The organism is Herbidospora sakaeratensis, assembly GCF_001570525.1.
Lineage (GTDB): Bacteria > Actinomycetota > Actinomycetes > Streptosporangiales > Streptosporangiaceae > Herbidospora > Herbidospora sakaeratensis.
The window spans coordinates 1-115,343 of the sequence record NZ_BBXC01000008.1; the positions used below are offsets into that span (position 1 = coordinate 1).

Annotated in this window: 81 protein-coding genes (1 of these 81 running past the window's edge); 40 read left to right on the top strand and 41 right to left on the bottom strand. The window is 73.0% G+C overall.

Annotated features, from left to right (window positions below; translation table 11 throughout):
- Positions 1–53: 53 nt before the first annotated feature.
- Positions 54–6,581, top strand: a complete 6,528-nt coding sequence (locus AW271_RS41375; protein WP_218007985.1) for a type I polyketide synthase — start codon at positions 54–56, stop codon at positions 6,579–6,581.
- Positions 6,582–6,595: 14 nt separating this feature from the next.
- On the top strand, positions 6,596–9,586 hold the full coding sequence (locus tag AW271_RS05955; RefSeq protein WP_062333186.1) for a type I polyketide synthase: 2,991 nt from the start codon (positions 6,596–6,598) through the stop codon (positions 9,584–9,586).
- Here AW271_RS05955 and AW271_RS05960 read toward each other — a convergent pair.
- Positions 9,576–10,760 carry a cytochrome P450 gene (locus tag AW271_RS05960; RefSeq protein WP_062333189.1) on the bottom strand — a complete coding sequence of 395 codons (1,185 nt, stop codon included), beginning with the start codon at positions 10,758–10,760 and terminating at the stop codon, positions 9,576–9,578. The genes AW271_RS05955 and AW271_RS05960 overlap by 11 nt on opposite strands.
- Before the next feature lie 94 nt (positions 10,761–10,854).
- On the opposite strand from AW271_RS05960, the gene AW271_RS05965 reads away from it, so the two are divergent.
- From AW271_RS05965 to AW271_RS05975, 3 genes are read left to right on the top strand one after another with little or no spacing between them, the layout of a single operon-like run.
- The gene (locus tag AW271_RS05965) at positions 10,855–11,937 is read left to right on the top strand and encodes an enolase C-terminal domain-like protein (RefSeq protein WP_218007986.1); all 1,083 of its coding nucleotides are present in this window, start codon (positions 10,855–10,857) and stop codon (positions 11,935–11,937) included.
- Positions 11,938–11,984: 47 nt separating this feature from the next.
- Positions 11,985–12,893 (top strand): ketopantoate reductase family protein, encoded by a 909-nt coding sequence (locus tag AW271_RS05970; protein ID WP_062333192.1) that lies wholly within the window; start codon positions 11,985–11,987, stop codon positions 12,891–12,893.
- A complete protein-coding gene (locus tag AW271_RS05975) occupies positions 12,890–14,059 on the top strand; it encodes an alpha-hydroxy-acid oxidizing protein (RefSeq protein ID WP_062333195.1) in 1,170 nt (389 codons plus the stop codon). Before AW271_RS05970 ends, AW271_RS05975 begins: the two co-directional genes overlap by 4 nt.
- Here AW271_RS05975 and AW271_RS05980 read toward each other — a convergent pair.
- The 4 genes from AW271_RS05980 to AW271_RS05995 form a co-directional block, all read right to left on the bottom strand.
- Positions 14,054–15,364 carry a DNRLRE domain-containing protein gene (locus AW271_RS05980; RefSeq protein WP_169806288.1) on the bottom strand — a complete coding sequence of 437 codons (1,311 nt, stop codon included), beginning with the start codon at positions 15,362–15,364 and terminating at the stop codon, positions 14,054–14,056. The genes AW271_RS05975 and AW271_RS05980 overlap by 6 nt on opposite strands.
- Before the next feature lie 135 nt (positions 15,365–15,499).
- Complete coding sequence (locus AW271_RS05985) at positions 15,500–16,849, bottom strand: DNRLRE domain-containing protein (RefSeq protein ID WP_169806289.1); 1,350 nt, start codon at positions 16,847–16,849, stop codon at positions 15,500–15,502.
- 129 nt (positions 16,850–16,978) lie between these two features.
- Entirely contained in the window at positions 16,979–17,215 is a 237-nt protein-coding gene (locus AW271_RS05990; protein WP_062333204.1) for a hypothetical protein, read from the bottom strand.
- Between the two features lies 1 nt (position 17,216).
- Positions 17,217–17,447, bottom strand: coding sequence for a hypothetical protein (locus AW271_RS05995; protein WP_062333207.1), 231 nt, complete (start codon positions 17,445–17,447; stop codon positions 17,217–17,219).
- Between the two features lie 325 nt (positions 17,448–17,772).
- On the opposite strand from AW271_RS05995, the gene AW271_RS06000 reads away from it, so the two are divergent.
- Complete coding sequence (locus AW271_RS06000; RefSeq protein WP_062333210.1) at positions 17,773–18,564, top strand: ABC transporter ATP-binding protein; 792 nt, start codon at positions 17,773–17,775, stop codon at positions 18,562–18,564.
- Complete coding sequence (locus AW271_RS06005) at positions 18,564–21,098, top strand: ABC transporter permease (protein WP_218007987.1); 2,535 nt, start codon at positions 18,564–18,566, stop codon at positions 21,096–21,098. Before AW271_RS06000 ends, AW271_RS06005 begins: the two co-directional genes overlap by 1 nt.
- 52 nt (positions 21,099–21,150) lie before the next feature.
- Here AW271_RS06005 and AW271_RS06010 read toward each other — a convergent pair whose 3' ends face one another.
- Positions 21,151–21,849 (bottom strand): LmbU family transcriptional regulator, encoded by a 699-nt coding sequence (locus AW271_RS06010; protein ID WP_083976207.1) that lies wholly within the window; start codon positions 21,847–21,849, stop codon positions 21,151–21,153.
- 361 nt (positions 21,850–22,210) lie between these two features.
- On the opposite strand from AW271_RS06010, the gene AW271_RS06015 reads away from it, so the two are divergent.
- The gene (locus AW271_RS06015) at positions 22,211–22,597 is read left to right on the top strand and encodes a GntR family transcriptional regulator (protein WP_062333213.1); all 387 of its coding nucleotides are present in this window, start codon (positions 22,211–22,213) and stop codon (positions 22,595–22,597) included.
- A gap of 126 nt (positions 22,598–22,723) precedes the next feature.
- Positions 22,724–23,728 carry a hypothetical protein gene (locus AW271_RS06020; protein ID WP_157553934.1) on the top strand — a complete coding sequence of 335 codons (1,005 nt, stop codon included), beginning with the start codon at positions 22,724–22,726 and terminating at the stop codon, positions 23,726–23,728.
- Here AW271_RS06020 and AW271_RS06025 read toward each other — a convergent pair.
- The 5 genes from AW271_RS06025 to AW271_RS06045 are packed head-to-tail and all read right to left on the bottom strand — an operon-like array spanning position 23,701 to position 29,329.
- Positions 23,701–25,029 carry a cation:proton antiporter gene (locus AW271_RS06025; RefSeq protein ID WP_062333219.1) on the bottom strand — a complete coding sequence of 443 codons (1,329 nt, stop codon included), beginning with the start codon at positions 25,027–25,029 and terminating at the stop codon, positions 23,701–23,703. The two genes, AW271_RS06020 and AW271_RS06025, sit on opposite strands and share 28 nt — an antisense overlap.
- Positions 25,026–25,550 carry a flavin reductase family protein gene (locus AW271_RS06030; protein WP_062333222.1) on the bottom strand — a complete coding sequence of 175 codons (525 nt, stop codon included), beginning with the start codon at positions 25,548–25,550 and terminating at the stop codon, positions 25,026–25,028. Before AW271_RS06030 ends, AW271_RS06025 begins: the two co-directional genes overlap by 4 nt.
- On the bottom strand, positions 25,543–27,081 hold the full coding sequence (locus tag AW271_RS06035; protein ID WP_062333225.1) for a tryptophan halogenase family protein: 1,539 nt from the start codon (positions 27,079–27,081) through the stop codon (positions 25,543–25,545). The genes AW271_RS06030 and AW271_RS06035 overlap by 8 nt, the downstream gene beginning before the upstream one ends.
- A 10-nt stretch (positions 27,082–27,091) precedes the next feature.
- Positions 27,092–28,081 (bottom strand): SAM-dependent methyltransferase, encoded by a 990-nt coding sequence (locus tag AW271_RS06040; RefSeq protein WP_062333229.1) that lies wholly within the window; start codon positions 28,079–28,081, stop codon positions 27,092–27,094.
- An 18-nt stretch (positions 28,082–28,099) separates the two neighbouring features.
- Positions 28,100–29,329, bottom strand: a complete 1,230-nt coding sequence (locus AW271_RS06045; RefSeq protein ID WP_062333232.1) for a class I SAM-dependent methyltransferase — start codon at positions 29,327–29,329, stop codon at positions 28,100–28,102.
- 199 nt (positions 29,330–29,528) lie between these two features.
- Between AW271_RS06045 and AW271_RS06050 the strand changes: the two genes are divergently transcribed.
- Genes AW271_RS06050 through AW271_RS06065 form a run of 4 tightly spaced genes read left to right on the top strand, consistent with a single transcriptional unit; the run spans position 29,529 to position 34,002 of the window.
- Positions 29,529–31,208 carry a carbamoyltransferase N-terminal domain-containing protein gene (locus AW271_RS06050; RefSeq protein ID WP_062333235.1) on the top strand — a complete coding sequence of 560 codons (1,680 nt, stop codon included), beginning with the start codon at positions 29,529–29,531 and terminating at the stop codon, positions 31,206–31,208.
- On the top strand, positions 31,205–32,170 hold the full coding sequence (locus AW271_RS06055; RefSeq protein ID WP_062333238.1) for a hypothetical protein: 966 nt from the start codon (positions 31,205–31,207) through the stop codon (positions 32,168–32,170). Before AW271_RS06050 ends, AW271_RS06055 begins: the two co-directional genes overlap by 4 nt.
- Positions 32,171–32,191: 21 nt before the next feature.
- Positions 32,192–33,331 (top strand): sensor histidine kinase, encoded by a 1,140-nt coding sequence (locus AW271_RS06060; RefSeq protein WP_062333241.1) that lies wholly within the window; start codon positions 32,192–32,194, stop codon positions 33,329–33,331.
- Positions 33,328–34,002, top strand: coding sequence for a response regulator transcription factor (locus AW271_RS06065; RefSeq protein WP_174553073.1), 675 nt, complete (start codon positions 33,328–33,330; stop codon positions 34,000–34,002). Before AW271_RS06060 ends, AW271_RS06065 begins: the two co-directional genes overlap by 4 nt.
- Positions 34,003–34,006: 4 nt before the next feature.
- On the opposite strand, the gene rfbB is transcribed toward AW271_RS06065, so the two are convergent.
- The 7 genes from rfbB to sbnA are packed head-to-tail and all read right to left on the bottom strand — an operon-like array spanning position 34,007 to position 56,254.
- A complete protein-coding gene (gene rfbB / locus AW271_RS06070; RefSeq protein ID WP_062333246.1) occupies positions 34,007–34,942 on the bottom strand; it encodes a dTDP-glucose 4,6-dehydratase in 936 nt (311 codons plus the stop codon).
- Entirely contained in the window at positions 34,939–35,859 is a 921-nt protein-coding gene (locus tag AW271_RS06075; RefSeq protein ID WP_062333249.1) for an ornithine carbamoyltransferase, read from the bottom strand. Before AW271_RS06075 ends, rfbB begins: the two co-directional genes overlap by 4 nt.
- Positions 35,860–35,861: 2 nt before the next feature.
- Positions 35,862–43,019: a non-ribosomal peptide synthetase gene (locus tag AW271_RS06080; protein ID WP_063817890.1), complete on the bottom strand. Its 7,158-nt coding sequence runs from the start codon at positions 43,017–43,019 to the stop codon at positions 35,862–35,864.
- A complete protein-coding gene (locus AW271_RS06085) occupies positions 43,016–54,037 on the bottom strand; it encodes a non-ribosomal peptide synthetase (protein ID WP_062333252.1) in 11,022 nt (3,673 codons plus the stop codon). The genes AW271_RS06080 and AW271_RS06085 overlap by 4 nt, the downstream gene beginning before the upstream one ends.
- Before the next feature lie 10 nt (positions 54,038–54,047).
- Positions 54,048–54,248, bottom strand: coding sequence for an MbtH family protein (locus tag AW271_RS06090; RefSeq protein WP_062333256.1), 201 nt, complete (start codon positions 54,246–54,248; stop codon positions 54,048–54,050).
- 9 nt (positions 54,249–54,257) lie between these two features.
- Positions 54,258–55,250 (bottom strand): 2,3-diaminopropionate biosynthesis protein SbnB, encoded by a 993-nt coding sequence (gene sbnB / locus AW271_RS06095; RefSeq protein ID WP_062333260.1) that lies wholly within the window; start codon positions 55,248–55,250, stop codon positions 54,258–54,260.
- A complete protein-coding gene (gene sbnA, locus AW271_RS06100) occupies positions 55,244–56,254 on the bottom strand; it encodes a 2,3-diaminopropionate biosynthesis protein SbnA (RefSeq protein WP_369408314.1) in 1,011 nt (336 codons plus the stop codon). The genes sbnB and sbnA overlap by 7 nt, the downstream gene beginning before the upstream one ends.
- A gap of 209 nt (positions 56,255–56,463) precedes the next feature.
- On the opposite strand from sbnA, the gene AW271_RS06105 reads away from it, so the two are divergent.
- Complete coding sequence (locus AW271_RS06105; protein ID WP_062333266.1) at positions 56,464–58,008, top strand: 4-hydroxyphenylacetate 3-hydroxylase N-terminal domain-containing protein; 1,545 nt, start codon at positions 56,464–56,466, stop codon at positions 58,006–58,008.
- Positions 58,005–59,540, top strand: coding sequence for an ArnT family glycosyltransferase (locus AW271_RS06110; protein ID WP_063817891.1), 1,536 nt, complete (start codon positions 58,005–58,007; stop codon positions 59,538–59,540). The genes AW271_RS06105 and AW271_RS06110 overlap by 4 nt, the downstream gene beginning before the upstream one ends.
- A 52-nt stretch (positions 59,541–59,592) precedes the next feature.
- On the opposite strand, the gene AW271_RS06115 is transcribed toward AW271_RS06110, so the two are convergent.
- Genes AW271_RS06115 through AW271_RS06140 form a run of 6 tightly spaced genes read right to left on the bottom strand, consistent with a single transcriptional unit; the run spans position 59,593 to position 65,418 of the window.
- Positions 59,593–60,624 carry a Gfo/Idh/MocA family protein gene (locus tag AW271_RS06115; RefSeq protein ID WP_062333272.1) on the bottom strand — a complete coding sequence of 344 codons (1,032 nt, stop codon included), beginning with the start codon at positions 60,622–60,624 and terminating at the stop codon, positions 59,593–59,595.
- On the bottom strand, positions 60,621–61,244 hold the full coding sequence (locus tag AW271_RS06120) for a dTDP-4-dehydrorhamnose 3,5-epimerase family protein (RefSeq protein ID WP_062333275.1): 624 nt from the start codon (positions 61,242–61,244) through the stop codon (positions 60,621–60,623). Before AW271_RS06120 ends, AW271_RS06115 begins: the two co-directional genes overlap by 4 nt.
- Positions 61,245–61,270: 26 nt before the next feature.
- On the bottom strand, positions 61,271–62,374 hold the full coding sequence (locus tag AW271_RS06125; RefSeq protein WP_062333278.1) for a glycosyltransferase: 1,104 nt from the start codon (positions 62,372–62,374) through the stop codon (positions 61,271–61,273).
- Between the two features lie 16 nt (positions 62,375–62,390).
- Positions 62,391–63,761, bottom strand: coding sequence for an NDP-hexose 2,3-dehydratase family protein (locus tag AW271_RS06130; protein ID WP_062333281.1), 1,371 nt, complete (start codon positions 63,759–63,761; stop codon positions 62,391–62,393).
- A gap of 2 nt (positions 63,762–63,763) precedes the next feature.
- Entirely contained in the window at positions 63,764–64,873 is a 1,110-nt protein-coding gene (locus tag AW271_RS06135) for a DegT/DnrJ/EryC1/StrS family aminotransferase (protein ID WP_062333285.1), read from the bottom strand.
- A gap of 14 nt (positions 64,874–64,887) precedes the next feature.
- On the bottom strand, positions 64,888–65,418 hold the full coding sequence (locus AW271_RS06140; RefSeq protein WP_062333287.1) for a GNAT family N-acetyltransferase: 531 nt from the start codon (positions 65,416–65,418) through the stop codon (positions 64,888–64,890).
- A 194-nt stretch (positions 65,419–65,612) separates the two neighbouring features.
- On the opposite strand from AW271_RS06140, the gene AW271_RS06145 reads away from it, so the two are divergent.
- The 14 genes from AW271_RS06145 to AW271_RS06210 all read left to right on the top strand — a co-directional run bounded on the left by AW271_RS06145 (position 65,613) and on the right by AW271_RS06210 (position 80,961).
- Positions 65,613–65,933 (top strand): hypothetical protein, encoded by a 321-nt coding sequence (locus tag AW271_RS06145; RefSeq protein WP_062333289.1) that lies wholly within the window; start codon positions 65,613–65,615, stop codon positions 65,931–65,933.
- A 110-nt stretch (positions 65,934–66,043) separates the two neighbouring features.
- Complete coding sequence (locus AW271_RS06150; RefSeq protein ID WP_063817892.1) at positions 66,044–66,544, top strand: PH domain-containing protein; 501 nt, start codon at positions 66,044–66,046, stop codon at positions 66,542–66,544.
- Positions 66,541–68,097, top strand: a complete 1,557-nt coding sequence (locus AW271_RS06155) for a PH domain-containing protein (protein WP_062333293.1) — start codon at positions 66,541–66,543, stop codon at positions 68,095–68,097. Before AW271_RS06150 ends, AW271_RS06155 begins: the two co-directional genes overlap by 4 nt.
- Positions 68,072–69,058: an aldo/keto reductase gene (locus AW271_RS06160; protein WP_275935754.1), complete on the top strand. Its 987-nt coding sequence runs from the start codon at positions 68,072–68,074 to the stop codon at positions 69,056–69,058. Before AW271_RS06155 ends, AW271_RS06160 begins: the two co-directional genes overlap by 26 nt.
- The gene (locus tag AW271_RS06165; RefSeq protein WP_062333298.1) at positions 69,055–69,741 is read left to right on the top strand and encodes a GNAT family N-acetyltransferase; all 687 of its coding nucleotides are present in this window, start codon (positions 69,055–69,057) and stop codon (positions 69,739–69,741) included. Before AW271_RS06160 ends, AW271_RS06165 begins: the two co-directional genes overlap by 4 nt.
- 32 nt (positions 69,742–69,773) lie before the next feature.
- A complete protein-coding gene (locus AW271_RS06170; protein ID WP_062333300.1) occupies positions 69,774–70,769 on the top strand; it encodes an NAD-dependent epimerase/dehydratase family protein in 996 nt (331 codons plus the stop codon).
- Positions 70,769–72,034, top strand: coding sequence for an activator-dependent family glycosyltransferase (locus AW271_RS06175; protein WP_062333303.1), 1,266 nt, complete (start codon positions 70,769–70,771; stop codon positions 72,032–72,034). The genes AW271_RS06170 and AW271_RS06175 overlap by 1 nt, the downstream gene beginning before the upstream one ends.
- Positions 72,035–72,046: 12 nt before the next feature.
- Positions 72,047–73,297, top strand: a complete 1,251-nt coding sequence (locus AW271_RS06180; protein ID WP_062333306.1) for an activator-dependent family glycosyltransferase — start codon at positions 72,047–72,049, stop codon at positions 73,295–73,297.
- A gap of 16 nt (positions 73,298–73,313) precedes the next feature.
- Positions 73,314–74,573, top strand: coding sequence for an activator-dependent family glycosyltransferase (locus AW271_RS06185; RefSeq protein ID WP_062333309.1), 1,260 nt, complete (start codon positions 73,314–73,316; stop codon positions 74,571–74,573).
- A gap of 17 nt (positions 74,574–74,590) precedes the next feature.
- The gene (locus AW271_RS06190; protein ID WP_062333311.1) at positions 74,591–75,871 is read left to right on the top strand and encodes an activator-dependent family glycosyltransferase; all 1,281 of its coding nucleotides are present in this window, start codon (positions 74,591–74,593) and stop codon (positions 75,869–75,871) included.
- Between the two features lie 8 nt (positions 75,872–75,879).
- Positions 75,880–77,136 (top strand): activator-dependent family glycosyltransferase, encoded by a 1,257-nt coding sequence (locus AW271_RS06195; protein ID WP_062333314.1) that lies wholly within the window; start codon positions 75,880–75,882, stop codon positions 77,134–77,136.
- Positions 77,137–77,141: 5 nt separating this feature from the next.
- Positions 77,142–78,416, top strand: a complete 1,275-nt coding sequence (locus AW271_RS06200) for an activator-dependent family glycosyltransferase (RefSeq protein ID WP_062335214.1) — start codon at positions 77,142–77,144, stop codon at positions 78,414–78,416.
- 2 nt (positions 78,417–78,418) lie between these two features.
- A complete protein-coding gene (locus AW271_RS06205; RefSeq protein WP_062333317.1) occupies positions 78,419–79,684 on the top strand; it encodes an activator-dependent family glycosyltransferase in 1,266 nt (421 codons plus the stop codon).
- Positions 79,684–80,961 carry an activator-dependent family glycosyltransferase gene (locus AW271_RS06210; protein ID WP_062333320.1) on the top strand — a complete coding sequence of 426 codons (1,278 nt, stop codon included), beginning with the start codon at positions 79,684–79,686 and terminating at the stop codon, positions 80,959–80,961. The genes AW271_RS06205 and AW271_RS06210 overlap by 1 nt, the downstream gene beginning before the upstream one ends.
- Before the next feature lie 47 nt (positions 80,962–81,008).
- Here AW271_RS06210 and AW271_RS06215 read toward each other — a convergent pair whose 3' ends face one another.
- The 5 genes from AW271_RS06215 to rfbA are packed head-to-tail and all read right to left on the bottom strand — an operon-like array spanning position 81,009 to position 86,417.
- Complete coding sequence (locus AW271_RS06215; protein ID WP_062333323.1) at positions 81,009–81,938, bottom strand: putative sugar O-methyltransferase; 930 nt, start codon at positions 81,936–81,938, stop codon at positions 81,009–81,011.
- Positions 81,931–82,851, bottom strand: a complete 921-nt coding sequence (locus AW271_RS06220) for a methyltransferase domain-containing protein (protein WP_063817893.1) — start codon at positions 82,849–82,851, stop codon at positions 81,931–81,933. The genes AW271_RS06215 and AW271_RS06220 overlap by 8 nt, the downstream gene beginning before the upstream one ends.
- Positions 82,848–84,371 carry an aromatic amino acid ammonia-lyase gene (locus tag AW271_RS06225; RefSeq protein WP_245652954.1) on the bottom strand — a complete coding sequence of 508 codons (1,524 nt, stop codon included), beginning with the start codon at positions 84,369–84,371 and terminating at the stop codon, positions 82,848–82,850. The genes AW271_RS06220 and AW271_RS06225 overlap by 4 nt, the downstream gene beginning before the upstream one ends.
- Positions 84,368–85,492, bottom strand: a complete 1,125-nt coding sequence (locus tag AW271_RS06230) for an AMP-binding protein (protein ID WP_062333326.1) — start codon at positions 85,490–85,492, stop codon at positions 84,368–84,370. The genes AW271_RS06225 and AW271_RS06230 overlap by 4 nt, the downstream gene beginning before the upstream one ends.
- Positions 85,493–85,544: 52 nt before the next feature.
- On the bottom strand, positions 85,545–86,417 hold the full coding sequence (gene rfbA / locus AW271_RS06235; protein WP_062333330.1) for a glucose-1-phosphate thymidylyltransferase RfbA: 873 nt from the start codon (positions 86,415–86,417) through the stop codon (positions 85,545–85,547).
- A gap of 192 nt (positions 86,418–86,609) precedes the next feature.
- On the opposite strand from rfbA, the gene AW271_RS06240 reads away from it, so the two are divergent.
- Entirely contained in the window at positions 86,610–87,998 is a 1,389-nt protein-coding gene (locus AW271_RS06240; RefSeq protein WP_062333333.1) for an RCC1 domain-containing protein, read from the top strand.
- Between the two features lie 95 nt (positions 87,999–88,093).
- On the top strand, positions 88,094–88,645 hold the full coding sequence (gene ybiA, locus AW271_RS06245) for a riboflavin biosynthesis intermediates N-glycosidase (RefSeq protein WP_062333336.1): 552 nt from the start codon (positions 88,094–88,096) through the stop codon (positions 88,643–88,645).
- Positions 88,646–88,652: 7 nt separating this feature from the next.
- On the opposite strand, the gene AW271_RS41380 is transcribed toward ybiA, so the two are convergent.
- From AW271_RS41380 to AW271_RS06290, 8 genes are all read right to left on the bottom strand, one after another.
- Complete coding sequence (locus AW271_RS41380; protein ID WP_218007988.1) at positions 88,653–90,242, bottom strand: restriction endonuclease; 1,590 nt, start codon at positions 90,240–90,242, stop codon at positions 88,653–88,655.
- Between the two features lie 70 nt (positions 90,243–90,312).
- Positions 90,313–92,823: a DUF4118 domain-containing protein gene (locus AW271_RS06260; RefSeq protein ID WP_062333342.1), complete on the bottom strand. Its 2,511-nt coding sequence runs from the start codon at positions 92,821–92,823 to the stop codon at positions 90,313–90,315.
- Positions 92,820–93,578 (bottom strand): potassium-transporting ATPase subunit C, encoded by a 759-nt coding sequence (locus AW271_RS06265; RefSeq protein ID WP_245652955.1) that lies wholly within the window; start codon positions 93,576–93,578, stop codon positions 92,820–92,822. Before AW271_RS06265 ends, AW271_RS06260 begins: the two co-directional genes overlap by 4 nt.
- Entirely contained in the window at positions 93,575–95,539 is a 1,965-nt protein-coding gene (kdpB, locus tag AW271_RS43310) for a potassium-transporting ATPase subunit KdpB (protein WP_062333344.1), read from the bottom strand. Before kdpB ends, AW271_RS06265 begins: the two co-directional genes overlap by 4 nt.
- Entirely contained in the window at positions 95,536–97,176 is a 1,641-nt protein-coding gene (kdpA, locus tag AW271_RS06275) for a potassium-transporting ATPase subunit KdpA (protein WP_062333347.1), read from the bottom strand. The genes kdpB and kdpA overlap by 4 nt, the downstream gene beginning before the upstream one ends.
- A complete protein-coding gene (locus AW271_RS39505) occupies positions 97,176–97,265 on the bottom strand; it encodes a potassium-transporting ATPase subunit F (protein WP_062333350.1) in 90 nt (29 codons plus the stop codon). The genes kdpA and AW271_RS39505 overlap by 1 nt, the downstream gene beginning before the upstream one ends.
- Positions 97,266–97,337: 72 nt before the next feature.
- Positions 97,338–99,218, bottom strand: coding sequence for an APC family permease (locus AW271_RS06285; RefSeq protein ID WP_245652956.1), 1,881 nt, complete (start codon positions 99,216–99,218; stop codon positions 97,338–97,340).
- Between the two features lie 36 nt (positions 99,219–99,254).
- Complete coding sequence (locus tag AW271_RS06290; RefSeq protein WP_062333357.1) at positions 99,255–99,560, bottom strand: hypothetical protein; 306 nt, start codon at positions 99,558–99,560, stop codon at positions 99,255–99,257.
- A 147-nt stretch (positions 99,561–99,707) separates the two neighbouring features.
- Between AW271_RS06290 and AW271_RS06295 the strand changes: the two genes are divergently transcribed.
- From AW271_RS06295 to AW271_RS06315, 5 genes are all read left to right on the top strand, one after another.
- Entirely contained in the window at positions 99,708–100,469 is a 762-nt protein-coding gene (locus AW271_RS06295; RefSeq protein ID WP_062333360.1) for a VOC family protein, read from the top strand.
- A gap of 133 nt (positions 100,470–100,602) precedes the next feature.
- On the top strand, positions 100,603–101,622 hold the full coding sequence (gene glnII / locus AW271_RS06300) for a glutamine synthetase (RefSeq protein WP_062333363.1): 1,020 nt from the start codon (positions 100,603–100,605) through the stop codon (positions 101,620–101,622).
- 268 nt (positions 101,623–101,890) lie between these two features.
- Positions 101,891–104,662 carry a helix-turn-helix transcriptional regulator gene (locus AW271_RS06305; RefSeq protein ID WP_157553936.1) on the top strand — a complete coding sequence of 924 codons (2,772 nt, stop codon included), beginning with the start codon at positions 101,891–101,893 and terminating at the stop codon, positions 104,660–104,662.
- Between the two features lie 71 nt (positions 104,663–104,733).
- Positions 104,734–105,825 (top strand): alpha/beta fold hydrolase, encoded by a 1,092-nt coding sequence (locus tag AW271_RS06310; protein WP_062333366.1) that lies wholly within the window; start codon positions 104,734–104,736, stop codon positions 105,823–105,825.
- Positions 105,812–107,992, top strand: coding sequence for an FAD-dependent oxidoreductase (locus AW271_RS06315; protein WP_062333369.1), 2,181 nt, complete (start codon positions 105,812–105,814; stop codon positions 107,990–107,992). Before AW271_RS06310 ends, AW271_RS06315 begins: the two co-directional genes overlap by 14 nt.
- On the opposite strand, the gene AW271_RS06320 is transcribed toward AW271_RS06315, so the two are convergent.
- Positions 107,974–109,155: a DNA polymerase domain-containing protein gene (locus AW271_RS06320; RefSeq protein WP_062333372.1), complete on the bottom strand. Its 1,182-nt coding sequence runs from the start codon at positions 109,153–109,155 to the stop codon at positions 107,974–107,976. The two genes, AW271_RS06315 and AW271_RS06320, sit on opposite strands and share 19 nt — an antisense overlap.
- A gap of 30 nt (positions 109,156–109,185) precedes the next feature.
- Positions 109,186–110,133: a ribokinase gene (locus AW271_RS06325; RefSeq protein ID WP_083976215.1), complete on the bottom strand. Its 948-nt coding sequence runs from the start codon at positions 110,131–110,133 to the stop codon at positions 109,186–109,188.
- Between the two features lie 79 nt (positions 110,134–110,212).
- On the opposite strand from AW271_RS06325, the gene AW271_RS06330 reads away from it, so the two are divergent.
- Together AW271_RS06330 and AW271_RS06335 are read left to right on the top strand one after the other, a co-directional pair.
- Positions 110,213–111,082 carry a sirohydrochlorin chelatase gene (locus AW271_RS06330; RefSeq protein WP_063817894.1) on the top strand — a complete coding sequence of 290 codons (870 nt, stop codon included), beginning with the start codon at positions 110,213–110,215 and terminating at the stop codon, positions 111,080–111,082.
- Positions 111,083–111,123: 41 nt separating this feature from the next.
- Positions 111,124–111,528 carry a hypothetical protein gene (locus AW271_RS06335; protein ID WP_062333376.1) on the top strand — a complete coding sequence of 135 codons (405 nt, stop codon included), beginning with the start codon at positions 111,124–111,126 and terminating at the stop codon, positions 111,526–111,528.
- Between the two features lie 6 nt (positions 111,529–111,534).
- Here AW271_RS06335 and AW271_RS06340 read toward each other — a convergent pair whose 3' ends face one another.
- Positions 111,535–111,897, bottom strand: coding sequence for a DUF2203 domain-containing protein (locus tag AW271_RS06340; RefSeq protein ID WP_062333378.1), 363 nt, complete (start codon positions 111,895–111,897; stop codon positions 111,535–111,537).
- 132 nt (positions 111,898–112,029) lie between these two features.
- On the opposite strand from AW271_RS06340, the gene AW271_RS06345 reads away from it, so the two are divergent.
- Positions 112,030–113,250 (top strand): RNA-guided endonuclease InsQ/TnpB family protein, encoded by a 1,221-nt coding sequence (locus tag AW271_RS06345; protein ID WP_245652957.1) that lies wholly within the window; start codon positions 112,030–112,032, stop codon positions 113,248–113,250.
- Positions 113,251–113,286: 36 nt separating this feature from the next.
- Here the strand turns inward: AW271_RS06345 and AW271_RS06350 are convergent, their stop codons facing one another.
- Positions 113,287–114,075, bottom strand: a complete 789-nt coding sequence (locus tag AW271_RS06350) for a phosphotransferase (protein WP_062333380.1) — start codon at positions 114,073–114,075, stop codon at positions 113,287–113,289.
- A gap of 107 nt (positions 114,076–114,182) precedes the next feature.
- Here AW271_RS06350 and AW271_RS06355 point away from each other — a divergent pair, with 107 nt between their 5' ends.
- Positions 114,183–115,343: the 5' portion of a M6 family metalloprotease domain-containing protein gene (locus tag AW271_RS06355; protein WP_062333383.1), read on the top strand. 939 nt of this gene lie beyond the right edge of the window; only the first 1,161 of its 2,100 coding nucleotides appear in the window; the start codon lies at positions 114,183–114,185; the stop codon falls past the right edge of the window.

Below are 115,343 nucleotides of genomic sequence, written 5' to 3' on the forward strand. Positions count from 1 at the left end.
CGCCGCCGCTGCGGCCCTTCGCCGGTCCGGTCACGGCGGTCGCGGGCGCGCCGGTGCTCGCCACCCTGGCCGGGCGCTCGCCCGCCGACCAGGAACGGCTGCTCCTGGACGCCATCGCCGACCAGGCCGCCGCCGTGCTGGGCTTCACCGGGCAGGGCGGCGTCGACGCCACCCGCGCCTTCAAGGACCTCGGCTTCGACTCCCTGACGGCGGTCGAGTTCCGCAACCGGCTGGCCACGGCCACCGGCCTCAAACTGCCCACGACGCTGATCTTCGACCATCCGTCGCCGCGTGCCCTGGCCGCCTTCCTGCGTTCGGAACTGCTGGGCGCCCCGGCCACCGTGGTCGCCGCCACCCCGCGCCGGGCCGACGAGCCGATCGCGATCGTGGCGATGGCCTGCCGTTATCCGGGTGACGTGCGCACCCCCGAGGACCTGTGGTCGGTGGTGTCGGGCGAACGCGACGTCATCTCCCCGTTCCCCGCCGACCGGGGCTGGGACCTGGAGCGCCTGTTCGACCCCGACCCCTCCCACGCGGGCACCTCCTACGCCCGCGAAGGCGGTTTCCTGCACGACGCCGCCGGTTTCGACCCGGCCTTCTTCGGCATCAGCCCGCGCGAGGCGGTCAGCATGGACCCGCAGCAGCGGCTCCTCCTGGAGACCGCCTGGGAGGCGTTCGAACGGGCCGGCATCGACCCGACGTCGCTGCACGGCTCGTCCACCGGCGTCTACGCGGGCGTGGTCTACACCGACTACGGCTCGCGGGTACGGCTCCCGCCGGACATGGAAGGCTATCTCGGCATCGGCAGCGCGGGCAGCATCGCGTCGGGACGCATCGCGTACACCCTCGGCCTGCGCGGACCGGCCGTCACCGTGGACACCGCCTGCTCGGCGTCACTGGTGGCCCTGCACCTGGCGGTCCGCGCGCTGCGGGGTGGTGAGTGCGACCTGGCGCTGGCGGGCGGCGCCACCGTCCTGTCCCATCCCGACATCTTCATCGGCTTCAGCCGCCAGCGGGGCCTGGCCCCCGACGCGCGGTGCAAGGCGTTCGCCGCCGCCGCCGACGGCACCGCCTTCGGTGAGGGCGTGGGCCTGCTGCTGGTCGAGCGGTTGTCGGACGCGGTCCGCAACGGCCACCCGGTCTTGGCCGTGATCCGGGGGACGGCGATCAACCAGGACGGCGCCTCCAACGGCCTGACCGCCCCCAATGGCCCATCGCAACAGGCGGTCATCCGCGCGGCCCTCACCGACGCGGGCCTGTCCCCGTCGGACGTGGACGCCCTCGAAGCCCACGGGACGGGCACCCGCCTCGGCGACCCGATCGAAGCCCAGGCTTTGCTGGCGACCTACGGGCAGGACCGCGAGCACCCGGCCTGGCTGGGGTCGCTGAAGTCGAACATCGGCCACACGCAGGCGGCGGCCGGGGTCGGCGGGGTCATCAAGATGGTCGAGGCCCTCCGGCACGGGGTGCTGCCCCGCACGCTGCACGTGGACGAACCCACCCCGCACGTCGACTGGACGGCCGGTGACGTGCGCCTTCTCACCGAGGCCCGCCCGTGGGAGCGGGAGGCCGGGCGGGTCCGCCGCGCGGGGATCTCGGGCTTCGGCATGAGCGGCACCAACGCCCACGTCATCCTTGAGGAAGCGCCTGCCTCACGGATCGACGCACCCAGCCCTCGCCCGCAGACCGAAAGCCCGCGGACCGAGAGCCTTCCCGCAAGTCCGCAGACTGACCGCCCGAGTCTGCACCCGCAAGCCGCCGGCGACACGACGGTGGTGTTGTCGGCCCACGACGCCCAGGCGTTGCGGGCGCAGGCCCGGCGGTTGCGCGACCACGTCGCCGCCCGCCCGGACCTGCTGCCCTCGGACCTGGCCCGCACCCTCGCCACCGGCCGGGCCGCGCTTGCCCACCGGGCCGCCGTCGTCACCGGGGACCGCGAGACCCTGCTCGCGACGCTCGACGCCCTCGCCGGCGACCGGCCCGACCCGAACCTGGTGCGGGGGCAGGTCAGGCCGCTGGGCAAGACGGTCTTCGTGTTCCCCGGTCAGGGCTCCCAGTGGGACGGGATGGCCCGGGACCTGCTGGCCACCTCTCCCGTGTTCGCGGACCACCTGCGGGCCGCCGCCGAGGCGATCGAGAGACACGCGGGCTGGAACCTGATCGATGTGCTGAACGGCCCGCCCATCGATCGGGTGGACGTCATCCAGCCCGCCCTGTTCGCCGTCATGACCAGCCTGGCCCGCCTGTGGGAACACCACGGCGTGCACCCCGACGCGGTCATCGGCCACTCCCAGGGCGAGATCGCCGCCGCCCACATCGCGGGCGCGCTCACCCTCGACGACGCCGCCAAGATCGTCACCCTCCGGTCGAAGGCCCTGCTCGCCCTCGCCGGAACCGGCGGCATGGCCTCCGTCCCACAGAGCGCCGCCGCCCTGGCCCACCACCTCGCCCCCTACGACGACCTGCACATAGCCGCCCACAACAGCCCCAACGCCACCGTCATCGCCGGCGACGCCACCCAACTCGACCACCTGCTCAGCACCCTCGACGCCCGGAAAATCCCGGTCGACTACGCCTCCCACAGCCCCCACGTCCACCGCCTCCGCGACGAACTCCTGGCCCTGCTCGACGGCATCCGGCCACAACCCGCCGCCGTCCCCCTCTACTCCACCCTCACCACCGAGACCCCCGATCTCACCCCCGAGTACTGGTTCGACAACCTCGCCAACCCCGTCCACTTCCACCAGACCCTCTCCAAGCTCCTGGACGACGGCCACACCACCTTCGTCGAAGCGAGCCCCCACCCCGTGCTGACGACCGCCGTCCAGGACACCCTTGAGCACCCGTCGCTGCTGGTCACCGGCACCCTGCGCCGCCAGAAGGGCACCCTCCACCAGTTCCACCTGAACCTGGCCGCCCTGCACGCCGACGGCCACCCGGTCACCTGGCGCCTGCCGGAACAGGGCGTCACCGACCTGCCGACCTACCCCTTCCAGCGCGAGCGCTACTGGCTCACCGGCCCGTCGGTGGGCGGCGACGCCGGAGGGCTGGGCCTCGACGCCGCCGAGCACCCCTTCCTGAGCGCCGTGACCGCGCTGGCCGAGACGGGAGCGCTGGCCGTCACCGGCCGCGTCTCCCGCGACTCCCACGGCTGGCTCGCCGACCACGCCGTGCGCGGCACGGCCCTGCTCCCGGCGACGGCCCTCCTGGAACTCGCCCTCCAGGCCGGGCAACTCTCCGGCACCGCCTTCCGCATCGACGAACTCACCTTGGAAGCCCCGCTCCACCTCCCCGAACGCGGAACCGTCGGCCTCCAGGCGGAGGTGACCGCCCCCGACGAGTCCGGCCGCAGAAGGGTGACCGTGCACTCCAGACGGGCCGGCGACCCCGAATGGACCAGGCACGCCGCCGGAACCCTGACCCCGCCCCCGCCCGGCGAACCGCCCGCGGCGACGGCCTGGCCCCCGCCGGACGCCATCCCCCTGGCGGTCGACGACCTCTACGACCGCCTGGCCGACCTCGGCTACGAATACGGTCCCGCCTTCCGCAACCTCACCGCCGCCTGGCGCGAGGGCGACACCGTCCACGCGGAGGTCCGCCTGCCGGAGGGCCACGAGGACGACGCCGCCCGGTTCGCCCTCCACCCCGCCCTCTTCGACGCCGCCATGCACGCCATGGCCCTGGGAGGTTTCCTCGGCGAGGGGGTCCGGCTCCCGTTCACCTGGTCGGGCGTCGACCTCTACGCCACCGGGGCCACCGCCCTCCGCGCCACCCTGACCCCCGCCGGAGACGACACGGTCACCATCACCCTCACCGACCCGACCGGCGCCCCCATCGCCCGGGTCGAGTCCCTGACCCTCCGCGCCGCCCCCACGACCCACCCTGCCGAACCCACGTCCCTGTACGAACCGACCTGGACCGAGATCCCCCTGGCCGGCCCGGAAAACCCCGGCCGGCCCGCGAACCTCCCCGCCGGCGTGACCGTGATCGAGTGGCCCGCCTCCGTCGCCGACGGCGACGTCCCACAGGTCGTGGCCGCCAACGTGCGGGCCCTGATCGGCCGGCTCACCGCCTGGCTGGCCGAGAACCCCGACCCCGCCTCCCGCCTGGCGATCCTGACGAGGAACGCCGTGATCGTGAACCCGGGCGACCACCTCGACCTCACCGCAGCCCCCCTCTGGGGCGTGGCGAGGTCGGCCGCCACCGAGAACCCGGGCCGCATCACCGTCGTCGACCTCGACGACTCCTCAGTCACCGCCCTCCCGGCGGCGCTCGCCACCGGCGAGCCCCAGCTGGCCCTCCGCGGCGGCACAGCCCTGGTCCCCCGTCTGACAAGAACCCCCCGCCGACCCGAACTCGACCTCCCGCGGGAAAGCTGGCGGCTGACCACCCCGGGCGGCTCCCCCGACGACCTCCGTCCCGCCCCCTTCCCCGAGGCCGACGCCCCGCTGGCCCCCCACCAGGTCAGACTCCACGTCCGGGCCGCCGGGCTGAACTTCCGCGACGTCCTGACCGCGCTCGGCATGGTGCCCTCCCCCACGCCCCTCGGCGCGGAAGCAACGGGCGTCGTGGTCGAGGTCGGCGAGGCGGTCGCGGAACTGGCGGTGGGCGACAAGGTCTTCGGGCTCGTCCCGGGCGCGGTCGGGCCGGTGGCCGTCGCCGACCATCGGTTGCTCGCCGTGATCCCCGACGGCTGGTCGTTCGCCGAGGCGGCGAGTGTGCCGGCCGTCTTCACGACCGCCTACCACGCCCTCGTCACGCTGGCCCGGCTGCGGGCGGGGGAACGGCTGCTCGTCCATGCCGCCGCCGGCGGGGTGGGGCTGGCGGCGCTGCAACTGGCGCGGCATCTGGGCGCGGAGGTGTACGCCACCGCGAGCCCGGCCAAGTGGCCCGCGCTGCGTGCCCTGGGGATCCCGCCGGAGCGCATCGCCTCCTCCCGCACCGACGCGTTCGCGGCCGCGTTCGGCCAGGTCGACGTCGTGCTCAACTCGCTGACCGGGGACCTGCTCGACGCCTCGCTCGGGCTGCTGCCGCCGGGCGGGCGGTTCGTCGAGATGGGCATCGCCGACCCGCGCGACCCGGAGGGCGTCGAGTATCTGCCGTTCGAGCTGCTCGACATGCCGGTCGAGGAGGTGGCCGCCGCCTTCCGGGGCGTGCTGGCGCTGCTCCGGCAGGGCGTGTTGCGGCCGTCGCGGGTGGCCACCTGGGACGTGCGCCAGGCCCCGGCCGCGTTCCGGCACTTCGCCCAGGCGGCCCACGTGGGCAAGCTGGTGCTGACGCTGCCGTCCGTACGGGAAGGGACCGTGCTGGTCACCGGCGGGACCGGCACGATCGGGGCGGCGCTGGCCCGGCACCTGGTGGCCGCGCACGGCGTGCGGCATCTGCTGCTGACGAGCCGGCGCGGGCCGGACGCGCCCGGCGCGGCCGAGCTGGCCGCCGAGCTGGCCGGGGCTGGGGCGGCGGTGCGGGTCGTGGCCTGCGACGCCGCCGACCGGGCGGCGCTGGCCGGGCTGCTGGCCGCGGTGCCCGCCGACCGGCCGCTGACGGCGGTCTTCCACACGGCGGGGGTGCTCGACGACGGCGTGCTCGCCTCGTTGACCCCGGAGAAGGTCGCGGCGGCGCTGCGGCCGAAGGTCGACGCCGCGTGGAACCTGCACGAGCTGACCGGCGACCTCGACGCGTTCGTGTTGTTCTCCTCGGCGTCGGGGCTGCTCGGCGGCGCGGGGCAGGCCAACTACGCCGCCGCCAACGTCTTCCTGGACGCCCTCGCCGCGCACCGCCGCGAGCGCGGGCTGCCCGCGACCTCGCTCGCGTGGGGCATGTGGCGGGAGGCGAGCGGCATGACCGGGCACCTGGGCGCGGCCGACCTGGCCCGCATCGCCCGGGGCGGGCTCACGCCGATGGCCGTGGAGGAGGGGCTGGCGCTGTTCGACGCGGCCGTGCGGGCCGACCGGCCGCTGCTCGTCCCGGCGGTGCTCGACGAGGCCGCGCTGCGGGCGCGGGCCGAGGCGGGCGAGGTGCCGGCGGTCCTGCGGGGGCTGGTGCGTGCTCCCTCGGTACGCCGGGCCGCCCGGCAGGCGCCGGTATCGCCCGCCGGGCTGGCCGAACGGCTGGCCGCGCTGCCGGGGCCCGACCGGGAGCAGGCGCTGCTGACCCTGGTCAGGGAGCAGGTGGCGGCGGTGCTCGGGCACGCCGGAGTCGACGGGGTCGCCGCCGACCAGGCGTTCAAGGAGATCGGCTTCGACTCGCTGACCTCGGTGGAGCTGCGCAACCGGGTGGCGGCGGCGACGGGGCTGCGGCTGCCGACCACGCTGGCCTTCGACTTCCCCACCCCCGTCGCGCTCGCCGCCCACCTGCGCGCGCTCATCGCCCCCGTCGACACGGCGGCCGAGCTCGACCGGCTGCTGGCCTCGGTGACCGTCGACGGGCCCGACTTCGCCACCATCAGAGACCGGCTGCGCGCGGCGTTGTGGCGGTGGGAGGAGGGCTCCCGCCCGGCCGGGGAGGCCGACGACGACCTCGCCTCGGCGACCGACGAGGAGCTGTTCCGCGCCCTCGACGAGGAACTCGACCCGCTGTGACCCCTGGAGACGACATGACCAGCAACGAGGACCGGCTGCGCGAGTACCTCAAGCGGAGCACCGCCGACCTGCGCCAGGCCCGGCGCCGCATCCGCGAACTGGAGGACCGGCAGCACGAGCCGATCGCGATCGTCGCCGCCGCCTGCCGCCTGCCCGGTGGCGCCGACAGCCCCGAGGAGTTGTGGCGGCTGCTCGACGCGGGCGTCGACGCCGTCGGCGGCTTCCCCGCCGACCGGGGGTGGGATCTCGACGCGTTGTACGACCCCGACCCGGACCGCCCCGGCACGGCGTACACGAAGGAGGGCGGTTTCCTGTACGACGCCGCCGGCTTCGACGCGGCCTTCTTCGGCATGGGCCCACGCGAGGCGACCGCCACCGATCCGCAACAACGGCTGCTGCTGGAGACGTCGTGGGAGACCGTCGAACGGGCCGGGATCGCGCCGGGGTCGCTGCGCGGCAGCCGGACGGGCGTGTTCGCCGGAGTGGTGTCGCAGGCGTACGTCCCGCCGCCCGACCGGGTCCCGGACGGCTTCGAGGGCCACCTGATGACCGGCAACGCGACCAGCGTCGCCACCGGCCGGATCGCCTACCACCTGGGCCTGGAGGGCCCGGCGGTGACGGTCGACACGGCGTGCTCGTCGTCGCTGGTGGCGCTGCACCTGGCGGCCCAGTCGCTGCGGCGCGGGGAGTGCGACCTGGCGCTGGCGGGCGGGGTGACGGTGATGGCCACGCCGGTGCTGCTGGTCGAGTTCAGCCGTCAGCGCGGCCTGGCCCCCGACGCGCGCTGCAAGGCGTTCGCGGCCGCCGCCGACGGCACCGGCTTCGCCGAGGGCGTCGGCCTGCTGCTGCTGGAACGCCTCTCGGACGCGCGGCGCAACGGCCGGACCGTGCTGGCCGTGCTGCGCGGCTCGGCCGTCAACCAGGACGGCGCGTCGAACGGCCTGACCGCGCCCAACGGCCCGACGCAGGAGCGGGTGATCAGGGCCGCGCTCGCCGACGCCCGCCTCGCCCCCGAGCAGGTCGACGCCGTGGAGGCGCACGGGACGGGCACCCGGCTGGGCGACCCGATCGAGGCGGGGGCGATCCTGGCGACGTACGGGCGGAATCGGGACCGGCCCCTGTGGCTGGGGTCGGTGAAGTCGAACCTCGGCCACACCCAGGCCGCCGCCGGGGTGGCCGGGGTCATCAAGATCATCGAAGCGCTCCGGCACGAGACGCTGCCCCGCACCCTGCACGTCGACGAGCCGACCCCGCACGTCGACTGGGAGAGCGGCGCGGTCCGCCTGCTCACCGAACCCGTGCCGTGGCCCCGGGGCGACCGGCCGCGCCGGGCCGGGGTCTCGTCGTTCGGTATCAGCGGCACCAACGCCCACGTCATCATCGAGGAGGCGCCCGAGCCTCCGCCGGGAGGCGTCGAACCCGCCGCCCCCGCCGCCCCGTGGCCGCTGTCGGGCCGCACCGAGACCGCCCTGCACACCCAGGCGGCCCGCCTGCTCGACCGCCTGACCGCCCATCCCGACCTGGACGACGCCCGGATCGGCCGCACCCTGGCGCTGGGCCGCACCCCGCTGAAGCACCGGGCGGTCGTGCTGCCCGGCGACCGCGACCAGCGCCTGCGCGCCCTGGCCGACCTCGCGGCGGGCCGGTCGTCACGGCACGTGGTGCGGGCGACGGCGGCCGAACGGGCCGGCGCGGCCTACCTGTTCACCGGCCAGGGCAGCCAGCGCCCCGGCATGGGCCGCGGCCTCTACGCGGAGTGGCCCGTCTTCGCCGAGGCGCTGGACGAGGTGGCCGCCGCCTTCGGGCCGCACCTCGACCGCCCCCTCAATGACCTGCTGTTCGGCGACGACGCCACGGCCCTCGACCGGACCGAGTACGCCCAGCCCGCCCTCTTCGCCCTGGAAGTCGCCCTGTTCCGGCTGCTGACGCGGCTCGCCCCGCCGCCCTCGCGGGTGGCCGGGCACTCGCTCGGCGGGCTGGCCGCCGCGCACGCCGCCGGGGTGCTCTCGCTGGAGGACGCCTGCGCCCTGGTCGCCGCACGCGCCCGGCTGATGCAGGCCCAGCCCGGGGGCGGCGCGATGACGGCCGTCGAGGCGACCGAGGCCGAGGTCGCCGAGGCGCTGGAACCCTACGCGGGCCGGGTCGACCTGGCCGCCGTCAACGGCCCTGCGGCAGTGGTGATCTCCGGGGACGCCGACGCGGTCACCCAGATCGCCGCCGGGTTCACCACACGCGGCCACCGCACCAGCAGGCTGCGGGTCGGCCACGCCTTCCACTCGCCGCACATGGACGGGGCGCTGGCGGCCTTCCGCGCGGCGGCGGCCCGGGTGACGTTCCGCGAACCGGCCATCCCCCTGATCTCGGAGGTGACCGGCCGCGAGGCGGCGTACGGGGAACTGAAGGACCCCGACTACTGGGTGCGCCACCTGCGGTCGACGGTCCGGTTCGGCGACGTGGTCGCCACCCTGCGCGCCGCCGGGGTGAGCACGTTCGTCGAGGTCGGCCCCGACGCCGTGCTCACCCCGATGGCGGCGCGCGCGCTGCCCGACGACGCGCTCGTGCTCCCCGCCCTGACCCGGGACCGGCCCGAGCCGGAGGCGGTGGCGGCGCTGGTCGCCCGGCTCCACGCGGCCGGCGGCGCGGTCGACTGGACGGCCTGGCACCCCGCCGGCCCGGCCGCCGACCTGCCGACCTACCCGTTCGAGCACGAACACCACTGGTGGGGCTCGGCGGCCGAGACCTCGGGGCCGGAGGCGGGAGCGGCCGAGACGACGCTGCTCGACCTGGTGCGGGCGCACGCCGCCGAGGTGCTCGGCCACGCCGCGCCCGACCGGATCGGCCCCGAGGACAACTTCCTGCACATCGGCTTCTCGTCGTTCAGCGCCCTGGAGGTGCGCAACCGGCTGTGCGAGGCGACCGGGCTGACCCTGCCGCCGGTGCTGCTGTACGACTACCCGACCCCCGCCGCCGTGGCGGGTTTCCTGGAGGAGCGGCTCACCACGTGACGGGCAGCCGGTGGATGCCCTGGACGGACCCGCCCGGCTTGACCCCGAGCGCCTCGACGGGCTCGGTGAGGCGCAGGCCGGGCAACCGGGTGACCAGCTCGCGCAGCCCGATCTCCAGCTCGGCGCGGGCCAGGTTCTGCCCGATGCACTGGTGCACGCCGTGCCCGAACGCCAGGTGCCCGCGCGCGTCGCGGGTCAGGTCCAGCGTGCCGGGGTCGGCGTAGACGCGTTCGTCCCGGTTGGCGGCGGCGTTGGGCAGGTAGACCGCGTCGCCGGCGCGGATCGTCACCCCGCCGACCTCGATGTCGGCGGCGGCGATGCGCTGCAGCTCGTCGGCGACCGACAGGAACCGCAGCAGCTCCTCGACGTGATCCTTGGCCCGGTCGGGGTGGTCGCGCAGCACGGCGAGCTGGCCGGGGTGCTCCAGCAGGGTCAGGATGCTCAGCGCCATCATGTTGGCGGTCGTCTCGTGCCCCGCGACCAGCAGGAACATCGAGATCGAGGAGACCTCGGCACGGGTCAGCTGCCCGGTCGCCAGCCGCTCCCTGATCAGGGTGTCGACCACGCCCTCGCCCGGCTCGGCCAGCTTGCGGGTGATCAGCTCGTCGAAGTAGGCGGTCAGCGCCACCGCCGCCTCCGCGCCGTCCTGCGCGGTGCTGGTCGCCATCAGCATCTTGCGGGTCTGCGCCTCGAAGAAGTCGTGGTCGGCGTACGGCACCCCGAGCAGCTCGCAGATCACCGTCGACGGCACGGCCAGCGCGAACTCCGGCACCAGGTCGGCCCCCGGCCCCTTGGCGAGCAGCGCGTCGATGCGCTCGGTGACGATGCGCAGGATCACCGGCCGCAACTTCTTGAGCCCGTTGACGGTGAAGCTCGGCGCGAGCATGCGCCGCTGCACGTCGTGCTCGGGCGGGTCCATGCCGACGAGGGCGACCAGCTTGGACGCGGCCATCCGGGGCACCAGCACCGGGAAGTCGGCCCGCGACCGGTCGGACGACAACCGGGGGTCGAGCAGGAGCGCCCGCGTCTCGGGGTGCCCGGTGACCACCCAGGCGACCCGGCCGTCGTACAGGCGGACGCGGGAGGCGACGCCGGAGGCCCGCAGCTCCTCGTAGCCGGCGGGCGGGTGGTAGGGGCAACCGCGGTTCATGGGGAAGTCGGGGATCTCGCTCATCCGTCCTCGCACAGTCTCGATGGGTGGTGCGGTGCGACGGAGCATCTACGGCGGCGCTGAAGTCGCGCTGAAATCACCAGGCTTCAATGGAGGTGTGGAAGCCGAGACGGTCTCGCGGGTGCGGGCGCGTCCGGTGGTCGTCCCGATGGCGCGGCCGTTGCGCACCGCGTCGGGGTCGGTCACGGCCGCTCCGCTGGTCCTGTTCGACGTGGTCACCGCCGGGGGCGTGACCGGTCGCTCCTACGTGTTCGCCTACGACGCGGCGCTGCTGCCCGCGCTCGTCTCCGTGGCCGGGGAACTGGCCCCCGGCCTGGTGGGGAAGCCGATCGCGCCCGGGGCCCGAATGCGGGAGCTCCAGGCCAGGTTCCGGCTGGCCGGCCTGCAGGGGATCGCCGGCATGGCCGTGTCGGGCGTCGAGACGGCCCTCTGGGACGCCCTCGGCCACCTCACCGGCCTGCCGGTCGCGACGCTGCTCGGCGGTGAGCCGACGCCGCTGAGGGCCTACGACAGCTACGGGATGATGGACCCCGACCGGGAGGAGGAGGCCCTCCGGGGCTCGGTCGAGAGCGGGTTCCGGGCGATCAAGATCAAGATCGGCTACCCCGACGCGGCCCGCGACGTCGCGGTCGTGCGGCGGGTCCGCGAGATCATCGGGCCCGGCGTCGACCTCATGGTCGACTACAACCAGTCGCTCACCCCGCAGGAGGCCCGCCGCCGCCTCGGCCTGCTGGCGGAGTTCGGGCTCTACTGGGTCGAGGAGCCCGTCCACGCCGACGACCTCGCGGGCCACGCCTACCTGCGCCGGACCACCGGCGCCCGGATCCAGACCGGCGAGAACTGGTGGTTCCCGGCCGGTTGTCACGCCGCCATCACGGCCGGGGCCTGCGACTTCGCCATGTTCGACCTCATGAAGATCGGCGGCTTCACCGGCTGGACGCTCGCCGCGGGCCAGGCCGAGGCGGCCTCGCTGCCCGTCTCCAGCCACCTGTTCGTCGAGGCCAGCGCGCACGCCATGACGGTCACCCCGACGGCCGACTGGGTCGAGCACCTCGACCTCGCCGGGGCGGTCGTGCGGGAGCCCCTGCGGCCGGTCGACGGCCGGGTCACCGCCCGGGGACCGGGTCTGGGGATCTCCTGGGACGAGGACGCGGTGGCGGCGTACACGCCGAGGTTTTGACCATTCCTGGATTGTGAGGAAAAACGTATTCTGTATACGTTTTTGGGATGAAGATCCTGGTCGTGGGGGCAGGAGCGGTCGGCGGATACTTCGGCGGCCGCCTCGTCCAGGCGGGCCGAGACGTCACCTTCCTGGTCCGCCCCAAACGGGCCCGGCTCATCGAGGCGCGCGGGCTGCGGATCGTCGGCCTGGGCGAGGAGACGACGCTCCATCCGCGCACGCTCCTGGCGAACGAGATCACTTCGGCGTACGACCTGGTTCTCGTCTCGGTCAAGGCGTCCGCGCTGCGGTCGGCCATGGACGACTTCGCCCCGGCGGTCGGGCCCGGCACGCTCGTCCTGCCGGTGCTCAACGGGATGCGGCACGTCGACGAACTCGCCGGGCGGTTCGGCGAGCGGCGGGTGCTCGGCGGGGTCGTCATGGTGAGCACCACCCTCGACGCCGAGGGCGACATCCTCCGGCTCGCCGACGTGCAGAGCCTCACCTACGGCTCCCGGGCCGGGCCCGCGCCCGACGAACTCGTCGGCGTGCTCGGGGGCGCCGGGTTCGAGACCCGGCTCGCGGCCGACATCGTCGGCGAGATGTGGGCCAAGTGGGTGTTCATCGCCGCGACCGGCGCGGTGACGTGCCTCATGCGCGCGACGGTCGGGGAGGTCGCGTCCACCCCCGGCGGCGTGGAGTTCGCCCGCGCGGTCGTGGCCGAGTGCGCCGCCGTCGCCGAGGCCGCCGGGCATCCGGTGCCGGCCGACTCGCTCGACGCCACCCGCCAGACGGTGACCGCGGCCCACTCGTCGCTGACGTCGTCGGCCTACCGCGACCTGATCCTCGACCGGCCGGTCGAGGTCGAGGAGATCTTCGGCGACCTGGTGCGGCGCGCGGAGCAGTTCGGCGCCCCGGTCCCGCTGCTCGGCCTGACCACCCTCAACCTCCGCGTCTACCAGAGACGACGCGCATGAGCGCGCAGTTCGGCGACTACCAGAACGAGATCTACGCGGGCGGTCTGCGCGGGCTGGTCCCCCCGCTGCCGATGACCTTCGCCGATCTGGAGGCCAGGGCGGAGGCCGCGCTGCCGCCGTCGGTCTGGTCCTACGTCGCGGGCGGCGCGGGCGACGAGCACACCCAGCGGGCCAACGTCGCGGCCTTCCGCCGCTGGGGGCTGGTCCCGCGCATGCTGGCCGGCGCCGCACGGCGCGACCTCCATGTCGATCTGTACGGTATGCGGCTGCCCACCCCGGTCTTCCTGGCCCCGATCGGCGTGATCGGCCTGTGCGCCCAGGACGGCCACGGCGACCTCGCCACCGCACGGGCGGCGGCCCGCACCGGCGTCCCGATGATCGCCTCGACGTTCACCGTCGACCCGCTGGAAGAGATCGTCCCGGAACTGGATGACACGCCCGGCTTCTTCCAGCTCTACACCCCCGCCGACCGCGACGTCGCCGAGAGCCTGATCCACCGCGCCGAGGCGGCCGGGTTCCGCGCCCTCGTCGTCACCCTCGACACCTGGGTCACCGGCTGGCGTCCGCGCGACCTGAGCACCGCCAACTTCCCCCAGCTCCGGGGCTCCTGCCTGGCCAACTACACCAGCGACCCGGTCTTCCGGTCGCGGCTCCCCCGCCCGCCGGAGGACGACCCCCAGGCCGCCACCGCCCACTGGGCGCAGATCTTCGGCAACTCGCTGACCTGGGACGACCTCCCCTGGCTGCGCTCGGCCACCAGGCTGCCGCTGCTCCTGAAGGGGATCTGTCACCCCGGCGACGCCCGCCGCGCCGCGGACGCCGGGGTCGACGGGATCTACTGCTCCAACCACGGCGGCCGCCAGGCCAACGGCGGCCTGCCCGCCCTCGACGTCCTGCCCGAGGTGGTCGAGGCCGCCGGCGGCCTGCCGGTGCTGTTCGACTCGGGCGTGCGCTCGGGGGCCGACGTGGTGAAGGCGCTGGCCCTCGGGGCGACCGCCGTGGGAATCGGCCGCCCCTACGCCTACGGGCTCGCGCTCGGCGGACCCGACGGGATCGTCCACGTGCTGCGGACGATCCTCGCCGAGGCCGACCTGATCATGGCCGTCGACGGCTACCCGTCCGTCGGCGACCTGACGCCGCAGGCCCTGCGGCCGGTCGCGTCATGACACCGCGACGGTGACCTTCCGCCACTCGGTCCACTCGGACACGGCCGGGGCCTCCACCGCCTCCGCGCGGACCCGCCAGCGGATCCGCCACCCGTCGGCCAGCGCCCCCTCGGGCAGCGTGACCGCCGACGGCCGCCCCGACGGCACGGCCACCGGGTCGAGACCGGCCCAGATCTGGCCGGCGCCCTGCTCCGGCAGGCCGGGGTCGTGCTCGACCTCGAAGCGGGCGCGCATCGTGAGCCCGTAGGGGTGGGTGACGAAGACGCGCAACGTCGGGGTGAGGCTGGAGGTCACCGCGATGTCGCCCATCTGCAGGGACGGCAGGACCCTCGGCATGAGCACGCGGGGAGGGACCTCGTGCACCTCGCCGTACCGCCAGCCCGTCCAGGCGCTGACGTGCCCGCTCGCCGGCGCGTGGCCGCGCCCCCGCCAGCGGATCTGCCAGCCCTGCTGCAGCACGCCCTCGGGCACCCGGGCGGACGCCGCCTCGCCACCGGTGGCCAGATCGGAGACGGCGGTCCAGATCAGACCCGTGCCCTGGTCCGGCACGGCCGGGTCGTGCTCGATCTCGAACTCGGCCCGCGCGTCGCCGCCGAGCGGATCGGACTGGCCGCCGGTCAGCAGCGGCGTGCGCGAGGCGACCGTGGTGACCCCGGTCCGCACGTGGACCGGCGTGATCTGAATGGTCCGCGTCACGACCACCGTGCCGGTGTCGACCGTGACCGCGAGGACGGGCGGGGCGAGGTCGGCGCTCTCCCCCGACGCGAAGACCCAGTAGCCGTCCGAGCCGTCGACGGCCAGGCCGTAGTTCTGCGCCCCGGTGGCCCAGGCCCGCACGATGTCGGTGACCGGCCATTCGAGGAACGCGGGCGGGGTCTCGCAGTCCTCCCCGGCGACGGCCGCGCCGTCGGGCGTCGAGGCGGGCGTGCCGCCCCAGTGCAGGTCGTAGGGGTCCCAGGGGGTCGTCACCCGGCTCACCTGGACGCCCTCCTGCGCCCCGGGGTGACACGCCGGCGCGGAGTCGACGGCGAGCCGTAACGTGGCCGAGGTGATGCGGCCCTCCACGGACGGCACGTCGAACTTCAGGTAGGCCCGGCCCCGGCTCCCGTCGGGGAAGGCGCCCACGTAGTGGCGCGGGGCGTCCGGAGCCCCCGGCCCGTCGCTCGACGCCACGCCGACGTCGTCGATCAAGGCCGCGTCCGTCGTGACGTCGGCGTGGGCGGGGACGGCGGTGAGACCGGTCGCCACCAGCGTGGCGGTCAGCAGGGAGAGAGCCCTCCGTCGCAGGAGGGACGTGCCAGACATCATCAAGCTCCTTGGGGTGCGGAGATGATCAATCACATCGCACTAACAGAAACCTTGACAATCGGTATTTTCGATCAGTGACGGCCGTCCGGCGGGTGCGCCCCCGTAGGGCACCCGCCCGACGGCCGCCGGGTCTCAGTGGTCCTGGCTCAGGTCGACGGTGAAGGTCCGCCACTCCGACTGCGACATGAACGGGCCGGCGTTCGCGCGGACCCGCCAGCGCAGCCGCCAGCCGTCCTGCAGCAGTCCGGCGGGCACGGTGACCTGCGTCTGCGCGCCCGAGGCGGTGTCGTCGAGACCGGCGCCGTACCAGATGAGCCCGGTCCCCTGGGCCGGCGCGTCCGGGTCGTGCTCGACCTCGACGGCCACGTGCAGCGGGTCGAGGAACGGGTGGCTCGCGGTGGCGGCGAACGTCGGGGTGAGGCTCGTGGCCACCGTCACGCCGCCGGACTCGTGGGACGGGGTCAGCTCCGCCCCGGTGATCTCGGGGACGACGCTGGACAGGGTGGCGGACTGCCACGGCGACCAGTCGGAGGCCGTGCCGGCCGTCACGTTGTGGGCGCGGACCCGCAGGCGGATGCGCCAGCCGTCCTGGAGGAGCCCCGCGGGGACCTGGACCGTCGGCTTGGGGGCGGGCTGGCTCGAGGTGGCGGTCCAGATCAGGCCGGTGCCCTGGTCGGGCGCGGCGGGGTCGTGCTCGATCTGGAACTCGCCGGCCAGCTGTCCGCCGGCCGGGTCGCGCACCGTCGTGTAGACCCTGGGCGTCGTGGAGGCCAGCCAGAGGTGGTCGCCGTCCTGGTGGCTCTGTGTGACGTACACCCCACGCGTGGACGGCGCCGAGGGGACCTCCATGGTGACCGAGAGAAGGGGGACGTCGTCGTTCTCCCTGGAGGAGAGGTACCAGACGCCGTCGTCGGTCGACTCGTCGGGAGACTGGAGCACCAGGCCGTGGTTCTCCGCGCCGGCCGCCCAGTCGTGGACGAGATCCGTGACCGGCCACTCCGTCTGCCCGGCCGAGACCCCGCAGGGGAGGTCGGCGAGGGCGGTCACCGCGTCGTCCGGGGTGGAGGCGGGCGTGTTGCCCCAGTGCAGGAAGTCGGCGGCCCAGGGTTCGACGACCCGGCGCACCTCGATCCCTTCCCTGGCCACCTGCCGGCAGGTCGGCGTCTTGGCGACGGCGATCCGCAACGCGGCCGACCGGATCACGCCCTGCGGCAGCGAGGACAGGTCGAACCGCAGATAGGCCCGGTGGTCGACGGCCGCGCCCCCGCCGACGAGGAGGAACTGCGAGTCGGGCCGGGCAGGCGAGTCGTGATCGTGGCCGGTGGATACGTGCACGTCGTCGACCGGCAGGAGGGTCTTCACGACGACGAGAGCCGGGGTGCCGGCCGCCGCCGGGGCCGGGGCGACGGCCGGCGCGGCCACCGCCAGGGCGGCCACGAGCAGGGAGAGTGCCCTCCTCCGCAGGAGGGATGGCGCAGACATCATCGAGCTCCTTGGGACGCGGAGATGATCTTTGGCATCGCGCAAGGAACGTAACAAAATCCCCGAATTATCGAAATATTGACATTTCGGAGAGTAAATGACGAAGGCCCGACAAACCCCGTCTATTAATCAGGCCTTCGCAGGAGCGCGGGCGACGATCGACAGTACGACCCCGACCACCATCAGCGCCACGTTCGCCCAGATCTCGTAACCGTCGAGAAACGCCGTGCGTTCGACGACGAGACGATTGAAATGGTCGAACAGGCGGAGCGGAATGGTCGGTTCGCCGGCGATGATCTGGTTGAGCACTCCGGTGAGGCCCTCCAGAACGGCGATGACGCCGATCAGCGCCAGTAATTTCCGCATGTTATGAATCCTCCAGCCGGGTGGCCGCCACCATCACGACGATCCCGAGCACGGCGAGAATGAGGTTCGCGAAGATCTCGTAGCCCTGCAGCGCGTCGATGCGCTCGACGACGAAACGGTTGAAGGCATTCAGCACCAGGCCGAAGAAAGGCTGGACGGCGATCTGGTCGATCGTCCCGCTGATGCCCTCGAGGACCATTAAGAATCCCAGCCCCTGCAGCAATTTACGCATGCCATCAGCCTAACGAGGAGAACCTCGGCGCGTATCGCCCATCGGGCTGACATCACCCGACGGAAGTCGTGCCATCAAGGCGGCGGATCGGCCGAAAGTTGGCGGGGCCAGGCCACCACAGCACCCCGCCATGCGGTATGGCCTGGGCGTTCGTGACTCCGGCTCATACTTTGGTCGCACCGCGCCGCGGGGAGGCCGACTTCCGTCGGACGGCCCGATCCCCTCGGCCGATGAATTCGAAGGGCCGCGGCTCCTAGCGTGAAACAAAGGCGGCCAGCGTGTCCGCCTCATTTAATTATCCGCCGGAACGCAGCCAGGAGAACAGGTGAAGAACAGGACAGCTGTGCTCGCCGAGAACACGACCGGTCCGGTCGCCGCTCGCGCCGAAGTCATATCGAAGCGATACGACACCGGCCACGTGTCGGTCACCGCTCTCGACAGCGTTTCGGTGAACATCCAGGCGGGCCAGTTCAGTGGAATCATGGGGCCGTCGGGGTCGGGCAAATCCACCCTCATGCACTGCATGGCCGGGCTCGACACCGTCGATTCCGGGCGGGTTTTCATTGGCGAAGACGACATCACCGATATGTCGGACAAGGAGCTGACGCGCGTCCGCAGGGACCGGATCGGCTTCATCTTCCAGTCGTTCAACCTGCTGCCGACGCTGACGGCCATGGAGAACATCCTGCTGCCGATGCGGCTGGCCGGCCGCATCCCCGACCAGGACTGGCTCGACGCCGTCATCGAGATCACCGGCCTGGGCGAACGCCTCGACCACCGGCCCAACCAGCTCTCCGGCGGGCAGCAGCAGCGGGTGGCGTGCGCGCGGGCGCTCGCGGCCAAGCCGCAGGTGATCTTCGCCGACGAGCCGACCGGCAACCTCGACTCGCGGTCGGGGGCCGAGGTGCTGACGTTCCTGCGCGACTCGGTGCGGCAGACCGGCCAGAGCATCGTCATGGTCACCCACGACCCGACGGCGGCGGCCTACACCGACCACGTGATCTTCCTGGCCGACGGCCGGGTCGTCGACCGCATGGACGACCCGACGGCCGGCCGGGTGCTGGAGCGGATGGCGGAGTTCGAGCCGGCCGCCAAGCGCGCGGAGGGACGGGCCTGATGCTGGCGAAACTCGCCCTGCGCAACCTGATGGCGAACCGCATCAGGCTCGCGCTCTCGGTGCTCGCCGTCATGCTCGGCGTGTCGTTCGTCGCCGGGACGATGATCTTCCGCGACACCGCCACCCGCAGCCTCGACCCCATCTTCTCGGCCCGCACCGAGAGCTCGACCGTGATCGTGCGGGCCCGGCAGGCCGTCACGGGCGAGGGCGCACCCGACGTGACCGTGCCCGAGTCGGTGCTGGCCGGCCTGCGCACGAAGGTCCCGGGGGCGCAGGAGTTCAAGGGCTACTTCGACGGCTACGCGGTGGTCGTCCGGGCCGACGGCCGGATCGTCGGCGAGGACCGGACCGGGCACATCGGCGCGGCCTACCTCCAGCGGCCGGGCACCGACGGCCTGAAGCTGCTGTCGGGCCGGGAGCCGTCGGGGCCCGACGACGTCGTGGTCGAGGAGCGCACCGCCGCAGAGGGCAACCTGAAGACCGGCGACTCCGTCGAGATCGTGACCAAGCGCACGACCAAACGCATGCGGGTGAGCGGGGTGTTCCGGCCGGTCAACGACCAGCTCGGACGGGCCGCCACCTACGTGGCCTTCGCCCCCGCGACCGCGCAGGAGTTGCTGACCGGGCCGGGCGCCTACTCGGCCGTCTTCGTGCGGCCCCGCGCGGAGGTCTCCCAGGCGCAGTTGCTCCAGCAGGTCGCGGCCGTGCTGCCCGCCGGCTACGAGGCCAAGACGGGGGCCGACGAGACCCAGGAGGTCAAGGGCCAGCTCGACTCCGTCTTCTCGCTGATCAGCCGGTTCCTGCTGGCGTTCGCCGGGGTGGCGGTGTTCGTCGGCTCCTTCATGATCTTCAACACGTTCACGATCCTGGTCGTGCAGCGCATCCGCGAACTGGCGCTGCTGCGCGCGGTCGGCGCCGCGCGGTCGCAGGTGACCCGGATGGTCCTGGGCGAGGCGCTCGGCATCGGGTTCGTCGGCTCGACGCTCGGCGTGCTGGCCGGGGTGGGCCTGTCGTACGTGCTCCGGCTGGGGTTCGAGCAGTTCGCCGGCGGGGCGCAGGTGCCGCTGCGGACCCCGGTGATCACCCCGGCGACGGTGGCGTGGTCGTACGCGGTCGGCATGGTCGTCACCGTGCTGGCCGCCTACCTGCCGACCCGCCGGGCGGCGAAGATCCCGCCGGTGGCGGCGCTGCGCCACGACGTGACGCTGACCCGCCGGTCGACCCGGTTCCGCCTCGTCGCGGGCACGGTCGTCGCGCTGATCGGGGTGCTCGCGATGGGCGGCGGCGTGGCCTCGGGCGAGGCCGACGCGGCGGTCCTGGTCGTGGGCGGCGGGGTGCTGGTGCTGATCGCGCTGACCATGCTCAGCCCGTTCCTGAGCCGGCCGGTCATCGCGGTGCTCGGCTGGCCGGTCGCCCGGCTCGGCGGCACGGTGGGCGAGCTGAGCAAGGAGAACGCCCGCCGCGACCCCCGCCGCACCTCCGCGACGGCGGCGGCGATGATGATCGGGCTCACCCTCGTCACGGTCTCGACCGTGGTGGCCGGGTCGCTGAGCGCCTCGGCCGACGCGAGGGTCAATGGGCAGTTCGCGGCCGACCTGTCGCTGGAGGCGCGCGGCCTCACCGGGTTCGGCCAGGAGACGGTCGACGCGGTGGCGGCGGTGCCCGGCGTGAGTTCGGTGACGCCGGTGCGCACCGGCGCGATGAAGATCGGGGGTGAGCAGGCGTCCGTCCTGGTCGCCGACGCGGCGGCGCTGGCCAAGCCGGCCAGCCTGACCCTGGAGTCGGGTGTGCTCCCCGGCCCGGCCGATCTGCTCGTGCAGTCGTCGCTGGCCGCCGAACGGGGCTGGCGGGCCGGTCAGAACGTCGAGGCGCAGTTCCCCGACCGCTCCACGGCACAGCTGAAGATCGCGGGGGTGTACGCCGACAACGAGGTCGCCGGGCTGCCGATCATCGTCGGCACCGCCGCCTACCGGGCCCACGCCGACGCGGGCCTGATCCAGCGGGCGTTCGTCGACCTCGACGACGGCTCCGCCGGCCAGGCGCGGCAGGCCGTGCTCACCGCGCTGCGAGCGCACCCCACGGTGACCGCCAAGGACCGCGAGACGCTGCGGGCCGACGCCCGCCAGGAGATCGACCAGGTGCTCAACCTGATCGTGGTGCTGCTGGTGTTGTCGATCCTGATCGCCGCGCTGGGCATCGTGAACACGCTGAGCCTGTCGGTGATGGAGCGCTCGCGCGAGATCGGGCTGCTGCGGGCGGTCGGCATGGGCCGGGGCCAGGTGCGCGGGATGATCGGCTACGAGTCGGTCGTCGTGTCGCTCTTCGGCGCGGTGCTCGGGCTGCTGCTCGGCGTGGCCATCGGGTGGGCGCTGCAGCGGGTGATGGCCGGCGACGGCATGGAGGTGCTCGACCTGCCGTACGACCGGCTCGGGCTCTACCTGCTGAGCGCGGTGCTGATCGGCATCGCGGCGGCCGTCTGGCCGGCCCGGCGCGCGGCCGGGATGAACGTCCTGCGGGCCATCCACGAGCAGTGAGAGAAGGCTCCGGTCGCGGCGGTGCGCCGCGACCGGAGCCTTCGTCTGTCCGCTAGGCGCCCGCGCTCTCCAGTTCGGGCACGACGGCCCCGTCGCTGGTGATCTCCCGGGCGTAGGTCTCCAGCGCCAGCACCATCCAGTTGGCCAGGTCGCAGTTCTGCTCGCGCGCCGCGCGTTCCCAGCGCTCCAGCTGCTCCTGGCTCGGGTTGAGCTGGACCTTGACGCTCGTCCCCGAGGCGTCGTCGGGCGCCTGACCGTTCTTCAGCATCGCGGCCTGCCGGATCTCCTTGCGCAGGCGGTTCCTCGACCAGGCCTGCTCCTCGGCGCGCTGGAGCCAGGCGTCCTGGTCGGCGGGGGTCAGGGCGGCCACCTCGGCGTGGTGGGCGAAGCTCAGTTTGTCCCGGCGGCGGGACAGTCCGAACCTCCGGGCGACCCAGGCGTAGTTGCGCAGCGTCTGGTAGTCGAGGGAGGTGCGTTCGATGGCGGCCCGGTAGCGGTCGCCGTACTGTTTCTCGCCGTACACCAGCCAGTCACCCAGCCACCATGCCGAGGAATCGGCGATGAGGGAGAGTTGCCGGCCGATGCCTTCCCAGTTGGAGAGCGGGATATGGGTCGGGAACTGGAGGCCGGTCCGCCGCGGAATCACCGCGCGGTCGAGCCCCAGGCCGTGGGCGGGGCCGCCGCCCGCCTGGGGAATCCGCCGGTCACGGCCGGGGACGGGTTTCTTTCTTGGCAGTGGGATTTCACTCATCGTTGCCCTTTCATCAAGGGTACGAGCCAGGGCAGCTCGAATGATGGGGAGGTCGGCGCCGATAACGAGGGTGCTCAGTCGGCGCCGCTGTCAGGTACCAAGAACGTGGGACGCACACGCCCGGAAGAGACTCTCATTCCCGAACGCCCTGGAGCGGCCCGGATCGTCGGCTTGTGTGCCCGACGGATGGGGCGACTCCTATAATGGGTTGTTTGTACAACATTCGATGGCCCCCAGAGACTTTTGTCGCTGTCGAGACCAGTGTGACTCTATAATTTCTAGAACTATGAGTAAAGGCATCCGGGATGTACCCCCACATCCGCCCGCCCGCCCCCCGGGCGGCGTCCGCCTCTGAGATCCCATGCAGCTGAGCATCGATCCCGCGAGCGGGATCCCCCTGTTCGACCAGATCGCCGATGGTCTGCGCCGCGCGCTGGCCGAAGGAACGTTGCAAGTCGGCGAACATCTGCCGCCCGCCAAGGATCTGGCCGCCGCCCTGCGGGTCAACCTGCACACCGTGCTGCGGGCGTACGCCCAACTGCGCGACGAGGGGCTCGCGGAGGTCCGCCGCGGACGCGGGACGGTGATCATCTCGGCCGGGACGCCCGGGATGGACCGCCGTCTCAACCAGGCCGCGGTGAGACTCGCCGTCGAGGCCCGGCGACTGGGCGTCTCCGAAGACGACCTGACAACACTCGTGTTACGCGCCTTTCGGCAGAACACCGGTTGTGACAGCATTTCCGACTGAACGTTTTAACGTGAGACATCATTTCATCCAGGGATGAAAACACTGGGGGACGCAGAAAGTAATACGGGGGTCGCTGTGCGCATTCGAGTCGCACTCGAGCGAATATTCACGCGTTTCATTCTCGTGGTGGCCGTCCTGCCCGCCGCCATGCTCGTCCTTGTCGTCTGGGCTTTATGGGCGCTGGAGCACCGGCTGCCCGGCGTCGTCGCGGTGCACTTCGTCGACGGCCGTCCGGTGCAGCCCACGCCGCTCTGGCCGATGATCGGCGACGTCGCCGTCACCACCATCGAGATCGGCTCCACCCTCGCGCTGCTGGCCTACCTGCGGCCGCCCGGCTCGATCGGGCAGCGCATCCTGGCCGGCGGCGTGGTGGCGCTGACGGCGGTGCTCATGTGCGGGGTGGTGGTGTGCCCGCTGGCGGCCAACCTCGACGTCGCCGACTGGCGCCTGGCCAGGCCGATGACCGGCGCCGAATACATCACGGTCGCCGTCGGCGCGACGGCCTTCGCGGTGGCGGCCGTCGCGGTCTACCCGCTGCTGCGGCGCTCCGGGCCGCCCGCCGAGCTGCCGCCCGACCCGATCCCCTCACGGATCGGCGCCTACCGGGGGCGCACGGCCTGGATCGGGCAGTCGCGCAATCCCGAGTTCGTGCGCAAGACGCTCGCGACCGCCGGGGTGCTGACCCTGCTGGCCCTGGTCAGCACCTACTGGCTGATGCTGCCCGCGCTGGCGACGCTGGCGACGCTGAACCTGTGGGGCGGCATCCTGCTGACCTTCGACGGCAAGAAGTTGTCGATCCGGGGCCGCGTCTGCCAGTGGGCGATCTGGCGCATCCCGCTCAGGCAGATCGAGACCGCCGAGGTGATCGAGGTCGACCCCGGCGACTGGGGCGGGTGGGGATGGCGCATCCGCAGCCTCAAACGGCACGCGGTGATCATCCGCAGGGGGCCGGCGCTGCTGGTGGCGCTGCGCGGCGGCGGCGAGCTCATCGTGACCGTCGACGACGCCGCCACCGGCGCGGAGCAGATCCGCAACGCGCTGAGGGGGAACGCCTGGCCCCAGCTGCCCCGGCGCTCCCTGTTCCCGCACAAGCGCGTCCGCGCTCAGGAGAGCGGCCGTCCTCCCGTGTAACGCACCAGGTAGACGGTCATGGCGGTGGTGATGATCGCGAGCAGCACCAGGATCGTGAACCCGAGCTGGTTGATCAGGCCGAACTGCAGGCCGATCGCGGCGATGACGAGCTCGGTGACCCCCCGGCAGTTCATCAGGACGCCGAGCTGGAGCGACTCGCGCCGGGGCAGCCCGGCCAGCAGCGCCGCGCCGCCCGCGCCGACCACCTTCGAGACCTGGGCCACGACGAGGATGCCCAGGGCCGCCATCCAGTACCACGGATGCGCGCCGATGAGCCCGATCGACGTCTTCAGCCCGACGCCCGCGAAGAACAGCGGCAGCAGGATCATCAGCGTGAACCCCTGGAGCTGCTCCCCCACCCGCCTGACCGCCTCCGACCCGCGCGGCACGGCCACGCCGAAGAGGAAGGCGCCGATCAGCGGATGCAGGTTGATCAGCTGGGTCAGCGCCGAGAACCCGGTCGCGCCCACCACCAGCACGATCGTCAGCACCCGCGCCGAATCGGTGCGCGCGGCCAGGGCGGCCAGCGCGGGCCGCACGCACAACACCGTGACGAGCAGCAGCGCCGCCGCCAGCCCGGCGGTCTCGGGCACCTGGCCGAAGCCGCCGGCGCTGCCCGCCGCCAGGATCAGCGTGAGCACCAGCCACGCCGCGCCGTCGCCGATGGCCGCCGACGACAGGGCCAGCACCCCCACGCGGGTCTGCTCGATCCCGAGGTCGACGAGGATGCGCGCCAGCACCGGGAGCGCCGTCACGGCCACGGCCAGGCCGAAGAACAGGTAGAACGCCCACTCCTCCCCGCGCGTGCCGGCCAGCATCGGGCCCGCCAGCAGCGCGACGCCCACGCCGCACAGGAACGGCAGGCCCATGCCGCCGACGACGGTGGCCCCGATGACGCGGGGCAGCTTCAGCCGGTCGGTGCGCAGCTCGCAGCCGAGCAGGAACATGAAGACCACCAGCCCGAGCTGCGCGGCCTTGTCGAGGGCGGCCAGCACGTCGGGCGGGAACAACCAGCCGACCGCCTGCGGCCACACGGCGCCGAGGACCGACGGCCCGAGCAGCAGGCCGCCCAGGATCTCCCCGAGCACGGGCGGCTGCCCGATCTTGCGCACCAGCTCGCCGCAGACGTGACTGGCCAGCAGGATCACGGCCACGGCGAGCAGGAACTTCGTGACGGCGTCGGCGCCGCCGAGGCCGGGCACCCACAACGCCACGGCGGCGCCGAGGATCAGCAGGCCGGCGGCCGCGCCGACCGCGGCCCGCCAGCCGGGGCTCAGCCCGGTCGGCTGGACGCTCGTCATGCCCGGCTCACCGGCGCCGCCGTCGCCCGCTCCACCGCCGCGAACCTCCCCATGCCGTACAGCAGGGGGTTGCCCTCGCCGCTCTCGATGTTGACCACCCGGCCGAAGACGACCACGTGGTCGCCGACGGCCACCGCGTCGCTGACCCGGCACTCGGCCACGGCCAGCGCGTCCTCGACCAGCCAGGGCAGGCCGGTCAGCGCCGTCCGTTTCCAGGTGACCCGGTCGAACCGGTCCTTCTCGGCGGAGGCGAACAACTCGGCGGTGCCCCGGGCGGCGGCGCCGAGCAGGTTCACCGTGAACGCCCCGCTGTCGCGCACCGCGCCGAGGGTGCCGCTGCGCACGTCCAGGCAGACCAGCAGCGTCGGCGGGTCGAGGCTGACGCTGCTGAGCGAGTTGCAGGTGAGGCCGTGCAGGCCGCCCGACCCGTCCACCGAGGCGACGACCGTCACCCCGGTGACGAACGAGCGCATGAAGCCGCGGAACTCCCCCGGCGTGGCCGGGGCGGCGGGGTCAGTCATTGATCTTCGCCAGGTATTCGTGACAACTGGGCAAGGCCGCGACCAGTTCGTCGGCCTCGGCCTTGATCCGGGCGAACTCGGCCCGCGCGTTCGCCGGGTCCATGTGCGCCAGCGCGGGGGGCGGCGTGCGCGGGATCCGGCCGAGGCCGAGGTTCATGGCGTTCCACGAGTAGCTCTCGAAGCCGTGGTAGCGCGCGTAGATGGTCTCCTCGTCCAGCAGGCGGGAGCCCGCCAGGTCGAGCTTGGCGCGCAGGCCCTCGGGCATGGCCCGGAGTTTGGCCTCCTTCCAGTACGGCGTGTCGTCGCGCTGGGCCGACTTGTAGTGCAGGACCAGGAACTCCTTGACCCCCTCGACGGCGTGCGCGACGCGGTCGTTGTAGGCGGCGATCGGCACCGGGTCCCAGCGCTCGTCGGGGAAGTAGCGCACGAGCTGCTCGATGCCGTGCTGGATGAAGAAGATGCCGGTCGACTCCAGCGGCTCCACGAACGCGCTCGACAGGCCGATGGCCACGCAGTTGTTGACCCACGAGTCGCGGTTGCGGCCGATGCGCATGCGGATGTGGTTGGCCTCCAGGTCGTCCCGCCCGGGGGCGACGGCCTGGCGCAGCTCGTGCTCGGCCTCCTCCGGGCTGATGAACCGGTCGGAGTAGACGTAGCCGTTGCCGTTGCGGCGGAACAGCGGGATCGTCCACATCCAGCCGGCGTTCATCGCCCGCGCCGTCGTGTACGGGTTCATGTCCGTCGCCTCGTCGCGCGGCACCCGCAGGGCGACGGCCCGGTTGTTGGGCAGCACGTCCTCGAACGACTCGAACTCCGTGCCGAGGGTCTGGTTGATCAGCAGGCCGCGGAAGCCGGTGCAGTCGACGAACAGGTCCCCGGCGACGTCGCCGTGCGCGGCGGTGCGGACGTGGGTGATCCAGCCGCGTTCGTCCTGGGCGACGTGCTGGACGTCGTCCACGACGTGGCGCACGCCGTTCTTGGTGGCCAGGCCGGCCAGGTACTCGGCGACCTTGTCGGCGTCGAAGTGGTAGGCGTAGGGGAACTGGGCCCGCTGCTCGTCGAGGGTGCTGCGGCCGAGGGAGCCGTCCAGCCCGGAGCTGAACAACGAGCCGTCGAGCAGCCGGGGCGAGCGCTTGGCCTCGCACAACGCGGTGGTGATGAAGCAGGAGCGGTCGAACGACTCGCTCCGGTCGCCCAGCGCCAGCCACCAGTCGGCGATCGAGAAGCCGTCGACCACGCGCAGCCGCTCGAAGGGGTGGTAGAAGTGCTCGCCGTTCCCGGCCCAGTTCTCGAAGCGGATGCCGAGCTTGTAGCCGCCCGCGCACTTGGGCAGCCAGTCGGCCTCGTCGAGCCCGAGGTAGTCGAAGAAGTGGCGCACGGTGCTGAACGTGGCCTCGCCCACGCCGATGCGTTTGACGCGCGGCGACTCCACCAGCGTGACGTCGAGCCGGTCGCCGAAGGCCGCCTTCAGGTAGCTGGCGGTCATCCAGCCGGCCGTGCCGCCACCCACGATCACCACAGATCGAATCACGATGAACTCCTCAGGCCAGTTCGAAGACGACGGAATCGGCGGGCACGTCGACGGGACGCGCGTTCAGGCACGTCCACCCGCTCTCCTCGAACACGCTCTCCCATTCGGAGAGGGTCGGGAGGTAGACGCCCATCAGGTCGTGGGCCGTCTCGAACGCCAGGGTGAAGACCGGCTTCTCGCGGTCGGGGATGCCGGTGGTCCGGGCCGTGTCGCCCAGCAGGAAACGGCGGACGTTGGGGAACGCCTCGCGCAGCCGGCGCAACGAGGTCACGCACTGCTCCCGGGGCCAGAAGTCGTGGCCCATCATGAAGCAGGTCAGCACCTCGACCTTCTCCAGGCGCTGGTCGGCGTCCATCTCCCGCACGTCGGCCTCGATGAACTCGAACCGCCCGCCGAACCCGTCGGCGGCCACGTTCGCCGCGGCGTCGCGCAGGGCGGCCGGGGCGATGTCGATCCCGACGCCGGTGACGTCGGGGTAGCGGGCCGCGATCTGGGCCAGCCGCCCCCCGCCGCCGCAGCCGAGGTCGGCGACGGTGCGGAAGGAGAAGTCGATGGCGTCCATCGCGTCCCAGAACGCCGGGTCGAACGCCTGGCGGTTGATGTCCTTGCAGGCGTGGCTGATCGCCACCGCGTCACGGCGGTAGAACGCGCCGGTGCGGTTCTCGTTGCGGACGATGCGCGGCATGTTGCCGAACAACTCGGCGCAGCCGATCGTCAGCCAGTGGAAGAACGCCTTGTCCCGGTAGACGCCCGGCAGGGCCGGGCCGGCGTGCGCGGTGTCGTCGCCGTCGCGCACCACGACGCCGGCCGAGGCGAGGGCGGCGAACATGCTCCGCGCCGACGGCAGGTGCAGGTCGTGCCGGGCACAGAAGGCCGGCACGTCGACGACGCCCTTGTCGTGCAGTTCGTCGAGCGCGCCCACCTCCCAGGCGGTGGCGATGGCGAAACCGGCGACGGTGGAGTTGAAGATGTCAGCTGATGTGGTGACTTGCGGGTTCATCGAGCCCTCCTCAGGGATTCACACCGTCCGCACGCTGGGCACATACAAGATCCACTGGCCGCCGGAGTCGGTGAACGCCTGCTCCTTGGCCATGATCTCGGCGGCGTGGTTCCACGCGAACAGCAGCGCGTAGTCGGGGTAGGAGCGGGAGAACTCCTCCGGCGGCACGACCGGGATGTGGGTGCCGGGGGTGAGCCGTCCCTGCTTGGCGGGGGTGGTGTCGCAGACGAACTCGACCAGGTCGGGGCCGATGCCGCAGAGGTTGGTGACGGTCGCGCTCTTGGCCGTGGCGCCGTAGGCCACGACGCGCTTGCCCTCCGCGCGCAGGCGGCGCAGCAGGGCCGTCAGGTCGTCGCGGATGCGCAGCACGTTCTCGCCGAAGCGGCGCAGCGTGTCGAGCTCGCCGAGCCGCCGCGCGTCCTCCTCGGCCAGCAGTTCGGCCACCGCGGGCGAGGGCCGGCGGGCGCCCGCGTGGGCCAGCGTGTAACGCACCTCGCCGCCGTGCACCGGCAGGCGCTCGACGTCCACCAGTTCGAGGCCGTGCCCGGCGGCCATGGCCTGGACCGAGCGCACGGTGAAGAAGAAGAAGTGCTCGTCGTAGATCTGGTCGAAGGAGGTCTGCTCGACGATGTCCGACAGGTAGGGGTCCTCGAAGACGAACACCCCGGTCGGCGCGAGCAGCGCCGCCACGCCCGACAGGACCGACCCGATGTAGGGGATGTGGCACAGCGTGTTGGCCGCGTAGACGACGTCGGCGGGCCCGTCGGCGGCGCGGATCTCCTTGGCCGTCGACTCCTCGAAGAACGACTTGCGGACCCGGATGCCCTTCGCGGCGGCCAGGTCGGCCACGCCGCCCGACGGCTCGACGCCCAGGTGGCGCACGCCCGCCTCCGCCAGCGCCTTGATCATGACGCCGTCGTTGCAGCCCACCTCCACGACGAACGGGTCGTCGCCGGCGAGCTCGGTGGTCAGCAGCCGTTTGGCCAGCTCCTCGAAGTGGCCGCGCATGTGGGCCGAGCCCGACGAGTGGTACGGGTACTCCTGGTGGAACATGCGCTCACGCGGCACCTCCTCCATGAGCTGCACCATCGTGCACGACTCGCACAGGCCGGTGGCGAGGCGGTAGAAGAACTCCTCCCCCAGGTCCGCGCCGGGCGGAAGAAATGCGTCCGACAACGGCTGACGACCGAAATCGAAAAACTCACGGACCGTCCCGCCGCACACACGGCATAACGATTGGTTTGACATACGAGCTCCTGATCGACCGGGTCCCAGAATCTCTCCGAGGCATTTTCAGCGCGCCCCCGGGATTTCCGCAAACAATTCTCTCCGCAGTGTCCCGCCAGCGGGACGGATGGCCGTCTCACCAGGACTACGGCTAGCTTTTGGGCCGATTAATTGGATATCAATGAAGCGGGTACGGCGCCACTGAATGCGGAGGAGAGCGATGATTACTGCCGGGCTCAAGCTGACCAAGGGCGGCGGAGTGGCTCTGCTCGGTGACGGCAAGCTCGAGTTCAATATCGAGATCCAGAAGCTGGATAACAACCCGCGGCACAGCGGCGTTCCGGATCTGGAAATCGTGCCGAGATTACTCGCCGGACAGGGATACGAGATCGGCGACGTCGACGAGTGGGTGGTCGACGGCTGGGCGGGCACGGCCCCCGGGCGGGTGCTCGGCGTGCGCGTGGCGCCCTACCTGGAGACGGCGGCCTCGCCCGATCCGGGCGCGCCCGGCCTGCGCGGCGCCATGACCCTCGGCGGGACGGAGGTGGCGTACACCAGCTATCCCCACCTGACCAGTCACATCGCCGCCGCCTACTGCACCAGCCCGTTCGCCGCCGAGGGCGCCCCGTCGGTCGTCCTCGTCTGGGACGGCGACTCCTTCCCGCGCCTCTACCACGTGGACGCCGGCGGCCGGATCGAACCGGGCGGCGCGCTGTTCCCGCTGGTCGGCGACTTCTACGCGCTCGCGGCGGAGTTCTTCGGGCCGACGCGCCGGGACGGCGGCGACGGCGCCCCCGACCCGCTGTCGGCCGGGAACCTGATGGCCTACCTCGCACTGGGCGCGGCCAAGGACGAGATCCTGGCCGTGGTGCGGGAGGTGGTCGAGACCCACTTCACCGGCGGTTCTGAGGGGGCGCGCGACTACCGCCGGTCGGTCGTGGGCTGCGGGGGCTCGGCCGAGCCGTCGTACCGGTTCGCCCGCGCCGCCCTGCTCGACCTGCGCGAGCGGGCCGACCGCATGGGCGCGGCCGACGCCGACGTGCTGGCGGGCCTGCACGCCTTCATGGAGCAGCTGCTCGTGGAGCGGCTGGTCACGCGGGTGCGCGCGTGGAAGGGCGACGGGCCGGTCAACCTGTGCTTCACCGGCGGCTGCGCGCTGAACATCAAGTGGAACTCGGCCCTGCGGGCCGACCCGGCGATCAGGGAGATGTGGGTGCCGCCGTTCCCCGACGACTCGGGGTCGTCCATCGGGGCGGCGGCCGCGCACCTGGGCCGCGAGACCGGGCTGCGGCCGATCGAGTGGAGCCTGCGGCTCGGCCCCGCGCTGACCCGGCAGCCCCACCCGCCGGACGACTGGTCGCTCTCGCCCTGCCGGCCCGAAGAGCTGGCCCGGCTCCTGCACCTGACGGGCCGGCCCGCGGTCGTGCTCAGCGGGCGGGGCAAGCTCGGGCCGCGCGCGCTGGGCTCGCGCAGCGTGCTGGCCCCGGCGGTGCACGGCGGCACCCGGCGGCTGCTCAACGAGCTGAAGCAGCGCGACGAGCACCGCCCGGTCACGCCGATCTGCCTGGCGTCGCGGGCCGCCGAGATCTTCGACCCGGGGACGCCCGATCCGTACATGTTGTACGAGCACCGCATCCGCCCCGAGTGGGTCGACCGCATCCCCGCGATCCAGCACCTCGACGGCACCGCCCGCCTCCAGACGGTCACCGCCGACGACGACCCGGTGTTGTCCACCATCCTGCGCGAGTACGCCACGTGGAGCGGGATCCCGGTGTTGTGCAGCACCAGCGCCGGCCCGAGCGGCGGCGGTTTCTTCCCCGACGTCGCCTCCGCCATGCGCTGGGGCCGGGTCGACGTCATCTGGAGCGACGGGGTCCTGTACCAGAGGAGGTCCATGTGAACCGGGAACAGCGCGTCATGGTCATCTCGACGCAGAAGAGCGGCACCCACCTGATGCAGGAGCTCATGCTGGAGCTCGGCTTCAAGATGGTCGGCGTGCCCCGGCCGGGACCGCACACGGTGCCGCGGTTCGACGAGGAGCAGAGCCTGGCCATCGGCGCACAGGTGTTGTCGAAGGTCGACTACGACGAGTTCGCCGGGCTGCGCGGCACCGCCGCCTTCGAGGAGCGGGCCCGCGAGGCGTGGGCGGCCATGGTCTGGCACTGGCAGCGCCAGCTCGGCCAGCGCGTCGTCAACCGCTACGGCCGCACCCGCTACGAGTACGCCGAGCACATCGCCACCAACCCGCACCTGTCGTACAGCCGCTTCGCCGACACCCCGCCCGGACTGTGCTGGATCTTCCACGAGCTCGACATCGAGCGGGTGGACGGCACCTTCCTCAGCGAGTGGGTGGAGACCGGCTGCCCGCCCCTCATCTTCAACTACCGCGACCCGCGCGACGCCGTCGTCTCGATGATCAACTTCCTGGAGGGGCGCACCAAGGAGGGGTACGGCAACTTCTTCGAGGCCGACATCTTCAGCGCGATCCTGCAGAGCAAGCCGACCTGGGAGGAGAAGATCGACTACGCGCTGCGCGACCGGGCGTTCCTCGCCCGCGACCAGTTCGAGAAGGCGTTGTGGCTGCTCAACCACCCCAACGTGTGCAAGGTCCGCTACGAGGACCTGGTCGGGCCGCAGGGCGGCGGCTCGCGGGAGCGGCAACTCGACGCGGTGAACCGGGTGCTGACCCACATCGGCTCGGGTCGCGACGCCGAGGAGGTCGCCGGCCGGGTCTACAACCCGGACGCGTGGAGCTTCTACAAGGGGCGCAGCGGCGGCTGGCGCGAGCGCTTCACCGAGCGGAACACGGCCCGCTTCACCGAGCAGTTCGGCGATTTGATCGAGCAGTACGGCTACGAGTAGGAGCCTCTAGGCTTCGGTGGAATGGAGACGCCCGGAGTGACGCGCATGCCCCGCCGCACCCTGCGTGACTGGCTGGTCGACACCCTGCTGTTCCTGTTCGCCGCCGTGCTCGGCATCGTGACGGCGGCCGAACGGCTCGGCATGCCCGACCCGGTGACGCCCGTGTTGTTCGGGCTCGACCAGCTCGTCGGGGTGCTCGGCTGCGGCGCCCTGTGGTTGCGGCGGCGCTGGCCGGTCGAGCTGGCGCTGGTCCTGGTGGTGTTGTCGGCCTTCTCCGAGCTGGTCGGCGGGGCGACGCTGGTGGCGCTGTTCACGGTGGCGGTGCACCGGTCGGTGCGCACCACCATGACGATCTTCGGGCTCAGCCTCCTCACCGCGCTCGTGTTCGCGCTGGTGCGGCAGGGCCCCGGCGAGACGCGCGAGACCCTGTTCCTGCTGGCGGCCGCCCTCCAGACGGCGGCCACCGGCTGGGGCATGCTCGTCCACCATCGCCGGCGGCTGCTGGAGACGCTGAAGGAGACCGCGGTCAGGGCCGAGGCCGAGGCGCAGCAGCGGGTGCGCGAGGCCATCGCCAGAGAGATCCACGACGTGCTCGGCCACCGGCTCTCCCTGCTCAGCGTGCACGCGGGCGCGCTGGAGTTCAATCCGGACGCCTCCCCCGACGACGTCTCCCGGGCGGCCACGGTGATCCGGCAGAGCGCCCACCAGGCGCTCCAGGACCTGCGCGAGGTCATCGGCGTGCTGCGCGCCCCCGTGGAGGAGCTCTCGCAGGCCTCGCTCGACCGCATCAGGGAGCTCGTCGCCGAGTCGCGGCGGGCCGGCATGACCGTCCACCTGACCATGGACCTCGACGGCGCCGCCGTCCCCGGCCGGGCCGGGCACACCGGTTACCGGATCGTCCAGGAGGGGCTGACCAACGCCCGCAAGCACGCGCCCGGCGCGGAGGTCTCGGTGCGGGTGTCGGGCACGCCGGGCGAGTGGCTGGCCATCGAGGTCCGCAACGCGGTCACCGAGGCCGCCTCCCCCGGCGGCACACCCGGTCAGGGTCAGGGGCTCGCCGGGCTCGCCGAGCGGGTCCAGCCGGTGGGCGGCCGGTTGAAGTACGGGCCCGACGGTGACGACGCCTGGGCGTTGTCGGCATGGCTACCCTGGCCTCCATGACCGCCTCCGAGCCGAAGGTCGGCGTGCTCATCGCCGACGACGACCCGCTGGTCCGCATGGGACTCGCCCTGATGTTCCGGGGGGCGCCCGATCTCACGGTCGTCGCCGAGGCCGGAGACGGGCAGGAGGCGCTGGAGCTGACCACCCGGCACCGCCCCGACGTCGTGCTGATGGACATCCGGATGCCGGTCATGGACGGCCTGACCGCGACCGAGCAGATCCGGTCGCGGCCCGGCGCCCCCGAGGTCATCGTCATGACCACGTTCGACGCCGACGACCACGTGTTGCGGGCGCTGCGCGCCGGGGCGGCCGGCTACCTGCTCAAGGACACGCCGCCGGCCGAGATCGTCGCTGCGGTGCGCCAGGTCCGCATGGGCAACCCGGTGCTCTCCCCGGCCGTGACACGGCGGCTGCTCGCCCGGGTCACCGACTCGCGCGTCGACGAGCGCCGCACCCGCGCCAAGGAGCGGCTGTCGGTGCTGGTCGGCCGCGAACGCGAGGTCGCCGTCGCGGTCGGGCGCGGCCTGTCCAACGCCGAGATCGGGGCCGGGCTCCACATCAGCCTGGCCACGGTCAAGACTCACGTGTCGGCCGTGCTGACCAAGTGCGGCCTGAACAACCGGGTGCAGATCGCGCTGCTGGTGCACGAGGCGGGCCTGCTCGACGACTGACCCGTCAGCGGGCCCGCTTGGGCTTCCACCACGACGGGTTGTCCTCGTACCAGCGCACGGTCTCGGCCAGGCCGGTGGCGAACGGGGTCAGCGGCCGGTAGCCGAGGGCGCGCAGCTTGGCGTCGTCGAGGGAGTAGCGGCGGTCGTGGCCCTTGCGGTCGGGCACCCGCTCGACCATCTCCCAGCCCGCGCCCACCGCGGTCAGCAGCCGCTCGGTCAGCTCCAGGTTCGTCAGCTCGGCGGTGCCCGCGACGTTGTAGACCTCGCCGGGCGCGCCGTGCTCGGCCACGAGCCGGATGGCCCGGCAGTGGTCGTCGACGTGGATCCAGTCGCGCACGTTGCCGCCGTCGCCGTACAGGGGGACCTTCGCGCCCTCCAGGAGGTTGGTGACGAACAGCGGGATGACCTTCTCGGGGAACTGGCGCGGGCCGTAGTTGTTGCCGCAGCGGGTGATCGAGACGGGCAGGCCGTGCGTGATCGCGTAGGCCGCCGCGATCATGTCGCTGCCCGCCTTGGACGCCGCGTAGGGCGAGCGGGGGGCCAGGGGTGAGTCCTCCGTCCACGAGCCGGCGTCGATGGTGCCGTACACCTCGTCGGTCGAGACGTGCACGACACGCGGGACGCCGGCCTCCAGGCAGGCGCGCATCAGCGCCTCGGTGCCCAGCACGTTGGTCCGGACGAACTCCGCCGACCCCCGGATCGAGCGGTCGACGTGCGACTCGGCGGCGAAGTGCACGACCAGGTCGTGGCCGGGCACCACCTCGGCCAGCAGGCCGGCGTCGCAGACGTCGCCCTCGACGAAGTCGTGCGGCGCCCCCTGCAGGTTGGCGGGGTCGGCGGCGTAGGTGAGGCGGTCGAGCACGGTGACGCTCGCGCCGCGCGTGGTGCGGACGAAGTGGGAGCCGATGAAGCCGGCGCCGCCGGTGACGAGGATTCTCATGAGGAGAGGCACCATTCCAGGACGGCCGTCGCGCTGTGGAGTTTGTGGGTCGCCTGGTCGAAGGCGATGCTCGCCGGGCCGTCGAGCACCCCGGCGGTCACCTCCTCACCGCGGTGGGCCGGGAGGTCGTGCATGAACAGGGCCCGCGGGTAGCGGTCCATGACCGCGCCGTCGACCTGGAACGGCGCGAAGACGTCGCGCCAGCGCGGGTCGGGTTTGCTGGTGCCCGTGGTCTGCCAGCGGGTGGTGTAGACGACGTCCACCTCCTCGGGCAGCCGGTCCATGTCGTGGCGTTCGGCGACGCGCCCGCCCGACCGCGCGGCCAGCGCCTCGGCCTCCCGCAGCACCTCGGGGGCCAGGCCGTAGCCGGCCGGGGTGTGGAAGGACACCTCCACGCCCTGGAAGCGGGGCAGCGACAGGGCCAGCGCGGCGGCGGTGTTGTTGCCCTCGCCGACGTACAGCACCCGCAGGTCCTTGACCCGGCCGAACCGGGACGACAACGTCGTGAGGTCGGCCAGCGCCTGGGTGGGGTGCTCGTCGGCGCTCATGGCGTTGACGACGGCCGGGCAGTGGGCGGCGAAGGCGCGCATCTCGGCGGGCGGCCCGGCGGTGCGGATCACCAGGCCGTCGAGCATGCTCCCGAGCACCTTCGCGGTGTCCTCGATCGACTCGCCGGTGTTGGCCTGCAGGTCGTTCGGGCCGTACGCGATCACCTGGGCGCCGAGCCGCAGCGCGCCGGCGGTGAAGGAGGTGCGGGTCCGCGTGGACGTCTTGGTGAACAACACGCCCACCACCCGCCCGGCCAGGACGGGCCGGACGGAGGACGGGTCGGCGGCGATCTGGACGCCGCGCTCGACGATCCGTTCGAGGTCGGCGTCGGTCAGGTCGCGCAGCGAGATGACGTGACGGGGGGACATGGTCACTCCTCTACGAGTTCGGCCAGCGTGGCGGCCAGCGCGGACACGTGCGGCCGGCGCAGCGCCGCCCGGTGGTCGCCGGGGGTCAGGTGCACGCTCACGTCGGCGGCCAGCCGCCGCCACTGCTCCAGGTAGTCGTCGAAACGCTGGGTGAGCACGCCGTCGAGGTCGCCGGAGGCCAGCTCCTCGCTCAGGATCAGCCGCACCCGGCCGGGGTGGCGGGGGAAGCGGTAGTGCAGCCGCACCTCCAGCAGTTCGCGCCAGGCGCGCAGCCGGTGCACCCAGGCGTCGTCGAGGTCCTGCTCCTCGAACACGACGTCGCCGTCGTCCACCACGCCGCGCAGCACGTTCACCAGCTCGGCGCGGGCCTCGGCGAGCCGCCGCTCGTCGGCGCCGTCGCGCAGGAAGGCGAACAGGTCCTCAGCGCGGCGGAACAGCTCGACGTTGGCCACCAGCGCCGCGTTGTCCCGGAGCGAGGTGTCGACGACCGGGTCGATGAGGATCAGCTGGGCCCGTTCCCCGGCGGCGGTGAGCCGGCGGACCATCTCCCAGGCGATGCCGCTGGAGCCGCACCAGCCGACCACGTTGTAGGGACCGGCGGGCCGGGCCGCGCGCATCTCCTCGACGTACATGCGGGCGATCTCGGCCACGCTGCCCGCCGGGCCGTGGTCGCCGTGCAGGCCCGGATACTCGAACGCGGCCAGCGGGCGGCCGGGCGCGAGGGCGTCGGCGAGGTCGAGGTACCACCGGGCGCTGCCGCCGCCGGGGTGCACGCAGAACAGCGGCGGGCCCTCCCCCGCGCCGCCCAGCCACAACAACGCGGGCGGCCGCGCGGCCGGGGCGTCGCCGTCCGCCGTGGCCGCCAGGCCGCGCACCGTGCGGCAGGCCAGGAACTCGCGGAAGGTGAGGTGGACGCCGTGCTCCCGGCGCAGCCGCGCGATGATGCGCAGCGTGAGCAGGGAGTGGCCGCCAAGGGCGAAGAAGTCGTCGTCGCGGCCGACCTTCTCGATGCCGAGCGCGTCGGCCCAGACGGCGGCGATGGCGGTCTCGGTCTCGCCCTCCGGCGGCGCGTACGGGGTGGTCACCTCCGGGCGCAGCCCCGACGGCACCGGCAGGGCCGCGCGGTCGACCTTCCCGTTGGGCAGGCGCGGGAACGACTCCATGGCGACGAAGAGGGTCGGCACCATGTAGGCGGGCAGCCGGTCCTCCAGGTGGGCGCGCAGTTCGCCGGGGTCGGCGGGGCCGATGACGTACGCGGCGAGCTGCTTCTCGCCCTCGGGGCCGGGGACGGGGTGGGCCACCGCCGCGACCACGCCGGGGTGGGCCGCGAGGGTGTTCTCGATCTCGCCGAGTTCGACGCGGTAGCCGCGGATCTTGAGCTGGTGGTCGCGCCGGCCGAGGATCTCGATGTGGCCCTCGGGGGTCCGGCGGCCGATGTCGCCGGTGGCGTAGATCCGCCCGCCCGGGACCGCGCCGTGCGGGTCGGGGAGGAAGGCGTCCGCCGTGGCGGCCGGTTTCCGCAGGTAGCCGGCGGCCAGGCCGGCGCCGCCGACGTAGAGCTGCCCGGGCACGCCGGCGGGCACCGGTTCGAGGCGCTCGTCGAGCAGGTACGTCGTGGTGTTGGCCGCCTGCGTCCAGGCGCGGCCGCCCGACAGGCGGGTGCCGAAGCAGAAGACGGTCGCCTCGCTGGGGCCGTAGTTGTTCCACACCTCGGCGTCGGTGCCGAGCAGGCGGCGGACCAGGTCGGCGTCCATGGCCTCGCCCCCCGACAGCAGGCGGAAGCCCTTCGGCGGCCGCCAGCCGCATTCGGCCAGCATGCGCCAGGTCGTGGGTGACGCCTGCATGAACCGGGCCCCGCTGTCGCGCAGCAGCCCGGCCAGCGACAGCGGGTCGCGGGCGAAGTCGTCCCCGGCGAGCACGAGCCGGCCGCCTCCGGTGAGCGCGACGAAGACGGCCAGCTGGGCCACGTCGGTCACCATCGGCACCACGAGCGCCACGGCGTCGTCCTCGGACAGGCGCAGGTGGCGGCGCATGGAGGCGACCCGGTCGGCGAGCGCGCCGTGCCGGGCCATGACGCCCTTGGGCCGCCCGGTCGAGCCGGAGGTGTGCACGACGTAGACGGTCTCCTCCGGGTGCGTCTCGGACTCGATGATCCCGGGGTGGTCGGGGCCGGGCACGAGCACGACGGGCCCGCCGGGCGGCAGCGACCCGGCGATCCCGGGGGTCGTGACGAGGGCGCGGGCCCGGGTGTCGGTCAGCAGCCCGGCGATGCGCGCGACGGGGTGGCCCGGGTCGACCGGCGCGTACGCCGCGCCCGCCTTCAGCACCCCGAGCAGCGCCGCGATCGACTCGGCCGTGCGGGGCAGGCACAGGGCGACCAGGTCGCCGGGGCGCACCCCGGCCTCCCGCAGCCGGCCCGCCCAGCTCAGCGCCCGCCGTTCCAGTTCCCCGTACGTCACCCGCTCCGCGGCCGTCTCGACCGCGACCGCGCCGGGCCGGGCGGCGGCGCGTCCGGCGACGGCCCGGTGCACCGCGAGCGACGGCTGGGGCGCGCGGGTGTCGTTGCCCTCGGCCAGCAGCCGGGCCCGTTCGACGGGCGGCAGCAGCGGGACGCCGAGCGGCCCGTCGGGGTCGGCGGCCATCAGGGTCAGCGCCCGCCGGTACATCCGGCCGAGCAGCTCGGCGTGGCGGCGGCCGACCCAGGCCGACTGCGCCATGATCAGCAGCCCGCCGCCCTGGGTGGAGACGGCCAGCGGGAACTCGTTGGGGCTGACGTCGGTGCTGCCGGCGGTGTCCACCATGACGCGGTCGAGCACGTGGAAGTCGAGGAAGTTGAAGGCCACGCCGATCAGCCGCTCGCCGTCGCCGAACACGCGCTGCATCTCCGGCAGCGGGAATCGGCGGTGCGGCCAGAGCTCCACCTCCTCGGCGAACACCGCCTTCACCAGGTCGAGCCAGGTCGACGCGCCGGTGGGCGCGACGAACGGCACCGGGTTGAGGAACATGCCCCGCACCTGGTCGCCGCCCTCGGCCTCGGTCCGGCCGTTGCACACGAGCCCGCAGAAGAACCGTTCGGAGTCGGTGAGCGTGCGCCACACGGCCAGGTGCGCGGCCAGCAGCACACTCTTGAACGAGGCCCCGGCGGCCGCCGCCATCGCCCGCAGCGGCTCCTCCAGATCCCGGTAGGGCACCGTGACCGAGTAGGACTCGGGCCCGTCGGGGTCGGCCCAGCCCGCCGGGATGACGAGCGGGTCGGCCCCGGCCACCCGGCCCTGCCAGAAGGCGCGGTCGGCGGGGTCGGCGAGGCTGCGCCGCTCCTGCGCGATGAAGTCGGCGAACCGGACCGCGCCGGTGGCCGGGGCCGAGGGGGTCTCGCCCGCCCGGACGGCGCGGTAGGCGGCCAGCAGCTCGGTGACCAGCGAGTTGTGGCTCCAGCCGTCGAGGATGGCGTGGAACTCGGTCAGCGACAGGTACCAGCGGTCGTCGGCGACCTGGTGGGCGTGCACCCGCAGCAGCGGCGCGGTGTCGAGGGCGAAGACCCGGTCGCGCTCGCGCTCCCGGAACGCCTCCATACGCTCGTCCTGCTCGGCGGACGGCAGGCCGCGCAGGTCGCGGTGGCCGAACTCGGGGGTGGCCTCGCGGTGCACGAGCTGGAGCGGCTCGGTGTAGGAGCCCAGGTCGAAGGAGGTGCGCAGGATCTCGTGGCGGGCCACGAGCGTGTCGAGCGCCGTCGACAACGCGGCGGCCGAGAAGGGCCCGTCGTCGCGGATCAGGTAGCTGGTGACGTTGTGGTAGGGCCGGGCGCCGAGGTCGGCCAGCAGTTCGTAGGCCATGCCGGCCTGGACCTGGGACATCGGGTAGGCGTCCGCGACGCCCGGCGGCAGTTCCCGGCGGTCGTCCGCGCCGACCAGCACGAACGGCGGCGTCGGCACATGGGCGCCGCCCGCGCCGCCGTCCCCGCCGTGCCGGGTCAGCTCGGCGATGCTCTGGTGCTTGAACAGGTCGCGGACGGAGTGGTCGAAGCCGTTCGCGCGCAGCAGGCCGACGAGCCGGACCGCGCGGATCGAGTCGCCGCCGAGTTCGAAGAAGTTGTCGTCGACGCCGACCCCGTCGACGTTCAGCGCCCGGCCCCAGATCTCGGCCATGGCCTTCTCCTCGGCGGTGCGGGGAGCCGCGCTCCCGCGCGCCGGGGCCTCGGGCGCGGGCAGCGCGCGCACGTCGACCTTGCCGCTCGTGGTCAGCGGCAGCGCCGGGACCAGCACGAACACCGCCGGGACCATGTAGCCGGGCAGCCGGTCGGCCAGGTGGGCGCGCAGGGCGGCGACCTCCGGGCGGGTTCCGGCGGCGGGCACGGCGTAGGCCACCAGCCGCCGCTCGCCGGGAACCGGCTCGTCGGCCACGACGACCGCCTGGTCGACCTCCGGATGGTCGGCCAGGCACGCGCGCACCTCGCCCAGCTCGATGCGGAAGCCCCTGATCTTGACCTGGTCGTCGGTGCGGCCGAGGAAGGCGACCTCGCCGCCGGGCAGCACGCACGCCTTGTCGCCCGACCGGTAGAGGCGCGACCCGGGCGGGCCGAAGGGGTCGGGCACGAACCGCGCGGCGGTGAGCGCGGGCCGGCCGAGGTAGCCGCGCGCGACGCCGGCGCCGCCGACGTACAGCTCGCCGGGCACGCCGGGCGGGACCGGCCGCAACCGCTCGTCCAGGACGTATCTCGCCAGGTCGGGCAGCGGGCCGCCGATGGGGCTGCGTTCGGCGGCGGCCAGGTCGGCGGCGGTGAGCGGGCGGCGGGTGACGTGGACGGTCGTCTCGGTGATGCCGTACATGTTCACCAGTCGCGGCGTGGTGTCGCCGAACCGGTCCCACCAGGGGCGGAGCATCTCGACGTCGAGCGCCTCGCCGCCGAAGACGACCAGGCGCAGCCGGTCGGAGACGGGTTCGCCTCTCTGGGCGAGCTCGATCAGCGACCGGAACGCCGAGGGCGTCTGGTTGAGCACCGTGACCCCCTCGGCGGCCAGCAGCGCGGCCAGGTCCCACGGGGAGCGGGAGGTCTCGTACGGGACGACGACGAGCCGGCCGCCGTACAGGAACGCGCCCCAGATCTCCCAGACGGAGAAGTCGAAGGCGAAGGAGTGGAACAGCGCGTGCACGTCGCCGGGGCCGAAGCCGAAGTCGGCCTCGGTGGCGGTGAACAGCCGGACCACGTTCCCGTGCGTCACCTCCACGCCCTTCGGCCGGCCGGTCGAGCCGGAGGTGTAGATCACGTACGCGAGGGAGCCCGGAACCACGTCCACCGAAGGGGCCTCGGCGGGCTGGGCCGCGATGACGGCGGCCTCGGCCGGGTCGTCGAGCACGACCACCTCGGCGTCGGACGGCAGCCCGGGCAGGGCGCCCGAGGTGACGACCAGGCGGGCACCGGCGTCGCGGACGAGGAACGCGAGGCGGTCGGCGGGCAGGTCGGGGTCGAGCGGCAGGTAGGCGGCGCCCGCCTTGAGCACGCCAAGCAGGGCGACGAGCAGGTCCTCGCCCCGGGGCAGCCGGATGCCGACGAGCCGCTCCGGCCCGGCGCCGCGCTCGCGCAGCCGGTGGGCCAGCCGGTTGGCGCGGGCGTCGAGTTCGCCGTAGGTGAGGTGGCGGCCGCCGGCGGTGACGGCGGTCGCGCCCGGGGTGCGCCGTGCCTGGGCGGCGAAGCGTTCGTGCAGGCAGGGGCCGTCGGGGGCGGCGGTGACCGGGGGCCGCACCAGTTCCGCGACCTCCGGCGCGCTCATCAGGGGCAACTCGCCGATCCGGCGGGCCGGGCCGATGACGGCCTCACGCAGCAGGCGCAGGTAGTGGTCGGCCATGCGGCGGGCGGTGGCGGCGTCGAAGAGCGCGTCCGGGAAGGTCACCTCGCCCGAGAGCGAGCCGTCGGGCTGCTCCTCCAGGGTCCAGGTCTGGTCGAACTTGGCCTGCCGCGACGGCACCGGCACCGGCTCGCCCGACACCGGGCCGGCGTGGAACCGGATCGGGTCGTAGGTCTGCAGCGCGAAGCTGATTCCGAAGAGGGGGTGCCCGGAGAGGTCGCGGCCCGCGCCGATCCGGTCGGCGACGCGCTGGAACGGCGCCTCCTGGTGGGCGTAGGCGTCGATCGCGGTGTCGCGGGCCCGGCCCAGCAGCTCGGCGAAGGTCGGCTCCCCCGACAGGTCGGCGCGCAACACGATCATGTTGGCGAAGTAGCCGATCATGCGCTGGGTCTCGGCCGTGGTGCGCCCCGCGATGGGCGAGCCGACCGCGAAGTCGGCCTGACCGGTGTAGCGGTGCAGCAGCGTCCAGAAGGCCGCGAGGTAGACCATGTACGGCGTGGCCTGGTGATCACGGGCCACCGCCGCCGCCCGGCGGGTCACGTCGGCCGGGACCCGGAACCGCACGCTGCGCCCGGCCGGCCGCCAGACGGCGGGGCGGGGGCGGTCGGTGCGCAGTTCCAGCGCGGGCAGGCCGCGCAGGCGCGCGGCCCAGTGGTCGAGCTCCCGCTCCATCGGCTCCCCGGCCAGCCGGGAGCGCTGCCAGGCGGCGTAGTCGGCGTACTGGAGATCCGGTTCCGGCAGCGGGCCGCCGCCGGCGAGCGCGGCCAGTTCGCCGACCAGCAGGCCGATGGACCAGCCGTCCATCGCGCTGTGGTGCACCACGACGAGCAGCACGTGCTCGCGGTCGGCCAGCCGGATGAGCCGGGCCCGCAGGACCGGGCCGGTCGCCAGGTCGACGGGGCGCGCGGCCTCGGCGGCCAGCAGCTCCTCCAGCGCGCCGGGCGCGGCCCCGGTGAGGTCGTCGAGGGGCAGCCCGACCGGCGCGGGCGGGTCGATCACCTGGACGGGCTCGCCCCCGTCGGCCACGGCGTAGCGGGTGCGCAGGATCTCGTGGCGGCGCACCAGCTCGTCGAGCGCCCCGCCCAGGTCGACGGCCGACAGGTCGCCGCGCAGCCGCAGCGCGATGGGGACCAGGTAGTCGGCCCCGCCGGGGCGGAGCTGGTCGAGCACCCAGAGCCCGCTCTGCGCCGACGACAGCGGCAGCGGGCCGTCGCGGTCGGCGCGGGCGATGGCCGGTTCGGGGGCGGCGACCCGCGGCGCCCGCAGGAGCCGTTCGTGCAGCAACCTGACGCCGGCGCTCAGTTCCTGGTCCGTCACTGCCGTTCTCCTTGCGTCGTCGCCGACGCGTCGGCGAGTTTCTCCAGTGCGGTGGCCTGGGCGGACACGGTCGTGGCCTCGAACAGGGTGCGCAGCGGGATGTCGAGGCCGAACAGGTCGCGCAGGCGGACCAGCAGGCGGGTGGCGAGCAGGGAGTGCCCGCCGACGTGGAAGAAGTCCTGGTCGACGCCCACAGAGGGCACGCCCAGCACCTCCGCCCACGACTCCGCGATGGCCTGCTCGACCGGGTTGCGGGGGGCGGTCCCGCCGCCGTGCGCGGTGAAGGTGGCGAGGTCGGGCGCGGGCAGCGCCCGGCGGTCGACCTTCTTGCTGCTGTTCAGCGGCAGCTCGGCGAGGGTGGTCCAGAGGCCGGGCACCATGTAGTCGGGCACCCGCTCGCGCAGGTGGGCGGCGAGGTCGCCGGGCCGGCCGGCGGCTCCGGGGCGCGGCACCACGTAGGCCACGAGACGGCGGTCGCCGGGGGCCACCTCCGCCACGGTGACCGCGGCGGCCTGGACGTCGGGATGGCCCGCCAGCGCCGCCTCGATCTCCCCGAGCTCGATCCGGAGCCCGCGCAGCTTCACCTGGGCGTCGACCCGGCCGACGTACTCGATCACGCCGTCGGCGCGGTGCCTGACCTGGTCGCCGGTCCGGTAGAGGCGGTCTCCGGGCGCCGGGCCGTACGGGTCGGGCACGTACCGGTCGGCGGTCAGCCCCGGCCGGCGGAAGTAGCCCCGGCTGAGGCGGGGCCCGCCGATGCACAACTCCCCCACGACGCCGGGCGGCACCGGGTTCAGCCGCTCGTCGAGCACGTACGCCCGGGTGCCCGGCACCGGCCGCCCGATGGGCACCCCGCTCCCCGGGGGCGCGGCCGCGGCCTCTTCCGGGGTCACGGAGTGGGTCAGGCAGACGATCGTGGTCTCGGTGGGGCCGTAGGAGTTGACGAACTCGCCCTCCCGGCCGGGGCCGAACCACCGCTTCGCGTCGTCGTAGGTGACGGCCTCGCCGCCGACCTGGAGCATGCGCAGGCCGTCGAGGGGCGGGTCGCCGTCCATGACCTCGCGGTGGTAGGCGGGGGTGAAGAACACGAACGACACGCCGTTCTCCGCCAGCCGGTCGGGCGCCTCCGACGGCGCCCAGAAACGTTCGGCGTCGCTGATCGCCAGCGTGCCGCCGGCCAGCAGCACGGCCGCGAGCTGCTCCATCGCCAGGTCGAAGGTGAGCGCCGACAGCAGCACGCCCCGGTCGCCCGCGCCGATGCGGTGCAGCCGGGCGATGACCCGGCAGTGGTGGGTGTAGGCGCGGTGCGACACCATGACGGCCTTGGGGCGGCCGGTGGAACCCGACGTGTAGATCATGTACGCCAGCCGTTCCGGGTCGCCCGGCGGCAGCGGCGGCCCGACGGGGACCGCCGCGCCGGGGTCGTCGGCCGTCACGACGGGCACGCCCGGCTCGCCCAGCCGCCCGCGCAGGCGCTCCTCGGTCAGCAGCACCGCCGGGCCGAGGTCGGCCAGGATCAGCGCCAGGCGTTCGGCGGGCTGGCCGGTGCCGAGGGGCACGTACACGCCGCCCGCCCGGAGCACCGCGAGCAGCACCACCACGACCGAGGCGGTGCGCTCCAGGTGGACCGCGACCGGCGACTCCGGCCGCACGCCCGCCGCGACCAGCCGCCGGGCCAGGTCGCGGCTGCGCGCGGCCACCTCGCGGTAGGTCAGCCGCTCCTCCCCCGCGACCACGGCCACGGCGTCGGGGGTGCGGGCGGCCTGGGCGTCGAACGCCTCGTGCAGGCACTCGCGCACGCCCAGCCCGTCGCCCCAGCTCTCGCCCCGGCTCCACTCGTCGAGCAGCAGGCGGCGGGCGGGCCCGTCCAGGACGTCCAGCCCGCCGACCGGCCGGTGCGGCGCGGCCGACGCGGCGGCGGCCAGGGTGCGGAAGTGCCCGGCCAGCCGCCGGACGGTGGCCTCGTCGAAGAGCGCGGCGGCGTACTCGATCTCGCCGGAGAAGCCGCCGCCGGGCTCGGCCGTCAGGGTCAGGGTGAGGTCGAACTTGGACGTGGTGCGCTCGACCCCGACCGGCTCCGCCGTCAGCCCGGCCAGCTCGGGCCGCTCCGCAGGTGACTCGCGCACCTCCATGAGCACGTCGACCAGCGGCGACCGCGACGGGTCCCGTCTCGGCGCGAGCTCCTCCACCAGACGGTCGAAGGGCAACTCGTGGCCGAGCCCGTCGAGCACGGCGGCCCGCGCCCGGCCGATCAGCTCCTCCGTCGTGGGGTCGCCGGTCAGGTCGAGGCGGACGACGACCGTGTTGACGAAGAAGCCGACGACGTCGTCGAGTTCCGCCGGGCCCCGGTCGGCGACCGGGGTGCCGACGGCCAGGTCGGTGGCCCCGGTGTAGCGGCCGAGCAGCGCGCCGAACACGCCGAGGAAGGTCATGAACGCGGTGGCCCCGTGGCGGCGGCCCAGCTCCACGAGCGGCCGGGCGACCTCGGGCGGGATGGCGAAGGTGATCGCCGCGCCCCGGTCGTCGCGGGTGAGGGGCCGGGGCCGGTCGCTCGGCAGGTCCAGCGGGCGCAGCCCGGCCAGGCGGTCACGCCAGTGGGCCAGTCTGCGTTCGACCAGGTCGCCGGTCAGGTGGGCGCGCTGCCAGGCGGCGTAGTCGGCGTACTGGAGCGGCTCGGGGCCGAGGTCGGCCGGCCGGCCCGCCGTCAGGGCCCCGTACAGCGCGGACAGCTCGCGCGCCATGACGCCCTCCGACCAGGCGTCGCCCGCGATGTGGTGCAGGGTGAGGGCGAAGACGTGCTCATCAGGGCCGACCCTGATCACACGGGGCCGGACGGGCGCGCGTTCCCGCAGGTCGAACGGCTCGTTGGCGAGCGCCTTGAGGACGGCGGCCAGCGGCCGTCCGGCCAGGTCGGTCACCGGCAGGGGCACCGGCCGGGGCGGGTCCACGATCTGGAGCGGTTCGCCGTCCGGGCCGGTCACGTACCGGGTCCTGAGCGCGCCGTGGCGGGCGACCAGGGCGGTCAGCGCGCCTTCGAGCGCCGTCAGGTCGAGCCGTCCGGTCAGCCGGAACGCCCACGTCAGGTGGTAGCGGGAGCTCTCCGGGTCGAGCAGGTCGAGGAACCAGAGGCGCTGCTGGGCGTACGAGAGCGGGACCGGGCCCGGCGCGGTGACGCGCGGGATCACCGCGCCCGGGGTGCGTTCGCCGAGCGCGCCGACGCGGGCGGCCAGGGCGGCGGCGGTGCGGTCCTCGAAGATCGCGCGCACCGGCAGGTCGAGCCGGGCCGCGACCTTGACGGCCAGCAGCGAGTGGCCGCCGAGCGCGAAGAAGTCGTCGGTCACGCCCACGACGCCGAGGCCCAGCACCTCGGCCATGGCCTCGGTCACGGTGTGTTCGAGCGGGGTGCGGGGCGGCACCACGGTCTCCCCTGCGCGGGAGGCGTCGGGTTCGGGCAGCGCGGCCCGGTCGACCTTGCCGCTGGTGGTGCGGGGCAGCCGGTCGAGGGTGACGAACACCGACGGCACGAACGGCTCGGGCAGCCGGGCCAGCAGGAACTCCCGGGGCCCCGGGTGCGGGTCGGCGCCGGGGCGCGGCACCACGTAGCCGACGAGCCGGGGCAGCCCGTCGTGGCCGGGCCGGGCGTCCACGACGGCCGCGGCGATGGCGGGATGCGCGCCCAGGACGGCCTCCACCTCGCCGAGCTCGACCCGCACGCCGCGGATCTTGACCTGGTGGTCGGCCCGGCCGACGAACTCCAGCACGCCGTCGGCCCGGCGGCGCACCACGTCGCCGGTCCGGTAGGCGCGCGCGCCCGGCGGCCCGTACGGGTCGGGCACGAACCGGTCGGCGGTCAGCCCCGGCCGCCCGAGGTAACCCCGGCCGAGCCCGTCTCCGGCGACGTGCAGCTCGCCGGGCACCCCCACGGGCGCGAGCCCGCCGTCGGGGGTGAGCACGACGGCCCGGGTGTTGTCGAGGGGCCGCCCGATCGGGACGGTCGCGGGCGCCGAACCCCGTTCGTACGCCCACGCCGTCACGTCGATCGAGCACTCCGTCGGGCCGTAGGTGTTGACCACGTCGGTGTCCAGCCGGGCCGCCAGCCGCTCGGCCAGCTCCCCGGGCAGCGGCTCCCCGGCCGAGAACAGCAGCCGCAGGGTCGTGCAGCGCTCCAGCCCGGGGGCGTCGGCCAGCGTGCGGTAGAACGACGGCACCCCCTGGAGCACCGTGATCCGGGCGTCGGCCAGCACCTCGGCCATCCGCCGGGGGTCGCGTTCGACGCCGTCCTCCGGCAGCACGACCGTGCCGCCCGACACGAGCGGGCCGAGGAACTCCCACACCGACGCGTCGAAGGTGAGGGCCGTCTTCTGCAGCAGGCGGTCGGCCGGGCCGAGCCCGTGCGCGGCGACGGTCCAGGCCACCCGGTTGCGGATGCCGCGATGGGTGACGCCCACGCCCTTGGGACGGCCGGTGGACCCCGAGGTGTAGATGACGTAGGCCAGGCCGTCGGGGTCGGTGACGACGGGGGGCCGGTCGCCGGCGTGGCCGTCCGCGTCGGAGGGCGCCAGCTCGGGCACGCCGTGTCCGGCGGCGGGCGAGTCCGGGCCGCCGACGATGACCACCTTCGCGCCGGAGTCGCGCAGCGTCCAGGCCAGCCGCTCGGCGGGGTGGGCGGCGTCCAGGGGCAGGTAGGCCGCGCCCGCCCGCATGACCCCGAGCAGGGCCGTGACCAGCTCGGGCCGCCGGCCGAGGCAGACCCCCACGACGTCGTCGCGGCCCACGCCCAGGTCGCGCAGGTGACAGGCCAGCCGGTTGGCCGCCGCGTCGAGGTCGCGGTAGCTGACGACCGTGCCCTCGTGCTCGACGGCGGGACGGCCGGGGGTCAGCGCGGCCTGCCGGCCGACCAGTTCGGGCAGGCAGGCGTCGCCCCGGCCGACGACGGGACCGGCCGCGCCGCCGGTGAGCGCGTGGCGTTCGTCCGGGTCGAGGATCTCCAGCGCGGCCACGGGGGCGGCCGGGGTGCGGGCCGCCGACTCCAGCAGCGCGCGGTAGTGGCGGCCGATCCGGTCGGCCGTGGCCGGGTCGAACAGGGTGGTGGCGTACTCGATCTCGCCGGTCAGGCCGCCCTCGGGCCGCCGCGTCAGCTCCATCGTCAGGTCGAACTTGGCGGTGCGCCACGGCAGCGGCTCCGCCGACACCTCCAGGCCCGGGAGGGCGAAGCGCTCCTCGCCGGACTCCCGGAAGGCGAACAGCACCTGGAACAGCGGGTGCCGCGACAGGTCGCGGTCGGGCGCCAGCTCCTCCACGAGCCGCTCGAACGGCACGTCGCCGTGGCGGCGGGCCGCGGCCGTCACCTCGCGCACCCGGTCGAGCAGGTCCGCGAACGACGGGTCGCCCCCCAGGTCGGCGCGCATGACGACGGTGTTGACGAAGCAGCCGGCCAGGTTCTCGGTGCCGGGGTGGTCCCGGCCGGAGACGGGCACGCCGACGGCCACGTCCGGCCGTCCGGTGTACCGGGCGAGCAGCGCCAGGAAGCCCGCCAGGTAGGCCGTGAACGGCGTCACCCGCGCCCGCGCCGCGACCTCCTCCAGCCGGGCGGCCAGGCCGGGCGGCACGTCGAAACGCAGCACCGCGCCCCGGTGATCGGCCACCGGCGGACGCGGCCGGTCGGCCGGCAGCTCGGTCGGCTCCAGCCCGGCGAGCGTGTCCTGCCAGTAGGCGAGCGACGGCTCCAGCGCCGGGCCGGCGAGCCGGGCCCGCTGCCAGGCGGCGTAGTCGGCGTACTGCACCTCCGGAACCGGCAGGTCGGCCCCGGCGTACGCGGCGGCCAGGTCGGCGGCGACGATCCCGCTCGACCAGCCGTCGGTGGCGATGTGGTGGACGGTCAGGACGAGCACGTGCTCCTCGGCCGCGACGCGCACGAGCCGGGCCCGGAACACCGGGCCGCGTTCGAGGTCGATCGGGGTGGCCAGCTCGGCGTCGATCACGGCCGCCGGGTCGCCGTCCTCGACGGCCGGGAAGGGCGGCGGGGGCGGGTCGACGACCTGCGCGGGCTCCCCGTCGCCGGTCACCACGTAGCGGGTGCGGAGGATCTCGTGCCGGGCGGCCACCGAGGCCAGCGCCCGGCCCAGCGCCCCGGCGTCGAGCGGGCCGCGCAACCGCAGCGCCGTCGTCACGAGGTATTCGGCGCCCCCGGGACGCAGGCGGTCGAGCACCCACAACCCGCGTTGCGCCGACGACAACGGCAGCGGGCCCGAGCGGTCGGCCGGGCCGATCGGGGTGACGGCGGGCCCGGCCGCCTCGGGTTCGGCGCGGGCGAGCACCGCCGGGCCGAACAGCTCCTCCGTCTGGACGCGCACCCGGGCCGCGAGCAGGTCGGCGAGCGCGGCGACCGTGGGGGCGGCGAACACGTCCCTGATCGACATCGGCGCCGGGAACCGCTCACGCAGCCGGGCGACGGCGCGGGTGGCCAGGATCGACTGGCCGCCGAGCGTGAAGAAGTCGTCGTCGCGGCCCACCTTCGCGACCCCGAGCAGGTCGGCCCACACCTCGGCGATCACCCGCTCGGCCGGGGTGGCGGGCGGGACGTGCCCGGCCGTCTCCGGCGGGGTCAGCCGGGGCAGCGCCCGCCGGTCGATCTTGCCGTTGCCGAGCAGCGGGAGTTCGTCCAGGAACCCCCAGAGGGCGGGCACCAGATGGGCCGGCAACCGCTCGGCGGCGTACGCCCGCAGGGCGGACGGCTCCACCCCGGGCCGGGCCGGCACGACGTGGGCGGCGAGCCGGGGCGCACGGGGGTCCGACCGGTCGAGCCGGACGGCGGCGGCCCGCACGTCGGGATGGGCGGCCAGCACGGCCTCGACCTCGCCGGGTTCCGCGCGGTGGCCGTCGACCTTGAGCTGCCCGTCGGCGCGGCCGTGGAAGAGCAGCGTGCCGTCAGGGCCGCGCCGTCCCAGGTCGCCCGTGCGGTAGAGGCGCGCCCCCGGTTCGGCCGCGAACGGGTCGGGCACGAAGCGGTCGGCGGTGCGGCGGGGGTCGCCGAGATAGCCGCGTCCCACCCCCCGGCCGCCGATGTAGATCTCGCCTGCCACACCCGGCGGCACCGGGGCCAGCGCGTCGTCGAGCACGTGCACCGCGGCGCCGGGGATCGGGGCGCCGATCGGCAGCGGCCCCGGGCGCACGTCACCGGCCCTGACCTCGTGCACGCAGCACGCGACGGCCGTCTCGCTCGGGCCGTAGCTGTTCACGACGCGGGTGTCGGGCGCGTGGGCGGTCCACGGCGCGAGGGTCTCGCCGCGCAGTTCCTCCCCGCCGACCACCAGGCAGTGGGCCGCCCCGGCCAGCGTCGCGGCCGGTACGGTCGCGGCGAGCAGCCCCAGGTGGGTGGGGGTCAGCTTGAGCGTGCCGTAGGGGCCGCCGGGCAGGGCGCGGGCGAGCGCCTCGACGCCCGGCGACTCCTCCACCAGCCGGACCGCCGCCCCGGCGGCCAGCGTCGGATAGAGGGCGGTGAGGGCCAGGTCGTAGGCGATGGAGGTGTGCAGGGGCGAGCCCGCGCCGTCGTCGGGTCGCAGGGCGTCGACCGCCCACCGGGTGTAGTTGGCCAGGCCGCCGTGGGTGACCATGGCGCCCTTCGGCCGGCCCGTGGAGCCGGAGGTGTACACGATGTAGGCCAGGTCGTCCGGGCCGAGGTCGGGGGGCGGGGCGGGCGGGCAGGCGTCGATCGCGGCCCGTTCGGCGGGGTCGTCCGGGTTCAGCGTGCGCACTCCCGGCGTGTCCGCCGAGGCGATCAGCAGCGGCGCGCCCGAGTCGGCCAGCGCCTGCCGCAACCGGGCCTCGGGGTGCGCCGGATCGAGCGGGACGTAGGCCGCCCCCGCCCTGAGCACGGCGAGCAGCGCCACGACGAGCCCGGGGCCGCGCGGCAGCCGCACGGCGACGAGCGTGCCGCGCCGCACGCCGAGGTCCCGCAGCCGCGACGCGAGCCGGCCGGCCCGGTCGTCGAGCTCGCCGAAGGTGAGTGCCGGGTTTCCCGCCGGGTCCCGGACCGCGATCCGGTCGGCGGCGGGCGCGGCGATCAGGTCCAGCACGCTGCCTCCGGCCGCCGCCATCGGCCGTTCCGGCAGGTGGCCGACCGACAGCGGCAACCGGCGGACGGGGGTGCCCGGCGCGGCGACGGCCGCCTCGGCCAGCCGGACGTAGAGGCCGGCGAGGGCGGTCATGGACGTCTCCTCGAACACGTCGGCGGCGTACTCCAGGCGGCCGGACCACCCGCCGCCCGCCCGGCGGGTCACGTGGCAGACCAGGTCGAACTTGGCCTCGGCCGGGGCGACGCCCTCGACGCCGTGCGCCGACTCCTCGTGCCAGACGAACATCACCGAGAACAGCGGTTCGCGATGCGCCGTCAGCGCCTCGACGACCAGGTCGAAGGGCGTCTCGGCGTGCGCGTGCGCCCCCTCTGCCGCGTCCCGGACCGCCGACACGAGGTCGGCGAAGGAGGTGTCGCGGCCGACGGCCGCCCGGATCACGACGGTGTTGACGAACAGGCCCGCGACGTCGTCCAGCTCGGGGCGGCTCCGGAGCGAGATCGGCACGCCGGCGGCCACGTCGTCGCGGCCGGTGCAGCGGGCGAGCAGGGCGAGGAACCCGGCGAGCGCGGTCATGAACGGCGTCGCGCCGCAGGCCCCGCCGAGCCGGGCGAGGCCGGTCTCCAGCGCCGCCGGGACGTCGAACGCCAGCACGGCGGCCCGCCGCCCGGCGTCGGCGCGCGGGTGGTCGGCGGGCAGCTCGACGGGTTCGAGCCCGGCCAGGCGGTCGGGCCAGTAGCGCGACGGCTCCCCGGTCCGGTCACGCTGCCAGGCGGCGTAGTCGCCGTAGCCCACCGCCGGGGGCGCGGGCTCGTCGCCGTCGTAGAGGGCGCGCAGGTCCCGCGCCAGCACCTCGTGGGTGCGGTCGTCGGTGGCGATGTGGTGCAGCGTGAACAGCACCCGCCGCCCGCCGTCCGGCGTGGGCTCGACCCGCACGCGCACGGGCGGCCCGGCGGCCAGGTCGAAGGGGCCGGGCCCGCCTTCGGCCACCGGCCCGGCGGGCTCGACCACCTGGTGCGGCTCGCCGTCCGGGCCGGGCGCGTACCGGGTCCTGAGCACGGCGTGGCGGGCCGCCAGGCGGCCGATCGCCGACCGGAGGCGCTGCTCGTCCACCGGCCCGGGGAACCGCACCGCGAAGGCTTCGGTGTACGCGGTCCCGGCGGGATCCAGCTGGTGCAGGATCCACATGCGCCGCTGTTCGTGCGACAGCGGATGAGGCCCGAGGCCGGCGGGCGGGATCGGCCGCAGGCCGCCCGCCTTCTCCAGCCGGGCGGCCAGCGCCTCCACGGTCCGGGCCTCGAAGAGGTCGGCGACCGGCAGGTCGGCCCCCCATTCGGCGGCCAGCCGCCCGGTCACCCGGACGGCCGACAACGAGTGGCCGCCCAGGGCGAAGAAGTCGGCGGTCGCGGGGATCGGCGCACGGCCGAGCTCGTCGGCGAAGGCCCGCGCCACGGCGTGTTCGGCCTCGGTCGCGGGTGCGCGCCCCTCGATCGGCGCCGACGGGACCAGCACGCGCAGCGCGGCGCGGTCGACCTTGCCGTTGGGCGTGAGGGGGAACCGCTCGACCGTGACGACGTCGGCGGGGATCAGGTAGGGCGGCAGGAAGCGGGCGCAGTGGCGGCGCAGCTCGTCGTCGGAGACCGGCCCGGCCGGCTCCACGTAGGCCGTCAGGCGGGGGTCGCCGTCGCCCGCCGGAATGGCCAGCACGACGGCGGCGCGCACCCGTTCGTGCCCGGTGAGCAGCGCCTCGATCTCGCCGGGCTCGATGCGGTGGCCGCGGATCTTGATCTGGTCGTCGGCCCGGCCGAGGATCTCGATCCGGCCGCCGGGATGCGAGCGGGCCAAATCGCCGGTGCGGTAGAGGCGGGCTCCGGGGGCGGCGGCGAAGGGGTCGGGGACGAACCGGTCGGCGGTCAGCGAGGTGCGGGCGTGGTAGCCCAGCGCCACGCCGTCGCCGCCGATGTGCAGCTCGCCGGTCGGCGCGGGGCGCATGCGCTCGTCCAGGACGTGCAGCGTGGTGTTGGCGACCGGGGCGAAGTCGACGGTCCCGTCGCCGCCCAGGCGGGCGGTCGACGACCAGACCGTGGTCTCGGTCGGGCCGTACAGGTCCCACAGGACGACCCCGGCCGCGAGCAGGCGGCGGGCCAGTTCGGGGGGCAGCCGCTCGCCGCCGCACAGGACGGTGAAGCCCGCGGGCGGGGTCCAGCCGCCGTCCAGGAGCAGCCGCCAGGTCGCCGGGGTGGCCTGCATGGCGGTGGCGCCGATCCGCGCCAGCAGCGCCGCCAGCCGGCCGGGGTCGCGCGCGTCCTCGGCCGTGCCGACGACGACCGTGCCGCCGGTGACCAGCGGCAGGAACACCTCCAGCGCCGCGATGTCGAACGCCACGGTGGTCACGGCCGGGAACGCCGTCCCGGCGGGCAGGCCGGGGCGCTCGCGCATGGAGCCGACGAAGTTGGCCAGCGCGCGGTGCGAGACCAGCACGCCCTTGGGCCGTCCGGTCGAGCCGGAGGTGTAGATCAGGTAGGCCGGGTCGTCCGGATGCGCCGCCGCCGCCGAGAAGGGCGCCGGGAGGAGGTCGTCCATGCGCACGACCGCCGCGCCGGTGGGCGGCGGCCCGGCCGCGCCCGTGGTGACCAGCACCCGGGTCCCGGAGTCGCCGACCATGTACGCCAGCCGCTCCGCCGGGTGGCCCGGGTCGAGCGGGAGATAGGCCGCGCCGGACAGGTGCACGCCGACGAGCGCCGCGACCAGCTCGACGCCCCTCGGCACGGCGACCGCGACCGGATCGCCGCGGCGCACGCCCAGCTCGCGCAGCCGGTGCGCCAGAGCGCCGGCCGACGCCATGAGCTCCGCGTACGTGAGACGCCGCGGGCCGCACTCGACCGCCACGGCGCCGGGGGTCCTGGCCGCCTGGGCCGCGATCAGCTCGGGGACGGGCGTGGACATGGGCCTCCCTTCAGCCGGACTCGGCCATGCGCAGCCGCAGGCTCAGCGGGCGCATGTCGGTCCAGACCCGCTCGATGTGGTCCAGGCACTCCTCGCGGGTGCCCTCCGTGCCCTCCGCCCGCCATCCGGCGGGCAGCTCACGGTCGGCGAACCAGACCGAGTACTGCTCCTCGTGGTTGACCACGACCAGGAACCTCTCCTGCGCGGGCATCTGTCCTCCTCAGGCGACGAAGTCGGAAACGTGGGTGCCGAGTCCCCGCGCGGCGGCCCCGTCCACGACGTGGGCGGCCAGGGCGGCGTCGAGCGCGCCGAGCCCGAACGGCGAGAACACCGTCACGGCCTCGGCGGAGTACGGCAGAGTGGCCGCGCCGGTCAGCAGGTCGCCGATCTCCGCGTCGACGAAGTCGCGGTTCCCGGAGCGGCGGGCGGCCAGGTCGAGCGAGGTGGCCTCGCGGCACACGTGGTCGGTGTCGTCGACGACGTTGCGCGCGGCGAGCACCGCCTCGGGGGTGAGGTCGCGCAGCGACACGTGCAGGATCAGCGTGCCGGGCCGGCAGTCGCCGGTGCCCAGGTGCGGTTCGCCCGCCGTGGTGGCCAGCGCGATCAGGCGGTGGGCGGCCATGGCCGTGCCGGCGTCCGCGGCGACCGACGTCTTCAGGCCGAGCCCGGCGACGCGGTCGGCGAACCCGGCGGCGCGGGCGGCGTCCAGGTCGTAGAGGGTGACCTCCTCCAGTTCGGGCAGCCGGGCCCGCAGGAAGCGCAGGATCTCGAAGCCGATCACGCCGCAGCCGATGAGCGTGACGCCGCGCCGGACGTCGGCGGGGGCCCCGGCGGTCAGCAGGCCGGCCGCCACGGCGGCGCTGGCGGCGGTGCGCCGGGCGGAGATCACCGCCCCTTCGAGCAGCGCCTCCGGGCGGCCGTCGGCGAGCGAGTTGAGCAGGATCGCCGCCGAGGCCCGTTCGCGCCCGGCGGCGGTGTTGCCCGGGAACGAGGACACCCACTTGAGCGCCGCGACCGGGCGCTCGCCGCCGACGTAGGCGGGCAGGCCGATGATGCGGTCGCCGGGCCGGTCGGGGAAACGCAGGAAGACCGAGTGGGGCACCGCGGTCGCGCCGCGCGCGTGCGCCGCGTACGCGTTCTCGACGATCGTGCACACCGTGTCCTCGGCGCCGTCGAGCAGGTCGAGCACGTCGCGCCGCCGCAGGATCAGCATGCGGTCTGCTCCTTCCACAGATGGGCGATGTCGCCGAACTTCTCCTCCACCCAGGCGTCGGAGTAGATCGTCTGGAGGTACCGCTCGCCCCGGTCGGGCAGCAGCAGGACGCAGTTGGCCCCGTCGGGGATCTCGGCCAGCCGCTGGGCGGCGGCGCTCACGACGGCCCCGGAGGAGCCGCCCGCCAGGATCGCCTCGGCCCCGACCAGCCGCCGGCAGCCGACCACGCAGTCCTGGTCGGTCATGCGGGCCACCGAATGGGCGATGCCGTCGAAGTACAACTCCGAGCGGAACGCCGCGCCGTGCCCCGGGATGAGCCGCCGGCACGTCTGCTCGCCGAAGATGGCGCTGCCCTCGGCGTCGACGGCGACGATGTGGGTGCCGAGCCCGTGGTCGGCGATGTAGCGGGCGCAGCCGTTGATGGTGCCGCAGGTGCCCGTCGCGACGAACAGGTAGTCGACCCGCCCGTGCAACCGCTCGGCGATCTCGCGCATGATGGTCTCCTGCGCGCGGGCGTTGAGCGGGTTGGCGTACTGGTTGGGCCAGTAGGCGTGCGGGATGCGCTCGACCAGTTCGCGCACCCGCCTGACGCGGGCCGCGAGGTAGTCGCCCATGTCGTTGTCCGGTTCGCGGACGATGTCGATCTCGGCGCCGTACGCGGCCAGGATCGCCAGGTTCTGGGGCGTCATCTTGGGGTCGCCCACGCAGATGAAGCGCAGCCCGAACCACAGGCACACCTGCGCCAGGCCGATGCCGAGGTTGCCGGAACTCGACTCGACGACCGTCGACCGGCCGGGGATCAGCTCGCCGCGGTCGATCGCGCCGAGCACCATCCCCATGGCCGACCGGTCCTTCATGCTGCCGCCCGGATTCACCGCCTCCAGCTTGGCGTGGAACCGGGCCCCGGAATTCCCGAAAAGGCGGCCGAGCCGGACGAGCGGGGTCGCCCCAATGGTGGAGAGAATCCCCTCACTGCTTTTCTCGAACATTCTTCGCCCGCCCATTCTGTGGCTATCGGGCCGAAACTCGCGGCAACCATAACCAGGGCCCGGCCGACCCGGCAACCGTGTTTGCATTGCCTTCGGATCAGCGCTTGCGCATGATAGGCATATTCTCCGCCAATAAAATGCGCATGTCCCGCCAGCGGGACGCGCGAGCAGCTGACATGCAGTTCAGCAGGCCGATCTCCGCGACCAGAAGGAGAATGCCAAAGATGACGACCGTTTCCCCCGCCACGGCCGGCCCATTGAATGACGTCCGGCCGATGACCGGCGACGAATACCTGGAATCGCTGCGCGACGGGCGCACGGTATATATCGGCGGAGAGCGCGTCGCGGACGTCACCAGCCACCCGGCATTCCGCAATAGCGCCCGCTCGATCGCCCAGCTGTACGACGCGCTGCACGAACCCGACGCCGAGGGCGTGTTACGCGTGCCGACCGACACCGGAAACGGCGGCTTCACCCATCCGTACTTCCGCACGGCCCGCTCGGCCGACGACCTGCTGCTGGCCCGCGACGCGATCGTGGCCTGGCAGCGCCGCGTGTACGGCTGGATGGGCCGCACCCCCGACTACAAGGCGGGCTTCTTCGGCACCCTCCAGGCCAACGCCGACCTCTACGGCCCGTTCCGCGACAACGCGCTGCGCTGGTACAAGGAGGCGCAGGAGCGGGTGCTCTACTTCAACCACGCGATCGCCCATCCGCCCATCGACCGCGACCGGCCCGCCGACCGCACCGCCGACGTGTGCGTGCACGTCGAGGAGGAGACCGACGCGGGCCTGGTGGTCTCGGGCGCGAAGGTGGTCGCCACCGGCTCGGCCATCACCAACGCCAACTTCATCGCCCACTTCGGCCTGCCCATCAGGGACAAGAAGTTCGGCCTGGTGTTCACCGTGCCGACGAACGCCCCCGGGCTCACGCTGATCTGCCGCTCCTCCTACGAATGGGCGGCGGCGGCCCAGGGCAGCCCGTTCGACTACCCGCTCTCCAGCCGCCTGGACGAGAATGACGCGATCATGGTCTTCGACCGCGTGCACGTCCCGTGGGAGGACGTCTTCATGTACGACGCCGGCGCGGCCAACGCGTTCGCGGCCCGGTCGGGCGTGCAGGAGCGGTTCACCTTCCACGGCTGCGCGCGGCTGGCCGTGAAGCTCGACTTCATCGCGGGCTGCGTGCTGAAGGGCGTCGAGGCGACCGGGGTGTCGGCCTTCCGGGGCGTGCAGGCGCAGGTGGGCGAGATCCTCAACTGGCGCGACCTGTTCTGGGGCCTGTCGGACGCCATGGCCAAGTCGCCGCTGCCGTGGCACGGCGGGTCGGTGCGGCCGAACGTGAACTACGCCAACGCCTACCGCACGTTCATGGGCGTCGGCTACCCGAAGATCAAGGAGATCATCCAGAAGACGCTCGGCAGCGGCCTGATCTACCTCAACTCCCACGCCGACGACTGGCGCAATCCCGAGATCCGCCCCTACCTCGACCGCTATCTGCGCGGCTCGCGCGACATGGCGGCGGTCGACCGGGTGAAGCTGCTCAAACTGCTGTGGGACGCCGTCGGCACCGAGTTCGCCGGCCGCCACGAGCTGTACGAGCGCTCCTACGCCGGAGACCACGAGGGCATCCGGGTGCAGACGCTGCTGGCGCACCAGGCCAGCGGGCAGGCGCAGCAGCTGAAGGGCTTCGCCGAGCAGTGCATGGCCGACTACGACCTCGACGGCTGGACCCGCCCCGACCTGATCAACCCGGGCGGCGGCCGGTGAGCGTGACCGAGCGCGAACCCGAGACGGAGGCCGCGGAGCGGGGCGCCGCGCCGGTGGCCTGGTGGCCCGTGGGCGGCATCGCCGCGGTCACCGCCGCGCTGCTGCTGGCCACCGTCCACCGTTACGGCTACAGCATGGACGAGCTGTACTTCGTCGCGGCCGGCCGCCACCCCGACTGGGGCTACGCCGACCAGCCGCCGTTCGTGCCGCTGCTGGCCGCCCTGATGGACGGGCTCTTCCCCGGCTCGCTGTTCTGGTTGCGGGCGCCGGACGCGCTCGTGGTCGCGGCGGGGGTCGTGGTGTGCGCGCTCATCGCGCGCGAGCTCGGCGGGCGGCGGCGGGCCCAGGTGATGGCGGCGGCGGCGTTCGCCATCGCCTTCCTCAACCACGGCGGGCAGATCGACACGGGCACCTTCAACCTCGTGGCCTGGACGGTGTGCATCTGGCTGGTGGCCCGCTGGGTGCGCCTGCACAACGAGGGCCGGACCGGTCTGTCGGCCGACCTGCCCCTCTTCTGGGCGGGCGTCGCCACGGCGGTGGCGCTGCAGGTCAAGTACCTGATCCCGATCCTCTGGATCGGCATCGCGATCGGCCTGCTGGTGGCCGGGCCCCGCCGGATGCTCACCCGCCCGCTGCTCTGGGCCGGGGCCGCCTTCGCCGTGCTGACGGCGGTCCCGGGCCTGGTCTGGCAGGCCGCCAACGGCTGGCCGCAGGCCGAGATGACCGCCGTGCTCGCGGAGGAGACCGAGCTGATGTGGGGCGGCCGGCTGGCCTTCCTGCCCCAGACGCTGATGACGATGGGCCTGGCCATCGGCACGATCCTGGGCTGTTACGGCCTCTGGAAGCTGCTGCGCTCGCCCGAGCTGCGCCCGCACCGCTACCTCGGGTGGGCCGCGCTGGTCGTGATCGTGGCGGTGGTGGCCGCCAACGGCCGGTTCACCTACGTGGCGGGCGTCTTCCCGCTGCTGTTCGCGGCGGGGGCGGTGCAGCTGCAGGAGCGGCGGCCGGCCCGCTGGTGGCGCTGGGTGCCGACCTGGCCGGTGTTCGTGCTGTCGGCGCTGCTCACGCTGCTGGGGCTGCCCATCGACGAGCCGTCGGAGGTGCGCCCGGCCTCCTCGCCGGACGACCGGCGCGCCCGCTTCGACACCCTGGTGCAGTTCGGCTGGCCCGAGTTCACCGACTCGGTCGCCAAGGTCTGGCGAACGCTGCCCAGTGGCGGGGCCGTCGTCACCAAGCTGTACTGGCAGGCGGGGGCGCTGGAGGTGCTCGGCCCCGACCGGGGCCTGCCGCGTCCGTACAGCCCGCACCGCGGGTACTGGAACTTCGGCCGCCCCAGCGACGGCGTCACGACGGTCCTGTACGTCGGCGGCACCGAGGAGAGCCTGCGCCGCCACTTCGGCGCGGTCCGGCGGGCCGGGACCGTGGAGGGCCGGATCGGCATCGCGATCGGCACGCCGATCTGGGTGTGCGAGCGGCCGCTCCAGCCGTGGTCCCGCCTGTGGCCGGAGATGCGGAGCCTCACCCTGCGCTGACCCACGGCGAAGGCCCCGGTCCGGCTGACGGACCGGGGCCTTCGTCACGTTCTCACCGGGCGACCGGTGCCGTCGCCTCGCGGAACACCCCCGAGCGGATGTCGGCGTGCACGGCCGCCGCCCTGATCTCCTCGATCAGGCGGGCCTGCCGCAACGAGCCCTCCTGCTGCGGGGTCACGTCCTCGCCGGTCAGCACGGCCCGCGCGAACGCGGCGACGACGTTGGCGAACTGGTGGTCGGCGGGCAGCACGAGTTCCTCGCGGCTGTCCTGGCGTTCGATCCGCACCACCGGGTTGTGGGTCTCCGGCGGGGTGAACACCCGGTCGAGCAGGATCTGGCCGGTGCTGCCGATCAGCCGGTAGGCGTTGTGGTAGGAGTGCTCCATCCCGAAGGTGAGCTGGGCGGCCACCCCGTGGGGGGTGCTCAGCAGCACGTTGCCCGAGGTGACGACGTCGAGGTCGGGGTCGTGCCGGAAGACCGCGCCGACGACCTGGAGGTCGCCGAGGAAGTAGAGCGCCGCGCGCACCGGGTAGCCGCCGAAGTCGAGGAACGCCCCGCCGCCGACGTCGCGCTGGTAGCGGATGTCGCCCTCCGGCTTGGGCGGGAAGGTGAACGCGCCGGCGAACCCGCGCAGCTCGCCGACGGCGCCCCGGGCGACCATGTCGCGGACCGCGCCGTGCTGCGAGTGGTGCAGGAACATGTAGTTCTCCAGCAGCACCAGCCCGCGCGAGCGGGCCAGCGCCACCAGCCGGGCGGTCTCGGCGTAGGTGCCCGTCAGCGGCTTCTCGACCAGGACGTGCAGTCCCGCGCGCAGCGCGCGTTCGACCCACTCGGCGTGCAGCAGGGCGGGCAGCGGGATGTAGACGGCGTCGAGGTCGGTGCGCTCCAGCAGCGCCGCGTACCCTTCGACGGCCACGCCGCCGAACCGGCCGGCGAACCGCTCGGCCCGTTCGAGGTCGCGGCTGGCTATCGCCGCGACATGGACGCGGGGATCGCCGGCCATCGCCGGCAGCGTCCGCCGCCACGCGATGTCGGCGCAGCCCATGACCGCCATCCGCAGTCCGTCGGGGGTCCCGGCACTCATCTGGTGAACTCCGTCTTCAGCGCGGCGTAGTGGGCCAGGCAGTCCTCGTACGTGGGGAGCATGCCCTTCGCCTCGGCCTCGTCCAGCGTGGGGGCGCCCGCGTCCTTCTCCGACATGATCGGAGGCCCGGTGAGCGGCCACGGGATGCCGATCCTCGGGTCGAGCGGGTCGATCTCGATCATGGTGCCCGGCACGTACGCCGCCGAGCACACGTAGTTCATGCAGGCGTCGTCGGTCAGCGCCAGGAAGGCGTGGCCGAGCCCGTCGGACAGGTAGACGGCGGTGCCGGAGTCGGCCTCCTGGTGGGTCAGCTCGTACTTCCCGTAGGTCGGCGAGCCCACCCGCAGGTCCACGACCACGTCGAGCACCGCCCCGCGCACGCAGGTGACGAGCTTGGCCTGGCCGGGCGGCAACGTGGTGCCGTGGATGCCGCGCAGGGTGCCGCGGCGGCTCGACGACCAGTTCACCTGCCCGGTCACGAACGGGTAGCCGATGGCCTCGGAGACGACGTCGCCGCGGAAGCCCTCCATGAAGTAGCCGCGCACGTCGTCGTACCGCTGCGGGGTCAGCCGGAACGCGCCCGGGATCGGCAACTCGGTCATCAGATGCGCCTGGAACATCGGGGCTCCTCGCTTCGGTGCGGCGATCAGGTCGCCGGCTTCTCCAACAGGGTCACCACGTCGGCCGGGCTCGGCTGCGCGGCGATCTCGGCGGCCAGGCCGGCCGCGGCCGCCGCGTACCGCCGGTCGCCGAGGAGCTCCCGGACCCGCGCGGTCACCGCCTCCGGGGTCGCCTCGCCGGGGTCGAGCCGCAGCCCGGCCCGGGCTCCGGCCACCGCGTCGGCGTTGTCGAACTGGTCGTCGAACTGGGGGATGACGAGTTGCGGCACGCCGGCCGCCAGCGCCGTCAGCACGGTGTTGTGCCCGCCGTGGCTGACCAGCACGTCGCAGACCGGCAGCACCTGGGCGAGCGGCAGCCGGCCGGCGTGGTCGGCGGCGTCGGCCAGCTCCGGCCGGGCGGCCAGCACCTGGTCCTCGGCGGCCAGCACGATCTCGGCGCCGAGCCCGGACAACGACCGGAGCAGGGGCAAGAGCAGGTCGTCCACCCGCCCGCCCCCGAGGCGCGGCACGACGGTGCCGAACGTCACGCACACCCGGGGGCGCACGCGGGGCCGCAGCACCCAGCCGGGCACCCGGGCCTCCCCGCTGTAGGGCATGTCGCGGATGCTCTGGTGGTGCGCGGCGTGCGCCGCCCGCAACCGGACCGGCCAGGGGTCCAGCACCCGGACGGGCGTGGGCGGCCGGACCCCGAACTCCGCCGCGGCGGCCTCGGGGTACTCGTCCAGGGGCGCGATGCCCCACCGGTACTCCACGTGGGGCAACCCCGCGGCGGCCGCCGCGAGCGGCCCGGCGAACTCGGCCCGTTCGCTCACGACCAGGTCGGGCCGCCAGTCGGCGACGACCCCGCGGGCGCCCGGCAGGACGTCGGCCGCGATGAGGGCGAACGCCCGGCCGTGCGCCCGCCGGCGGCCGGCCGGATCGGGGGTGTCCCGGTCGGCGCCGGCCAGCTCGACGAACCCGTCGGCGGGGCCGAGCGAGGCGACCGGCAGCCCGGCGGCGGCGACGGCGGCGCAGAACGCCTCCGCCGTCGCCACCAGGACCTCGTGCCCGCAGGCCCGCGCGGCCCAGGCCAGCGGCACCAGGGGATGGAGGTGGCCGCGCAGGGGCGCGGTCGTGAACAGCAGGCGCATCAGGGACTCCGGGACGTCAGCACAGGCTGTGCAGGCAGGCGAGCAGGCTACGGGCCTCGATGTTCAGATAATGGCCGTGGTGGAGCAGGTCCAGGAGTTGCCGGACCGTCATCCAGCGGAAGTTCGGCGGAACATCGATGGGGATCTCGTCGCCCACCTCGACGATCTGGTAGCGCGTCAGCGCCCGGTAGAACCGCCCGCCCTCCTCGGAGAGCACCGTGTCGTAGCGGGTCACGCCGGTCTCGGAGAGCAGGATGTCGCGCAGGAACGTGTCCTCCACGTCCTGGGGCTCCACGCCGGGCGGCAGGTGCACCGTCGGCGCCATCTCCACCAGGTCGACCAGCCCGTATTCGGGCCGGGCCTGGACGAGCAGGTGCAGCACGCCGTCGACGGGACGGGCCAGGAAGACCGCGCGGCCCTGCCCGCAGGGGTGCAGCAGCGGCTGTGTCCAGCGGGTCACCTCCCGGGTCCTGGCCGCCACCTCGACCGCGATGATCTCGAAGAGGCGGCCGTCGCGCTCGGACAACTCGTACTCGCCGCGTTCCCAGCCCTTCACCGAGTCGAGCGGCACCAGCCGGGCCGTCCAGTCGCAGCGGGTCTTGGCCTCGGTGAACCAGCTCAGCGCCTCGCCCGCCGTGTGGAGCGTGTCCTGCGGCCGCCGGTACGAGCGCAGCAGCGCCTCGCCGAACGCGTCGCGCGGCTCGGGCCGTTCGGGGGTCTCGAACGGAAGACAGGACAACACCGTCCTGGCGTCCATGTTGACGAGGTTCTCGATCCGGGTCAGCTCGCGGATCTGGGCCAGGGTGAGCCAGGCGAAGTCCTCCAGCACCGGCAGGTCCCCGGTGACCTCCACGACCATGTTGCGGTTGCGCTTGCGCCAGAACCAGGCGCCCTGCTCCGACTGGAGCACGTCGACCAGGACCTTGCCGCGCCGCTCCCCCATGAACAGGTCGAGGTAGGGGGGCCGCGCGCCGCGGTGCACCCGCGTGTAATTGCTCCGGGTGGCCTGCACCGTCGGCGAGATCTGCAGGGTGTTGACGTTGCCCGGCTCCATCTTGGCCTGCATGAGGCAGTGCAGCACGCCGTCGAACCGTTTGACGACGATGCCGAGCACGCCGATCTCGGGCTGGTTGATGATCGGCTGGGCCCAGGTGTCGGCCCCGCCGTCGCGCACCCGCAGGCCCTCGATGGTGAAGAAGCGGCCGCTCGCGTGGCCGAGGTTGCCGGTGTCGGGGTGGAACGACCAGTCGTCGAGGGCGGAGAAGGGGATCCTGCGCACGTCGAAGCGGCCGGCGGCGAGCCGTTCGGCCCACCAGCCGTGGAACTCGGCGGTGGTCATCAGCGCGCCGTCGTCGGTGCCCGCCGCCGATGAGGCGAGTGCGGTCATGGTCAGAGCCCGGCCAGGACGTCGTGCACGGCGGCGATGACCCGGTCCTGCTCGGCGTCGCCGAGCGAGGGGTACATCGGCAGCGAGAAGATCTCCTTCGCGGCCGCCTCGGTCACCGGCAGGGAGCCCTCGCGGTAGCCGAGGTGGGCGAAGCCCGACTGGGTGTGCACCGGCCACGGGTAGCTGATGTTCAGCGAGACGCCGTGGCCCCTGAGCGCCTCCATGACGCGGTCGCGTTCGGGGTGGCGCACGACGTACACGTAGTAGACGTGGGTGTTGCCCGGGGCCGTCTTCGGGGTGATCAGCCCGGTGCCGGCGAACGCCTCGGCGTAGCGGTCGGCGATGGCCTGGCGGCGGGCGACGTAGTCGTCCAGCCGGGTGAGCTTGCGGCGCAGGATCTCGGCCTGCACCTCGTCGAGGCGGCTGTTGTAGCCGGGCGTGGAGACGACGTAGTAGCGCTCCTCCATGCCGTAGTAGCGCAGCCGGCGCAGATTGGCCGCCACGTCGTCGTCGCCGGTGACGGTGGCGCCGCCGTCGCCGTAGGCCCCCAGCACCTTGGTCGGGTAGAAGGAGAAGGCGGCGGCGCGGCCCATCGAGCCGGCGATCCGGCCGTGGTGGCGGGCGCCGTGGGCCTGCGCGCAGTCCTCCAGGATCGGCAGGCCGTGCTCCTCGGCGAGCGCCTCCAGCGGGGCCATGTCCACGCACTGGCCGTAGAGGTGGACGGGCAGGATGCAGCGGGTGCGCGGGGTGATCGCGCCGGCCACCTGGGACACGTCCATCAGGTAGGTCTCGGGGTCGACGTCCACGAACACCGGCACGGCCCCGACCGCGTCGATCGCGACCACCGTGGGCGCGGCCGTGTTGGAGACCGTGATCACCTCGTCACCGGCCCCGATCCCCAGGGCGCGCAGGCCGAGCACGATGGCGTTGGTCCCGTTGTCGACGCCGACGCAGTGGGCCACCCCGTTGTAGGCGGCGAACTCCCGCTCGAAGCCCTCCACCGACGGCCCGAGCACGAGACGGCCCGAACGGAACACGGTGTCGACGGCGTCGATGATGTCGTCGCGCTCTTTCTCGTACTCGGGCAGGTAACCCCAGACGTGGAGGGTCATCGAAGCGCCACCTCTCAGACGATGTTCTTGACAAGGTCCACGCCGTGCTCGTCCCAGCGTTCGCGGTAGACCGCGAACACGTGGACGTCCCAGGTGCGGCCGTGGAAGTACGTGTGCCTGGGCAGGACCGCCTCGGCCTCGACCACGGCCGCGTCCGGCCCGGCGAAGCCGAGGGCGGCCGGCGACGGGTCGACGGTGTGGAAGTAGACCTTCTTGATGCGCCACATCGCGAACGCGAAGTTGACCGTGAGCGTCGCGACGTCGCGCCTGATCTCGTCGGGCTGCCCGCCCAGGTGGACCTCGGCGGTCACGTGGCCGGCCACCGACGGCTCCGACAGCGTGCTGAATCCGGCGACCTCGCCGGTGTCCTTGCGGTGCACCAGGAAACACGCCGACAGGCCCTGGCCGAAGGAGTCGGCGTACCGGTCCAGCAGCGGCAGGCCGCCGTGCCCCAGGCGGAAGAGGATCTCGTAGACCCGGGCGGCGTCCTTGGCCCCCGCCGGGCGCAACTCGATCTGCCCGGACTCGGTGTGCGGAAACAGCATTTCTGGGTCACCCTCGTTTCACTCGAAATGAATTAGGGATGCACGAATGGCAGGTGTACCACACGGGGCGGGGCCGCAGGAATGGCGATGACATTCACCGGACGCGGGCTATTGTCCCCGTTGTGGCCAGCTGACTAGCGTCGTCGGCGTTTCGCCTTTGAACGTCGCCGCGACCGCACGAAAGGACGAAGTACATGCCGGACAATGACCACGCGACCGCCGTCGACCTGACCCTGGTCGACGAGGTGGAGCGCATGGTGCGGGGCACGGCCGAGATGATCTGCGCCGAGCAGCCGGACGTGCCGCAGCCCGACTCGCTGCGCGATCTCGACTCCTTCTCGATGGTCCAGGTGCTGCTGGAACTGGAGAACACCACGCAGCTCAAGCTCCTGGAGAAGCTCGAGGGCTTCCAGGGCGAGAGCTTCCGCGACCTGGCGGAGTTCATCGTCCAGACGACCGCCGACGAGGAGGCCGCGCAGGCCGCGGCGGGCGACGGCGAGCCGACCCGCGTCTAGCGCCGGACCTGCTGCGCTGTCCCGCTGGCGAGACAGCGCAGCGGGCGCCGGCATTGGCCGGGAAATCATTTCCAATTGTCTCGCGGAGTTCCGGGACCCAGGGTGACGACATGTCCGACACATTGCCCGCATTGAAACCGCCGAGCCATCGGGTCGAACGGCGTGCGATTCTCTTGTGGACGCTGTACGCGCTGATCTGGGGAATATCGGTCATCGGCGTGCTGGTGGCCCTCTACGTATTCCTGCCGGCGACCCGGCCGTGGATCCAGCCGTTCCTGTGGATTCTGCCGCCGATTTATCTGCTGTATTTGACGCGGGTGCCGTACTGGCGTTATCGGGTGCACCGCTGGGAGATCACCGACGAGGCCGTCTACGCCCTGAGCGGCTGGATCGTCCGCGAGTGGCGGATCGTGCCCATCTCGCGCATCCAGTCGATCGACGTCAAGAAGGGGCCGCTGCAGAGCCGGCTGCGCCTGGCCACGCTGAAGATCTCGACGGCGGCGGCGAGCGAGGGCGGGATCAGCATCATCGGACTCGACGCGGACGTCGCCGAGCGCTGCTCGGACCGGCTTACCGACCTGACCCAGACGGTGCCCGGGGACGCCACGTGAGCGCGGTCGCCCTCGACGACGCCGGATGGCAGCGGCTCAACAGCCGGGTGGCCTGGGTCGACCTCGGCAAGATGGTGGTCACCTTCATCCCCAGCGTGGTGGCCGCGGTCGTCTTCGACCAGGGCCTCCAGGCGTGGCCGGTCTTCATCGTGACCGGCCTCGGGGTCGTCTCCAGCGTGCTCGACCTCAAGCGCTGGATGCACACCCGCTACCGGGTCGGCGCCGACCGGATGGAGATCCGCAAGGGCTGGCTGATCCGCCGGTACCGGTCGGTGCCGCGCGACCGCATCCGCACCGTGGACACCAGCGCCAAGCTGCGGCACCGCCTCGCGGGGCTGCGGGTGGTGCACATCTCCTCGGGCGAGGCCCGCACGTCGTTCAAGCTCGACGCGCTGGAGTCGCGGACGGCCGAACGGCTGCGCGCCGACCTGCTGGGCGTCACCCCCGCCGTGGAGACCGCCGAGGTCAAGGCGGAGGAGACGGTGCTCGCCCGGCTGCGCTGGTCGTGGTTCGTCTACAACATCGTCAGCGTCTGGGCCTTCCTGGTCTCGGGGCTGCTGCTGCTGAGCGCCTACCTGACCATGCAGACGTTCGGGGTCGACCTGCGGGAGGTCATCGCGGGCGCGGTCGACTGGAGGTCCCTGGGGCTCGGCTGGACGATCGTGGTGGCCACGGCCGGCTGCTTCGTGCTGGGCACCTTCGGCATGGCGCTCAACTACCTGCGGGAGAAGGCCAACTTCCGGCTCGTCCGCACCCGGACCGACGACGGCACCGCCCTGCTGACCCGCCAGGGCATGTTCCGCATCCGCGAGGTCTACCGCGACGACCGGCGGCTGCGCGGCGTCGCCATCAGCGAGCCGCTGCTGTCACGGTGGTTGCGGCTGGCCGAGACCGAGGTCGTGTCGACCGGCCTGAGCTGGACGCCGGGCAGCGACGCGGCCGCCGCCATCCTGCCCCGCACGTCCGTCGCCGAGGCGCGGCGCGTGGCGGCGCTCGTGCTCGGCGACGAGCACCGGCCGCTGGACGCCCCGCTGCGGCGGCACCCCCGGCCGGCGCTGCGACGGCGGCTGGTGTGGGCGGGTTACGTGCCGGGCGTCCCGGCGGCGCTGCTGGCCTGGCTGGGCGCGACGGGCGCCGTGCCCGGCTGGATCTGGGCGGTGCCCGCCGGGCTGATCCCGGTGGCCTGCCTGCTCGCCGTGGTGGCCTACCGCTCGCTCGGGCACGCCATGGCCGGGCCCTACCTGGTGATGCGGTCGGGGCTGATCCGGCGCACGACGGTCGTGCTGCAGAGCCGGGGCGTCATCGGCTGGGGGGTCCGGCAGTCGCTGCTCCAGCGGCGGCTCGGTCTCGCGACGCTGCGGGTGCAGACCGCGGCGGGCAACCGCGTCTACGAAGTGCCCGACATCGCGGCCGGGGAGGCGGCGGCCTTCGCGCACGCCGCGACCCCCGTGATCCTGGCTCCGATCCTTGCCGAGGGGGCGGCGGAGGCCGTTTCTGATCCCCAACCTGATGGGCAGGAGGCACACATTGCGCACGACCCAGCTCACGGATGACCTGTCCGTCAGCGCCATCGGCCTGGGCTGCAGTTCGATGTCCCACGGTTACGGGCCGGCCAACCGCGACGACGAGGAGTCCGTCGCGGTCATCCGGGAGGCCGTCGAGCTCGGCATCGACCTCTTCGACACCGCCGACGTCTACGGGCCGTACACCAACGAACGGCTGCTCCAGCGGGCGCTGGCCACGCACGGCGGCGAGGTGACGATCGCCACCAAGTGCGGGCTGATCGCGGGGCCCGACGGCAGGTTCCGCCGCAACGGCCGGCCCGACCACCTGCGGGCCGCGTGCGAGGGATCGCTGCGCCGGCTCGGTGTGGAGGCCATCGACCTCTACCAGCTGCACCGGGTCGACCCGGCCGTCCCCCTGGCGGAGACGTGGGGCGCGCTCGGCGAGCTGGTGACCGAGGGCAAGGTCAGGGCGCTGGGCATCTCCCACGCCACCGTCGAGGAGCTCGACCTGGTGCACACGTTGTTCCCGGTCGCCGCCGTGCAGTACGAACTGTCGGTGTGGGCCACGGCCTGCCTCGGCGACGTGCTGCCCTGGACGCGACGGCACGGCGTGGGCTTCCTCGCCTTCGCCCCGCTTGGCCGCGGTTTCCTGTCGGGCCACGTCGACCACGCCGCTCTGGGCGAGGGCGACTCGCGCAACCGGGACCCCCGGTTCAGCCCCGACGCGATGACCGCGAACCGGTGGATCGTCCAGGGGCTGCGCGAGATCAGCGAACGGCACGGCGCGACCCCGGCGCAGGTCGCCATCGCCTGGGTGCTGGCCCAGGGCGACAACGTGGCGCCCATCCCCGGCACCCGCAACCGCCGCTGGCTGCGGGAGAACGCGACCGCCGTCGACCTGGTGCTCACCCCCGACGACCTGCGCGACATCGGCGCGCTGCCGCCTCCGGTGGGCGAGATGAGCTGGGACCAGATCCGCATCGAGACGACGACGGGACAACGACCGTGACCGACACCCCGGCCCCGGCGGCCAAGCCGCGGGTCACCCGCTTCGCCCTCTCCCCCGCCCCCGCCACCCCGAAGACGACGATCTTCCCGCACACGGTCTCGCGCCGGCTGGCCCTCCATCCGGCGGGCGGCTCCGACCAGCGCGACTTCGCCCAGCTGTTCGTCCGCACCGGCGTCGAGACGGTGCGCCCGGCCGTCCGGCCCGGCCAGGGCGGCGCCATGCGCGCGTACGCGGCCTTCCGGGTGACCCGGCTCGGCACCGGCGAGCAGGTGGGCTTCGGCGGGCTGCACAACCTCGACCCGGCCGGGCACGTGCGGTGCGCGGTCTACATGAACCCCGACACGGCCCGGCTGGGCGTCGGCTCGGAGGCGATCCTGCTGGTGGTCAACTACGCCTTCGCCACCCTCGACGTCGAGCGGGTGATCGGCCAGACCACGCAGGCCAGCTTCAGCTCGTTCGGCATCTCCGACCGCGACGAGCGGACCGGGGCGCTGCCGCAGCACCTCTACTTCCGCGGCCGCTACTGGGACCTGCACAACTTCCAGGTCGAGCGCTCCGACTGGGAGGCGTACATCGACCGTAGGACCGACTGGGAGGAGTTCATGGGCAAGAGCTCCAACGGCGTCCTCCCGCCGTCGCTCGACTGGCGGACCGCGCCGGACCGGCCGTTCGACGTGTCCTGACCTTGACCCGCATCGGACGTGAAGGAGATGACGTGGCGACCACAACCGCCCCACCACTGATCACCGTTCTCGGCGCCTCCGGGCTGCTCGGCACGGCCATCACCCGTGAGCTGGCCGACCGGCCGGTCCGGTTGCGGCTCGTCGGTCGCCGCCCCACCTCCGTCCCGCCGGGCCCGCGCGCCGAGGTGGAGGTGCGCGCCCTGGACCTGACGGCGGAGGGCGCGCTCGCCTCCGCCGTCGAGGGCGCCGACGCGGTGATCCACCTGGTCGCCCACATGGGCCGGGCGAGCACCTGGCGGGTGGCCGCCGTCGACCCCGTCGCCGAGCAGGTCAACCTCGGCCTGGTGCACCGGCTGCTCGACGCGGTGCGGGCGAGCCGCCCGGCCCGCCCGCCGGTGCTGCTGTTCGCCGGGTCGGCCTCGCAGGTCGGCCGCTCGTCGTCGGCTCTGGTGGACGGCAGCGAGCAGGACGAACCGCTGACCGCGTACGACCAGCAGAAACTCGCGGCCGAGCGGATCATCGAGGCGGCCACCGCCGAGGGCCTGGTACGCGGCAGCACGCTGCGCCTGGCCACCCTCTACAGCCAGGGCGTCGACCCGACCTCGCTCGACCGGGGGGTGGTGGCGACGATGATGCGCCGCGCCTTCGCCGGCGAGCCGCTGACGATGTGGCACGACGGCACCGTCAAGCGCGACCTGCTCTGCGTCGACGACACGGCGCGCGCCTTCGTGGCCGCGCTGAACCGGGCCGACGCGGTGGCGGGCGGGCGCTGGCTCGTCGGCACGGGTCAGGCCACCAGCGTGGCGGAGCTGTTCACGATGATCTCCAAGGTGGTGGCGCGGCGCACCGGCCGGCCGCCGGTCCCGGTGGCGTCGGTGCCGCCGCCCGAGCACTCGATGCCCACCGACCAGCTCGACTTCGTGCTCGACCCGGCCGCCTTCCAGAAGGTGTCCGGCTGGTCGGCGCGGGTGCCGCTGATGGAGGGCCTCGAATCGGCGGCCGACGCGATCGCCCGCGAGTCGGCGTGATGCGGGTCCTGTTCGTCGTCAACCCGGAGAAGTCGATCTTCCAGTACCTGGTCCCGCTCGCCTGGGCGCTGCGCACGGCGGGCCACGAGGTCAGGGTGGCCAGCCAGCCGGCGTTCGCCACGGTGATCACGCAGGCGGGGCTGACGGCCGTGCCGGTGGGCGAGGACCGCGACCCGTGGCGCATCACCGCGAACCGGCCCGACCTGCGGGAGGCGATGCGGGTCGGCATCATGAAGCCGTACGACGCCTTCGACGACTCGGAGAAGGCGACGTGGGAGTACCTGCGGCCGGGGCTGGCCGAGGCGGTCCGGGGCTGGCACCGGGTGGCCAACTTCCCGATCATCGCGGAGCTGGTCGGGTTCGCCCGGCACTGGAAGCCCGACCTGGTGCTCTGGGAGCCGCTCACGTTCGCCGGGGGCATCGCCGCCCGGGCGTGCGGCGCCGCGCACGCGCGGGTGTTGTTCGGCGTCGACGTGTACGGCGGCGTGCGCGCCCTGTTCCGGCGGCTCGACGCGCTGAGGCCGGACGAGGAGCGGGCCGACCCGATGGCCGAGTGGCTGACCGGCTACGCCCGCAAGTACGGCTTCGACTTCGGCGAGGACCTGGTCACCGGCCACTTCACCGTCGACCAGCTGCCCCGCAGCCTCCAGGTCGAGGCCGCCGGCCTCGACTACGTGCGCATGCGGCACGTCCCCTACGGCGGGCCCTCGGTCGTGCCCGACTGGTTGCGCGCCCCGCCGGAACGCCCCCGCGTCGGGTTCACCCTGGGCCTGCACGCGACGGAGATCTACAGCGGTTACAACGTCGACGTCCAGGACATCCTCGACCACCTGGGCGAGCTCGACGTCGAGGTGGTCGCCACCGTCGCGGCCAGCGAGCGGCCCAAGCTGCGCCGGATCCCGCCCAACGCCCGGGTGGTGCCCTTCGTGCCGTGGCAGGCCCTCGTGGCGACCTGCGCGGCCGTCGTCCACCACGCCGGGGCCGCCACCCTGGCGACCGCCGCTCTCCGCCCGATCCCGCAGCTCTCGCTGCACTACCACTTCGACCAGCCGACCCTCGCCCGCAGGCTGGCCGCCCACGGGGCGGGGCTCGAACTGCACACCAGCGAGGCCACCGGGCCCGCCGTCGCCCACGCCGTGCACCGGCTGCTCACCGAGCCCGCCTTCGCCCGCCGCGCCCACGACCTGCGCGACGAGGCGCACGCCGCGCCCTCCCCCAACGACCTCGTCCCGCACCTCGAACAACTCACCGCCAAGCACCGCTAGGGAGACGACACGATGCGCGTCCTGCTGGTCACGTACCAGAGCACGACCATCTTCACCGCGATGGTGCCGCTCGCCTGGGCGCTGCGCACGGCGGGCCACGACGTCCGCGTCGCCAGCCAGCCCTCGTTCACCGGCGTGATCACCCAGGCCGGGCTGACGGCCGTGCCGGTCGGCCGGAACCACACGACGTGGCGGGTCGGCGAACTGCACCCCGAGCAGGTCGAGGCGGAGCGCAACGGGCTGCCCGCGCCCTACGACACGGTCGCCGGCGACGCCGAGCCCGACTGGGCGCGCATGCGGGACGGCTACGCCGAGATGCTGAGCCGCTGGCACAAGCTGGACAACTTCCCGATGATCGCCGACCTGGTCGACTACGCCCGGCACTGGGAGCCCGACCTGGTGATCTGGGAGCCCACCACGTACGCGGGGCCGATCGCGGCGCGGGCCTGCGGCGCGGCGCACGCGCGGCTGCTCTGGAGCGTGGACGTCTTCGGCGCCGCCCGCGAGCACTACCTGCGCCTCGCGGCCGGGCGGCCCGACGACCCGCTGGGCGAGTGGCTGGGCGGCTACGCCCGCAAGTACGGCTTCGACTTCGGCGAGGACCTGGTCACCGGCCAGTTCACCATCGACCAGGTGCCCGGCTCGCTGGCCGTGCCGACCGCGCTCGACCGGGTCCCGATGCGGACCGTGCCCTACGGCGGCCCGGCCGTCGTGCCCGGCTGGCTGCACGCGCCGCCGGAGTTGCCCCGGGTGGCGCTGACGCTGGGCACCACCGCGACCGAGCGCTACGCCGGGTTCGCCGCCAACGTGCCCGACATCATCGCCGCGCTGGCCGACCTCGACCTCGAACTGGTGGCCACCCTGCCGGCGAACGTGCAGGGCACGGTCGGCGCCCGCCCGGAACGCACCCGGCTGGAGACCTTCGTCCCGCTGCACGCGCTCGCGCCGACCTGCGCGGTCGTCATCAACCACGCGGGCCCCGGAACGTTCCTCACCACCGCCCTGTACGGCGTCCCGCAGGTGACGCTGCCGTGGGACTTCGACGAGCCGGAGCTGGCCAGGCGGGCGGCGGCGCAGGGCGGCACGCTCACGCTGCGCCCCGACCGGGTCACCGGCGAGGAGGTCCGCGACGCCATGTTGCGCCTGATCGACGAGCCGGGCTTCGCCGACCGGGCCGAGGACCTGCGCCGGGAGATGCTCGCGATGCCGAGCCCGGCCGAGCTGGTGCCCCGCCTCGAAGAGCTGACCGCCAAGCACCGCTGACGCAGGGAGGACGACCATGCGGGTGATGTTCGCCGCCGTGCCGGCCAAGACGATCTTCCAGTACATGGTGCCGCTGGCCTGGGCGTTCCGCGCGGCGGGGCACGAGGTGGTGTTCGCCAGCCAGCCGGGCTTCGCCGGCGTGATCACCTCGGCCGGGCTGACCGCCGTGCCCGTCGGGCGCGACCGGGAGTTGCGGATGGTGCGCTCGGCCGAGGAGCTGGAGGCGGAGCGGGTGGGCATCCCGCCGCCGTACGACGCCTTCGACGATCCGGAGAAGGCCACCTGGGAGTACCTGAAGCCGGGCATGGCCCGGGCGGCGAACCTGTGGCACCGCTACGGCAACTTCCCGATCATCGCCGACCTGGTGGACTTCGCCCGGCACTGGAAGCCCGACCTGGTCGTCTGGGAACCGCTCACCTTCGCCGGTCCGGTCGCCGCGCGGGCCGCCGGGGCCGCGCACGCCCGCCTGCTGTTCAGCGTCGACGTCTACGGCGGGGTGCGCGCCCTCTACCGGCGGCTCAACGAGCGGCGGCCCCCGGAGCTGCGGTCCGACCCGATGGCCGACTGGCTGGCCGGCTACGCCCGCAAGTACGGCTTCGACTTCGGCGAGGACCTGCTCACCGGCCAGTTCACCGTCGACCAGCTGCCCCGCAGCCTCCAGGTCGAGGCCGAGGGCCTCTCCTACGCCCGCATGCGGTACGTCCCCTACGGCGGCCCCGCGGTGGTCCCGGGCTGGTTGCGCGAGCCGCCCGCCCGCCCGCGTGTCGGGTTCACCATGGGGCTCAGCGCGACGGAGACCTACACCGGCTACAACGTCGACGTCCAGGACGTCCTCGACCACCTGGGCGAGCTCGACGTCGAGGTGGTCGCCACCATCGCGGCCAGCGAGCAGCCGAAGCTCCGGCGGATCCCGCCCAACGCCCGGATCGTGTCCTACGTCCCGTGGCACGCCCTGGCCCCCACCTGCGCCGCCGTCATCCACCACGCCGGGGCCGCGACCCTGGCCACCACGGCGCTGCACCCCGTGCCGCAGCTGTCGCTGCACTACCACTTCGACCAGCCCACCCTGGCCAGGAAGCTGGCCGCGCACGGCGCGGGGCTGGAGATCCACACCACCCGGGCCACCGGCCCAGCCGTCGCCGAAGCCGTCGACCGGCTGCTCACCGAGCCGTCGTTCGCCCGGCGCGCCCACGACCTCCGCGACGAGATGCACGCGCTGCCCAGCGCCGCCGAGCTCGTCCCGCACCTCGAAGAACTCACCGCCAAGCACCGCTGACCAGGAAAGAGACCCGGATGCGCGTCCTGATTACGACATATCCAGAGAGGACCCATTTCCTGCTGATGGTGCCGCTCGCGTGGGCGCTGCGCACGGCGGGCCACGAGGTGCGGGTGGCGGTGCAGCCGAAGTTCGCCGACGTGGTCACCCAGGCCGGGCTGACGGCCGTGCCGGTGGGCGGCGACCGCGACCTGTGGCAGGTCATCGGCCGGGTGCGGAACCTGCCCCGGCAGGACCGGGCGTTCGCGGGGAACCGGGAGCCCGGCTACCCGTCGCCCTACGACGCCTTCGAGCGCGACCCCGCCGACCTCACCTGGGAGGACCTGCGCGACGGCTACGAGCGGCAGATCTCCGGCTGGCACAAGGTGAGCAACGTGCCCATGGTCGCCGGGCTGGTCGACTTCGCCCGGCACTGGCGGCCCGACCTGGTCATCTGGGAGCCGACGACCTTCGCCGGCGCCGTCGCGGCCCGCGCCTGCGGGGCCGCGCACGCCCGGCTGCTCATCGGCGCGGACGTCTACGGCATCGCCCGGGAGCACTTCCTGCGCCTGAAGGACGGCCGGGCCGACCCCCTCGCCGACTGGCTCGGCTCCTACGCCCGCAAGTACGGCTTCACCCCGGGAGAGGACCTCGCCACCGGCGACTTCACCCTCGACGTGCTGCCGCCCCCGCTGCGCGTCCAGGCCCGCGACCTCACCTATGTGCCCGTCCGCTACACCCAGTACGGCGGCCCCGCGTCGGTGCCCGCCTGGTTGCGCACCCCGCCCGAGCGCCCCCGGGTCGCCCTCACGATGGGCCTGACCATCACCGAGCACGACGTGGGCTACCCGGTCGACATGCAGGGACTCCTCGACGAGCTGGCCGACCTGGACATCGAGCTGGTCGCCACCGTCCCCGACGCGGAGAAGGAGAAGCTGGAGCGCATTCCGGCCAACGCGCGCCTGGTGCCGTACGTGCCGCTGCCCGACCTGGTGCCGACCTGCTCGGCCGTGATCCACCACGGCGGCGTCGGCACCATGGTCACCACCGCGCAGTTCGGCGTCCCGCAACTCTCCCTGCCGTGGGACGTCGACCAGCCCGCCCTCTCCACCCTGCTGGCCGCCGCCGGAGCAGGGCTCACCATGCACTCCACCACGGCCACCGGCCCGGCCGTCCGCGACGCGGTGCGGCGGCTGCTGACCGAGCCGTCCTTCGCCGAGGGCGCGGCGCGGCTGCGGGCCGAGGCGCTGTCGGTGCCGGCTCCCAACCAGGTCGTGCCCCGCCTGGAGGAGCTGGCCGCCCGGCACGGCCGGAGGTGAGGGCCGCCATGCGCGTGTTGTTCACCACCTATCCGGAGAAGGCGCACTTCCTGGCCATGGCGCCGCTGGCGTGGGCGCTGCGCGCGGCGGGCCACGAGGTGGTGTTCGCCGTGCAGCCCGCGTTCTGCCCGGTGGTCACCCAAGCCGGGCTCACCGCCGTGCCCATCGGCGGCGACCGGGACCTCTGGCAGCTGATGAACCGCGACCTGAACTGGATCGCGGCCGGCATGAACGGCCTGCCGGTGCCCTACGACGCCGCCGAATGGCGGCCCCAGGACGTCACCTGGTCCTACCTGCGCGACGGGTACGCCGCCCAGGTGCCGCGCTGGCACAAGATGAGCAACGTCCCCATGGTGCCCGCCCTGGTCGACTTCGCCCGGCACTGGAGACCCGACCTGGTGATCTGGGAGCCGACCACCTACGCGGGCGCCGTCGCGGCCCGGGCCTGCGGCGCGGCCCACGCCCGCCTGCTGTTCAGCGTCGACGGCTTCGGCGTGACCCGGGAGCACTACCTCCGCCTCAAACCCGACGGGTCCGGCGACGACCCCCTGGCCGAATGGCTCGACGGCTACGCCCGCGCCTACGGGTTCCCGTACGGCGAGGACCTCGCGACCGGCGACTTCACGATCACGCTGATGCCGCCCTCGATGCGCCTGGAGGCCGAGGGCCTGCGCTACGTGCCGCTGCGCTACGTGCCCTACGGGGGCCCGGCCGTCGTCCCCGGCTGGTTGCGGGCCGCGCCGGAGCGGCCGAGGGTCGCCTTCACCACGGGCATCAGCTTCGCCGAGCACGGCGCGGGCAGCGCGGTGAGCCTCCTCGACGTGCTCGGCGCCCTGTCCGAACTCGACGTCGAGCTGGTGGCCACGGTGGGCGACGCCGACCGGGAGCGCCTCGGCGGGAAGCTGCCGGGCAACGTGCGGCTGGTGCGGTTCGTGCCGATGCAGGCGCTGGTGGCGACCTGCTCGGCCGTCATCCACCACGCCGGGTTCGGCACGCTGGCGACCACGGCGCTGCAGGGCGTGCCCCAGCTGGCGATGCCGTTCGACGGCGACGGCCCGGCGCTCGCCCGGCGGATCGCCGCGCAGGGCGCCGGGCTGGCGCTGCTGGCCGCCCAGGTCAGCGGCCCGACCATCCGCGACCGGTTGTCGCGGCTGCTGCGCGAGCCCGCCTTCGGCGTCGCGGCGGGCCGCCTGCGGCAGGAGATGCTCGACATGCCCTCCCCCAACGAACTGGCCGGGGACCTGGCCGAGCTGGCCGGGCGGTGACCGGCATGCGCGTGCTGTTCGTCGCCAACCCCGAGAAGGCCCACCTGCTGGCCATGGTGCCGCTGGCCTGGGCGCTGCGCGCGGCCGGCCACGAGGTGCGGGTCGCCTCGCAGCCCGCCTTCGCCGGCGTGATCACCCAGGCCGGGCTCACCGCCGTGCCGGTCGGCCGCGACGCCGACCTGTGGCGGCTGCTCGCCCGCGACCCCCGCCTGCCCGGCTGGACGTGGCGGCCCGCCTACGGCCTGCCCGCCCCCTATGACGTGGCCCAGTTCCCCGAGCGGGGCGCCTGGGAGCACCTGACCGAGGGGTACGCCGAGGTGCTGCGCCACTGGCACCGGCCCGGCTGCCTGCCCATGATCGCCGGGCTGACCGAGTTCGCCCGCCACTGGCGGCCCGACCTCGTCGTCTGGGAGCCGCTCGCCTTCGCGGGCCCGATCGCCGCCCGCGCCTGCGGGGCCGCGCACGCGCGCCTCCTCTGGAGCCTGGACGTCTTCGGCCTGACCCGCGCCCGCTTCCTGGACCTGAAGGAGGGCCGGCCGGCGCACGACCGCGCCGACCCGCTGGCCGAGTGGCTCGACGGCTACGCCCGCATGCACGGCGGCGCCTTCGCCGAGGACATGGTGACCGGCCAGTTCACCATCGACCAGCTGCCCGCCTCGATCGCCGTGCGGGCCCCGGGCCTGCGCCACGTCCCGGTCCGGTACGTCCCCTACGGCGGGCCCTCCGTGGTGCCCGGCTGGTTGCGCGAACCGCCCCGGCGTCCCCGCGTCGCGCTGACGATGGGCGTCAGCCTCACCGACCACGCGGCCGGGTACTCGGTCAGCGTGCGCGACCTCCTGGAGGCGCTGGCCGACCTCGACGTCGAGGTCGTCGCCACCATTGCCGACGCCGAGCGGCACGGCCTGCCCACGGTGCCGGGCAACGCCCGCGTGGTGCCCTACGTGCCGCTCCAGGCGCTGGCCGCGACCTGCGCCGCGGTGCTCAGCCACGGCGGCTTCGGCACCATGCTCACCACGGCCGGGCACGGCGTGCCGCAACTCGCGATGCCGTGGGACTTCGACGGCCCGCTGTTCGCCCGGCGGGTGGCCGCGCAGGGCGCGGCGCTGGCCGTCGACGCCGACCGGGTGACCGGCGAGCACGTCCGCGCCGCCGTGCTGCGGCTGCTGGAGGAACCCGCCTTCGCCAAGCGGGCCGACGACCTGCGGGCCGAGATGGCCGCCCTGCCGAGCCCCGGCCGGCTGGTCGCCCGGCTCGAGGAACTGACCGAGAGGAACCGCTAGCCATGCGCGTACTGTTCGTGATCAACCCCGAGACCACCACGCTGCTGCCCATGGTGCCGATGGCCTGGGCGCTCCGCACCGCCGGGCACGACGTCCGGGTCGCCAGCCAGCCCGGCTTCGCCAAGGAGATCAACCAGGCCGGGCTCACCGCCGTGCCCGTCGGCCGCGACATGGACATGTACCGCCTCGTCGAGGTGGCGATGGACGTCCACGAGGACATCGGGCACGGCCTGCACCGGCCGTTCGACGTCGTCGACGACCCCGCCAAGGCGACCTGGGAGCGCATGCTGCCGGGCTACGTGGAGGCGGTCGCGGAGGAGCACCGGCGGGAGAACTTCCCGATCATCGCCGACCTGGTCGACTTCGCCCTGCACTGGGAGCCCGATCTGGTGATCTGGGAGCCGTCGACGTACGCGGGCGGCATCGCCGCCAAGGCGTGCGGGGCGGCCTCGGCACGGCAGCTGATCTCCATCGACATGTTCGGCGTCACCCGCGACCACTTCCTGCGGCTCAAGGCGCAGCGGCCGCCGGAGGACCGGGCCGACCCGCTGGCCGACTGGCTCGGCGGCTACGCCCGCAAGTACGGCGGCGAGTACACCGAGGACATGGCCTCCGGCCACTTCACCATCGACCAGCTGCCTCCCTCGCTTCGCCGGGAGGCCGACCTGCACAACGTGCCGCTCCGCTACGTCCCCTACAACGGCGTGGCCGTCGTGCCCGACTGGTTGTGGCAGGAGCCGCGGCGGCCGCGCGTCGCCCTCACCCTGGGCTGGACGGCCGGGGAACGCTTCGCGACGTACACGGTCGACGTGCAGACCGCGCTCGACGCGCTGGCCGACCTCGACGTCGAGGTGGTGGCCACCATCGCCGAGGCCGCCCAGAAGGAGCTGCGGGTGCCGGACAACGCGCGCATCGTGCCCTTCGTCCCGCTGCACGCGCTGGCCCCCACCTGCAGCGTCGTCATCAACCACGCGGGCGCCGGCACGCTGATCACCACCGCCGGATACGGGATCCCGCAGCTCACCCTGCCGTGGGACATCGACGAGCCCGAGTTGTCCCGCCTGCACAGCGCCCAGGGCGCCGGGCTGACGATCCGCGGCGACCTGGCGTCCGAGGAGGAGATCCGCACCCAGGTGCGGCGGCTGCTCGACGAGCCTTCCTTCGCCCAGCGCGCCCGCGACCTGCGCGACGAGATCCACGCCATGCCGACGCCCAACCAGCTGGTCCCGCAGCTGGAGGAGCTCACCGCCAAGTACCGGAGCCGCTGATGCGGGTCCTGTTCGCCATCACGCCCGGCACCAGCACGTTCCTGCCGCTGGTGCCGCTGGCGTGGGCGCTGCGCACGGCGGGCCACGAGGTCAGGGTGGCCAGCCAGCCCGGCTTCGCCGACGCGATCACCCGGGCCGGGCTGACCGCGGTGCCGGTGGGCCGCGACCTCGACATGGTCCGGCTCCTCCGGGGCTACGGCGTGACCGACGAGCAGCTGGAGCAGGCGCGGGCCGGGCTGTCGCCGCCGTTCGACGTCGTGGACGACCCCGCGCACGCCACCTGGGAGCGCATGCTCGGCGGCTACGCCGACGCCGTCGACGGCTACCGGGCCGAGAACCTGCCGATGATCGCCGGCCTGGTCGAGTTCGCCCGGCGCTGGCGTCCCGACCTGGTGATCTGGGAGCCGTTCAGCTACGCGGGCGCCATCGCGGCCCGGGCCGTCGGCGCCGCGCACGCCCGCCAGTTGTGGTGCCTGGACGTCTTCGGCCTCGCCCGCGAGCACTTCCTGCGGCTCAAGGCGCAGCAGCCGCCGCAGGAGCGGGCCGACCCGCTGGCCGACTGGCTCGGCGGCTACGCCCGCAAGTACGGCTTCCCCTACGGCGAGGACCTGGCCACCGGGCACTTCACCATCCACCAGCTGCCCGCCTCGCTCAGCGACCAGGCCGACGGGCTGCACTACCTGCGGATGCGGTACGTCCCGCACGTCGGCGTCGCCACCGTGCCCCGCTGGTTGCGCACCCCACCGGCGCGCCCGAGGGTCGCGCTGACCCTCGGCTTCGCCGCCGACGGCTTCTCGGGCGGCTTCGCGATCGGCGTGCAGGAGGCGCTCGACCACCTGGCCGACCTCGACGTCGAGGTGGTCGCCACCATCCCCGACGCGCAGCGGGCCCGGCTGCGCCGGGTGCCGGCCAACGCCCGGCTGGTGCCGTTCGTGCCGCTGGACGCGCTCGTGCCCACCTGCGCGGCCGTCATCGACCACGGCGGCGACGGCACCGTGCTGACGACCGCCCTGCACGGCGTGCCGCAACTGGCCGTCGGCCACCACTTCAACGAGCCGATCATGGCGCGCAAGCTCGCCGCGCAGGGGGGCGCGCTGCAGATGCGTCCCGCCGAGGCCACCGGGCCGGCGATCCGGGAGGCCGTGCAACGCCTGCTGACCGACCCCGGGCTGCGGGCGGGGGCCGAGCGGCTGCGCGCGGAGATGCACCGGCTGCCCACGCCCAACGACCTGGTGCCGGAACTGGAGGCGCTCACCGAGAAGCACCGGAGCTCCTAGACGAGAAGGGGCGGGCCCGCGACCGGGCCCGCCCCTTCCGCCGTTCGTCAGGACGCGGTTCTCGCGTAGAGCGCCTGCCAGTAGAACGTCCACGGGCGGGCCCAGCCGTCCTCCACCAGGGTCCACTCCGGCCCGGGCCGGTAGACGGCGACGAAACGGGCCGCGTGCTCGCGCACGGCCGAGGCGTCGTGGACGTCGACGATGTCGCGCAGCAGCCCCGACCCGAGCGCCAGCCGGACCGCCTCCTCGCCGTCGTACTGCCGGTCGAGGCTGTAGTCGAGGTACTTCCCGACGGGGTTCTTGGTGTAGAAGGCTGTGGCGACCGTGTCGATGACCGTGAGATAGTTGCGCGCCGTCTCCTCGTTCATCTCGGCGAAGGAGTCGATGTTCAGGCACAGGTCGAAGGCGGGGCCGCCGAGGAGGCCGTCCACCTCGTCGATGCCGAGGAAGCGCACCCGGCCGAACCGCTCGGGCGTGAGCACCGCGCGCAGGTAGTCGCGCGAGAGGGTCAGGCAGTTCTCCAGGTCCACGATGACGTACTCGGCGACGTCGTGGTTGGACAACACGGCGTGGCAGGAGCGGCCGTAGCCGGCCCCGATCTCCAGCACCCGGGCCCCGTCGAGCTTCACCGAGCGGCTGACGAACTCGAGCTCGTGCACCGCCTGAAGGTAGTCGAGGCAGACCCGGTCGCCGTCCACGGTGACCGTGATCGGGGCGCCGACGTCGCGGTTGCGGATGCGGGCCAGGCGGGCCCGGTTCTCCGGCGACAGGTCGGCGGCCAGGTTGTAGGTCAGGGTCTTGAGGTAGCGGAGGCCGTTCGCCTCCGGGTTCCACAACGAGATCTTGTAGTTGACCGTGCTCGACTTGAAGGTGGCCAGGTCGAGCGCGTCCAGCGCCAGGCTCGTGCGGTTGATGCGGGCCCACTGCGGGCTCTGGCCGTACTTGTGGGTCGCCGGGGCGGTCTCGCGGTCACTCATCGCCGTCGGTCTCCGGTTTGCGGGCCACGACGAGCACGACCCCGTCGTGCTCCTCCTCGTCGTCCTCGTACTCCAGCCAGTCGACGTCGTCGCCGACGCAGAAGATGCCGAGCAGGTCGGCGGGCAGGTCGCCGTGCCGGGCGGCGTACTCGCGGGTGGCCACGTACAACCAGCGGAACGACTGCTTGGTGTGCTCGGTGAGGTCGGCGACCTCCTCGACCGCGAAGCCGGCCCGCTCGGCGAGGCCGGGATAGTCCTCCAGGCGGGCCATGGGCGCCATCCGCCAGGCCGCGGTCGCTTTGAGGAACGCCTCCTCCTCCGCCGGGTCGAGCTCCAGCGGGCCGCGCCGGATGTTGTCGGTGAGCACCAGGCGGCCGCCGGGGCGCAGCACGCGGGCGCACTCGCGCAGCGCGGCCGTCCGGTCGGGGAAGTGCGGGACCGTCTCGGCCGCCAGCACGGCGTCGAAGGTCCCCGCCTCGAAGGGCAGGTCGAGCGCGTCGGCGTGCCGGAACGTCACCCGGTCGGTCATCGACTCGGCCTCGGCCCGCGCCGAGGCCAGCTCGACCTCGACCCGGCTGATCGCGACGCCGGTCACCCGCGCGCCGGTCTCCCGCGCCACCTGGAGCGCGGCGGCCCCCGGCCCGCAGCCGAGGTCCAGGACGTGGTCGCCGGGCCCGATCCGGAGCGCGGTGGTCATGCGGGACGTCAGCCGGGCGGCGGCCGGCCCGAACGGCGCGGCGTCGTCGGGGCCGGTCCAGTAGCCCACGTGGATCTGGCCGCCGTAGATCTCCTCCAGCGCGCGGGCGTTGCGGTCGTAGAAGTCGGCGACCTGGTCGGGGGTGGGACCCTGGCGGGTGTCCCGGGTGCCGGTCGCGAACGAGCGCGCGCTGCGGCGCAACTGCTCCACGCTCACCGGCGGTCCCCCCGCTCTTCGGCCAGCTCGGCGGCGGCCTGGCGGTCGAGCAGGTCGCGGGCCGCCCGCACCTCGGCCGCCATCGGCCGGTCGGCGTCCAGCGGCGGCGAGATCTCGGCCAGTTCCGCCCACACCCCCGACGGCCGGTCGCCGACCATGACGGCGAGCTGGGCCACGCCCAGCGCCAGCGAGCCGATGGTCAGCCAGCCGAGGTCGAGGCCGTCGGCCACGGCGTTGGCGCCGTTCAGCGCCATCGGCACGTGGTCCTGGTTCCAGCCGTTGGTGGGCAGCGTGGTCAGCGACGCCGGCGTGACCGTCTGCCTGATCTTGGACACGAACGAGGTGGCGCTGATGTGCACGCCGGCCAGCCCGCAGCCGCGCCCGGCCCGGGGGGTGAGCATCATCGGCAGGTCGCCGTTGGTGGCCGGGTTGAGCAGCAGCCCGAGTTGCCGTTCGGCCAGGTAGGCGGCCATGTGCATGGACAGGCCGATCTGGTCGGACGCCAGGCCCACCGGCATGGCGTGGAAGTTGCCGCCGTGCAGGACCTGGTCGTCGTAGGTGATCGGGTTGTCCTGGCAGCCGTTCGCCTCGCGGTCGAGCACGTCGCCCGCCATGGTGAGCTGGTCGAGCACCGCGCCGAGCACCTGCGGCGCGCACCGCAGGCTGTACGGCTCCTGGAGCGGCCGCCGCTCGTCCCTGACCAGGCCGTCCGGCAGCTCCTGCCTGATCCAGCGGGCCACGGTGTGCTGGCCGAGCTGGCCCCGGGCGACGGCGTGGCCGTCGTCGTAGTGCTCGGGGTTGGCGCGCAGCAGGGCGGCCAGCCGTCCGGCGAGCATCGCGGCGGCGCGCACCAGCCGCAGCGCCGACTGGTGGTTGAGGATCGACACCGCCAGGCTCGCGCCGGTGCCGTTGACGAAGGCGAGCGCCTCCCTGACCGGCCACTCGAACGGCTCGGCGCCGAGCGCGGCCAGCGCTTCGCGGGCGGGCCGGATCGTCCAGCCGCCGCCGTCCCCGCGCACCCACGCCTCGCCCGTGCCGGTGAACGTCAGCGCGGCGTGCGCGAGCGGCTGGAGGTCGCCGCTGGCGCTGACCGTGCCGTCGCGCGGGATGACCGGCGTGTAGCCCGCGTTCCACAGGTCGGCCAGCACCTGCCAGAACTCCGGCGTGACGGCGGAGTAGCCGCGCCGCATGCTGTTGAGCCGCAGGAACAGGATCAGCCGGCTGACCTCGGGGCTCAGCGGGCGGCCCTGCCCGGTGCCCAGGTGGGAGATGAGCGAGCTGCCCTGCTCCATCTCCGACTCGGCCGAGTAGAGCACGAGCGGGCCGAACCCCTGGGTGAGGCCGTAGATGGGCCGCTCGGAGGCCAGGTGCTTGGCGATCGTCGCCGCGCTGGCCTCCATCCGGGCGACGGCGGCGTCGTCACACGGCTCGATCCGGCTGTCCCAGGCGGCGCTCGCGGCGATGTCCGCCAGGTGCGCCGCGCCGGTCGTGGTCCCCGGCGTTTCGGCGATCAGTGTCACTGTGCTTCCTCTGCTTCGCTCGTGGGTGGGGTCGAAAGGTGCCGTACCTTGCCGAGTGCGGACCGCTCGATCCGGGGGACCGCGTGCACGCGCCGGGGCCGCACGCCCATGCGCTCGAAGGCCGCGGCCAGGTCGAGGTCGGCCAGGCCGCCGCCCGGTTTCGGCACGACCAGCAGGTCGACGTGCTCGCCGATCATCCGGTCGGCGACCGGGAGCACGGCCAGGTCGGCGCAGTCGAGCACGCCGCGCAGGGCGTTCTCGACCTCGTCGAGGTTGATCCGGCGGCCGTTCACCTTGACCAGGCGGGAGCGGCGTCCGGCGAAGTGGAACCGCCGCTCGTCGAGGGGGCGCACGCGGTCGTCGGCCTCCCAAACCGAGGGCGCGGGCTCGCCCGGGGCGAAGGCCAGGCGGGGGCTGGAGATGACGAGGGGCACCTCGTCGTCCTCGTCGGGCTCGCCGAGTTCGGCGAAGGAGACGTCGGGGAAGAGCGTCCACGACGGCGGCTCGCCCTCCCGCCAGCGGCGGGTCGCGATGCCCCCGGCCTCGGTCGACCCGAGCATCTCGACGATCAGCGCGCGGTCGGGCCCGGCGGCGGCCAGGAACTCCCCGGCCGTCTCGGGGATCATCGCGCCGCCGTAGAGGACCGTGACGTGCTCCATCTCCCGCACCCACGCGAGGTGCTGGAGCAGCAGCGTGAAGATCCACGGCGTGGCCACCACGACCACCCGGCGCTGTTCGATCGGCGGCATGGCCCCGTAGAACGTGGGCTTGTGCCAGACCGGCACCCGCAGATGGGCCGGCACCAGCACACTGGCCAGCGCGCCGAACAGGTGCGCGGGCGGCACGCACGACACGACGGCCTCCGGCTTCTCCGGCGCGACCATGTCGGCGAGCAGGCCCGCCTCCCGCCAGACGTTCTCCCGCAGCCGGCGCCACAGGCGGCTCTCCCCGGTGCTGCCGGAGGTGCGGAAGTCGATCACCGGGGGCAGCAGGTCCATGACGAGCCGCTCGGGCCCGCCGTCGCCGACGTCCCATTCCACGTGCCAGGCGCGCTCCGTCACGGCCGGCGCGGCGAATTCGAGTGACAACAATTCACCCGGGCTCAACTCGGCATAATCCATGACGCCCTCCTCGCGGCTGAATTCCCGTCCCGCCAGCGGGACAGCACCTGGCTCAACCGAACGACTCCGCGATTTCCATCAAATAGCGGCCGTATTCCGAGTTCTTCATTTCGGCGCCGAGCCGGTGACACGCGTCGGTGTCGATGTATCCCATCCGCAGCGCGATCTCCTCGAGACAGGCGACCCGCACGCCCTGGCGTTTCTCGATGGTCTGCACGTACTGACCGGCAGCCAGGATCGAGTCGTGGGTGCCGGCGTCGAGCCAGGTGAACCCACGCCCCAGCCGGACCAGGTGGGCCCGCCCCTGCTTCAGGTACGCCTTGTTGACGTCGGTGATCTCCAGTTCCCCCCGGTCGGAGGGCACCAGGTCGCGGACGATCTCCAGGACGTCGTTGTCGTAGAGGTAGAGGCCGGTGATGGCGTCGTTGGAGCGCGGCCGCAGCGGCTTCTCCTCGATGGAGACCAGCACGCCCTCGGCGTCGACCTCGCCGATCCCGTATCTCTCGGGGTCGGACACGGGGTAGCCGAACATGGTGCAGCCGTTCAGCCTGCTGCGGCTGGCCCGCAGGATGCGCGGGAAACCGGCCCCGTGGAAGAAGTTGTCGCCCAGGATGAGCGCCACCTCGTCGTCGCCGACGTGATCGGCCCCGATGACGAACGCCTCCGCGATGCCGCGCGGCTCGGGCTGCTCGGCGTAGGTGATCTCCAGCCCGAGGTGCGACCCGTCGCGCAGCAGCCGGCGCAGCAGCGGCAGGTTGTCGGGCGTGGAGATGACCAGGATCTCGCGCAGCCCGGCCAGCATGAGCACCGAAAGCGGGTAATAGACCATCGGCTTGTCATAGATGGCGAGCAGTTGCTTCGACGTCGCCAGTGTCAGGGGATGCATACGCGTGCCGCTGCCGCCGGCGAGAACAATTCCTTTCATCACCCGCCCCTTCTTTTCGATTATCGGGTGGATGCGGCCCAGGGTAATCACGGGCAGGACCGGCGACCAAGAAAGGAGAACCGGGCTCGACTTCTCCCGTTCGGCCGTGCTATCGCTTTCGCCGATCCATCGCGGGACACATCGCGGCACACGGGTGGACCGGCGGCGGAACGCCCCACCGGTGTGAGAACGATGAGGTTTCTGGCCGCCGTGCTGGCGGTCGTCGCGGCGCTCGCCGCGTTCACGCCCGAGCCGCAGTGGACGGGCGTCAAGTTCTGGGCCTGGGGGCTCAACTCCAGCGGCCAGTTCGGCGACGGCACCACCACCGGCAGCCCGGTCCCGACGCTGGTGGGCCGGTTGCCGGGCCGCCCGTACGGGTCGATGCGCATCCGCCAGGTGGCGACCGGCGGCACGTTCAGCGCCGGGATCAACGACCGCGGGGTGGTGTTCCTGTGGGGCGACGTGCCCGGCGTGGTCTCCTCGGCGACCCCCCGGGAGGTGACCGGCCTGCCGTTCGTCAGCTCGCTCTCGGTGGGCGACCGGCACGTCCTGGCCGTCGACTCCGAGGGGACCGTCTGGGCGTGGGGCGACAACACCTACCGGCAACTCGGCGACGGCACGACCGTCAGCCGGCCCAGCCCGATCAGGGTCCCCGGCCTGACCGGCGTACGCAGCGTGTCGGCCGGACACCGGCACAGCCTGGCCGTCACGACCGACGGGGCCGTCTGGGCCTGGGGCCACAACGGGTTCGCCGAACTCGGCGACGGCACCACCGTCAACCGGCCCACCCCGGTCCGGCTCACCGGGATCTCCGGCGTGCTGACCGCGCACGCCTCGCGCAGCGGCGTGCACTCGGCCGCCCTGAAGTCCGACGGCACGGTGTGGACGTGGGGCTCCAACGCCTCCGGCCAGCTCGGCATCGGCGCGGCCCCGAGGTCGTACGTGCCGATCCGGGTGCCCGGCATCACGAACGCCCAGATGGTGCTCCCCGGCGAACGCTCGACCTTCGCCGTCGCGGGAGGCCGCCTGTACGCCTGGGGCGACAACACCGCCGGCCGCCTCGGCGACGGCACCACCCTGCCCCGGCGCACTCCGGTCGTCACCCCGATCACCGGCCTGACCTGGGCCGACCCCGGCACCGGCGGCACCTCGGCCGGCGTCACCGCCGACGGGAGGGTGCTGACCTGGGGCGACAACACCAACGGCGCCCTCGGCACGGGCTCGGCGGCCCCCTACGAGACGACCGCACACCAGGTCGCCGTCCTCACCTCCCGGGTGAGCACGATCTCGGTCGGCCGCTCGACGACGCTGGCCCTCGTCGGCAACCAGCCCGACCCGACCCCGACGAGCCCGCCGTCGACGGTGGCCGTGCCCGACGTGACCGGCCTGTTCGAGGACACCGCGACCACCCGGATCACCGAGCGCGGCCTGACCCTCGGCTCCGTGACCCACTGGGTCGACCGCCTGTGCAACGAGCTCGACCAGGTCACCGCCCAGGACCCGGCCCCCGGCGTCGTCGTGCCCCTCGGCCACGAGGTGAACATCACCGTCGCCGTCGCCCCCGACGGACCGTGCCCGTGACCGCCCGCACGGCCCCGCCACCCCGAAACGACCAGCGCCGCCCGAAGCCGCCGCCGAAGCCGAAGAACGTCGGCGGCGCCCGTTAGGTTGGGGCGGTGACGTTACCCCGCACCGTCGAAGAAGCGGTCCAGGCCGAGGCGTCCGGCCGGCCGCCGCGTTACCTGTTCTTCTGGGGCCACCGCCCACCTCGCGACGGCGGGGTGGGCGCGGGCTGCCTGAGCCAGTGGTGGGAGGCCGACTTCACCGAAGACGGCCACCTCTTCCACTCGGCCGAGCACTACATGATGGCCCACAAGGCGTGGTTGTTCGGCGACGCCGAGACGGCCGCCGAGATCCTCGCGGCCCCCCACCCGGGCGAGGCCAAGAGACTCGGCCGCCAGGTCCGCGACTTCGACGACGCCGTCTGGACCGAGCACCGCTACGCCATCGTGGCCAGGGGCAGCACCGCCAAGTTCGCCGCCCACCCCGACCTGCGCGACTACCTGCTCGGCACCCGCGACCGGGTGCTGGTCGAGGCCAGCCCCCACGACCGCGTCTGGGGCATCGGCCTGACGGCGAGCGACGAACGCGCCGCCTCGCCCACGACGTGGCGCGGCCTCAACCTGCTCGGCTTCGCCCTGATGGAGGCCCGCGACATCCTCGCCTGAGTCCCGGTCATATGGCGGGGCCGGGGCGGCCTCTGTGCTGGTTGTCCGACGCCCGGGGACGGCGCGGCGGGGTCGTTCCCGGTATGACGTCCTGGTTGAGATGTTCTTTGATCAGGTGTTTCAGCTCCGCGCCGTTGATCAGCTTGATGCGATGCCGGTGCGCGAACTGTTCGCTGGTCCGGCTGAACCACGAGGTCGTCACGAGCACGCCCGTCGTCGCGTTGTGGTCGGCCATCACTCCGGTCAGCGCGTGCACCGCTTCGAGCCCGACCAGGCCGGACCACCGCTTGGCCTGGATGAGGCAGACGCCGCCGAAGAACATGTCCTTGCTGGTGGCGACCGCGTCAATGCCTCCGTCCTTGGACGGGATGGTGGTCCAGGCCTCCGCTCCCATGGCGACGAACAGTTGCCGGATGAGTTGTTCGAACTCTGTCGGCGACAACGTGAGGAGGTTACGACGGGAGTCGAGACCCGAGACGACGTCCATGTCCTCGGAGAACCGGAACCGGCTGAGATCGATGGTGAGGAAGGGTTCGATCGCCTCCACGTCGTACGGATTCGGCGACACCAGTGCGTTGAGCTTCTTGAGACATTCGACTGGGTCGACTTCCGCCAGGTTGAGCTTGTCGAACGTCACGCGCTCGCAGGAGGCGTTCAGAAGGTGCACCCGAACCTGATGGCCGGTGGCGCGATCGGTCGTCGTGAGCCTGCCGCTGAAGACGACGGCGTCCACGACCTCGGGCGGCAACGCCCTGAACATCTCGTGGAAGGTCCGCAACGCCACACAGGCGATCAATTTGTTGAACCGCTGTTTGATCTCAGTCAGCGGCCGGGGCACCGGATCGGTCGCATCGCGGACCCGAATGTACTTGTATCCGCGCACAGTCGGAATGACGCGTTGCGGCGGTAATTCAAGTTCTACGAGGACATCGCGGGTTTCCGGCCGGTAGGCGACCTGAATGGAGCGTGGGAAGTCCGCCGGATAGGGCGATCGTTTGAGAACCTCACCGGCGAACCACTCCACCCCTTCCGGTCGGCCGTTTCGCACCTCCAGCCGGATTCGGGCCAGCCGGGTGTTCTCCGTGTCCACTCGCTGCCGGTCGGCTTCGACTTCGCGCTCAAACTGACGGCGCATTCGCCCCAGTTCGGCGATGCGCTTACGTTCACTGTCCACATGCAGCGCGTGGGCGGCGTCGAAGTCTCTTCTGACCTTGGCGAGCAGTCGCTCGTGCCGCGCCTGCCCACCGAAGACGCGGGCCAGCCCCGAAGGTGCCGGAGGCGCCGTCCAGACGGGAGCGGGCCGGGCCACGCCGAGTTCGCCGGGGTTGAAGGTCCGGTCAGGGACGGTCGACTTCAATCGATCGAAGGTGAGCGGAGGGAGGTCGAGAATGCTTACCAGAAGACGGTCGAGTCGCTCGATTTGATCGGCTACCTCCTTCGTCCGGCGCTCCGCGATCGACAGCTGCGTTTCCTGATGGCGGAGCTTCCGCGCCTTTTCTTGCTCTTTCGCGCGTCGCGCCGATTCCCGTTCTTTTCGCTCCGCCTCGCGGCGCTGCCTGGCCTGTTGACGCTCCCATTCGCTGCCATTCCGGGTCACGTCCAGAGCGTAGGCATATCCCGCCACAGTGAGATGACCACTCGGTCGTGACTCGATTGCCAGGAAAACATCACCGTCCAGAGGCTATGGGCAACGTCACCGTCATGGTCAGCCCGCCGCCCGGCGTCTCGTCCGGGGTGAGTGCGCCGCCCATCGCCTCGGCCAGGCCGCGCGACAGCGCGAGCCCCAGCCCGACCCCCGAGTGGGTGTCGCGGTCGCCGAGGCGCTGGAAGGGCTGGAAGACCTGGTCGTGGGCCTCCGGCGGGATGCCGGGGCCGCGGTCGACCACGCGGATCTCCACCTTGTTGTCGTGGGAGCTGGCCGTCACCAGCACGTAGTCGGGGCTGTAGCGCAGCGCGTTCGACACCAGGTTGGCCAGCACGCGTTCCAGCAGCGCCGGGTCGGCCGTCACCTCGGGCAGGTCGTCGGGCACGTCGACGCGCACCCGCAGGTCCTCGACCGCCCTGGGCAGCACCTCGGCCAGGGCGACCGGCTGGAGGGCCACGCCGAGCACCCCGGCCTGGAGCCGGCTCATGTCGAGGAGGTTCTCCACCAGCCGGGTCAGCTTCACCAGCGACTCGTCGGCGGTGGCGAGCAGTTCGGCCTGGTCGGCGGGCGACCACGTCACGTCGGTGCTGCGTAGGCCCTCGACCGCCGCCTTCGCCGAGGCGAGGGGGGTGCGCAGGTCGTGGCTGACGGCGGCGAGCAGGGCGGTGCGCATACGGTCGGCCTCGGCCAGCGGTTTGGCCTGTTCGGCCTCCTCCTCCAGGCGGCGCTGGCGCAGCGCGACGGCCGTCTCGGCGGCGAACGCCTCCAGGACCCGGCGGTCGGAGGCGCCCAGCAGGCGGCCGCGCACCGCCAGCACCAGGTTCTCGTCGATCACCACGTCGGTGTCGGCGGCCCCCGGGCTCGTGCACGGCACCCCTCCGGAGGTGGCGACGATGCGCCACGCCTCGGGGTCGGCGCGGTCGTCGAGGGCGGGGGCGGCGGCGCGTTCGAGCAGGGTGACCGAGGTGAGGCCGTAGGTCTCGCGGAGGCGGGCCAGCAGGGAGGGCAGCGCCGCCTCGCCGCGCAGCACGTGGCCCGCCAGGGTCGACAGGACCTCGGCGTCGGCGCCCGCCATGGCGGCCTCGCGGGTGCGGCGGGCCGCCAGGTCGACCACCAGGCTCACCATGACGGCGACCAGGACGTACACGAAGAGGGCGAGGAGGTTCTGCGGGTCGGCGACGGTGATCTTGTCGACCGGCGGGGTGAAGAAGTAGTTCAGCAGCAGGAAGCCGACGACGGCGGCCGTGATCGCCGGTGACATGCCGCCGACCAGGGCGACCATCACGACCAGCAGCAGGAACAGCAGGATCTCGCTGGGCAGCGCGAGCATGTCGCGCAGCGGGTAGACGACGGCGGTCAGCGCGGGCATGCCGGCCAGCGCCGTCGCCCATCCGGCGAGGCGGCGTCTGCGGGTCAGCGCGGCCCGGGAGCCGGGCCGGGGCAGGCCCCGGCGGGCCTGCTGATGGGTGATCATGTGGACGTCGATCGAGCCCGACCGCGCGATCGTCTCGGCCCCGACCCCCCGGAAGAGGATCTGCGCCAGCCGCCCCCGCCGCGACGCGCCGAGCACGAGCTGGGTGGCGTTCACCCCGCGCGCGAAGTCGAGCAGCGCCCGGGGCACGTCGTCGCCGACGACCTGGTGGTAGGTCCCGCCGAGCGCCTCGACCAGGGCGCGCTGCCGGGCCAGGTGGACGGGGTCGCCCCCGACGAGGCCGTCGCCCTGGGTGACGTGCACGGCCAGCAGGTCGGCGCCCTTGGTGCGGGTGGTGACGCGGGCCGCGCGCCGGATCAGGGTGTCGCCCTCGGGGCCGCCGGTCAGCGCCACGACGACACGTTCGCGGGCCTCCCACGTGGTGGCGATGCCGTGTTCGGCGCGGTAGCGGTCGAGCTGGTCGTCGACCCGCCCGGCCACCCAGAGCAGCGCCAGTTCGCGCAGCGCGGTCAGGTTGCCGACCCGGAAGTAGTTGGACAGCGCCGCGTCGACCTTCTCGGGGGCGTAGACGTTGCCGTGGGCCATGCGGCGGCGCAGCGCCTCGGGCGACATGTCGACCAGCTCGATCTGGTCGGCCCGGCGCACCACCTCGTCGGGCACCGTCTCCCGCTGCGGGACGCCGGTGATCTCCTCGACGACGTCGTTGAGCGACTCCAGGTGCTGCACGTTCACCGTCGTGACGACGTCGATCCCGGCGTCTAGCAGCTCCTCGACGTCCTGCCAGCGTTTGGCGTTGCGCGAGCCCGGCACGTTGGTGTGCGCGAGCTCGTCGACCAGGGCGACCTTCGGGCGGCGGGCGAGCACGGCGTCGACGTCCATCTCGGTGAAGAGGGCGCCCCGGTAGGGCAGCTCCCGGCGCGGCACCGCCTCCAGGCCGGCGAGCAGCGCGGCCGTCTTGGGGCGGCCGTGCGTCTCGACCAGGCCGACCACGACGTCACGGCCGCGTTCGGCCGCGCGGCGGCCCTCGCCGAGCATGGCGAAGGTCTTGCCGACCCCCGGGGCCGCGCCCAGGTAGACGCGCAGGCGGCCCCGGACCGTCATCGGTCGAGGTCCAGGTTGAGCGCCAGGACGTTGACGCCGGGCTCACCCATGAAGCCGATGGCGGGGACGTCGGTATGGCGGCGGACAAGGGCGCGGACCTCTTCGACCGGGCGGCCGCGTTCCCTCGCGACGCGGGCGGCCTGGAGGTCGGCGTACCTGACCGAGATGTGCGGATCGAGGCCCGACCCGCTCGCCGTCACCGCGTCCGGCGGGACGGTCCACCGGGCGCCGCCCCTGATGGGCACGGTCCGGCCGGCCGCATAGCTCTGTCCCTTTTGGGCGCATTCGACGTTCACTCCCTGATATTCGGTCATGAAGGGCACCGCCGGGCACGGTTCGTTCACGCTGACCACCCGGCCCGGGAACACCTTGAGCACCGCGCCGACCCCCGAGCCGGTGCAGAACGGCCGGGCGCCGCTCACCCCCTCCCGCTCCCCGACCCGCTTGGATCGGGCGCAGACCTGGGTGAGCAGGCTCGGTCTCCCCGGCACGTCGACCACGCTCTCCGGCCCGAGGTTGCTCGCCCCGGTGCGCAGCACGTCGTAGCCGGTGGCCGAGGGGCGGCTCTGGAAGTAGCGGGGGTGCCCGGCGAAGTCCTGCGCGATCAGCCGGCTGCCCTTGGCGAGCGGCGAACCGTCGGCCTGGTGCCGGAAGAACAGCTGCGCGACGCCCAGGACGACGAGCGGGTAGAGGCCGCCGGCGACCACGGTCAGCACCATGAGCGCGCGGATCGCCACGCCGAGACGGCGGATCACGACAACCCCGGCAGGTGGTGGATGACGAGATCGATGATCTTGATTCCGGCGAACGGGGCCAGCACCCCGCCCAGCCCGTAGACGAGCAGGTTGCGGCCGAGCAGCGCCGAGGCGTTCGCCGGACGGTAGGCGACGCCGCGCAGCGCGAGCGGGATCAGCGCCACGATGACCAGGGCGTTGAAGACCACCGCCGACAAGATCGCCGACTGCGGGGTGGCCAGGCGCATCACGTTCAGTGCGTCGAGGCCCGGATAGACGGCGGCGAAGACGGCCGGGATGATCGCGAAGTACTTCGCGATGTCGTTGGCGATGGAGAACGTCGTGAGCGCGCCCCGGGTGATGAGCAGCTGCTTGCCGATCTCCACGATCTCGATGAGCTTGGTCGGGTTGGAGTCGAGGTCGACCATGTTCCCGGCCTCCTTGGCGGCGCTGGTGCCGGTGTTCATGGCCACGCCGACGTCGGCCTGGGCCAGGGCGGGGGCGTCGTTGGTGCCGTCGCCGGTCATCGCGACGAGCCGGCCGCCGAGCTGCTCGCGCCTGATGAGGGCGAGCTTGTCCTCGGGGGTGGCCTCGGCGAGGAAGTCGTCCACGCCCGCCTCGTCGGCGATGGCCTTGGCGGTGAGGGGGTTGTCGCCGGTGATCATGACGGTCCTGATGCCCATGCGGCGCATCTCGTCGAAGCGCTCGCGCATGCCCTGCTTGACGACGTCCTTGAGGTGGATCACGCCGAGCACCCGGCCGCGTTCGGCCACCACGAGCGGGGTGCCGCCGCTGGCGGCGATGCCGTCGACCAGCGGGCCGATCTCGGCGGTGGGGCGGCCGCCGGCCTCGCGCACCCATTGCACGACGGCGGTGGCGGCGCCCTTGCGGATCTGCCGGTCGCCGACGTCGACCCCGCTCATCCGGGTCCGCGCCGAGAACGGCACCCAGTGCGCCCCGGCGACCGGGCGTTCGCGCAGGCCGAAGTGCTCCTTGGCGTAGACGACGATGGAGCGGCCCTCGGGGGTGTCGTCGGCCAGGCTGGAGAGCTGGGCGGCCTCGGCGAGGTCGCGCAGGTCGACGCCCTCGGCGGCCTGGAAGGCGGCGGCCTGCCGGTTGCCGAGCGTGATGGTGCCGGTCTTGTCGAGCAGCAGGGTGGTGACGTCGCCGGCCGCCTCGACCGCCCGGCCGCTCATGGCCAGCACGTTGCGCCGCACCAGCCGGTCCAGCCCGGCGATGCCGATCGCCGACAGCAGCGCCCCGATGGTGGTCGGGATCAGGCAGACCAGCAGCGCGACGAGCGTCACCCCGGTGACCCCGTCGGCGGTCAGCGCGGCCGAGTCGGGCACGCCGGGGTTGACGGCCTTGGAGTAGATCGCCATCGGCTGCATGGTGGCCGTGGCGACCAGGAAGACGACGGTCAGCGCGGCGAGCAGGATGTTCAGCGCGATCTCGTATGCCGTCTTCTGCTTGAAAAAAAAATCGACCAGGGCGATCATCCGGTCGACGAAGCTCTCCCCCGGTTTCTGGGTGATCCGCACCACGATCCGGTCCGACAGCACCTTGGTGCCGCCGGTGACGGCGCTCCGGTCGCCGCCCGACTCCCGGATGACCGGGGCCGACTCGCCGGTGATGGCCGACTCGTCGACGCTGGCGATGCCCTCGATCACGTCGCCGTCGCCCGGGATGACCTGCCCCGCCTCGACCACGACGACGTCGCCCGTCCGGGGCGCGACGGCGGGCCGGGCCGCGCGCAGGCTCGCGGCCTGCGCCTTGCCCCGGTCCTCGGCGACCGACTCGGCCAGGTTGGCGAACACCACGGTCAGCCAGAGCCACACCACGACCGCCCAGGCGAAGAAGCCGGGCGTCACGACGGCCAGGACGGTGGCCGCGACCGCGCCCGTCTCGACGACGAACATCACCGGGTTGCGCCACATCGTCAGGGGGCTGAGCTTGGCCAGCGCGCCGAGCAGGGCGGTCATCCGCCGACCCCCTCGGCCAGCGGGCCGAGGGCCAGCGCGGGCAGGAAGGTCAGCGCCACCACGACGACGGTCACGCCGATCACCAGGCCGACGAACTGCGGCCGGTGGGTGGGCAGGGTGCCGGCCGACGAGGGCACGGGCGTCTGCCGGGCCAGCGACCCGGCCAGGGCCAGCACGAACACGATCGGCACGAACCGGCCTGCCAGCATGGCGACGCCGAGGGCGACGTCCCACCACGGGGTGTTCGTGGTCAGCCCGGCGAACGCCGAGCCGTTGTTGTTCGCGGCGCTGGCGAACGCGTAGAGGACCTCGGAGAGGCCGTGGGGGCCGGTGTTCAGCATCCCGGCCAGGCCCGCCCGGTTGGCCAGGGCCAGCGCGGCGCCGGTCAGCACCAGGACCGGGGTGACCAGGAAGTAGAGCGAGGCGAGCTTGATCTCCCGGGCGGTGATCTTCTTGCCCAGGTATTCGGGCGTGCGGCCGACCATCAGCCCCGCCACGAAGACCGTGATCACGGCGAGGATCAGCAGGCCGTAGAGGCCCGAGCCGACCCCGCCCGGGGCGACCTCGCCGAGCATCATGTTGACCATGGTCATCAGGCCGCCGAGCGGGGTGAAGGAGTCGTGCGCCGCGTTGACCGCCCCGGTCGAGGTCAGGGTCGTGGACGCGGCGAAGGTGGCGCTCTCGGACAGGCCGAACCTGACCTCCTTGCCCTCCATCGCCATGCCGACGGCCTGCGGGACGGTGGCGGCGGCGCGCAGCTCGAAGACGTTGGTCAGCACGATGGAGGCGATGGCGATGACCGCGACGACGGCGGCCAGGGCGTACCCCTGGCGGTGCTGGCCGACCATGCGGCCGAAAGTGCGCGGCAGCGCGACCGGGATCAGCAGCATCAGCAGGTTCGCCAGCCAGTTGGTCCAGCCGTTCGGGTTCTCCCACGGGTGCGCGGAGTTGGCGGCGTAGAACCCGCCGCCGTTGGTGCCGAGCTGCTTGACCGCCTCCTGGCCGGCGACCGGCCCGCCGGTCAGCGTGGTCGTGCCGCCGAGGGCCGCGGGCACCTCGTGCGGCCCGGCGAGGTTCTGCACCACGCCGCCCGCGACCAGCAGGATCGCGCCCGCGAAGGCGAGCGGGAGCAGGATTCGGTACGTCCCCCTGACCAGGTCGGCCCAGAAGTTGCCGATCGTGGCGCTGCCGCTGCGGGCGAACCCGCGCACCAGGGCCATCGCGACCGCGAGGCCGACGGCGGCCGAGGCGAAGTTCTGCACCGCCAGGCCGCTCATCTGGACGAGGTGCCCCATGGTGTTCTCACCGGCGTAGGACTGCCAGTTCGTGTTGGTCACGAAGCTGACGGCGGTGTTCCAGGCCACGTGGTCGGTGACCGGCGGGAAGCCCAGGGACAGGAAGAGGTGGTTCTGGACGCGCTGGAAGACGTACAGGAAGAGGATCGAGACCAGCGAGAAGGCCAGCACCGACCGCGCGTAGCCCGGCCACCGCTGCTCCCGGCGCGGCGCGACCCCCAGCAGCCGGTAGGTCAGCCGTTCGGCCCGGGTGTCGCGGACGCCCGTGTAGACCCGGTGCATGTGGTCGCCCAGCGGCCGGTAGAGCAGCGCGAGCACGACGACCAGGGTGAGCGCGGTCATCAGAACCGCTCCGGGAACAGCAGCGCCACGACGACGAAGACCGTCAGCGCGACCGCGCCGACGAGCCCGATGAGGTTGACGACGCTCACAACCGCTCGACCGCCTTCACCAGCGCGGCGGTCAGCACGAAGAACACGATCGTCAGCACGACGAGGATCAGGTCACCCCACATGGACGTGCGGCCTCCTCAGCGGATCGGGCTCGGCGAGCCGCAGCACCTCACGGGTCAGCGGCGGCACGTCGCCGCCGCCGAAGATCAGATAGCGGAGCATCGCGTTGATCGGGTTGCCCTCGGTCCAGTGGAAGTAGATGTTGGGCACCCGGCCGGTCCGGTCGCGCAGGTAGAGCAGCAGCGCGGCCAGCGCGTTGGCCACCGTCGAGCTCTCCACGTTCAGCACCTTGTGGCCGAACCGCTCCTCGCCCCGCACGTACAGCTCGGTCTCGAACTCCGAGGCGTCGTTGACGGTGACCTCGACGAACATCGCCTGCTCCGAGGTGCGCAGCCGGTGCATGAACCAGTTCTCCCGCAGCTTGTCGTTGTACTCGGCCTGGTCGCGGCGCTGCGGTTCGTTGGCGATGAGGTGCAGCTCGCCGGCGCAGCACTCGTTGACGAACTCCTCGGCCAGCGGGTCGAGCCGCACCCGCGTCACCCGCAGCTCGGTCGACCGGGTCGCCCGCGAGATCAGCGAGGTGACCACGATGGCCACGATGAAGAACGCGGCGATCTTGACGCCGTCGGGCCGCTCGATCACGTTGTCGACCAGCGTGTACGTCAGCACCGCGCTGATGATCCCGAAGGCCCACGCCGCCTTCCGCCGCCCCTTCGCCCGGGTCGACAGGCAGCTCGCGACGGCCGCCGACAACATCAGCACCAGCACGCCGGTGGCGTAGGCGCCGGCCTGCTGGTCGACGTCGGCGTCGAAGATGAAGGTGATCACGAAGGCGATGACGGTGAGGATCAGCACCAGCGGCCGGACCGCCGAGGTCCATTCGGGGGCCATGCCGTAGCGCGGCAGGAACCGGGGCACCAGGTTGATCAGCCCGGCCATCGCCGAGGCCCCGGCGAACCAGAGGATGGCGATGGTGCTGACGTCGTACAGGGTGCCGAACCACTCGCCCAGGTAACGGTGGGCCAGGAAGGCCAGCGCCCGGCCGTTCGCGGCGCCGCCGGGCCGGAACTCGTGCGCCGGGATCAGCAGGGTCGTCACGAAGCTGCTCAGGAGCAGGAACACGCTCATGATCAGGGCGGCCGCGGTGAGCATCTTGCGGGCCGACCTGATGCGTTGCGGGATGTCGCCCCTGATCACCGGCATCACCGCGACGCCGGTCTCGAAGCCCGACAGGCCCAGCGCCAGCCGGGGCATGACCAGCAGCGCCAGCCCGATCATGGCCAGCGGGGAGGCGTGCCGGGCCTCCAGCAGCCGGTCCCACTGGCCGAACACGGCCGGGTTGGCCGCGACGTGTTCGATGGCCACCGCCACGACCACGGCGTTCAGCGCCAGGTAGAGGGCCACGAGCGCGGTCGCCACCCCGACGGCCTCGGTGAAGCCGGCCAGGAAGATCGCCCCGAGGGCGGCCAGCAGCACGAGCGTGACCGGGATCCGCTGACCTTCGAGCCAGTGCGGCGCGAACGGGTTCTCCAGGATGTGGGCGGTCGCGTCGGCCGCCGACAGGGTCATGGTGATGACGAAGTCGGTGGCGGCGAAGCCGAGCAGGCAGAGCACGAAGAGCTTGCCCTGCCAGGCCGGGACCAGCCGCTCCAGCATCGCGATCGAGCCCGCGCCGTGGGGGCTCTCCCCGGCGACGTACCGGTAGACGGGCAGCGCGCCGAGCAGGGTCAGCGCCACCAGGAACAGGGTCGCGACGGGCGACAGCGCGCCCGCCGCGAGGGCGGCGATGCCCGGCTGGTAGCCCAGGGTGGAGAAGTAGTCGACGCCGGTCAGGCACATGACCCGCCACCAGGCGTGCTTCTCCTCCGGCCCCTGCTCCAGGTGGCTCCGGTCGGCCGTGAGCCCGTTCAGGAGCCACTCCCGCAGGGCCACGGCCACCCCCTCCTCAGCTGCGGAGGGGGAGATTTCTCATGATCGCAGGTGGCCGTCGAAGAACCCGACGGGGGTGGCCTGTTCACGGTGCGGGACGCCGTCGAGGCGCTGCCCGAGGGTCTGGGTGAACGCGAGGAACGCCTCGAAGCGCATCAGGATCTGCAGGTCCTCGGTCGTGACGACGTGGACGAAGGTCAGCCCGTCGTCGAGCCGGTAGGACTGGTAGGTGATCCCGTCGGGCCGCTCCCGGGCCAGTTCGGCGAAGACGGCCTCCAGGAGGCGCACGTTCTCCTCGGCCTTCTCCTGGTCGGCGACGCGGTAGCGGATGATCTGGGTCGGCATGAGCGGACCCTATCGAGCGGAGTCACGAACGCCCCATTTCGCCGGAAACACTCCTCTTTCCAGGGGGCTTACCGAGCGATCTTGGAAAAACTGTCGGCAGGACGTGACAGAGTGTCGTCACCCGAAAACCTGTTCGAAGGAGCTCGCATGCTCACGACCGACTACCTGCCGGGCGCCCCCTGCTGGATCGACCTCGGCTCGCCCGACACCGACGCCTCGACCACGTTCTACGCCTCCGTGCTCGACTGGGACTTCCAGTCGGCCGGCCCCGACGCGGGCGGCTACGGCTTCTTCCTTCACGACCGCAAGATCGTCGCCGCGGTCGGGCCGCTGACCGAGGAGAGCACCGGCTCGGCCTGGACCATCTACTTCGCCACCCCCGACGCCGACGAGGCGGTGGCCCGCGCCGAGAAGGCGGGCGGCACGATCCGGGTCGCCCCCTACGACGTGTTCGACCAGGGCCGCACCGCCGCCCTGACCGACCCGGCCGGGGCCGACTTCGCGATCTGGCAGGGCCGGGGCCGCAAGGGCCTCGACACCGTGACCGAGCCCGGCAGCCTGGGCTGGACCGAGCTCTACGTCGCCAGCCCGCCCGCCGTCGCCCCCTTCTACGAGGCGACCCTCGACCACCAGTCGATCGAAGCCACCGTCGCCGGGGTCGGCTACACCACGATCCGGCTGCCGGGCGGCGACCGCCCGACGATCGGCGGCGTGATCACCCTCAACCCGGGCACCAAGCCGTTCTGGTTGCCCTACTTCGAGGTCAGAGACGTCGACGCGGCCGTCGAGGCGACCGTCTCCGAGGGCGGCACCATCCTCGACCCGCCCGTCTCGGTCGAGAGCGTGGGCCGGTTCGCCGTCCTGGCCGACCAGTTCGGCGCCCGCTTCGCCGTGATCACCAGCAGCTGAACCGGACGATTTAACACAGCGACCTCCCGTTTCACATCGTGGTTACAAACGGGCAATGGACTCGAAATGGCTTCTTGGCAATCTCGGCGTGGCGGCCAATCGACGTGGTCCGCCTCCGAGGAAGGGAAAGACGTTGGCGTTCAAGGCCGAGTACATCTGGATTGACGGCACTGAGCCGACCCCGAAGCTCCGGTCCAAGACCAAGGTGCTGGCGGACGGCGCCGAGCTCCCCACCTGGGGCTTCGACGGTTCGAGCACGAACCAGGCCGAGGGCCACGCCTCTGACTGCGTGCTCAAGCCGGTCTTCTCGTGTCCCGACCCCATCCGGGGCGGCGACAACGTGCTCGTGCTCTGCGAGGTCTACAACGTCGACGGCTCGATCCACCCGACCAACACCCGGGCGCTGCTGACCCCCGTCGCGGAGCGGTTCGCCGACCAGGAGTCGTGGTTCGGCATCGAGCAGGAGTACACCTTCTTCAAGGACGGCCGCCCCTACGGCTTCCCGGTCGGCGGCTTCCCCGGCCCGCAGGGCCCCTACTACTGCGGCATCGGCGCCGACGAGGTCGTCGGCCGTGACATCGTCGAGGCCCACATGGACGCCTGCATCGAGGCGGGCCTGGCGCTCTCCGGCATCAACGCCGAGGTCATGCCCGGCCAGTGGGAGTTCCAGATCGGCCCGGCCGGCCCCCTCGAGGTCTCCGACCACATGTGGATGGCCCGCTACCTGCTCTACCGGATCGCCGAAGACTACGGCGTCTCCGCCACCCTCGACGCCAAGCCCGCCAAGGGCGACTGGAACGGCGCCGGCGCCCACACCAACTTCTCCACCAAGGCCATGCGCGAGGGCTACGACGCGATCATCGCGGCCTGCGAGGCGCTCGGCGGCGAGGGCAAGGTCGAGGAGCACATCGCCGGCTACGGCTTCGGCATCGAGCAGCGCCTCACCGGCCACCACGAGACCGCGCCCTACAACGTCTACAGCTACGGCGTGTCCAACCGCGGCGCCTCGGTCCGCATCCCGTGGCAGGTCGAGGTCGACAAGAAGGGCTACATCGAAGACCGTCGCCCCAACGCCAACGCCGACCCCTACGTCGTCACCCGCCTGCTGGTGAACACCTGCTGCTCGGTCCTCGAGACCAAGGGCCTCGTGTAACCCACAGCCGCGACCCCGGCCCCTTCGCGCCCCTCGGCGCGGAGGGGCCGCGTCCGTTTCGGCGGTCCGAAACCCCGTAAACGGACGACCACCCTCCCCCGGTGCGCACCGGCCCCGACGGCGGCACGCAAGAATCACCCAGATGCCCTACACGATTTGCATGACTATGCGTGGAATGCGGCGGTGATGCACGTTAATGCCGGGCATCGTTTTCGCCGTCGCTGTAAAGTCGCTGTGAGATACCAGGCAAGTGATCATGGTGCCGCCGATGAATGATCATTCTGCCCCCCTGGTCGGCCGGCGGGACGTGCTGAATGATCTTCGGGGGTCGCTGGACGCGATCGTGAGCGGAGAGTTCCGGCTGCTCGCGCTCGTCGGCGAGCCCGGAGCCGGGAAGACCCGGCTGCTGGCCGAGCTCGAGAGACTCGCCACCGAACGCGGCTGCCGCACCCTCTGGGGCCGGGCCGCCGAGTTCGAACAGGTCATGCCGTTCTCGGCGCTGGTCGACGCCCTCGACGGCCACCTCGAGGAAACCCGCCACGAGCACCCCGGCCCCGACGCGCCCGGTCACGACGCCCAGTTGCTCGCCTCCGTCTTCCCCGCCTTAGGGGCGACCGCCGAGCCCTCCGACGACGTGTCGGCGCTGGCCCGCTACCGCCTCTACCGCGCCGTCGCGCAGCTGCTCGCCCGGATCGCCCGGCCCGGCGGGCTGGTGCTGGTGCTCGACGACGTCCACTGGGCCGACGACGCCACCGTCGAGTTCCTCGACCACGTCAGCCGTCACTCGCCCAAGGCGCCGCTGCTGGTCGTGGTGGCCTACCGGCCGAAACAGGCGCCGCCCCGGCTCGCGCTCGGCGGCGCGCGCGTGACGATCGGGCCCCTCTCCGAGGACGAGGCCGGCGAGCTGCTCGGCCCCAACGTGACCAGGAGCCGCAAGAAGGCCCTCTACGACGCCAGCGAGGGCTACCCCTTCTACTTACAGGCCCTGGCCCGCATCGAGGCCGGCGACCTGCCCGGCTCCAAGACCGACGCGCTCGCCCTGGAGCTGCGCGACCTGTCCGGCCACGCGCTGATCGTCGCACAGGGCGCTGCGGTGGCCGCCGACGAGTTCGAGGCGGGCCTGGCCGCCGTGGCCGCCAAGGTGCCGCTGGCCACCGCCCTCGACGCGCTCGACGAACTGGTCGACCGCGACCTAGTGCGGCCCGGCGCGGGCGGGCGGTTCCGGTTCCGCCATCCGCTGGTGCGGCAGGCGGCGTACGAGTCGGCCAAGGCCGGGTGGCGGTTGTCGGCCCATCGGCGGATCGCCGAACGGCTGGCCGAGGTCGACGCCCCGGCCCCGCTGCGCGCGGTGCACGTGGAACGTTCGGCGGCCTTCGGCGACCGCGACGCGGTCGACGTGCTCGTCACCGCCGCCCGGCAGGTCGCCACCACCGCCCCGGCCACCTCGGCCCACTGGCTGCAGGCCGCGCTCGGGCTGCTGCCCGACACCACCGACCGGCTCGACCTGCTGCTGGAGCTGGCCCGCAACCAGACCGTCAGCGGACGCCTCACCGAGGCCAGGAACACCGCATACGAGGTGCTGCGGCTGCTCCCCCGCGACGACTACGCCCGCCGGGCCCAGGCCGCCCGGTTCTGCGCCCTCGTCGAGCGGCTGCTCGACCGGCCCGGCGAAGGAAGAGCCGTGCTGGTGTCGGAGCTGCGGGAGATCCCCGAGCCGCGGCTCCCGGCGGCGCTGCCGATGCGGCTCCGCCTGGTCGCCGAGAGCCTGATGCGCGGCGACCACCGCGCCGGGCAGGCGGTGCTCGACTTCATGCCCGATGACAGCGACGACCCCGGCCTGCGGCTGGCCATCGCGATGTTGCGCCCGATGACCGCCTACGCCGGCCACCGCGTGGAGGAGGCGCTCGGCCACATCGCCGCCGCGCAGGAGCTCGCCGAGGCCACCCCCGAGATCCACCAGCTCGCCTGGATGGACACCGTCGCCTGGATGTGCTGGTCGGAGATCTGGCTCGGGCGGCACCGGCCGGCCCTGGCCCGGTTCGAGCGGGCCATCGCGGCGGTCAAGGCGACCGGCCAGACCTTCATCCTGACCAACATGCTGGCCGGGCTGGCCCGCCTCAACGGCGTGCTCGGACGCATCCCCGAGGGCCAGATCGCCGCCGAGGAGTCGGCCGAGATCGCCCTGCTGCTCAACTCCGGCTACGCCCGGGTGGTCGCCATGGCCCAGCAGAGCCTCCTGGCCGGCGCGGCCGGCGACGACGAGGACGCCATCCGCCTGGGCCACGAGGCCGCCACCTCGGGCGTCAGCGTCAGCGAGTGGCCGGGCGCGCAGGCCCGCTTCGCCTACGCCACCGCCCTGGCCAACTCGGGCCGCATCGACGAGGAGGCCGTCGCGGCCGTCGAGGAGGACTTCGCGGGCGACCGGCTGGAGGAGTTCAGCATGCTCGCCTTCTGCGAGACCATGGCCTGCGCCCACGCCGCCAGGAACGAGCCGAAGGAGTCGGTCGCCTGGGCCGAGCGGGCGGCCGCGATGGTCCGCCCGGAGCTGGAGCTCACCGACGGGCTGGCCCGCCTGGCCCGCGCCCACGCGACGGTCGGCGCCGAGGCCGAGGAACTGGCGCTGACCGCCGCCGAGATCCTCACCAGGGCCGGCCACCGGCTCGACGCCGGCCGCGCGCTGCTGCGGGCGGGCGTGGCGTGCGTCGACGGGGGCCGCAAACGGGCCGCGCTGCCGCATCTGGAGGCGGCCCACGAGATCTTCACCGCGTGCGGGGCCCGGGGCATGGCCGCCGCCGCGGTGCGGGAACAGCGCCGCGCCGGCAAGCGGGTGGCGGCGGCGCGGGCCACGGGGGCCCACGGGTTGACGGGGCGCGAGCTGGAGATCGCCCGGCTGGTCGCCGAGGGGTGCAGCAACCAGCAGATCGCGACCCGCCTGCACATCTCGGTGCGCACGGTGGAGACCCACCTGACCAGGGCGTTCGAGAAGCTCGGGGTGACCTCTCGCGGCGGCATGACGGCCGCGCTCGGCCAGCTCGGCTGAATGTACGAGTTTTCCACGATGTAGGGGTGTGCCCCGCCTTGGCATTGTGGGACCCGAGAGGAGGCGGACTCATGCGCATCGCCCGGTTCACCAACGACGGCGTCAGCGACGCCGAGATCACCATGTTCCCGTTCCCGACCGACGACGGCCTGGGCCTCGAACTGACCCGGTTCTTCCGGGCCGATTCCGACGACGTCGTGCTGCTGCTGCACGGTCTGCCCGCCTCCACCGACATGTTCATCATGCCGGAGCACGTCAACCTGGTGACCTACCTGCTCAACAACGGGCTGACCGACGTCTGGTCCCTGGACTTCCGGATGAGCTGCCGCCACCCGTACGACACCGAGACGCACCGCTACACCCTCGACGACATCGCGCTGTTCGACCACCCGGCCGGGCTGGCCGAGCTGCGCCGCCACATCGGGCCGCACAAGCGCATCCACGTGATCGCGCAGTGCCTCGGTTCGGTGTCGTTCATGATGAGCCTGGCCGCCGGCCTGGTCGACGGGATCGCCAGCGTCACCTCCAACAGCGTCGCCCTGGTCACCCACGTGCCGGCCTGGTCGAAGCTCAAGCTGGCGTTCGGGCCGGGCTTCTTCGACTACGTCGCCGGGGTGCCGTTCCTCGACCCGAGGTTCGGCGACGCCCCCGTCATGACGCGCGGCTGGATGATCTCGCGGATGGTGTCGCTGTTCCACCGCGAGTGCGACGTGCGGTCGTGCCACATGATCAGCTTCATGTGGGGGGCCGGGAACCCCGGCCTGTGGAGCCACCAGAACCTGGCCGAGGAGACCCACCGGCGGGTGGCCGACCTGTTCGGCGCCAACGGCGTGCACTACTACCGGCACATGCGGAAGATGGTCCGGGCCGGCCACGCCGTACGCCACGACGACCGGTTCCGCGACCTGCCCGCCGACTACCTGGCGGCGGCCGCCGACATCGACGTGCCGGTGCTGTTCCTCACCGGCGACCGCAACCACGTGTTCCGCGACTCCAACATCGTCTGCCACGAAGTCATGTCGAGGAACAACCCGGGCCTGCACGAACTCCGGGTGCTCCCCGGCTACGGCCACGTCGACCCGATCATCGGCAAGAACGCCCACCTCGACGTCTTCCCGCACATCCTCGACTTCATCAAGAGGAGCGGCAGTGGAGCACGTTGACGCGGTGGTCGTCGGCTCCGGCTTCGGCGGGGCGGTGGCGGCCTACCGGCTGGCCGAGGCCGGCCTGTCGGTCGTGGTGCTCGAACGCGGCCGTCCCTACCCGCCCGGCAGCTTCCCGCGCAGCCCCGCCCAGATGGGCCGCGCGTTCTGGGACCCGTCCGAGGGCCTCCACGGCATGTACGACGTGTGGAGCTTCGGCTCGTGCGACTCGATCGTCTCCAGCGGCCTGGGCGGCGGCTCGCTCATCTACGCCAACGTGCTGCTGCGCAAGGACGAGGAGGCGTTCGTCACCGAGTCGCCGCTCCCGGGCGGCGGCTACGAGAACTGGCCGGTCGGCCGGGCCGACCTCGACCCCCACTACGACGAGGTCGAGCGCATGCTCGGCGCCACCACCTACCCGATCGACCGCCCGGCCTACCGCGACACGCTGAAGACGCGGGTCATCCAGGACGCCGCGGCCGAACTGGGCCTCGACTTCTCGCTGCCGCCGCTGGCCGTCGCCTTCGCCCCCAAGCCGGGCGCCGAGCCGGGCCTGGGTCTGCCGATCATCGAGCCCGAATACGGCAGCCTGCATCCCACCGGCCGCCGGACCTGCCGGCTCTGCGGCGAGTGCAACATCGGCTGCAACGAGGGCGCCAAGAACAGCCTCGACCACAACTACCTGGCCGCCGCCCGCCACCTGGGCGCCGACATCCGGACCCTGCACGAGGTGAAGACGATCACCCCGCGCACCGGCGGCGGCTACGACATCGGCTATCTCCAGCACGACCCCCTGACCGGCCCTCACTCGATCAGCTGCGACGCGCTGGTGCTGGCCGCGGGGACGTACGGCACGGTGAAGCTGCTGTTGTCGAACCGGCACGCGCTGCCCGGCATGAGCCACATGCTGGGCACCCGGTTCTCCGGCAACGGCGATCTGATCGCGTTCCTGCTGCGGTCCAAGGACCGGCCCGTGGCGGCGTCGAAGGGACCGGTCATCACGAGTGTGGTCAGGTTGCCGGGGTCGGCGTACATCCAGGAGGGCGGGTTCCCCGCCTTCGTCGACTGGATAGCGGAGGCCGCCGACGTCGGCGACGAGTTCAAGCGGGCGGTCAGGTTCGCGCTGGAGCGCGTACGGGGCCTGGTCACCCGCGACCACAACCTGTCGGCCGAGTTCGCCCGCCTCATGGGGAGAGGCGAGCTCTCGGACCGGTCGCTGCCGATGCTGGCCATGGGCCGTGACGTGCCCGACGGCATCCTGCGTCTGTCGGGCGACCGGCTGGTTCTCGACTGGACGGCCGAGACCAGCGACGCATATTTCGACCGGGTGCGCGGCACGATCCGCCGGATCGGCGACGTGCTGGGCGCCGACTACTCCGACGCGCCGCTGAAGCGGGTGGTCACCGTCCACCCGCTCGGCGGCGCGCCGATGGGCCGCCACGTCGGCGAGGGCGTCATCGACGCCGACGGCCAGGTCTTCGGGCACGAGGGCCTGTACGTCGCCGACGGCGCGGCCATGCCCGGCCCCGTGGGGGCCAATCCGGCCCTGACCATCGCGGCCATGGCCGACCGGCTGGCCACCCGGCTGGCCGACCGAATGACCACGACGAAGAAGGCACGTCTGATGGGAATCCGCACGGTCACCGGGCTCTCCTTCACCGAGGAGATGCGCGGTTCGCTCGACGGCAGCGATCCGGTCAGCTTCCGGATCACCATCACGGCCGACGACGTCGACCGCTTCCTCGCCGAGCCCGAGCACACGGCACGGGCGGAGGGATGGATAGACGCCGCTGTCTGCGGGGGCCGGCGTCCCATCGAGCGGGGCTGGTTCAACCTCTTCGCACCCGGAGAGGCGCCCGATCGCCGGGAGATGCGCTACCTGCTGCACTTCCGCGACGGCGAGGGCCGGCCCCGCACTCTGGCGGGGACCAAGCACGTCGAGCACGGGCCGCCCACGCGGCTCTGGCTCGACACGTCGACGTTGCACACGCGGCTGCTCGAAGGCCACGTACAGGAGGACGACCCGGCGAAGCCGCTCGGTTCGGGGACCATGCACATCTCGCCGTCCGACCTGGCGCGCATGCTGACGACGTTCAAGACGACGGGGCCGAACGGGCTGGCGGCGCTGGCCCGGTTCGGCACCTTCTTCCTGGGCGAGCTCTGGGACGTCTACGGACCGGGGCGGTAGGCGGCCCACGGGTCGAAGTCGACTTCGAGGGGCTCCTGCGGGGGCCTCTCGTCCTCCGGCACGTGCTGGAGGTTGACCCGGATGCGGGTCCAGGTCGACGAGCGGCCGCGCATCGAGTCGACGAGGACGTCGGCGGGTTCGAGCCGCGCGGCCGCTTCGGGGTGCCGCCGTCTCCAGTTCTCCAGCGCCCGGAGCGCCGGTTCCTTCTTCTCGGACCGGGCGATCTCGATGACCGGATACTTCTGCGGGTTCTTCGGCCGGGGCCCCTGCGCCTTGGCCAGCGCGAGCAGCGAGTCGAGCGAGCCCTCCACGCCGTCCATCGCGGCCCACGGGTCGCCGCGTTCCTCGAAGCGGGCGGTGACCGCCTCCATCGTGAACTCGGTCGGGTCGCAGGTGGGCACTTCGTCCCAGGTCAGCGGGGTCGACACCCAGCCGGTCGGGCGGACGGAGTAGGCGCTGACGGTGGTGCGGTCGCGGGCGTTCTGGTTGAAGTCGACGAAGACGCCCTGCCGCTCCTCCTTCCACCAGTGGGAGGTGGCGAGCTCGGGGGCGCGCCGCTCGACCTCGCGGGCCACCGCCTCGGCGGCCTTGCGCACCTGGGGATAGGTCCAGCCGGGCGCGATCGGCGCGTAGACGTGGAAGCCGCGCGAGCCCGACGTCTTCGGGAACGGCGTCAGGCCGTGCTCCGCCAGGACGTCGCGGGCGGTCAGCGCGACCGCGATGATGTCGGGCCACGGCACGCCCGGCACCGGGTCGAGGTCGACGCGCAGTTCGTCGGGGTGGTCGATGTCGGGGAAGCGCACGGAATGCGGGTTGAGGTCGACGCAGCCCAGGTTGACGCACCACGCGACGGTCGCCAGGTCGCGCCCGACGACCTCTTCGGCGCTGCGCCCGCTCGGGTAGCGGAACTCGGCGACGTCGATCCAGTCGGGCCGCTTGGCGGGCGCCCGCTTCTGGAAGAACGGCTCCTCGTCGACGCCGTGGACGAAACGTTTGAGCACGGTCGGCCGGTCGGCGACCCCCCGCAGGGCTCCCCCGCCGACCGACAGGTAGTAACGGACCAGGTCGAGCTTGGTGTGGCCGGTGCGCGGGAAGACCACCCGATCGGGATTGGTGATCGTGACCTCGCGCCCGCCGGCTTCCACGATCTCCGCGCCGGGCATGTCTCTCACCTTAATTCTTCGGGCAGATTCCTAGCGCGAGCCACGACCGGCCTCCGGCCGTCCGCGTCTCGCTTCGGCGTCGATCTCCGCTCTGGTGGGCATCGAGGTCGACGCGCCGGGCCGCCGCACCGAGAGCGCGGCGGCCGCGGTGGCGAACTCCAGCGCCTCCTTGGCGGTACGGCCCTCCGTCCGCGCGACCGTGAACGCCCCCGCGAAGGTGTCGCCGGCGGCGGTCGTGTCGATCGCGTCGACCGGGCGGCCGGGCACCCGGAGGCGTGAGCCGTCCCGTGAGCCGTAGATCGCCCCGTCGGCACCAAGAGTGACCACAACCTCGGGAACCAGCGCCAGAAGGGCTTCCAGCGCCTCCTCCGGCGCTGTGAGACCGGTGATGGCGGCAGCTTCGTGCTCATTGGGCAGGAGAAGCCTCACGGCGTCCAGAAGCTCCCGGGGCAGCGGCACGACCGGCGCGGGCGTCAGCACCACCAGCCCGGAGAAGGCCCGGGCCGCGGCGACGACGGCGGGCATGGGCAGTTCCAGCTGGAGCAGGAGGGCGTCCGTCGGGCGGCCCGCGGCGCCCGGCTCGGCGGAGCCTCCGCGCGGAGTGGTCCCGGAGATGGTCCGGGCGTCCGCCGCGGACACTTCTCCGTTGGCGCCCGGGACGACGATGATCGAGTTGGCCCCGCCGTCCTCGACGACGATGTGCGCGATGCCCGACGGCCCCGGCACGGTCCGGAGCCCGGCGGTGTCGACACCTGCCCGGCCGAGCGCCTCCCGGAGCTCGGCGCCGAACCCGTCGGAGCCCACCGCGCCGACGAACCGGACGTCTCCGCCCGCAAGTGCCGATGCAATTGCTTGGTTGGCTCCCTTCCCGCCGCAGATCGTCCGGAACTCCCGGCCCGAAACGGTCTGCCCCAGCTCAGGGGCCCTTTCCACGTACGCGACGAGGTCCATATTGGCGCTGCCGAACACAGTGATCATGGATTCAATAGTCCTCTCTGCGAACGACTCGGCCCGTCGACTCCACTAATTCGGCTGATTCGCCCTAGAATCCGCCGGTGTGAACGAAGGTCATGACGTTCCGGCGAAGCTCCCCACCCGGGAGCGCTCGTCACGCCCGGGTGGAGGCGGCCGCCACCGGCGCCCGCTGCCCGTCACGCTGCCCGCCGACGCGCCCGTCTTGGTGCTCGCGGTCCCGGGCGCGGTCGACGACGTCGTGACCGAACTGGCGACCACGATCAGGGTCGACAACCCGACCCTGGACCTGCGCCTGATCTCGCTCAGCGACGGCGGGGCCGACCTCGCCAAGGAGTTCGCCGCCATCGGCAACGCCCGCACCTCCGACGGCCACGCCGCCATCACGGTACCCCTCGTCACCGGCCCCCACCCGCGCGTCATGCGTTCGGTCCGCGAGGCCGCCCGCGAGAGCGAGGCCGACGTGGTCGTCACCGACCCGCTCGGCCCCCACCCGCTGCTGGCCGAGGCCCTGCACGTCCGCCTCGCCGAGCGCGGCCTGGCCCGCGCCGACCGCATCCGGCTGTTCAACGTCACCTCGCCGGTCGACGGCATCATCGTGGCCACGGTCGGCGGCGACGAGTCGGCCCGCGGCGCCGACGCCACGGCGGTCCTGCTGGCCGCCCGGCTGGCCCTGCCGGTCGTCCCGGCCGCCTTCGACGGCCGCCCGACGGTGGCCGACGCGGCCGAGCGGCTGCGCAACATCGGCGCCTCCCGTATCGCCCTGGCCCCGTTCATCATCGGGCCGGAAGCCGACGCCGACCGGGTGAGCGCTCTCACGGAGAACTACAACTGCGCCGCGCCCCTGGGCGCCCACGAGGCGGTCGGCCGCCTGGTGACCCTGCGCTACGGCACCGTCTGGGGCAGCCTCGACCCCGACTACGACGAGGAGTTCGTCGAAGACGACCCCCACTAGCCCGCAAGCCGATCACAAGTCGGCCCGGCTGCAATGGGAGCGTGAAACGACGCATTCTCACGGCCGTCGCGGCCGCCGCCCTGACCTTGACCGCCACCCCGGCCCACGCCGCCCCCACCACGTGGAAGTGGGGCGGCATCCACTCCACCGACGGCTGGGCGACCGCCTGGGGCAAGATCACCGTCGGCCAGTCGGGCCACCGCATCTCCGGCAACCTCGACGACTCCCACGGCCGGACCTGCTCCTGGCTGCTGGTCAAGTACATGAGCGCCACCAACGGCAGATGGCGGACGCACGGCGTCTACAACTGCGTCACCGGCACCGGCACGTTCACCAAGAACCTGGGCGGCGTGCTCCAGGTCCGCGCCCAGGTCTGCCGGGGCACCGCCAAGAAGCCCGTCAACAAGTGCTCGAAGTGGAAGACCATCTGGACGCAGGGAGGCTAGGGCGACCTAGGGCAACCGGCGGCGGCCGGCGAAGCCGAGCGAGGTCAGGTGGTACCACGACAACGACGACTCGCCCTCCAGCCAGCACAACCGGACCGACTCGCCGTCGAGCACCGACGGGAAGTCGATGAGGAACGGCGCGAGCCCCTTCACCTCGATGCCGGTCTCGGTGAACCAGCCGATCGTCTCGGCCAGCCGCGCCTCGAACGCCTTCGACTCGGCCAGCCCGCCCAGCCGGGAGTGACCGGAGGCGCGCAGGTCGAGGGTGAGCTCGGCCAGGTCGGCCCGCAGGTCGACGAGGACGATGGCGCGGGCCAGCACCTCGGGCATGAGCGCGTCGGCCTCGTCGAGGTCGAAGGTTCGGTCCATCATGACCTTCCGAGAGAACCGGCGGCTTCGGCCGCCGGGGGGATCGGGAGCGGGAGGGCCGCCAAGGCCGGACCCGCGCACCAGATCTCCGTTCGTACCACATCTGACGTGTGGCGTAGTCATAATGATCGCGTGACTCGGCAGGTGCAGGCCACCCCCGGTGTGACCCTGCGTAGGTCGTTCAAATTTCTCTTGCGCCCCACCGCCCGGCAGGCCGCCGCGCTGGCCGCGTGCCTGGAAGACCACCGCACGCTATACAACGCCGCTCTTGAGCACCGCCGTACCGCCTACGCCAAGGCGGGTGTGAGCGTCCGTTACGGCGACCAGTCCGCCGACCTGAAACACATCCGCGCCGACGACCCGTACGGGCAGGCCCGATGGTCCTTCTCGTCTCAGCAGGCCACCCTGCGACGCCTGGACAGAGCGTTCACCGCGTTCTTCACGCGGATCCGACAAGGCCGTCGGCCCGGTTATCCCCGGTTCAAGGGGCGGGGCCGATTCGACACCGTGGAGTGGCCCAAAGACGGTGACGGCTGCCGGTGGGACTCCCAGCCCGGGCATCCGACCGTGACGTTTCTGCGCTTGCAGGGTGTCGGCCACGTGCGCGTCCACCGGCACCGCCGTGTGGCCGGCACGGTCAAGACGATCAGCGTCACTCGGGAAGGCACCCGCTGGTACGTCGTGCTTTCGTGCGATGAGGTGCCCGGCCACGCGTTGCCCGCGACGGGCGCGGTCGTGGGTATCGACATGGGCGTGGCGTCGCTGCTGACCACCAGCGACGGTGAGCACCTGGTCAACCCAGGCCACCTCGCTGCGTCGGCCGACCGGCTCGCCGCCGCCCAGCGGAACCTGGCGCGCAAACAGCGCCGCTCCCAACGCCGCCGTAAAGCCGTCGCCCGCGTGGCCGCGCTGCACGCCCACGTGCGGCGGCAACGCCTCGACGGGGCGCACAAGACCGCGCTCGCCCTGATCCGCGGCTACGACGTGATCGTGCACGAGGACCTGAGGATCGCGAACCTGACCCGGTCGGCGTCCGGCACGGTCGAGCGGCCGGGCCGCAAGGTCGCCCAGAAAACCGGACTCAACCGTTCGATCCTCGACGCGGGCTGGGGGGTGTTCCTGACGATCCTGTCGCACAAGGCTGAGAGCGCCGGTCGAGAGCTGATCGCGGTGAACCCCGCCGGCACCTCCCGGACGTGTGCCCGCTGCCGGCATTGCGCTGCGGACAACCGTGTCACCCAAGCCGAGTTCCGGTGTACGGCCTGCGGGCATGCCGCGCACGCCGACGTCAATGCGGCCGAGAACATCCTCAGGGCAGGGCTTGCCCTTCGCCGGGCCACGGAAGCGGCTTAGCGAGAAGCCGCTCCCGCAAGGAGCGGAGGAGTCACGTCAGAGATCATTCACGGTGTCGCAAAGGATCGTCCAGCCGAACGCGTCGTCGTCGCCGTCTCCGTGCGGCAGCGTGAACCTCGTCGCCTCGACGGCGACGTCGTTAAGCCGCCAGCGCAGCCGGTAGAGGTCGAGCAGCCACGGGAGCGTGCCCTCGGTCTCGCCCAGCAGCCACAGGTCGCGCTCGGGATGGCTGATCAGGGCGGTGTCCCAGTCGATGAGCCGCCAGCCGTCGCGGGTGCGCATCGTGTTCCCCGGATGGGGCTCGCCGTGGGTGAGCACCATCCGGTCACGCAGCTTCAGGGCGTCGTGGACGAGAGAGTCGTACCGCCCGAAGTGGCTTTCAAGCACCTCGGCGCGGCCGGCGAGCAGGTCGGCGGCGCGGGCCCCGAACGGGCCCTCCCCCGGGGTGAAGGCCGACACCGCGTCGCGACCGGGGATGTGGAACGTGTCAAAGCGGGCCTGACAGAACGGCGATCGGTGCACTTCGCGGACCATGCGGAGAGTCGCGGCGCGGTGCTCGGGCGAGCTGAACTCCCCCCATTCGAAGCTCTCTCCGGTGATGTACGGGTAGAGCTGGAGCGTCCACCGCCCGACGGTCACCAGAGGAGCGGCGGGCGCGACCCCGACGGAGGGCGGAACCGCGCCGAGGGCCGCCGCCAGCGCGTCGCGGGGCTTGTCGTCGGCGGTCACGAACCACTCGTCGCCGATCTTCCAGTGGTGGCTGCCGAAGCCCAGGGGCAGGTATTCGAGCTCGAGAATGTGCAGGTTCCATGACTCCCGGATCACAGTCCGGAGAAGATCGGCTGGGAGTTCCCGGGGAGGCGTGAGCATGACACGAGTACTAACAGAGTGACGGTTGATCCACCAAACGCGCTTATATAACGTGACATTTTATGAAACGCCCCCTCAGGCTGCTGGTCGCGGCAGCGCTGCTCGCACCCCTCGCCTTAGCGAACGCCACCCAAGCGTTCGCCGCAGAACCCCTCCCCGACACGGAGACCCCGTGGCGGTACGACCACTGGCCCCAGACCCAGCCGTGGCAGCAGGACGAGCCCGCCGCCGCGCTGCGCACGCTCGGCGGCCACTCGGACATGCCGAAGCCGATCGACCCGCAGAACTGGGAGAACCCCGACCACATGACGTGGTCGGACTACAAGAAGCCGCCGGGCACGTCGTGGAACGACCCGGACGTCAAGGGCAGCGACCGCACCTTCAAGGGCGCCCTGGTCCTGCTCGACTACCCGAACCAGCCGTTCGTCGTGACGCAGCCGCAGGGCTCGACGGTGTTCAAGAACCCGTCGGCGCAGGCCCACGACATCCCGCGTGACCAGGTCGCCAAGTTCTACCAGGACTTCCTGAACACCCCGAACGACCTGAACAAGGGCCACACCATCCACGAGTACTGGATGGAGGACTCGGGCGGCCGCATCGGCGTCGAGCTCACCGGCTTCGGCCCCTACGAGATGCCGGGCAAGGACCACGAGTACGCGCTGGAGTACCAGCGCAACGCGTGCCCGGCCGGCGACACCTGCAACAAGAACCTGCGCACCGACGGCAACACGGCGTGGCTCAACAGCGTCGGCCAGGAGGTCGCCGACCAGTTCGACTTCGTCTTCTACCTGAGCGCCGGTCAGGACGAGTCGTCGACCTGGCAGGAGTTCGGGATGATGAAGTTCCCGACCAAGGAGGACGTGACCGACGAGTTCGGTCCCGACGACCCCGCCCTGCCCAACTGGTCGGCCACCCGCTACGTCGACTGGACCTCCTGGCAGGCCGGCTCGACCTTCTGGCCGAACGCCCGCTTCGGCGTCGACTCGGTCCAGGCCGAGAGCTCGGGCATGGGCGTCTACGCCCACGAGCTGTCGCACATCTTCGGCATCGCCGACAACTACAACAACCCCTATGGGGTGCCGGTACGCCGGGCGTACACCGGCATCTGGGAGATGCTCAGCCGGGGCAGCTTCAACGGCCCGGGCGGCCCGCACAGCCGCTGGCTGATCCCGCCGACCGGCGGCGGCTCGATGGGCGCCCAGCACATGCTGCGCAACAAGATC

Bases quoted from the DNA above. Each gene is read 5' to 3' on its own strand.
- AW271_RS06295 (WP_062333360.1), top strand. From the start codon at position 99,708: ATGCTCACGACCGACTACCTGCCGGGCGCCCCCTGCTGGATCGACCTC.
- AW271_RS06140 (WP_062333287.1), bottom strand. From the start codon at position 65,418: ATGCTGTTTCCGCACACCGAGTCCGGGCAGATCGAGTTGCGCCCGGCG.
- AW271_RS06205 (WP_062333317.1), top strand. From the start codon at position 78,419: ATGCGCGTACTGTTCGTGATCAACCCCGAGACCACCACGCTGCTGCCC.
- AW271_RS06195 (WP_062333314.1), top strand. From the start codon at position 75,880: ATGCGCGTGTTGTTCACCACCTATCCGGAGAAGGCGCACTTCCTGGCC.
- AW271_RS06175 (WP_062333303.1), top strand. From the start codon at position 70,769: ATGCGGGTCCTGTTCGTCGTCAACCCGGAGAAGTCGATCTTCCAGTAC.
- AW271_RS06305 (WP_157553936.1), top strand. From the start codon at position 101,891: ATGAATGATCATTCTGCCCCCCTGGTCGGCCGGCGGGACGTGCTGAAT.
- sbnB (WP_062333260.1), bottom strand. From the start codon at position 55,250: ATGCTGATCCTGCGGCGGCGCGACGTGCTCGACCTGCTCGACGGCGCC.
- AW271_RS06060 (WP_062333241.1), top strand. From the start codon at position 32,192: ATGGAGACGCCCGGAGTGACGCGCATGCCCCGCCGCACCCTGCGTGAC.
- AW271_RS06230 (WP_062333326.1), bottom strand. From the start codon at position 85,492: ATGGATTATGCCGAGTTGAGCCCGGGTGAATTGTTGTCACTCGAATTC.
- AW271_RS06340 (WP_062333378.1), bottom strand. From the start codon at position 111,897: ATGGACCGAACCTTCGACCTCGACGAGGCCGACGCGCTCATGCCCGAG.
- AW271_RS06065 (WP_174553073.1), top strand. From the start codon at position 33,328: ATGACCGCCTCCGAGCCGAAGGTCGGCGTGCTCATCGCCGACGACGAC.
- AW271_RS06145 (WP_062333289.1), top strand. From the start codon at position 65,613: ATGCCGGACAATGACCACGCGACCGCCGTCGACCTGACCCTGGTCGAC.
- AW271_RS06135 (WP_062333285.1), bottom strand. From the start codon at position 64,873: ATGACCCTCCACGTCTGGGGTTACCTGCCCGAGTACGAGAAAGAGCGC.
- AW271_RS06030 (WP_062333222.1), bottom strand. From the start codon at position 25,550: ATGACTGACCCCGCCGCCCCGGCCACGCCGGGGGAGTTCCGCGGCTTC.
- AW271_RS06310 (WP_062333366.1), top strand. From the start codon at position 104,734: ATGCGCATCGCCCGGTTCACCAACGACGGCGTCAGCGACGCCGAGATC.
- AW271_RS06025 (WP_062333219.1), bottom strand. From the start codon at position 25,029: ATGACGAGCGTCCAGCCGACCGGGCTGAGCCCCGGCTGGCGGGCCGCG.
- AW271_RS06010 (WP_083976207.1), bottom strand. From the start codon at position 21,849: ATGAGTGAAATCCCACTGCCAAGAAAGAAACCCGTCCCCGGCCGTGAC.
- AW271_RS05995 (WP_062333207.1), bottom strand. From the start codon at position 17,447: ATGCGTAAATTGCTGCAGGGGCTGGGATTCTTAATGGTCCTCGAGGGC.
- AW271_RS05975 (WP_062333195.1), top strand. From the start codon at position 12,890: ATGAGCGCGCAGTTCGGCGACTACCAGAACGAGATCTACGCGGGCGGT.
- AW271_RS05980 (WP_169806288.1), bottom strand. From the start codon at position 15,364: ATGTCTGGCACGTCCCTCCTGCGACGGAGGGCTCTCTCCCTGCTGACC.
- AW271_RS06290 (WP_062333357.1), bottom strand. From the start codon at position 99,560: ATGCCGACCCAGATCATCCGCTACCGCGTCGCCGACCAGGAGAAGGCC.
- kdpB (WP_062333344.1), bottom strand. From the start codon at position 95,539: ATGACCGCCCTGCTCGGCGCGCTGGCCAAGCTCAGCCCCCTGACGATG.
- AW271_RS06090 (WP_062333256.1), bottom strand. From the start codon at position 54,248: ATGCCCGCGCAGGAGAGGTTCCTGGTCGTGGTCAACCACGAGGAGCAG.
- AW271_RS05955 (WP_062333186.1), top strand. From the start codon at position 6,596: ATGACCAGCAACGAGGACCGGCTGCGCGAGTACCTCAAGCGGAGCACC.
- AW271_RS06005 (WP_218007987.1), top strand. From the start codon at position 18,564: ATGCTGGCGAAACTCGCCCTGCGCAACCTGATGGCGAACCGCATCAGG.
- AW271_RS06115 (WP_062333272.1), bottom strand. From the start codon at position 60,624: ATGAGTGCCGGGACCCCCGACGGACTGCGGATGGCGGTCATGGGCTGC.
- sbnA (WP_369408314.1), bottom strand. From the start codon at position 56,254: ATGGGCGGGCGAAGAATGTTCGAGAAAAGCAGTGAGGGGATTCTCTCC.
- AW271_RS05990 (WP_062333204.1), bottom strand. From the start codon at position 17,215: ATGCGGAAATTACTGGCGCTGATCGGCGTCATCGCCGTTCTGGAGGGC.
- AW271_RS06120 (WP_062333275.1), bottom strand. From the start codon at position 61,244: ATGTTCCAGGCGCATCTGATGACCGAGTTGCCGATCCCGGGCGCGTTC.
- AW271_RS05970 (WP_062333192.1), top strand. From the start codon at position 11,985: ATGAAGATCCTGGTCGTGGGGGCAGGAGCGGTCGGCGGATACTTCGGC.
- AW271_RS06125 (WP_062333278.1), bottom strand. From the start codon at position 62,374: ATGCGCCTGCTGTTCACGACCGCGCCCCTGCGCGGCCACCTCCATCCC.
- AW271_RS06200 (WP_062335214.1), top strand. From the start codon at position 77,142: ATGCGCGTGCTGTTCGTCGCCAACCCCGAGAAGGCCCACCTGCTGGCC.
- AW271_RS06190 (WP_062333311.1), top strand. From the start codon at position 74,591: ATGCGCGTCCTGATTACGACATATCCAGAGAGGACCCATTTCCTGCTG.
- AW271_RS06260 (WP_062333342.1), bottom strand. From the start codon at position 92,823: ATGACGGTCCGGGGCCGCCTGCGCGTCTACCTGGGCGCGGCCCCGGGG.
- rfbA (WP_062333330.1), bottom strand. From the start codon at position 86,417: ATGAAAGGAATTGTTCTCGCCGGCGGCAGCGGCACGCGTATGCATCCC.
- AW271_RS06105 (WP_062333266.1), top strand. From the start codon at position 56,464: ATGACGACCGTTTCCCCCGCCACGGCCGGCCCATTGAATGACGTCCGG.
- AW271_RS06320 (WP_062333372.1), bottom strand. From the start codon at position 109,155: ATGCCCGGCGCGGAGATCGTGGAAGCCGGCGGGCGCGAGGTCACGATC.
- kdpA (WP_062333347.1), bottom strand. From the start codon at position 97,176: ATGACCGCGCTCACCCTGGTCGTCGTGCTCGCGCTGCTCTACCGGCCG.
- AW271_RS06210 (WP_062333320.1), top strand. From the start codon at position 79,684: ATGCGGGTCCTGTTCGCCATCACGCCCGGCACCAGCACGTTCCTGCCG.
- AW271_RS06015 (WP_062333213.1), top strand. From the start codon at position 22,211: ATGCAGCTGAGCATCGATCCCGCGAGCGGGATCCCCCTGTTCGACCAG.
- AW271_RS06325 (WP_083976215.1), bottom strand. From the start codon at position 110,133: ATGATCACTGTGTTCGGCAGCGCCAATATGGACCTCGTCGCGTACGTG.
- AW271_RS06075 (WP_062333249.1), bottom strand. From the start codon at position 35,859: ATGTCCCCCCGTCACGTCATCTCGCTGCGCGACCTGACCGACGCCGAC.
- AW271_RS06050 (WP_062333235.1), top strand. From the start codon at position 29,529: ATGATTACTGCCGGGCTCAAGCTGACCAAGGGCGGCGGAGTGGCTCTG.
- AW271_RS06150 (WP_063817892.1), top strand. From the start codon at position 66,044: ATGTCCGACACATTGCCCGCATTGAAACCGCCGAGCCATCGGGTCGAA.
- AW271_RS06085 (WP_062333252.1), bottom strand. From the start codon at position 54,037: ATGTCCACGCCCGTCCCCGAGCTGATCGCGGCCCAGGCGGCCAGGACC.
- AW271_RS05985 (WP_169806289.1), bottom strand. From the start codon at position 16,849: ATGTCTGCGCCATCCCTCCTGCGGAGGAGGGCACTCTCCCTGCTCGTG.
- AW271_RS06185 (WP_062333309.1), top strand. From the start codon at position 73,314: ATGCGGGTGATGTTCGCCGCCGTGCCGGCCAAGACGATCTTCCAGTAC.
- AW271_RS06215 (WP_062333323.1), bottom strand. From the start codon at position 81,938: ATGAGTGACCGCGAGACCGCCCCGGCGACCCACAAGTACGGCCAGAGC.
- AW271_RS06180 (WP_062333306.1), top strand. From the start codon at position 72,047: ATGCGCGTCCTGCTGGTCACGTACCAGAGCACGACCATCTTCACCGCG.
- AW271_RS06045 (WP_062333232.1), bottom strand. From the start codon at position 29,329: ATGTCAAACCAATCGTTATGCCGTGTGTGCGGCGGGACGGTCCGTGAG.
- AW271_RS06130 (WP_062333281.1), bottom strand. From the start codon at position 63,761: ATGACCGCACTCGCCTCATCGGCGGCGGGCACCGACGACGGCGCGCTG.
- AW271_RS05960 (WP_062333189.1), bottom strand. From the start codon at position 10,760: ATGAGCGAGATCCCCGACTTCCCCATGAACCGCGGTTGCCCCTACCAC.
- AW271_RS06240 (WP_062333333.1), top strand. From the start codon at position 86,610: ATGAGGTTTCTGGCCGCCGTGCTGGCGGTCGTCGCGGCGCTCGCCGCG.
- AW271_RS06040 (WP_062333229.1), bottom strand. From the start codon at position 28,081: ATGAACCCGCAAGTCACCACATCAGCTGACATCTTCAACTCCACCGTC.
- rfbB (WP_062333246.1), bottom strand. From the start codon at position 34,942: ATGAGAATCCTCGTCACCGGCGGCGCCGGCTTCATCGGCTCCCACTTC.